Raw genomic sequence first — 112,729 nt, 5'->3', positions numbered from 1 at the left:
ATAGGGGGTACCGACAGGATGGCCGCTCACTCGGTGAGCAGCCGTCCTGTCGGTCCGTACACCACATAAATTTCTAGACAGAGGGGTTCACATGGCGAACTACACTGCCGCTGATATCAAGGCTCTGCGTGAGCGCACCGGCGCCGGCATGATGGATGTCAAGAAGGCTCTTGACGAAGCCAACGGTGACGCCGAGAAGGCCATCGAAATCATCCGCATCAAGGGCCTGAAGGGCGCCACCAAGCGCGAAGGCCGCTCCACCGCTGAAGGCCTGGTTGCTGCCAAGGTCGCCAACGGCGTCGGCGTGATGATCGAAGTCAACTGCGAGACCGACTTTGTGGCCAAAGCCGACAAGTTCATCCAGCTGGCCGACAAGGTCCTGGCCGTGGCCGTTGAGTCCGGCGCCGCCGACCTCGAGACTCTGCTGGCCACCGACGTCAACGGCAAGCCGCTGTCCGAGGTCGTCATCGAAGAGGGCGCTGTTCTGGGCGAGAAGGTTGTTGTCCGCCGCATCTCCCGCATCGAGGGCGCTACGGTCGACGCTTACCTGCACAAGACCTCCAAGGACCTCCCGGCCCAGGTCGGCGTGCTGTTCGCTGTTGACGGCGAAGGCGAAGCCGCTGCCACCGCAGCCCACGACGTCGCCGTTCACGTCGCCGCGATGTCCCCGAACTACCTCACCCGTGAGGACGTTCCGGCCGAGCTCGTCGAGTCCGAGCGCCGCATCGCCGAGGAAACCGCCAAGGCCGAGGGCAAGCCCGAGGCTGCGATGACCAAGATCGTCGAAGGCCGCGTTACCGGCTTCTACAAGGGCGAGGTCCTCGTTGACCAGGCATTCGCCAAGGATGCCAAGAAGTCTGTCGCACAGGTCCTCGAAGAGGCCGGCGTCAAGGCAACTGCCTTCACGCGCTTCCGCGTCGGTTCCTAGTCAGACTAGCCAGACACGCTAAGGGGGTGGTCACCACGGTGGCCACCCCTTTTGCATGCACCCGTGAGGCACCGGTCCCGGTCACGGCCGGAATGCCGCCTTGGGCGCCCAGCACGATAACCTAACTCAGAGTTCACCAACGGGAAGGCACCATGGAAACCGTCACCACTTCAGCCCAGCCAAAGAAGAACAGGCGCCGCGTCCTCTTGAAGCTCTCCGGCGAGGTCTTCGGCGGTGGGAAACTGGGCGTCGACCCGGATACCGTCCGTGGCGTGGCCAAGCAGATCGCCGCCGCAGTTCCCGACGTCGAGGTCGCAATCGTCGTCGGCGGAGGCAACTTCTTCCGCGGCGCCGAACTGTCCCAGAGCGGCATGGACCGCTCCCGCGCAGACTACATGGGCATGCTCGGAACCGTCATGAACTGCCTCGCGCTCCAGGACTTCCTGGAGCAGGCCGGGGTGGAAACCCGCGTGCAGAGCGCCATCACCATGGGCCAGGTCGCCGAGGCCTACATTCCCCGCCGCGCCATCCGCCACATGGAAAAGGGCCGGGTTGTCATCTTCGGCGCCGGCGCCGGGCTGCCGTACTTCTCCACGGACACCGTGGCCGCCCAGCGTGCCCTGGAGGTCCACGCCGACGTCGTCCTGATGGCCAAGAGCGGCGTCGACGGCGTCTACACCGCCGACCCGAAAAAGGACCCGACGGCGGAGAAGCTGCACCGCCTCAGCTACGACGACGCGCTCCGTCGCGACATCCGCGTGATGGACCAGACCGCGATGACCATGTGCAAGGACAACAACCTCACCATGGTGGTCTTCGGCATGGAAGGCGAGGGCAACGTCACCCGCGCCATCCGGGGCGAAGACCTGGGCACCGTCGTCACCCCCTAGCAACGGCTAGGATGTTTTCAGGACCTTTCCGCCGCCAGGCGGAAGACACAGGCGCCAGGCGGAATACATCAGGCGCACCAAGAAGACGTGCCGCGCCCCGGCCCCCGGGACGCACCAATTTCTGAGGAGAGATCGTGATCGAAGAAACCTTGCTCGAAGCCGGGGACAAGATGGACAAGGCGGTTGAAGTAGCCAAGGAAGACTTCGCCTCGATCCGTACCGGCCGCGCCAACCCGGGCCTCTACAACAAGGTCCTGGTGGACTACTACGGCTCACCCACGCCGCTGCAGCAGCTGGCCTCCTTCGCCATCCCGGACGCCCGCACCATCCTCATCACGCCGTTTGACAAGACCGCCCTGCGCGACATCGAACGTGCCCTCAGCGACTCCGAGGTGGGAGCAAACCCCTCCAACGACGGCAACGTCATCCGGATCACCATCCCGGACCTGACGGCCGAGCGCCGCAAGGAATACGTCAAGATCGTCAAGTCCAAGGGTGAGGACGCGAAGGTGTCCATCCGCAACATCCGCCGCAAGGCCAAGGAAACGCTGGACAAGCTCGTCAAGGACGGCGACGCCGGCGAAGACGAAGGCGCGCGCGGCGAGAAGGAACTCGACGCCATGACGAAGGCGCACGTGGACGGGATCGACGAGCTGCTCAAGCGCAAGGAAGCTGAGTTGCTCGAGGTCTGATGAATCAGGCACAGGAGGCCTCCGGGCCGCGCGCCCGGAGGCGGGGGAAGCAGCGAGAAAACCCGACGCCCAAAGCGGGCCGGAATCTGCCCGCCGCCACCGTGGTGGGCGTTGGCATGCTGGTGTGCGTCCTCGGCGGCCTGCTGTTCCTCCCGCTGGGCTTCGTCCTGGTGACCGCCACCTTCGCGGTCTTCGGCGTCTGGGAAATCTTCCGCGCGCTTGAAGCTGCGGGCACCCGCCTGCCGATCGTCCCGGTGATGGTCGGCACGGTCGGCATGCCGATCGCCGCGTACTTCGGCGGCCTCGAGAGCCTGCTCTTCGCCATGCTCGTCACCAGCGTGGCGGTGCTGCTGTGGCGGACGCTGGAAGGCGCCGCCGGTTCGGCGCGGAGCATCTTCGCGGGGGTCTTCACCCTGTCCTGGGTGCCGTTCCTGATCAGCTTTGCGACCCTGCTGCTGCACACGCCCGACGGCGAGACGCCGGTGGGCCTGTGGCCTGGCGGGGTGATCCCGCCGGGTGCGTGGCAGATCGCGACCCTGCTGCTCCTGGTGGTGGCCAACGACACCTTCGGCTACCTCGTGGGCGCATCCCTGGGCAAGCATCCGATGGCCCCCAAGATCAGCCCCAAGAAGACCTGGGAAGGCTTCGCGGGATCCATCGCCGGGGCCGTCATCGTGGGCGTGCTCGCCATGATCTTCGTGTTGGGCGAGCCGTGGTGGTTCGGCGTCGTGCTCGCTGTGGGCATGGTGGCAGCCGCCACCGCCGGCGACCTCGCCGAATCGATGGTCAAGCGCGAGCTCGGCATCAAGGACATGAGCAGCATCCTCCCCGGTCACGGAGGCGTCATGGACCGCCTGGACTCGATTGTCTTCGCCTCGCCGGTGGCGTTCATCCTGTTCTCGGCCCTCACGGCCGCCTAGAAGCACCGGACCAGCACTTCCGGCGCCTAGAATGGTGCCGAGCAAACCAGCCGAACGGCATCAAAGGAACAAAGTAACAGTGGACATTCAACGGCAGATTCCTGCGTCTTTTGACCGCGTGCAGCGGAACCAGTATGGCTACAACGCCAGGCAGGTCGACGATTTCCTGCAGCGCGCACGGGTGTCATTTGAAACTCCGTCCTCGGCCTCCCGCGCCATCAAGAGCTCGGACGTCCGCGCCGTTTCCTTCGATCCCGTGAAGGGCGGCTACACCGCCGCCGGCGTGGATGCCGCGCTGGACCGGCTCGAAGACGCCCTCGCCCGGCGTGAGCGCGATGAGCTGGTTGCCGAACGCGGCGAGGAAGCCTGGCTGCGCGAAATCGGCCGGCTCGCGGGCGTCCTGCGCGGGCGCCTGCACCGCCCGGACGGCCAGCGCTTCCGGCGCCCGTCCAAGCCCAAGGCCCGCAGCTACAACACCACCGATGTTGATGACTTGTGCCACGAGCTGATCGGCTACCTCGAGGAGGACCAGCCGTTGAGCGTGGACAACGTCCGGCGTGCCGTGTTCCGTCCCGCCGTGGGCCGGGAGGGCTACGAGGAAAGCCAGGTCGATGCGTTCCTGGAGCGCGCGGTTGAGCTCATGGCGGCCATCGACTAGTCACGCCCGACGCCGGGTCAGCGTTCCGTCGCGAGCGGCCGTTCCGGGGTGTGTAGCCGGGTCATGAGGCGCGTCGTGGTCCGGGGCACGCGGCCCCGCGTGGCCCGGGACACCAGTACCGTGACGGCGAAAGCGGCCGGGACCGTCCAGGCGGCGGGCTGCGCCAGCCACGACGGCGTCTGCGCAGCACCCAGCACCGAGCCGGCCACCATCGCGCTGCCGCAGAGCACGCCGCCGGTCGCCATGCCGGCGATTGCCCCGGCGTCCGTCAGTCCCCGCCACCAGATGCCCAGCAGCAGGACCGGGCAGATCGTGGACGCGGTAAAGGCAAACACGAGCCCCACGCTGCCGGCCAGCGCCTGCGATTCGGTCATCGAGGCGATCCCCAGCGGGACTATGGCCGAGACCAGTGCCGCCAGCCGGAAGCCTCGGACGCTGCCGCCGAACAGGTCCTGGCTGATCACGCCGGCGAGGGAGACCACCAGGCCGGACGTCGTCGACAGGAACGCCGCGAACGCCCCGGCCACCACAAGCGCCGTCAGCAGGTCTCCGGCCACCCCGCCAATCATCCGGCCGGGCAGCAGCAGCACCAGGGCATCGGCCTGGCCGCTCTGGGCAAGGTCGGGGGCGAACATGCGGCCGAGGACGCCGTACGCCGTCGGGAACAAGTAGAAGACCGACAGCAGGCCCAGGACAATCAGCGTCGTGCGCCGGGCGGACTGCCCGTCCGGGTTGGTGTAAAAACGGACCAGCACGTGCGGCAGCCCGAGCGTTCCAAAGAGCAAGGCCACCAGCAGCGAAATGATCTGATACGGACCTGCGGGAGCCAGCGACGTCGGATTTGCTGTGCTGGATGACATCGACTCCGCCGCGACGGAGTCGCCGCCGCCCAGCACAAACAGCAGGAACACGATTGGCACCGCCAGCGCTGTCAGCTTGAGCCAGTACTGGAATGCCTGGACGAACGTAATGGAGCGCATCCCGCCCGCCACCACGGTGATGCATACGACGCCGACCACAGCCACCGGGCCCACCCAGGCCGGCAGGCCCGTGGTGATCCGGATTGCCAGGGCGGCACCGTGGAGCTGGGGGACGATGTAGAGCCAGCCGACCAGGACCACCACCAGGCTCGTGACGCGGCGGACGGCGCGCGAATCGAGGCGTGCCTCGGTGAAATCCGGAATCGTGTAGGCGCCGGAGCGCCGCAGGGGAGCAGCGACGAACAGGAGCAGCATCAGGTAGCCGGCCGTGTAACCCACCGGGTACCACAGAGCATCGGTGCCGGAGAGCAGGATCAGCCCGGCGACCCCCAGGAAACTCGCGGCGGAGAGGTACTCGCCGCCGATCGCCGAGGCATTCCACCACGGCTTGACAGTCCGGGATGCCACGTAGAAGTCCCCGGTGGTGCGGGAGACCCGCAACCCGTAGAAACCTATGACGGCCGTGGCGAGCGAGACGGCGGCGAACGCAGCCACCCCGACGACGGGGTTCACGTTCCGCTCACCCGGCCCCTGCCGCTGTCCCTCACTTGTCGCCGGCGAGGTCCCGGTAGCGGGCCTCATTCCTGGCAGCGGTCCGCACGTACAGCCAGGCGCTGAGACCGATCACGGGATAGATGCCGACACCCAGCAGGACCCAGTCGAAAGGCAGCCCGGCAATGGTGGAGTCCGCCAGACCCGGGACCAGCCCCAGCAGGAGCGGGAAGGCGAGCAGGATCAGCAGGAAACCCAGGCCCACCACGAGGCCCAGGCGGAGCTGGGACCGGATGAGGGAGCGGACGAACAACTGTCCGGCGTCGGATTCCTCTGCCGCCTCGTACGGGGCCGCCGCGGAGCGCCCGCCGTTCAATGTGGCACTGTTCGGTGCAGCATTGCTTGGGGCGGCACTCTTCGGGGCGGAGCTGTTTGGTGTGACGCTTCCCGATCTGCCGTTGCCCGATGTGACGCTGCCTGCCTTGACGGTCCGGGGGGCCGTGACCCGGACCCGCGTCATGCCTGCGGCCGGATACGGCTGGCTTCGAGCTTTTCCCGGACCGCGGGCAGGAGCCGGCGGCTGATCGGCAGTTCGGCGCCGGCCACGGTGACGCTGGGCCGCGCCGCGGCAAGCTTCATGTGGCTGATGTGGCTCAGCGCGGTCAGGTAGGAGCGGTGGACGCGGAGGAACCCGGCGTCGGCCCACTGCTGCTCGAGGTCGGCCAGTGGAACCCTGATGAGGTAGCTCGCCTCCGCGGTGTGCAGCCGCGCATAGTCGCCCTGCGCCTGGACGTACGTGACGTCGTCGCGCCGGATCATCTTGGTGGTCCCGCCCAGGTCCACGGTGATCATTTCCGGCGCCGGGGCACCGTCCTTGAGCAGCTCGCAGATGCGGCCGATCGATTTCGCCAGCCGTTCGGCGCGCACGGGCTTGAGGAGGTAGTCCACGGCCGCGAGCTCGAAGGCCTCCAGCGCGCAGTCCTCGTCCGCGGTCACGAAGACCACGGCAGGTGGCCGGGCGCTGCGGGAAATGACCCGGGCAATGTCCAGCCCGGACAGCGCCGGCATGTGGATGTCGAGGAAGACGGCGTCGACTTCTTCGGCCTCGAGCGCCCGCAGGGCCTGGGTGCCCGAGGAGGCGCGGTGGATGGTGCCGACCCGGTCGTCCCTGCCGAGCAGGAAGGCCAGTTCCTCGACGGCGGGGAGCTCGTCGTCGGCGACGAGGACGTTAATCATGGGCCCTAGCCTACTGCCGCGTACTGCCGCGGGCATCCCGGCTCAGGCGTCGTGCCGGGGCTGGGACTTGGGGACGCGCATCGTGATCAGGGTGCCTTCGCCCGGTGCCGTCTCGATCACGAGGCCGTTGTCATCCCCGTAAACCTGCCGCAGGCGGGCGTCGACGTTGCGGAGCCCCACGTGATCGCCGTCGCTGTGCCCGGCCAGGACGGAGCGCAGCTGCTCCGGGTCAATGCCCACGCCGTCGTCCTCGATCGTCACCTCGGCGAACGCGCCCGAGTCGTTCGCCGTGATGGAGATGTGGCCCGGCCCCTCTTTGGCTTCAAGCCCGTGCCGGACCGCGTTTTCCACCAGCGGCTGCAGGCTCAGGAAGGGGATCACGGTGCTCAGGACCTCCGGGGCGATCCGCAGGCTCACCTGCACGCGGTCGCCAAACCGGGCCCGTTCCAGGAGCAGGTAGCGGTCGATGCAGCGCAGCTCCTCGGCCAGGGTGGTGAAGTCCCCGTGGCGGCGGAAGGAGTAGCGGGTGAAGTCGGCGAACTCCACCACGAGCTCGCGCGCCCGTACTGGATCCGTGTTGATGAAGGAGGCGATCGCGTTGAGCGAGTTGTAGATGAAGTGCGGGCTGATCTGGGCGCGGAGTGCCCGGACTTCGGCCTCCATCAAGAGGGTGCGGGAGGCATCGAGTTCGGCGAGTTCCACCTGGGTGGCCACCCAGTCGGCCACCTCGCCGGTGGCACGGACCAGTCCGGCGCCGGCGGCGGGTGCGAAGGCGGCGACCACGCCGACCACGCGGGTGCCGGCTTTGATCGGGGCGATCACGACGGCGCGCTCCACCTCCGGCGTCAGCGTCCGGCCGCCGTCGCCTGCGGCTTGCAGTTGGCGTTCGCCCGCCGGAATCACGGCGAGGTGGCCGCCGTCGAGCACTTTGGCTGCGAGTCCCATCAGGGCAGGCTTGAGCTCCTCGCCGGCGCCGTCCCACGCGAGCACGCCGGTTGTATCGGTGATGGCCAGGGCGTCGCAGCCCAGGAGGCTGCGTAACTGCTTGCTGGCCTTGGCCGCGCCGGCCGGGTTCAGGCCGGTCCGCAGGTGCTGGCCGGCACGGGATGCGGCATGCAGCGTCTGGTAGGTGGCCCGCTCCGCATCGGTGCCGAGGTCCCGGAAGGATCGGAGGACCTTGAGCCCCACGGCGACGACGGCAGTGATCGCCAGGGCAATCACCGCGACTGCGGCGGCGGTGAGCAGGGGAGAGTCCGGCATGGTGCCAGCCTACCGTCGGGGCCGGCCGGCTCCATTCGGCGTCCGGGGGCGCCGTTTGGCGCAGCATGGGCGCCGCTGGGCGACGCAGGTGGCGCAGGTTCTGGAACGCACCGGCCCCAACGTACACAGTGATTGCAGTCACATTGGCTTGAGGGGTTGTATGCGGTGTCCCGCGAGACCACGGCAGCCGGTGTGGGCTCACCAGTCTCAATGAGGAGGAACCGATGGGTCACGACGCCCAAGAAACGGACGCAGCGGCGGCCGTGGACTTCAAGGAAGTCCAATCGACGGAGCAGTTCAAGGAACTGCGCAAACGTCACCGCAGCTTTGTCTTCCCGTTGTCCATTGCCTTCCTGCTCTGGTACTTCGCCTACGTCCTGCTGGCCGACTACGCGGTGGACTTCATGTCGACCAAGGTCTGGGGCAACATCAACATCGGCCTGATCCTGGGCCTGCTGCAGTTCGTCTCCACGTTCGCCATCACCGGATGGTACGTCAGCTACGCGAACCGCAAGCTCGACCCCATTGCCGCCGAAATCCGCCAGGAAATCGAAGGCCACGAATTCGACAAGCACGGCAACCCGGTAGGGGGGACAACAAAATGACACTCATGGTTCCCGCGGTCAATGTCGCCGACCTCAAAGACACCACCCTGCTGAACATGGGCATCTTCGCCCTCTTCGTCGCGATCACCATGGTGATAGTGATCAAGGCCAGCCGCAACAACAAGACGGCGGCCGACTACTACGCTGCCGGGCGCTCCTTTACGGGCCCGCAGAACGGCACGGCGATCGCAGGCGACTACCTCTCCGCGGCATCCTTCCTGGGCATCACCGGCGCCATCGCCATCAACGGCTACGACGGCTTCATGTACTCCATCGGCTTCCTCGTGGCCTGGCTCGTGGCCCTGCTGCTGGTCGCCGAACTGCTGCGCAACACCGGCAAGTTCACCATGGCCGATGTCCTGTCCTTCCGGCTCAAGCAGCGCCCCGTGCGCATCGCGGCCGCCATCTCCACGCTGGCAGTCTGCTTCTTCTACCTGCTGGCGCAGATGGCCGGTGCCGGCAGCCTTATCTCCCTGCTCCTGGGCATCAGCGATTGGGGCGGACAAGCCCTGGTGATCATCGTGGTCGGCGCCCTGATGATCATGTATGTGCTGATCGGCGGGATGAAGGGCACCACCTGGGTCCAGATCATCAAGGCCATGCTCCTGATTGCCGGCGCCGCCGTCATGACGTTCTGGGTCCTCGCGATTTATGGCTTCAACCTCTCCGACCTGCTCGGCGGCGCAGTGGAGACCTCAAAGAACCCGAACATGCTCAACCCGGGACTGCAGTACGGCAAGACCGAGACTTCCAAGATCGACTTCCTGTCCCTCGGCCTGGCCCTCGTGCTCGGCACCGCGGCCCTGCCGCACGTGCTCATGCGCTTCTACACGGTGCCGACAGCAAAGGAAGCCCGCAAGTCGGTCGTGTGGTCCATCTGGCTCATCGGCATCTTCTACCTGTTCACCCTGGTCCTGGGATACGGCGCAGCTGCACTGGTGGGTGCTGACACCATCAAGGCTGCCCCGGGCGGCGTCAACTCGGCCGCGCCGTTGCTCGCCTTCCACCTGGGCGGACCGTTGTTGCTCGGCTTCATCTCCGCGGTGGCCTTCGCCACGATCCTGGCCGTCGTCGCCGGCCTCACCATTACCGCGGCGGCATCCTTCGCGCACGACATCTACGCCAGCGTGATCGCCAAGGGCAAGGCCGACGCCGGCACCGAGGTCAAGGTCGCCCGCCGCACCGTGGTGGTGATCGGCCTGCTGGCCATCGCGGGCGGCATCTTCGCCAACGGACAGAATGTCGCGTTCCTCGTGGCGCTCGCCTTCGCCGTGGCGGCCTCCGCCAATCTTCCGACCATCCTCTACTCGCTGTTCTGGCGCCGGTTCACCACCCAGGGAGCCTTGTGGAGCATGTACGGCGGATTGTCCGCGGCCATCATCCTGATTGCGCTCTCCCCGGTGGTGTCCGGGGCCAAGACGTCGATGATCCCCGGCGCCAACTTCGCGGTCTTCCCGCTGAGCAATCCGGGCATTGTCTCCATCCCGCTCGCGTTCTTCCTCGGCTGGCTCGGCACCGTCCTGGACAAGCGGAAGGAAGACGCCACCAAGCAGGCCGAAATGGAGGTCCGTTCCCTGACCGGTGTGGGTGCCGAAAAGGCCACCAACCACTAGGAAGGCCGCCCCAACGGCAGGAGCTCCCGTGCCGCAGCACGGGAGCTCCTCTGTTGGCCGGGCGCCGGCTGTGAGGAAGTTTTCTGAGGTCAGCGCTGCGGTCGCAGCCGAATGTTCACCATCTTCAGCTCGTCGCGGCCCTCGAAGCGGTAGACCAGCTCGACATGCTTGGTGTCACAGTCGATCGATCCCGCGACGTCGGCCGCGTTGGCGCCGTTGTTGGAGCTGACGTTGAGGCTTGAAAAGTTTGGTTTGCAGCTGCCGTCCAGCTCCAGGCTTTGCACCCCCGCGGCGAACTCCTCCGGGGAAATCTTCTGCATGAGGGCCGGATCCAGGTACTTCTCGTAGGCGGTGCTGACCTCGCCGGCGATGATCAGCTTCGTGAATTCGTCCGCGACGCCCCGGGCCTGATTGGTGGCTCCGCCCACAAAGCTGAGGAGGATGACGACGCCGGCCGCTACCAGCAGGAGGACACCGCCGACGATCCCGAGCACGATCCACAGGGCCTTGCGGCTCTTTTTCGGGGGCGGCTGGGCCGGGCCGCCGTAGTATGGCGGCGGCTGCCCCGGCCCTCCGTAGTTCGTAGGTGCGCCGTTCGCAGGTGGCAGGTAGTTGGGTGGTGCGCCGTTCGCGGGTGGCGGGTAGTTGGCTGGCGCGCCATTCTCAGGTGGCGGGTTGTTGGGTGGCGGGTAGTCGGGTGCCGCGCCGTTGGCGGGTGGCCCGGGTGGGGCCGCATAGTACGGAACGGGGGCCTGACCGGGCGCCGGGTGGCCGGCTGCAGGCTCATGCCCGGGCTGCGGCGGTACCGGGCGGTGCGGTTCCTCGGGACTGCTCACGGTTCAAGCCTTTCCGGCAGTCCAGACAAGCCACTGCCTGTTGCACTGGGCCGCGTGCGCGGACCCAAGGACTCAGGGGGGCCCAACGGACACAGCCTAGCGCCGCGGCCGCCCACGGCACAGATGCAAAGGAGATCAGTTATCTGCGGATCCGCGCTCCAGCAGGGGCTGGATCCGGAACGGGATCAGCTCGCCCATCGCCAGAGCGGTATCGGTCCGGTCCACGCCGTCGCAGGCCAGGATCTTGCCGTTGATCCGGAAGAGGTCCTCGGCGTCGAGCGCCACCACCCGCAGGAGCAGATCGGCCGAGCCCGTCAGCCCGTAGCCCTCTAGGATTTCCGGAATCCCGGCGAGCTCCACGGCGAGTGGTCCGAGCTTCTGTTGCTGGACGTGGACGGAGATGAAAGCCATCAGCGGGTACCCCAGGGACACCGGATTGATCCGCCGCTCAAAGGAGAGGAACACGTGCTTCTTCTCCAGCTGGGCCATCCTGGCCTGCACCGTGTTGCGCGAGAGTCCCAGCTTCTGGGCGAGGGCAACCACGGTCCGCCGGGGATCCCGCGCCATGGCTGAAAGCAGGCGGGTGTCAGTGCCATCCAAGGGTTGCATAATGCGCAAGATTAGCACGGTTGGGGAGTGTCAAACAGTGCATAATGCTCAACATTATTACGGGCGGTTGTACCCGATGAGCATTGTGAGTAGGGTCACAAATATCCGGGGCAACGGCGCCCGGGCGGCTGGCGCGCCGTGGGATCACGAGTCCTGCGAGTTCCGGTCAGACGACGTCAGAAGGTGCGGACAACAGTGTTTACCGACGACGCGGGCAAGGGCGGCATTGCCGCCGGGGGCCCCGGAAACAGTGAAGATTCAACGAGGCGGACGGGCGGCGATCTCGTCCAGCTCATCACTCCGGCGGGCGAGCGCATCAGCCATCCGGAGTTCGATTCCTGGCTCCAGGACGTCAGCGACGAGCAGCTTTGCTCGCTCTATGAGGACATGGTGGTCATCCGCCGGATCGATGCTGAAGCCACTGCCCTCCAGCGGCAGGGCGAATTGGCACTCTGGCCCCCGCTGCTCGGCCAGGAAGCATCCCAGATCGGCTCGGCCCGCGCACTGCGCGAAGACGACTTTGTCTTCCCGAGCTACCGCGACAACGGCGTCGCCTACTGCCGGGGAGTGAAGCCGGAGGACCTCGTCCGCGCCTGGCGGGGCAACGCCTCCGCCGGCTGGGACCCGTTCACCGTCAACGTTGCCACCCAGCAGATCATCATCGGTGCGCAGAGCCTGCACGCCACGGGCTACGCCATGGGCATCCAGAACGACGGCGCCGACTGCGTCGCCGTGGCCTACTTCGGCGACGGCGCCACGAGCGAAGGCGACGTCAACGAAGCCATGGTCTTCGCCGCGAGCTTCCAGGCACCGGTCGTCTTCTTCTGCCAGAACAACCACTGGGCCATCTCCGAGCCGGTCCGGCTGCAGTCCCACATCCAGCTTGCGGACCGTGCCTCAGGCTTTGGCATCCCCAGCATGAGGGTCGATGGCAACGATGTCCTCGCCGTCATGGCAGCCACCCGCATTGCCCTTGACCGCGCCCGGCGCGGCGGCGGCCCCACCTTCATCGAGGCCGTGACCTACCGGATGGGCCCGCACACGACGGCGGATGACCCCACCCGCTACCGTGATGCCAACGAGCTCGAGGATTGGGCCGCCAAGGACCCGATCAGCCGGATGAAATCGCTGCTGGAGCGCAAGGGACTGCTGACCGCGGACCTCGAGGCCGCCGTCGCCGCGGAAGCCGACGCCGTGGCCAAGGAACTCCGGGCCGGCACCATCAACATGCCCGAGCCGCAGCCGCTGGATATCTTCAAGCACGTGTACAGCACGCCTAACTCCTGGCTGGACCGCCAGCAGGAGCAATACTCCCGTTACCTGGCTTCCTTCGGCGATCCCGCAGAAGCCGCTTCTGAAGAAGGTGCACGCTGATGACGCAGATGACCTTTGCCCGAGCCATCAATTCGGGCCTGCGCAAGTCCCTCGAAAACGATCCCAAGGTGGTCCTGATGGGGGAGGATATCGGCGCCCTTGGCGGTGTCTTCCGGGTCACGGACGGGCTGCAGAAAGACTTTGGGAAACACCGCGTCGTGGACACCCCGCTCGCCGAGTCGGGCATCATGGGCACCGCCGTCGGCCTGGCATACCGAGGCTACCGCCCGGTAGTGGAGATCCAGTTCGACGGGTTCATCTACCCGGCGTTCGACCAGATCGTCAGCCAGGTCGCGAAGATGCACTACCGCACCCAGGGCGCCGTCAAGATGCCCATCACCATCCGCGTCCCGTTCGGCGGCGGCATCGGCTCCCCGGAGCACCACTCGGAATCGCCCGAGGCCTACTTCACCCACACCTCGGGGCTGCGCGTGATCAGCGTGTCCAACCCCCAGGACGCCTACACCATGATCCAGCAGGCCATCGCCTCCGATGATCCCGTCCTGTACTTCGAGCCCAAGCGGCGGTACCACGACAAGGGCGAGGTGGACGAGACCGTCGACCTCAGCACTGCCCTGTCCATGGAAAAGGCCCGCGTGGTCACCGAGGGCAGGGACGTCACCCTCGTGGCCTACGGCCCGCTGGTCAAGACCGCCCGCGACGCCGCCCTGGCGGCCGCCGACGAAGGCATCTCGGTTGAGGTCATCGACCTCCGCTCGCTGGCACCACTGGACTTCGCCACCCTGGAGGCCTCGGTCCGCAAGACCGGCCGGCTGGTCATCACGCACGAGGCGAGCCAGTCCGGCGGCCTCGGCGCCGAAGTCGCCGCTAGCATCACCGAGCGCTGCTTCTTCCACCTCGAAGCCGCGCCCGTCCGCGTGACCGGCTTCGACGTTCCGTACCCGTACTCCAAGCTGGAAATGCACCACCTGCCGGGCCTTGACAGGATTCTCGACGGCGTCGACCGTGCCCTCGGCCGCCCCAACTCCCTCAGCGGGCTGGAAGGATGAGCGCCACTATGATCAAGGAATTCAGGCTCCCGGACCTCGGCGAAGGACTGACGGAATCGGAAATCGTCGCCTGGAAGGTCGCCGTCGGGGATACCGTCACCCTCAACCAGATCATCGCCGAGGTGGAGACGGCCAAGGCCGTCGTCGAACTGCCCTCGCCGTTTGCCGGCGTCGTCGCGGTCCTGCACGAACAGCCCGGCACCGTGGTGGAGGTCGGGAAGCCGATCGTCTCCTTCGAGATTGAGGACGACGGCGCCGGCGGTTCCGGCGCGGACGGGGCCGCAGCCGCTAAGCGTGAGCCGAACCTCGTGGGCTACGGCGCCGTCCTCGAAGCCTCGGGCCGGCCCGCCCGGCGCACCCGCACTTTCGCGGCCCCGGCCTCTTCCGTCGCCGCCGAGCCGGTGGCACCGGTCCGCGCAGCTGAGCCGGTGGCACCCGTCCGTGCTGCTAAGCCGGTCGAAACCCAGCCGGCCGCCGCCGCGCCGGGTGAGCGCCCGCGGTCCACACCGCCGGTGCGCAAGCTGGCCAAGGATCTCGGCGTCGACCTCGAAGCTATAACAGGTACGGGGGAGCACGGGCTGATCACCCGGAACGACGTGCTGAACTTCGTCGGCGGCGGGGACCTTCCCGCGGCCGCCCAGGCACCCGCCGGCGCGCCTGCGCAGTCAGTTGGGGCGCAGGCCGCTGGGTTTGTCCAGGCGGGGGGCGAGCGGGAGACCCGCACGCCGATCAAGGGCGTGCGGAAGTTCACGGCCGCCGCAATGGTGGCCAGTGCCTTCACCGCACCGCACGTCACCGAGTTCCTGACCGTCGACGTTACGCCCACCATGGAGTTGCTGGCACGGCTCAAGGCCAGCCGCGCGTTCGCCGGGTACAAGCTCACTCCGCTGACCCTCGTTTCCAAGGYGGTGCTGATTGCGTTGCGCAACCACCCGACGCTCAACGCCCGGTGGGACGAGGCCAACCAGGAGATCGTCCAGTTCAACTATGTGAACCTGGGTATTGCGGCCGCGACCCCCCGGGGGCTGACGGTTCCGAACATCAAGGACGCGGACCGGATGTCCCTCATGGATCTCTCCACCGCCCTGACGGAACTGACGGACACTGCCCGGGCCGGGAAGACCAGCCCTGAGGCGCTCTCCGGCGGCACGATCTCCATCACGAACATCGGCGTCTTCGGCATTGACGCCGGCACGCCCATCCTGAACCCGGGCGAGGCCGCCATCCTGGCCCTCGGCGCGGTCCGGAAGATGCCGTGGGAGTACAAGGACGAGGTCGCCCTGCGCCAGGTCATGACGCTGAGCCTCTCCTTCGACCACCGCCTGGTCGACGGCGAGCAGGGCTCACGGTTCCTCCAGGACCTCGGCACCATGCTGGCCGATCCGGGCATGGTCCTCGCGATGGTCTAGGCACGCCAGGTCAGCGGCCGGGCATCCATCCACCTGATGGGTGCCCGGCCGTTTGCCGTCCGGGGGCACTTTGAGGGCAATCTTCGACGGCGGGGCCCTGGTTCACGGCGTGTCCGCGCCAAAGTGCCCCCGTCATGCGCGGTGGATACGTGGAGTGCGTTGCGCGGTGGGGGTGCTTAGCCGAGCGGCTCGGGCGCGGCCGGTGCCAGGAGCGCGGCCAGCGCCATGCTTTCCAGCAACGGCCTGGCCCGGCGGACGCCGATCCGGCGCCCGTGGCTGCGCACCGAGTGCGGGGTCGAGTTGATCAGGCCGAACGTGGCGTGCGCCCGCATCCGCAGTTCGGCGGCCTCCGTGCCCTTGTGCAGTCCGGCCAGCACGTCCACCCAGAGTTCAACGTAGCTGCGCTGGAGCGTGCGGACCTCGGCCTGGTCCTCGCCGGCCAGGTTGCTGAAGTCCTGGTCCTGGACCCGGATAACGTCCGGATTGCTCAGGGCAAAGTCCACATGGAACTGCACCAGGCCGCCCAGCGCCGCCAGGTCGCCGTCGGCATCGGCCACCACCTTGCGGCCRCCGTCGAGCAGGTCCTGGCTGACACTGAGCAGCAGGGCGCCGAGGACGGCCTGTTTCCCGGCAAAGTGGCGGTAAACCGCCGGTCCGCTGACTCCGGCCGCGGCCCCGAGATCCTCCAGGGAAACGCGGTTGAAGCCCTCCAGGGCAAAGAGCGCAGCGGCGGCGGACAACAAGGCCTGCCGCCTGTTCGCCTTGGCCTGGCTGCGCTGTGTCGAGGCTGCTTGGGTCGAGGCTGCCTGCGTCGAGGCTGCCTGGGCTGACGGAAGCTGGGCGGTCTGGCTGGGCTCGGTCACCGGCGCATCCCCTCGTTGCAAAATGATCCCTGTGTTGGACATCACAGTTAATAGAGACTAACCTAAATCTCAGTTATGCGGTACTAACCGAAATAGCCGGGCGGCCTGAGCTGCCGGTCCGGCGCGCAGGTCAGGGAACGGAAGCAGTCAATGGAGACAATCGCCAGCCGGGTGGATGCGATGAGCACAGCCTATGCCGCGAACCGGGAGGCCCAGCTGGGGCTGGCCGGCGAGTTGAGGGAACGGCTCGCCACAGCCGCGCTGGGCGGGCCGGCAAAGTCCCGGGAACGCCACGTGGCCCGCGGCAAACTCCTGCCGCGCGAACGCATCGACCGGCTGCTCGATGACGGCAGCCCCTTCCTGGAGATCGCCCCGCTCGCGGCGGACGGCATGTACGACGGCGACTCGCCCGGAGCCGGCGTCATCGCCGGGATCGGCCTGGTGCACGGCCGGCAGGTGCTGGTCATTTCCAACGACGCCACGGTCAAGGGCGGCACCTACTATCCGATGACGGTGAAGAAGCATCTCCGGGCGCAGGAAATCGCGCTGGAGAACCGGCTGCCCTGCATCTACCTCGTGGACTCCGGCGGCGCGTTCCTGCCCAAGCAGGACGAGGTCTTCCCGGACAAGGAACACTTCGGCCGGATCTTCTTCAACCAGGCGAAGATGTCCGCGGCAAAGATCCCGCAGATCGCCTCCGTGATGGGCTCCTGCACCGCCGGCGGCGCGTACGTTCCCGCGATGAGCGACGAGACCGTGATTGTCCGCAACCAGGGCACCATCTTCCTGGGCGGCCCGCCGCTGGTGAAGGCCGCGATCGGCGAAATCGTCACGGCGGAGGAACTTGGCGGCGGCGACGTGCACTCGAAAATTTCCGGGGTCACGGACCACCTGGCCGAGAACGATGAGCATGCCCTCCAGATCGTCCGCGACATCGTCTCCACCCTGCCGAAGCCTTCCGCGCCGGTCTGGGACGTGGACACAGCCGTCGAACCCGTTGCCGACCCGGATGAGCTCTACGGCGCCGTTCCCACGGACGTCAACGCCCAGTACGACGTGCGTGAGGTCATCGCCCGGCTGGTGGACGGCAGCCGGTTCCACGAGTTCAAGAAGAATTACGGCACCACCCTGGTGACGGGCTTCGCCAAGCTGCACGGCCACCCGGTGGGCATCGTGGCCAACAACGGCGTGCTGTTCAGCGAATCCTCCCTCAAGGGCGCGCACTTCATCGAACTGTGCGACCAGCGCGGAATCCCGCTGATCTTCCTGCAAAACCTCTCCGGCTTCATGGTCGGCAAAGACTACGAGCAGGGCGGCATCGCCAAGAACGGCGCCAAGATGGTCACCGCCGTCGCGACCGCCCGGGTCCCCAAGCTGACCGTCGTGATCGGCGGGTCCTTCGGCGCCGGCAACTACTCGATGTGCGGGCGGGCCTACTCGCCGCGCTTCCTGTGGATGTGGCCCGCGTCGCGGATCTCGGTGATGGGCGGCAACCAGGCCTCCAGCGTGCTCGCCACCGTGAAGCGGGACCAGTACGAGGCCCGCGGCGAGGAATGGTCCGCCGCGGACGAGGAAGCCTTCAAAGCCCCGATCAAGGCCCAGTACGAGGACCAGGGCAGCCCCTATTACTCCACCGCCCGCCTCTGGGACGACGGCGTGATCGACCCCGCGGACACCCGCACCGTCCTGGGACTGGCGCTCGACGTCGTCTCCCGCACCCCGCTGCCGGAGACCTCCTTCGGCCTGTTCCGGATGTGAGCCAGCAATGACCATCTCTTCGCCTGCCACCCCTTCCGTGGCCACTCCTCCAGCCACCCCCACCTCCGGCACTCCGCTGTTCGGCACCGTGCTCGTCGCCAACCGCGGCGAGATCGCCTGCCGCGTCATCCGGACCCTGCGCGCCCTGGGGATCCGTTCGGTCGCCGTCTATTCCGACGCCGACGCCGGCGCCCGGCACGTGAAAGAAGCCGACGTCGCGGTGCGGATCGGCCCGGCTGCCGCCGCCGAGAGCTACCTGAAGATCGAGGCCATCCTGAAGGCCTGCCGCGACACCGGCGCCGAGGCCGTCCACCCGGGCTACGGCTTCCTGAGCGAGAACGTCGACTTCGCCCGCGCCCTGGAGGCTGCCGGCATCACGTTCATCGGCCCCGGCGTCGATTCCCTGAACGTCATGGGCGACAAGATCCGCTCCAAAAACCACGTCACCGGCTATGGCGTCCCGGTGGTCCCGGGCATCGCCGAACCCGGCATGACGGACGCCCAGCTGATCAAGGCAGCGGCCGGCGTCGGCTTCCCGCTGCTGATCAAGCCTTCCGCCGGCGGCGGCGGCAAGGGCATGCACATTGTCGAACGCGCCGAGGACCTCGAAGCCACCCTGACCACCGCCCGCCGGGTCGCGGCCAGCGCCTTCGGCGACGACACCCTTTTCCTGGAACGGCTCGTGCTCACCCCGCGCCACATCGAGGTCCAGATCCTCGCCGACAACCACGGCAACGTCATCCACCTCGGGGAGCGCGAATGCTCGCTGCAGCGCCGCCACCAGAAGGTCATCGAGGAAGCCCCGTCCCCGCTGCTGGAGTCCCTGCCCGACGGCGCGGCAATCCGGGCCCGTCTCGGCGAGGCCGCCTGCCAGGCAGCGCGCAGCGTCAACTACTCCGGCGCCGGCACGGTGGAATTCCTGGTTTCGGACAACGCCCCGGAGGAGTTCTTCTTCATGGAGATGAACACCCGCCTGCAGGTCGAACACCCCGTCACCGAGATGGTCACGGGCATCGACCTCGTTGAATGGCAGGTCCGCATCGCCGCCGGCGAGGAACTCACGGTCACCCAGGCCGACGTCGTCCTCACCGGCCACTCGGTGGAGGCACGCGTCTACGCGGAAGTCCCGGAGAAGAACTTCCTGCCGTCCACGGGCAAGGTCCTGCTGCTGGACGAAGTCTCCGGTGACACAGATGGCAAAGTCCGGGTCGATTCGGCCCTGCTGGAGGACCTGGAAATCTCCTCCAGCTACGACCCGATGATCTCCAAGGTCATCGCGTGGGGCCAGGACCGCACCGAGGCCCTCGACACCCTGGACCGGGCGCTCGCCGGCTACACGGCGCTGGGCATCGACACGAACGTCGAGTACCTGCGGCTGCTGATCAACGACGCCGACGTCCGGGCCGGGCGGCTCGACACGGGCCTGATCGAACGCAAGATGCCGGAGTTCTCGTTCCGGCGTGTGGGCGACTTCGAGGTGGCTGCCGCTGCCGTCTACGCCGCTGCCGCGCAGGAGCATGATGCGCAGGTCCCGGGGAAGGGCCCGTGGGAGCTCCGGGACGGTTGGAGGCTTGGTGCCCGCGCCCCACGGCGGATCAGCCTTGGCACGCCCGACGGCGGTGTCGTCACGGTTGAGGTGTCCGGCGCCGTGGGGGAGGGCACCGCGACAGTGGCGGTCGACGGCGGGCCGCAGCGCACGGCGTCACTTCGCTTCCCCAAACGCAACCACGCAGAGGTGACTCTCGGCGGCGAGGCCCGGGATTATTCGCTCGTGGCTGTGTCAAAGGGACCCGTCCGCCCAGGCCAGGACAACCCGGCGCCCACGGAGCTCTTCCTCGGCAACGAGGGCTGGTCCTGCCGCCTGGAGGTGCTCACCCGGGAGACCCGGCTAATCCGGGTGCTGGCCGCGATCGAACGCGAGGAAGGCGCCGCCGATCCGGCGGTGCGCTCGCCGATGCCCGGCACCGTGGTGTCGGTATCGGTCAGCAACGGTGACACCGTGGAGGCCGGCCAGGTCCTTGTCTCGGTGGAAGCCATGAAGATGGAGCACCAGCTGGTGGCGCCCCTCGACGGAACCGTCCACATCAGCGTCGGCTCCGGCGACCTCGTCAGGGCAGACCAGGTGCTGGCGACGATCCATCCCGCTGTCCCGGCGGCACCTTCGAAAGCCGAGGACACGATCGAGGAAGCCGTCATCGCGATGGGCGCGGCCGAATGAACGCACCGTAGTGACGCAGGCGGAATCACCACCCGCCGCTGAACCCGACTTTTTGAACACGGCTTTTTCGACCCAGCGCAACAACACTTTCAACAGACCACAGATGTACCTCAGAAACAGGAGTCACTCCCATGGCAGATTTTGAACTCAGCGAGGACTACCAGATCCTCAGCGACACCGTCCGCGAATTCGCCGACGAAGTGGTGGCCCCGGTCTCCGCCAAGCACGACGAAGAGCACAGCTTCCCCTACGAAGTCGTCTCCCAGATGGCGGACATGGGCCTGTTCGGCCTGCCGTTCCCGGAAGAGTTCGGCGGCATGGGCGGGGACTACTTCGCCCTGGCCCTGGCCCTGGAACAGCTCGGCCGGGTGGACCAGTCCGTCGCGATCACCCTCGAGGCCGGCGTCTCCCTCGGCGCGATGCCGATCCACCGCTTCGGCAACGAGGCGCAGAAGCAGGAATGGCTGCCGCTGCTGGCCTCCGGCAAGGCCCTCGCCGGCTTCGGCCTGACCGAGCCCGAAGCCGGCTCGGACGCCGGCGGCACGAAGACCACCGCCAAACTGGGCGGCGGAGAGTGGGTCATCAACGGCAACAAGGAGTTCATCACCAACTCCGGCACGGACATCACCAAGCTCGTCACCGTCACAGCCGTCACCGGCCAGGAAGAACGGGCGGACGGCAGCATCAAGAAGGAAATCTCCACGATCCTGGTGCCCACCAACACCCCTGGCTTCAAGGCGGAGAAGGCCTACAACAAGGTCGGCTGGAACGCCTCGGACACCCACCCGCTGACGCTGAACAACGTCCACGTCCCCGAGGAAAACCTGCTCGGCACCCAGGGCCGCGGCTACGCCAACTTCCTCTCGATCCTGGACGAGGGCCGGATCGCGATCGCGGCACTGGCCGTCGGCGCGGCCCAGGGCTGCGTGGACCTGTCGGTGAAATACGCCAAGGAACGCAGCGCGTTCGGCCAAAACATCGGCAAGTACCAGGCCATCGCGTTCAAGATCGCCCGGATGGAAGCGCGCGCCCACACGGCCCGCCTGGCCTACTACGATGCGGCCTCCCGGATGCTTGCCGGCAAGCCGTTCAAGACGCAGGCGGCCATCGCTAAGATGGTCGCAGGCGAGGCAGCCATGGACAACGCGCGGGACGCCACCCAGGTGTTCGGCGGCTATGGCTTCATCAACGAATTCACCGTGGCACGCCACTACCGCGACTCCAAGATCCTTGAAGTCGGTGAAGGCACCACGGAGGTCCAGCTGATGCTGATCGCCCGCGAACTGGGACTGTAGCCGGCCGGAAGGATCCCCGATGATCAACAAAGTTGTTGCCAGCGCTGCGGAAGCTGTGGCGGACATTCACGACGGCGCCTCCCTCGCCGTGGGCGGGTTCGGGCTGTGCGGCATCCCCGTGACCCTTATCGAGGCCCTGCACGAGCGGGGTGCCACGGATCTGGAAACCGTCAGCAACAACTGCGGCGTCGATGACTGGGGGCTCGGGATCCTGCTCAAGGACGGCCGGATCCGGCGCACCATCAGCTCCTACGTGGGGGAGAACAAGGAGTTCGCCCGGCAATACCTTGCCGGCGAGCTGGAAGTGGTCCTCACCCCGCAGGGCACGCTGGCCGAAAAGCTGCGCGCCGGCGGCGCGGGCATTCCCGCGTTCTACACCCCCGCCGGCGTCGGCACCCAGGTGTCCGACGGCGGCCTGCCGCAGAAGTACGACGCCGAGGGCAACATCGCGATCGCCTCCGCCCCGAAGGAAGTCCGCAGCTTCCACGGCGCCGACTACGTGCTGGAAGAGTCACTGACGCCCGACTTCGGCCTCGTGCACGCCTGGAAGGGTGACCGCCACGGCAACCTCGTCTTCCACGCCACGGCCATGAATTTCAACCCGCTGTGCGCCATGGCAGGGAAGATCACCATCGCCGAGGTTGAAGAACTCGTGCAGCCGGGGGAGCTGGACCCGGAGCACGTTCACGTTCCGGGCATCTTCGTCCAGCGCGTGGTGCTGGCCCCGCAGGGCGAGAAACGCATTGAGAAGCGGACAGTTGCGGTGGCCACCGGCGCCTCCGGCGCACCAAAACAGTCGCCGGAGCAGGCAGGAGCATAGCCGTGGAAACGAACAAAACCCCAGAGGCCCCGCCCCGTCCCGAGGCCGTGCGCCACGAATACCGGCGCTCCGCGCTCGAACACCCCGCCGGTGTGGAGGGCAAGGGCTGGACCCGCAATGAACTCGCGGCCCGGGTGGCGCAGGAACTGCACAACGGCCAGTACGTCAACCTCGGCATCGGCATGCCGACGCTGATACCCAACTACATTCCCGCCGGCGTCGAGGTGGTGCTGCATTCGGAGAACGGCATCCTGGGGGTCGGGCCGTACCCGGCCGAGGGCGAGGTCGATCCGGACCTGATCAATGCCGGCAAGGAAACCGTCACGGTCAACAAGGGTGCGGCGTTCTTCGATTCCGCCGCCTCCTTCGGCATGATCCGGGGCGGCCACGTCGATGTGGCCGTGCTCGGCGCCATGGAGGTCGCCGCCAACGGCGACCTCGCCAACTGGATGATCCCGGGCAAGATGGTCAAGGGCATGGGCGGCGCCATGGACCTGGTGTTCGGGGCCAAGAAGGTGATCGTGATGATGGATCACGTGGACCGCAACGGCAAACCGAAAATTGTGGAAGCCTGCACGCTGCCGTTGACCGGCAAGGGCTGCGTGGACCGGATCATCACCGACCTCGCCGTGATCGACGTCGTGACCGAGGGCGGGAAGTCCCGGCTGGTGCTGCGGGAGCTGGCGCCGAGCGTATCCGTGGAGGACGTGGTGGCGGCCACCGGAGCCGAACTCTTTGAGGAAGACCAGGAATTGACCGTATGAGTGACGCAGACCGATCCTCTTCAAGCCCCGTTGCCGGCACCCCCCGGGTGATCGAGCAGCGCGGCCTCTATTTCGATGAGCTGGAGGAGGGCGTGGTCTACGCCCACCGGCCGGGCCGGACGGTCACGGAGACGGATAACGTCCTGTTCACCACCATGACCATGAACACCCAGGCCCTGCACCTCGACGCGGCCTGGAGCGCCGGGCAGCCGTTTGGCCAGCGGCTGATGAATTCGATGTTCACCCTTGCCACCGTGGTGGGCCAGTCCGTGCCGCAGCTGACCCAGGGCACCATCATCGCCCAGCTGGGCCTGACGGATGTGTCCTTTCCGCACCCGCTGTACCACGGGGACACCCTGTACACGGAGACCGTGGTGACCGGGAAGAGGCTGTCCGCGTCCCGCCCCGGCCAGGGCATTGTCACCATGGCGCACACCGGGCGGAACCAGCACGGCGACGTTGTGGCGCTCGCCGCCCGCAGCTGCCTGATGTGGACACGCGAGGCCCACGCCGCTGCCGAGCTGGACGCCGCGCAAAAGGGGAGAATAGAAACATGAGTTTCCTGATGGGTCCTGCCCTGCTGTTCTGCCCCGCCGACCGCCCCGAGCGGTACCAGAAAGCCGCCGAACGCTCCGATACCGTGATCGTTGACCTCGAGGACGCCGTCGCCCCCGCCGACAAGCAGCGGGCCCGCGGCGCCATCCTCGCCCAACTCGGCGCCACCGGCGACGTCCCGGAACTGGATCCCAGCCGCACGATCGTCCGGGTCAACCCCGCGGGCACGGACGAGTTCGAGAAGGACCTGCACTGCCTCAAGCACACGCCGTACCGGCACATCATGCTGGCCAAGGCGGAGAGCGCGGCCCAGCTGAAGGAGCTCGAGGGCTACAGCGTGATTGCCCTGTGCGAGACGGCCGCCGGCGTCCTGAACGCCGCCGCCATCGCCGCCGAGCCCAATGTGGTGGCCCTGATGTGGGGCGCGGAGGACCTGCTGGCGTCGCTCGGCGGAACTTCCAGCCGATCGGAGGACGGCAGCTACCGGGCCGTCGCGCTGCACGCCCGTTCCAGCGTGCTGCTGGCCGCCGGCGCCTTTGGCAAGGACGCGATCGACGCCGTTTACGTCAACATCCCGGATCTGGCCGGGCTGGCCCTCGAGGCCGGTGACGCGGTGGCGTCCGGATTCTCTTCGAAAGCCTGCATCCACCCGGACCAGGTGGCGGTGGTCCGCGAAGCCTACGCACCCACAGAGGCCGACGTCTCAGCGGCCGCCGAGCTGCTCGATGCAGCCTCCGCGGCAGGCTCGGGCGTCTTCCAGTTCAAGGGCAAGATGGTCGACGGGCCCATCCTCAAGCACGCCGCGTCCACTCTGCGCCGCGCGGGCCGCGTCGGGTCCTGACCAGCACATCCTCAGCGCCGCCATAGGTAGCGGTTCTCCGGCCGGCCCGCGGCTCCGTAGCGGGGCGTCAGCCGGGCATGGCCGTGAACCACGAGGTACTCGAGGTATCGGCGGGCACTGACCCGGGACAGGCCCAGTTGCAGCGCCAGACCGGCCGCGGAGACGTCCTCGGGACTGGCCTTCAGTGCCTCGACGACCGCGTCCAGGGTGGGGCGCGACAGTCCCTTGGGCAGCCGCGGGGCAGCCTGGCTCGGTTCCGGCTGGGCAGATTGGCCCGCCGGGGTTTCCGCCACCGCGGACCGGCGGGCGGGAGCCACCAGCCGGTCGATGCTTGCCTGGTCCAGGGGTCCGGCGCCGCCGGAGGCCAGATCGTCCCGCAGCATGACGTACTCGTCGAGCCGTTCGTTCAATGCCTGCGAGGAGAAGGGCTTGACCAGGTAGTGCAGCACCCCGCCGGCCATCGCGCCCCGAACCGTGTCAAGCTCCCGGGACGCGGTTATCACGAGGACATCCACCGGCCGCCGGCGCGCGCGCAGCCGCTGCAGGACGTCCAGGCCGGACATGTCCGGCAGATGGATGTCCAGCAACACCAGCTCCGGCCCCAGCTCGACGGCCAGATCGATGCCCTGTTGCCCGGTGTGGGCCATGGCCACGACGTCGAATCCGCCGCGTGCCAGCAGGAACCCGTGATGGATCCCGGCCACTGCTACGTCATCGTCAATGATGAGGGTGCGTATGGCGCTCATTGCTTCTGTAGTTCCGCCTCTTTTGTCCTGAGCACTACCGAGAAGCAGGCTCCGCCCAACGCCGATGAGGATACCGCCGCGCGGCCTCCGCGCCGAAGGGCAATCCGCTGGACCAGGGCCAGCCCAAACCCGCGGCTGTTGATTCCCTCGGCCTCTTTGCTGGTCACGCCGGGCTCGAACACTTTAGCGCGTTCAGGAACCGGGACGCCGGGCCCGTCGTCCTCCACCACGATGGTCCGGCCGCCGTCGGCGCTTTCGCCCAGCCGGATGGCAACAGTGCTGTCGTAGCCCGCAGCGTCCACAGCGTTGTCGATCAGGTTGCCCAGCACCGTGATGACGTCTCCGGAGTCGTCGGCGGAACACAGCGAATCCGGGCTGACGATGATTTCGATGCCGCGCTCGGCGCAGACCGTGGACTTGGCGATCAGCAGGGCCTGGACCCCGTGATCGGTGATTCCGGGCGCCAGCGGCCGGTTCGCGAACACGGCGTCGTTGTGGCTGCGGCCCAGGTATTCGATGGCCTTGTCCTGCTTTCCGAGCTCCAGCAGCCCGGAAATGACGTGCAGTTTGTTGGCGAACTCGTGGGCCTGGGCGCGGAGGGCCTGTGTCACGTCCACGGCGCCGTCCCGGTCACGCAGGACGGTATGGAGCTCCGTGCGGTCGCGCAGGATCAGCACTTTGCCGACTTCGCGGCCGTCGACGGTGGCCGCATTGACCTTGCCCAGTAGGATCCGCTCACCCGAGAGCACCAGTTCCTCCGTGGCGGACCCGGCCGAGAGCAAGCGGTGGACCGCCGGTTCCAGGCTCGCCGCGGCGGACGTCCCCGTGATGTCCCCTCCCAGCGCGAGCAGGCGGCGTGCCTCGTCATTGACCAGGGCGATCCGGCCGTCGGCGTCCACCGCCACCAGTCCTTCACCCAGGCCGTGGAGCATGGCGTCGCGCGTTTCCAACAGGGCCGCTATGTCCTCGGGCTCGAGCTTGTAGATCCGCCGCCACACCAGTTTCGAGACGTACATCGCGCCGAGGGAACTCAGCAGCGCCGCCCCGAGCAGCCAGCCGAACAGCTGCGGCATGTCCTCATGGAGGTCGGCGGCCAAGGTGCTCTCCAGCACCCCTACGGATGCGGAGCCGATCACCGTGTGGGACGCATCGAAGATGGGAACCTTCACCCGCCAGGACTCGCCGAGGGTGCCCGTCTGGGTACCCACGTAGATCTCCCCGGACAGGGGCACTGAGGGATCAGTGGAGACCGGCCGGCCGATTTCCGCCGGATTGGGATGTGACTGCCGGACCCCGTGCCGGTCTGTCACCACCACATAAGTGACATTGGATGCCTGCCGGATGACTTCGGCGATCGGCTGGATGGTCTGCGCCGGCGACGTTGTGCCGAACGCGTGGATGACGGAGGGCAGTTGGGCCACACTTTCGGCCACGCCGATCAGCCGGCCCTTGTAGGCGTCCCGGAGCTGTTTTTCCTGCATCCGGATGGTCACGGCCCCCACCGCCGTGAGGACAACCAGGACTATGCCCAGCTGCAATGCGACCAGCTGGAACCGAAGGGGAATCCTGTGAAACATGTCACAAGTTTCCCATTGGGAACGCAGCCCGCCCGCCAAAAAGCCGGCTGCGGCCGTGACCAATATGACCACTACTACCTCTAAGGCCAAATGCTGTTGCCCTTCGCTGGCCGCTCCTAGGGTCAGTGACGTGATTCCAATGATGTGCATCACATTCGCTCAAGGAGAAACCATGACTTCGCAGAACTTTTTCACGCGGCCCACCCACACCCGCCGCGCCGCCCTCATTGCCGGAGCCGCCGGAGTCGTCCTGGCCATGTCCGCCTGCGCAGGAAGCGGGACCGGCACCGCCGCCGGCGCGGCCGCTGGCGCAGACCCGATCAAGAAGCTCAGCATCATTGTCCCGGCCAACCCGGGCGGCGGCTGGGACCAGACCGGACGCGCCATGCAGCAGGACCTGCAGACCAACAAGCTCGTCTCCTCCGCCCAGGTCACGAACATCGGCGGCGGCGGCGGAACCAACGGCCTTGCCAAGCTTGCCACCGAGAAGGACATCAACACCCTCATGGTGATGGGCTACGTCATGGTGGGTGCAGTCGAGACCAACGCCGCCAAGACCCGGCTCGAAGACACCACCCCGATCGCGCGGCTCACCGAAGAGCCGCTGGTCCTCGTGGTGCCGGCGTCGTCGAAGTACCAGTCCGTCGCCGACCTCGTCGCGGACATCAAGGCCAACGGCAAGGGCGTGGCCATCACCGGCGGCTCGGCCGGCGGCGCGGACCACATCCTGGCCGGGCAGATCCTGAAATCCCAGGGCGTGGAGGCGGACAAGCTGAACTACATCGGCTACTCCGGCGGCGGGGAGTCCATCGCGGCGCTGCTTGGCAACAAGGTCCAGGCCGGCATCTCCGGTGTGGGTGAGTACGCCGAACAGGTCAAGGCCGGCAAGGTCCGGGCGCTCGCCGTCTCCGGCAAGGCCGAGGCCCCGGCGCTTCCCGGCGTCAAGCCGCTCAAAGACCAGGGGATCGACGTCGTCCTGACCAACTGGCGCGGCGTGGTGGCGCCCGGCTCCATCGACGACGCCCAGCGCGCGAAGCTGACCGACGTCGTCACCAAACTGCACGCGTCCGAGGCCTGGAAGTCCACCCTGACGAAGAACAATTGGGACGACGCGTTCCTGGCCGGGGACGGCTTCAAGACCTTCCTGACCGAGGACATCGCCAAGGTCAAGACCACGCTGACCCAGATCGGCCTGGTCAAGTAACAGTGTCTTCCCTCGTATCAACGTCGTCTCCCGTCGCGGCGCCCGCCAAACGGCCGACCGGGGAGATCCTGTTCGCCCTCGTATTCGTCAGCGTGGGCGTCGCGGGCCTGGCGACGGCGGGATCCATTCCGATCCCGCCGTCGGAGACCGGCATCGGCCCGCGCGCCTTCCCCTACATCGTGTGCGGCATGCTGGTGCTGTGCGGCGCCGGGGTGGTCCTGCAGGTCCTCCGCGGCAAAGTCGGGCAGGCCGAGGACAGCGAAGACCTGGACGCGACCGCCAAGACCGACTGGGTGGCCCTGGCCAAACTGGTGGGCTTCGTGGTGCTGCACATCTTCCTGATCGAGCCGGCCGGCTGGCCGGTGGCCGCCGCCATGCTCTTCAGCGGTGCCGCCTGGTCCCTGGACGCCAAACCCCTCTGGAAGGCGATCACCGTGTCCGTGATCCTGGCGCTGGTGCTGCAGTACGTCTTCGGCGGCCTGCTCGGTGTTTCCCTGCCGCCGGGGCCGCTGCTCGAGGGGGTGCCGTTCTTCCATGGATAGCTTCATGCTCCTGCTCGAAGGATTCTCCACCGCGCTCCAGCCCGTCTACCTGCTCTACGCCCTGGGCGGGGTCTTCGTCGGCACCGCCGTCGGCGTGCTCCCCGGCATCGGCCCCGCCATGACCGTGGCCCTGCTCATGCCCATCACCTATGCCCTGGACCCTGCCGCGGCGCTGATCGTGTTCGCCGGGATTTACTACGGCGGCATGTACGGCGGTTCCACCACCTCCATCCTCCTGAACACGCCGGGCGAATCCTCCTCGATCGTCACGGCTCTCGAGGGAAACAAGATGGCCAAGGCCGGCAGGGGAGCGGCAGCCCTGGCGACGGCGGCGATCGGATCCTTCATCGCCGGGACCATCGCCACGGTCCTGCTGACCTTCCTGGCGCCCGTCGTGGCCGACTTCGCCGTAGGCCTCGGCCCCGTGGACTACGTGGCCCTCATGGTGGTGGCCTTCCTGACCGTCGGTGCGCTGTTGGGCGCCTCAGTCCTGCGCGGCCTGGCCTCCCTGGCCCTCGGGCTGTTCATCGGCCTGATCGGGATCGATGACAGCACCGCCCAGCAGCGCTTCACGTTCGACAACCCCACCCTGGTGGACGGCATCGACATGGTCCTGGTGGCCGTGGGCCTCTTTGCCCTCGGCGAGGCGCTTTACGTTGCCTCCAAGCTGCGGCACGGCCCGGTGGAACTGATCCCGGTCAGCAAGGGCAAGAACGCCTGGTTGTCCAAGGAGGACTGGAAGCGGTCCTGGAAGCCGTGGCTGCGCGGAACCTTCATCGGGTTCCCGATCGGCACTGTCCCGGCAGGCGGCGCGGACGTCTCCACGTTCCTGTCCTACGCGGCCGAGCGGAAGCTGGCCAAGGGCGCCAACAAGGCCCAGTTCGGCAAGGGCGCGATCGAAGGCGTGGCGGGACCGGAAGCGGCCAACAACGCCGCGGCCGCCGGTGTCCTGGTGCCGTTGCTGACCCTCGGAATCCCGACGACGGCGACGGCGGCCATGATGCTCACGGCATTCCAGCGCTACCAGATCCAGCCCGGCCCGCTCCTGTTCGAAAACCAGGGGGCGCTTGTCTGGACCCTGATCGCCTCCCTGTATGTCGGCAACCTCATGCTGCTGGTGCTGAACCTGCCTCTGGTGGGCCTGTGGGTGAAGATCCTGCAGATCCCGCGGCCCTACCTCTACGCGGGCATCCTGGTCTTCGCCGCCCTCGGCGCCTTCTCGGTGAACTTCTCCCCGAGCGACGTCGGCATCCTGCTGGTGGTGGGCATCCTGGGCTACTTCATGCGCCGCTACGGCTATCCCGTGGCGCCCATGGTGGTGGCGATGATCCTGGGACCGATGTTCGAGGTGCAGTTGCGACGCTCGCTGCAGCTTTCACAAAACGACCCCACGGCCCTGTTCTCCTCGCCGTTCGCCTTGGTGGTGTACGTCTCCATGGCGCTGATCTTCGTCGCCTCGTGGTGGCTGCGCCGACGCCAGACAACGGTGGAGGCTGCACCGGCGAAGGAAGAGGTGTCCGTGTAGGCGCGAACGTTCCACTGACTTGCCGCAGATGGCCGGAATGGTGACCCCATTCCGGCCATCTGCGTCCAACGGCCGCACGAGATCGCACCGGCCGGCGCTGGGCCGCCAGGAACGCGGGCTCACTTTACCGGCGGCAGCCGCGACGGCGGGATGACGACATACAGCTCAGTCCGGATCCAGCGCTGGCCCGTCGCACGGAACTCGGCCCGGGTGGCGAAACGGTAGAGGTAGCTGCTGGCACGCACCCAGTGCGGCCGTCCGCCGTCGAACGGGTCGTGGCGCAGCAGCCGCAGCGTGGGCCGGTCCGCCGCCAGCAGCTTGGCCAGGAACGCGTAGAACCACTCCTCGTGCACGGTACGCAGCGGCAGGAACCACATCAGCCAGTCCAGCCGCAGGTGGTACGGGGCATACTGGCGCGGGATGCGCCGGACGTCGCCCGGCTTGCCCTTGAACCCATACTCCCGCCACTCCGCGTCGTCCCCTGGATCCGGGTCAAGGGTCCCCTCCACCACGATCTCGATCCGCCGCTTCGTGACAGTGCCGAACGCGCCGTAGGTGTTCACCAGCTGCCAGCGGTTGAAGGATGCGTTCATCAGCTGGTGGTGGGAGAAGAGGTTCTCGATGGGCCGGTAGCTGAGCACCACCAGCAGCACGGTGGCGACCAGGACCACGACGAGCCATGGAACCGGCGCCTGGCTGCCGGCGCCGGCCTCTGCTCCTGCTCCTGCGGGCACGGCATGCCAGTCCAGCGGGATCGCCGGAATCACGGCGTGCGCCACGGGATCGCTGACCGCGGCGAAGGCCAGGATGATCGCCATCCAGTTCAGCCAGGCGAAATTTCCGCTCGTCACCAGCCACAGCTGGGTGAAGATGATGATCCCGGCGGCGGCGCTGCCCAGCGGCTGCGGGGCAAAGAGGRAGAACGGCACCACCAGTTGGGCGAAGTGGTTGCCCAGGACCTCCAGCCGGTGCCAGGCCTTGGGGAGCAGATGGGCCTGCCGGCTCAGCGGCCCCGGCATCGGCTGGGTCTCGTGGTGGTAGTACAGGGCCGTCAGGTCCCGCCACTCCGGGCCGCCCCGGATCTTGATCAGGCCGGCGCCGAACTCCAGCCGGAACACCAGCCAGACCAGCAGGATCAGGATGGTCCGGGGCGGGGGAGTCTGGTCGGAGCCGAGGAAGGCCACCGTGAACCCGGCCTCCAGCAGCAGCATCTCCCAGCCGAAGCCGTAGAACGTCTGTCCCACGTTCACGATCGACATGTACAGCAGCCACAGGGCAAGGAACGCGATGAGCGGAACCCACGGCGGGCCGAGCTGGGGCAGCCCGGCGATGAGCGTGGCGGCAATGGCCATGCCGCTCCAGCACACCGTGCGCAGCAGCCGGTCCGAATAACGCCAGCGGAACAGGCTCGGCCGGCCCAGGCGGTTGAAGCCTTCCAGATACGCCGGCACCGGCAAAAGGCCGCGCTCGCCGAGGAGGGCCGGGAACTGGTTGAGCGAGGAGAGGAAGGCCACGAAGTAGAGGGTGGCGGTGCTGCGCTGCAGCACCTGCCGGGCGAACTCGTACTCCGGCGCGTCGAACCACGCGGTCCACTCCACGATTTCCACGTTACGCCTCCGGTCCCCGGCGTCAACGAGTGGCGGCAGGCCGAACCAGGCCTGCGTCGAGTTGGCACTTCGCGGCATTCTTGCGCGCCGCGGCTGCCGTGACATGCCAATTCGGGGGGAACGCGGCGCACCGGCGCGGTGCGGGATACTTGAATCATGCAGCCGCGCAAAATCGTCCTCCTCGGGTCCACCGGTTCCATCGGCACGCAGGCGATCGACGTCGTCGACGGCGCCCCGCACCTTTTTGAGGTCGTGGCGCTCAGCGCCGGCGGCGGCAACCTCGAACTCCTGGCCCGGCAGGCCGTCCACACCCGCGCCCAGGCCGTCGGCGTCGCCTCCGGGGACGCCTCCGCCCTCCGGGACCTGATCGACGACGCCGCCCGCGCGGCTTCAGTGACGGGCTACCGTCCCGAGATCATCACCGGCCCGGACGCTTCCACACGGATTGCCGAAATCAGCGCCGACGTCGTCCTCAACGGCATCACCGGATCGATCGGGCTGGCCCCCACCCTGGCAGCGCTCGGAGCCGGCGCCACGCTGGCGCTGGCCAACAAGGAGTCCCTGATTGTCGGCGGTGCCCTGGTCAAGGCCGCGGCCCGCGAAGGGCAGATCGTCCCCGTGGATTCGGAGCACTCGGCCATTGCCCAATGCCTGCGCTCCGGCTCCGCCGCGGAAGTGGACCGGCTGATCCTGACGGCATCGGGCGGCCCGTTCCGCGGCAAGACCCGGGACGAGCTGCACGACGTCTCGCCGCAAGACGCCCTCGCTCACCCCACCTGGGACATGGGCCTGATGGTCACCACCAACTCCGCAAGCCTGGTCAACAAGGGCCTGGAGGTGATCGAGGCGCACCTGCTCTTCGACATCCCCCTGGAGAAGATCGACGTGGTGGTCCACCCGCAGTCCGTGGTGCACTCCATGGTCCAGTTCGTCGACGGCTCCACGATCGCCCAGGCCTCGCCGCCGGACATGCGCCTGCCCATTGCCCTCGGCCTTGGCTGGCCGGACCGCGTCCCCGGATCCGCCAGCCCCTGCGACTGGAGCAAGGCCACCAGCTGGACGTTCGAGCCGCTGGACGCCGTGGCATTCCCCGCCGTCGCCCTCGCCAAGGCCGCCGCCACGCAGGGCAGCACCTTCCCGGCCGTGTTCAATGCCGCGAACGAGGAAGCGGTGATGGCCTTCCACGCCGGGCAGATCCGGTTCACCGACATCGTCGACACCATCGACGCCGTCCTCAGCGAACACACAGGCTCCTCCGGGCTGACGGTGGAGTCCGTGCTGGATGCTGAAAGATGGGCACGCGCCCGCACCCACGAACGTTTAGCCGTCAGAAGCGTCTAGGAAGCAGCAGATCACAGTATGAGCCCCGTCCTCCTCTTTATCCTCGGTGTCGTCTTTGTGGCGATCGGCATCGCGGCATCCATTGCCCTGCACGAAGTCGGGCACCTGCTCCCGGCCAAGCTGTTCAAGGTCCGCGTGACCAAGTACATGATCGGCTTCGGACCCACCGTCTGGTCGAAGCGGAAGGGCGAAACCGAATACGGCCTCAAGGCCATCCCGCTGGGCGGCTACGTGTCCATGATCGGGATGTATCCGCCGAACAAGGAAGACGGCACCGTCCGCACCTCCAGCACCGGCATGTTCCAGTCGCTGGCATCCGATGCCCGTTCCCTGGCCCACGAGGAAATCGGCCCGGACGACGCAAGCCGGGTCTTCTACCGGCTGCCGGTCTGGAAAAAGATCATCATCATGCTCGGCGGGCCCGCGATGAACCTGCTGATCGGCGTCGTGTTGACCGCGGTGCTCCTGATGGGATTCGGCACCGCCAGCCAGACCACCACGATCGCGGACGTCTCCAAGTGCCAGGTCAAGGCCGGCGAGACCGTGGACCCGGACTCCGCCGACTGCAAGCCCACCCCCGCCGCGGCCGCGGGCCTGTTGCCGAACGACACCATCACCTCCTTCGACGGCAAGGCCGTCACCAGGTGGGACGAACTCACCGGCTGGATCCGCGCCTCGGCGGGCAGGCAGGTCAGCATCACCGTGGAGCGCGGCGGCGCCACGGTCTCCACCACCGTCACGCCCGTGCTCTCCGCCCGCCCGGTGCTCGGTCCCGACGGCCGTCAGGCCAAGGCCGCTGACGGAAGCCTCCAGTACCAGGACGTCGGCTTCCTGGGCATCGGCGCCCAGACGGCACTCGTGCAGCAGCCGGCGTCGTCCGTGCTGCCCATGGCGGGGGAGAACATCACGCAGGTTGCCGGCGTGGTGGTGAACCTGCCGGCGCGCGTGGCCGGGGTGGCCAAGGCCGCCTTCAGCGAGGAACCCCGCGATCCCAACGGCCCCATCAGCGTGGTGGGCGTGGGCCGCGTGGCCGGCGAGGTTGCCGCCATGGAGGAGGTCCCGCTGCAGTCCCGCTTCGCCGCCCTGGTGGGTTTGCTGGCCGGGCTCAACTTCGCCCTGGCCGTCTTCAACCTCATTCCGCTGCTGCCGCTCGACGGCGGCCACATCGCGGGCGCGCTGTATGAGGGGGCCCGCCGCCAGATCGCCAAGCTCGCCGGCCGCCCGGACCCCGGCGCCTTCGATATCGCCAAGCTGCTCCCGGTGACCTATGTGGTGGCGGTGCTGCTGATGGGCATGGGAGCGCTGCTGATCTACGCGGACATCGTCAAACCGGTCAACCTCTTCGGATAGTGCCGGCTGGCATTCCAGCCAAATTCCGCTGACTATCACATCTAAGCCTATTTCAGCTTATTTTAAGTAATCAGTTGAAAATGGTTGATTATTCGCGATCACCTCCCTAGGCTGGGGTTATGTACGTCATGACAATCGACCAGCGCGGCAGCACGGGCGACGTCGACCGGGTCCCCGGCCTCCTGAAGGAACTCAGCGCACTCTCCACCGCCGGGCGCTTTGAGCGCTCGGTGGGCGACGAGGTCCAGGGCGTCGTGGAACGGGCGGACGAGGTGGTGGAGATCGCCCTGCACGCCCTGCGCAGCGGCCGCTGGTACGTCGGAATCGGGGTGGGGGAGGTGGACCTGCCGCTGCCCGCCAGCTCGCGCGAAGGCTCCGGCCCCGCCTTCGTGGCAGCCCGGGCCGCCGTTGACCGGGCCAAAGGGGCAGCCGCCCATGTGCCGCTCGCCGTGGTCGCCGGCCGCGACCGCCGTCGGGCAAATGCAGCAAGTGCGGCAGCGGACGGCGCAAACGGGTCCCAGGGGGCCAAGGCCTGCGCCAATGCAGAGGCGGTGCTCCGACTGATTGGTCGCCTGGTCCAGGACCGGACCGCGGCGCAGTGGAAGGTGGTGGACGTGCTGCGCTCGGTGCGGCACGACACCCACGGAACCCACGGCACCCAAAAAATTGCAGCGCAGAAACTCGCAATCACGGAGCAGTCGGTGAGCCGCGCCGTCCTTCGCTCGGGCTGGCAGGAAGAATGGGCGGCGAGGCCGGCGGCAGAATTGTTGCTGACACTCGCCCACGACAGCATCGAAGGAGAAAAGTGAACGCCCTCTGGATCACGCTGGCCCTGCTCACCGCAGGATTCGTCGGCTGGCCGGTCACTGCCTCGGTGTTCCGTCTTGCCCGGACCATTGATGACCGGGCCGACGCCGGAAGCGGCGCCGCTGCCGGCACGGCGGTCACTCCCGGCGGCGACGCGGCAGAGGACCCCTCCGCCGACTCCACCACGGACCCCGAAATACAGGAGGCCGCACCGGCCGGGCCGGCCGGGTCGGACACCGCAGCGCCCGGGCCGGACACCGCAGCGCCCGCGCCGGCGGYCGCACCGGCCGCCGGCCCGCCCGCGCCGCCGGCCGCCGATACCGTCAGCAGCGCGCGCATCCTGCGCGGCGGCGCCATTATTGGCATCCTGGAACGGTTCGCCGTGTGCATGGCAGTCCTGGCCGGCCAGCCCGTCGCCATCGCGTATGTCGTGGCCATCAAGGGCCTCGGCCGGTTTGCCGAGTTGAAGGCCACCCCGGTCGCCGCCGAGCGGTTCATCATCGGGACCCTCACCTCCATGCTCTGGGCGGCCGGAGTCGCCGCCCTGGCCAAGGTCCTCTTCCTCGGCTGAGACCCGTGCCCCGGCGCCTCCGGATGGGAACCGGGCAAGCGGGGCGATAGTGTATCCGTATGACTGTTTTTGCTGTGGAGTACGTGTACGACGCCGAATCATCCGAGGTCCGCGATGCCAGCCGCCCGGCTCACCGCGAATGGACGGCGGGACTTGCCCTCGAGGGCGCCCTGCTGGCCAGCGGCCCCTACGGCGACGGTGCAGGCGCACTGCTCATCTTCAAGGCGGCGGACGAGGCAGCCCTGAATAACCTTCTGCGGCAGGACCCCTTCGCCACCGCCGGTGCCATCTCGGGCACGCGCACCACCGTGTGGGCGCCGCTGACCGGCCTGCTGGCCGAGCACGCCTAGCCCGTCCCGCCCACACCTTCGCAACTTCGAATCTATTAGGGAGTCCATGTGACCTCGGTCAGCCTGGGAATGCCGTCAGCACCGCCCCCCGTCCTTGCCCCCCGCCGCAAGACGCGCCAGATCAAGGTGGGATCCGTGGGCGTCGGCTCCGATTCGCCCATCAGCGTCCAGTCCATGACCACGACGCCGACGACCGACATCAACGCCACCTTGCAGCAGATCGCGGAACTCACGGCCTCCGGCTGCGACATCGTGCGCGTCGCCTGCCCGTCCGCCGATGACGCCGAGGCGCTGCCGATCATCGCCAAGAAGTCCCAGATCCCGGTGATCGCGGACATCCACTTCCAGCCGAAGTACGTCTTCGCCGCGATCGAGGCCGGCTGTGCCGCCGTGCGCGTGAACCCGGGCAACATCCGCAAGTTCGATGACCAGGTCAAGGAGATCGCCCGGGCCGCAAAGGACCACGGCACCTCCATCCGGATCGGCGTCAACGCCGGATCCCTGGAACCCGGCATCATGAAGAAATACGGCAAGGCCACCCCGGAGGCCCTCGTGGAATCCGCTGTCTGGGAAGCCTCGCTCTTCGAAGAGCACGGCTTCCACGACTTCAAGATCTCCGTCAAGCACAACGACCCGGTCATCATGGTTGCCGCCTACGAGATGCTGGCCGAAAAGGGCGACTGGCCCCTGCACCTCGGCGTCACCGAGGCCGGACCGGCCTTCCAGGGCACCATCAAGTCCGCCACGGCGTTTGGCGCCCTGCTCTCCCGCGGGATCGGCGACACCATCCGCGTCTCCCTCTCGGCCCCGCCGGTCGAGGAAATCAAGGTGGGCAACCAGATCCTGCAGTCGCTCAACCTGCGCCCTCGCAAGCTGGAAATCGTCTCCTGTCCGTCCTGCGGCCGCGCCCAGGTGGACGTCTACACCCTCGCCGAGCAGGTCACCGCGGGCCTGGAAGGCATGGAAGTCCCGCTGCGCGTGGCGGTCATGGGCTGCGTAGTCAATGGTCCCGGCGAGGCCCGCGAGGCCGATCTCGGCGTTGCCTCGGGCAACGGCAAGGGCCAGATCTTTGTCCGGGGCGAGGTCATCAAGACTGTCCCGGAGGATCAGATTGTTGAGACACTGATCGAAGAAGCCATGCGAATCGCTGAAGAGATGGGGGACGCCGATGGCGAAGATGCTGTCAAAGGTAGCCCCGTGGTTAGCGTCTCGTAGGGACGACGCCGCTCCCGGCGTCGTCGTGCGGGTCCTGGGTGGCGCCGACACCGGACAACTGCTGGCGCTGGCGCACCGGGACGCCGTCGCCAATGTCTTCATCCTCTCGCACCTGGAGGCCGCCGGTACGGCGTCTCCCACGGCCGGGGGCGCCAGCATTCTTGGCGTGTTCGACGGCGGCAGCCTCCTGGGCGCCTGCTGGGCCGGCGCCAACCTGGTGCCGATCGAGCTGGCGCCCGAGCTCGCCGGCCTCATTGCCATGGCCGCGCACCGCTCCGGGCGCCGCTACGCCTCGATCTTTGGCCCCGCCGAAACTGTCCTGGCCATCTACACGGCACTGGAGCAGCTCGGCCAAACCGCCCATGAAGTCCGGGACCACCAGCCCCTGCTGACGATCTCAGGCCCGCCCGCTGTCCGGCCCGAGCCCGCACTCGGCTTCGGCCAGCTGGCTGACTTCGACAAGATCCTGCCCGCGTGCGCCGCGATGTTCGAGGAAGAAGTGGGCTATTCGCCCTACCTTGGCGGCAGGGAGTATTACAGCCGGCGCGTCAAGAGCCTCATCCGCCAAGGCCATTCCCTGGTCCATGTGAACGCCGCCGGTGATGTGGTCTTCAAGGCTGAACTCGGCGCCGTCACGCCGGAAGTGACCCAGGTCCAGGGTGTCTGGATGAATCCCGAGTTCCGCGGACTGGGACTGAGCGCGGGGTACATGGCCGCCGTCGTCGTCCTCGCCCAGACCCTCGCGCCGGTCACCAGCCTGTACGTCAACGGCTTCAACGCCAAGGCGCGCGCCACCTACGATCGGGTGGGCTTCCGCCAAGCGGGCACGTTCGCTACGGTGCTCTTCTAGCGGGCAGCGTCGGCCGGAAAGTAAACTGCTGGGCGCCCCGCAAAGGACCCGCAACGACATGCCCAAAATATCCGGTTGCAGACTATTGCTTCCCGGCCCCATGTCACATAAGTTCTACCTAGCCGTGTCGCATAGGCGCGCACCTTCCCCAGCGCAATTTCCGGGGGGAGGCAACGCCTGGAGACGACACCAAGTAGCTCACAGCCTGAGATCTGGGGGTGCTGGGGCCACGGGAGCCACGCCATGACGGGATGACCAGCTGGAAACGGCCAGGGGCTTCCATGAGTTATGGCGTGGCTCTTCCATGTGCTGCCAAGTGCCTGCGCGGCGAAGGGGTGCGCTCCGGACGGTAGATTAGTACCTAGATGCTTTTCTTAGGCTTTGCCCGCACTTCCCCAGAAACGGATACCCCACCTGTGGTCCTTCGACTCTCCAAGCTGTTCCTGCGCACCCTGCGCGAAGATCCCGCCGACGCCGAGGTGGCCAGCCACCGGCTCCTGGTCCGTGCCGGCTACATCCGGCGGGCCGCGCCCGGCATCTACACCTGGCTGCCGCTGGGGCTGAGTGTGCTGCGCAAGGTGGAGCAGGTCATCCGCGAGGAAATGACCGCCATCGGAGCCCAGGAAGTCCACTTCCCGGCGCTGCTGCCCAAGGAACCCTACGAGGCGACGAACCGCTGGACCGAATACGGCGAGGGCATCTTCCGGCTCAAGGACCGCAAGGGCAACGACTACCTCCTGGCCCCCACGCACGAGGAAATGTTCACCCTGCTGGTCAAGGACCTGTACTCCTCGTACAAGGACCTGCCGCTGAGCCTCTACCAGATCCAGAACAAGTACCGTGACGAGGCGCGTCCCCGCGCGGGCCTGCTGCGCGGCCGCGAATTCATCATGAAGGATTCCTACTCCTTCGACGTCGACGACGCCGGCCTGGACGACAGCTACGCCGCCCACCGCGGCGCGTACCTGAAGATCTTCGAGCGCCTCGGCCTCGAGGTGATTCCGGTTGCTGCCACCGCCGGCGCCATGGGCGGGTCCAAGAGCGAGGAATTCCTGCACCCCACCGAGATCGGCGAGGACACCTTCGTGCGCTCGGCCGGCGGCTACGCGGCCAACGTCGAGGCCGTCACCACCGTGGTCCCGGCGGACATCGACTTCAGCAATGCCCCGGCCGCCGAAATCCGGGACACCCCGGACACCCCCACCATCGAAACGCTCGTCGACGCCGCCAACGTCCTCGTCCCGCGGGCAGAGGCCGACGGCGGTGCCTGGACCGCCGCGGACACGCTCAAGAACGTCGTCCTCGCCGTGACGCTGCCGACCGGCGAACGCCAGCTCGTCGTCATCGGCCTCCCCGGCGACCGCGGCGTTGACCTCAAGCGCGTCGAAGCGAACATCGGGTCTTTCCTGCCGATTGCCGGCGAAATCACGCTCGAAGCCGCCAATGACGACGACCTCAAGAAGCAGCCCCTGATCGTGAAGGGCTACCTCGGCCCCGGCATGTCCCTGGACGCGCCGCTGCTGGGCACCGAGGGCGCCGCAAAGATGCTCTACCTCGTGGATCCCCGCGTCGTCAGCGGCTCCGCCTGGGTCACCGGCGCCAACGAGGCCGGCAAGCACGTCTTCGGCCTCGTCGCCGGACGCGACTTCGGCTGGGACGGCGTCATCGAGTGCACCGACGTGCGCGCCGGCGACGAGGCGCCCGACGGTTCCGGACCGCTCGAAACCGCCCGCGGCATCGAAATGGGTCACATCTTCCAGCTGGGCCGGAAGTACGCCGCAGCCCTGGACTTGAAGGTCCTGGACCAGAACGGCAAGCAGGTGGTGGTGACCATGGGTTCCTACGGTGTCGGCGTCACCCGCGCCGTCGCAGCCCTGGCCGAGTCCAACCATGACGACAGGGGCCTCGTGTGGCCGCGCGCCGTCGCCCCGGCCGACGTCCACGTTGTGGCCGTGGGCCGCGGCGAGGAAATCTTCGCCGCCGCCGAGAAGCTGTCCCTGGAGCTCGAGGCTGCCGGCCTCGACGTCATCTATGACGACCGCCCCAAGGTTTCCCCCGGCGTGAAGTTCGGCGACGCCGAGCTCGTCGGCGTCCCCACCATCCTCGCCGTCGGGCGCGGACTCGTGGACGGCGTCGTGGAAATCAAGGACCGCCGCAGCGGCAATGCCGAGAATGTAGCCGTTGACAAGGCTGTTGACTACGTGGTCAACGCCGTGCGCAACAGCTGATGCTCCGCCGCTCCCGGTAGTGGTCTCCGGACTCGAGTCGATTCAGCTCGGAACCGTCATCCTGATCGTCGTGGCCGGCCTGGCCGCGGGCTGGGTGGACGCCGTCGTCGGTGGCGGCGGACTCATCCAGCTCCCGGCGATGCTCCTGGTGCCGGGCATCAGCCCGGTCCAGGCGCTGGCAACCAACAAGATGGGGTCCATCTTCGGCACCAGCACGAGCGCGGCCACGTACTACCGCCGCGTCCGGCCCGATCTGCGCACTGCCCTGCCCATGGCGGCGATCGCGTTGGCGGGCAGCTACGGCGGTGCGGCGCTGGCCGCCAACCTGCCGGCCAGCGTCTTCAAGCCGATCATCGTGGTGGCGCTGATCGCCGTCGCGCTTTTCACCGCCTTCCAGCCCGGCATCGGTGAGCTGACCAAGCTGCGCCACGCGGGGCACCGGCATTACGTGGTGGCCTGCCTGATCGGCGGCGTGATCGGCTTCTATGACGGCCTGATCGGTCCCGGCACCGGCTCGTTCCTGATCATCGCCCTCGTCTCGGCCATGGGCTACGCCTTCCTGGAGGCCAGCGCCAAGGCCAAGATCGTGAACGTGGCCACCAACGCCGGTGCCCTGCTGTTCTTCGTGCCGCACGGCGCCGTGCTGTGGGGGCTCGGGCTGCTGCTGGGCATGGCGAACATGGCCGGCGGCTACCTCGGTGCCCGCACTGCCGTCCGGCAGGGGAGCAAATTCATTCGGATCGTGTTCCTGGTGGTGGTGGGCGCGCTGATCATCAAGCTCGGCTCCGACGTCTGGCAGGACAACCTGTCCTAAGCCGCTGGTCCGGCAGTGCCCGCCAGGGACTCCCGGTCCGCTGGTCCCGGGCGTAGCATGCAGCTATGTCGGCAAGTGAGGAACGCTACCGGGATGCCCTCGAGGCCGCGGCCGGGCACGCGCGCCGGTGGCTCGAGAGCCAGGGAACACGCCGCATCGGGCCGCAGGCCACGGCGGCCGAGCTCGCGGCCGACTTCGGCGGCCCGCTGCCCCAACGGGGGATGCCGGCCGTGGAGGTGGTGGACTATCTCGCGGCCAAGGCCGAACCCGGGCTGATGGCCATGCCGTCCGGGCGGTTCTTCGGCTGGGTCATCGGCGGCACACTGCCGGCCGCCTTGGCGGCGGACTGGCTGCTCAGCGCCTGGGACCAGAACACGGGGCTGCGCTTCGCCACGCCCGCTACCGCCGCGATCGAGGAAGCCGCCGGCAAATGGATCCTGGAGCTGCTGGGTCTGCCCGAAGAGTCCGACGTCGGCTTTGCCACCGGCGCCACCATGGCCAACTTCACCGGACTCGCCGCCGCCCGCTGGCGGCTCATGGCCGATGCCGGCTGGGACCTCGACGGCGACGGCCTCGCCGGTGCGCCCCGGATCCGCTGCTTCGTGGGGCAGGAGCGCCACGAAACGATCGACCTCGGGCTGCGCTATCTGGGCCTCGGACGTCCCACTGTTGTGCCCTCCGACCGCCAGGGGCGCATCATCCCGGCCGAGCTGGACTGCGCACTGGACCTTGCGATCAGCGCGGGGGAGGGCGGCCGCCCGGTCCCGGCCCTCGTGTGCCTGCAGGCCGGCAACCTGCATTCGGGCGCCTTCGACCCCTTAGCCGAGGCCATCGCCATCGCGAAGGCGCATGGCGCCTGGGTGCACGTGGACGGGGCGTTCGGGCTCTGGGCGGCCGCCGTGCCCGAACTGTCCGCCCTGACCGCGGGACTCGGCCTGGCCGATTCGTGGGGAACGGATGCGCACAAGACCCTCAATGTCCCCTACGACTGCGGGATCGTGATCGTGCGTGACGCCCGCGCCCTGCGTTCGGCGATGGGGCTGTACGCCATCTACCTGATCCAGGCCGCAGACGGGGCCGGGGACCCGTCCGAAAGAGTGCCCGAGCTCTCGCGCCGAGCGCGGGGCGTGCCGGTGTGGGCGGCGCTGAAATCCCTGGGCCGCGACGGCGTCGCCAGCCAGGTCCGCACGCTCGTGCACCGGGCCGCGCAGTTGGCCGAAGAGCTCGCGGCGCTGGACGGCGTCGAGGTGCTCAACGACGTCGACTACACCCAGGTGTCCCTGGCGTTCGGGGACGACGCCGTGACGCGCGCCGTGACGGAACGGGTCATGGGCGATGGCCGGGTCTGGATGTCCGGCTCACGCTGGCAGGACCGCGATATCCTGCGGATTTCAGTGAGCAACTGGAGCACGGACGACGCCGATGTCAGAGTCGCCGTCGACGCCGTCCGCGACGCGCTGGCGGCCGTGCGGGGCTAGCCGCCCGCCATCCCGGCGGCTTCCCCGGGCGCCGGGAGCTCCTGCGGAGCGGGCAGGCCGGGAAGCGTCCGGCCCGCCAGTGTGCTCGCCACCCACAGCGAACGGGCCAGATCGCCGTCGTGGTGACGCTGCGAGGCATACCAGAGGGCGTTCTCCACCTCGCGCGCCAAGCTCCACTGCCGGGCGGCCTCGGCGTCGAGACCGGCTGCGGCACTGAAATCCCCGCACCGCGCGAGCAGCGCCCGCCCGGGATCCTGCTGTGGCAGTTCCCGGATCCTGTTCCACAGCACCGGGGCCACGGCGAACTCCGCCTCGCCGATCATGGGCTGGGGGTCAATCGCAGCGTACGGTCCCGGCCCCGCCGGTGTTTCCTTCCGGGTTCCCGCCTCCGGCCCCGCCGGTGTTTCCTGCCGGGCCAGGATGTTCAGGTAGTGCAGGTCCGCGTGGACCAGGACGTCCCTGCCGGACCGCCTGCCGACGGCGCCGCGGGTCTGGCAGACCTCCAGCGCCGCCTCGAGCAACCAACGTGGAAACGGCCGCCCCAGGTGCTCCCACGCCTCCGGGAATTCATCGCTCCACCGCTCGGCCCGCGCCGCCACGTGATCGATTTCCAGCCACTCCGGCCGGCTGTCCGGGACCACGCTGAGCTGGCGGACCACGCCGCCCCAGACCGTCACCGCCGTGTCCAGCGGGACATCCAGGAGGGAGCGGCAGGCGTCCAGGCGCTCGAGGAGCAGGGCGCAGGATCCGGCGTCGGCGGCCAGCAGCCTGACGGCGCCATGGCCTCCCCACAGGGCGAGGGCATGGTGTTCGCGGGTGGCCTCCTCATGCGGAAAAGCCACCTTCAGTACGGCTTCCCCGCCGTTGCCGGGGGACCCATCCACGTCCCGGCGCCGCACGGGGATGACGACGCCGCCGTGACCGTTCCAGGGCAGGGCGCCCGGTTCCAAGTCCGGCTCCAGGTCCCACTGATCGAGTAATTGTCCGATCAGGCCAGGAAGTGAGGCCAGCCAGGCACGTCCCGCAGGCGTGTGGCTGTAGCGGCGGGAAAGATCGTGCGGAATGGGGACGTCTGGGATCAGGCTCACGGGACCTATCGTAGGTGCCAGAGTGGATGCCGGCGGCCTGGCGGGTGTCTTGTGGGCCGCGGCGGCCCTAGACGATTCCGCTCGCGCCGAGCGCGCTGCCAATCGCGAACGTGGCCACCAGCGCCGCGGCGCCGCCAATCACGACACGGATGGCTGCCTTGAGCTTTGAGCCGCCGCCAATCCACGCGCCCACGGCCCCGGTGGCCGCTAACGCCACGAGCACAGCCACGAAGGTCAAGGGGATCCTGATGCTTTCCGGCGGCAGCAGGATGGCCATCATGGGCAGGACCGCACCGATGAGGAACGCGAGGGCGGAAGCGAACGCCGCGTGCCACGGACTCACGATGTCGGTCTCGTCAATGTTGAGTTCGGCAGAGAGGTGGGCGCCGAGGGCATCGTGGGCCGTCAGTTCCCTGGCCACCGTCCGTGCGGTCGCGGGGCTGAGGCCCTTGCCCTGGTAGATCGCCGCGAGTTCCTCGAGCTCTTCCTCCGGCTGTTCCTGCAGTTCCCGGCGCTCCTTCTCGATCAAGGCACGCTGGCTGTCCTTCTGGCTGCTGACGGAGACATATTCACCGAGCGACATCGAAATAGTGCCGCCCACCACCCCCGCGATGCCCGCAAGCAGGATTGGTCCGGTCTCGGTAGTGGCGCCCGCGACGCCGACGACGATCGCGGCGACAGAGACGATGCCGTCATTGGCCCCCAGGACGCCCGCGCGGAGCCAATTGAGCCGGTGCGCGAGGTCGTTGTGGTGGGGCTCGTTCTCATGAAGAGTTGCGGGGCCGGTGGTGTCCATGCCTACAGCAAAGCACCAGGGCCGGGGCCTTGCCAGTATTCCAAGGCTTACCAAAATTAGCCGAGGCTTGCCCCGGCCCTCAACCTGGCTGCTGCGATGGGCTTCAGCCTGCGGGTCGCGTTGGCGTTTCGCCTGTCGGCTGGGTTGGCAGCGCCGCGCGGTCCAGGCCCGGCAGGGCGCCGGGATCCGCACCCCACAGCACCGCCCGCTTCGCGGAGCCGAACAGAGCCGCGATGGCCCACTGCCGGGTCCCGCCCTCACTGAGCGCCACGAGGTCGCCGTACCCTGGCAGCGCGGCGGCTTCCAGGTCGCCGAGGCCGGCGGCGGGGGAGGCCAGGAAGGACGGCCCCAAAGTGTAGCCGGCCTCGCGCGGCGGCACCGCGGAACAGTGCAGCCGGCTCAGGGATTCCGCGCCGCTCAGGAGCACGTCATGGCGGGCCAGATCGGCGGCCGCTGATTTCGCCTCGTCGCCGTCCAGCCGGGTCAGGGCCACTTGGTAGCCGTAGATGGTCTGCGCTTCGGTCCGGACAGCCGCCGCCAGGGCGCCCCTAAGGCTGGACGCGGCCGCGGACGGCTCTGCTCCGGACCGCTCTGCTCCGGATTGTTCTGCTGCGGCCTGGCCCTCAGCGGATGGCAACGTCGCGGACGGGGACGGGCAGGTGCCGGACAGCTGCGGTGACGTTACGTCGGCGGCTGGCGCTGGGGTTCCGGTTTCGGCGGCGAGGGCGGACGCCTGCAGCAGCTGCGCAGTGCCGACGGCGGCCAACAGCCGTGCCATGCCGCCGTCGGCCACGGCAGCGTCCGCGAGGCGCTGGCGGCCGCTGTCCGCGAGAGCCGCCACCATCCCGGCGGCGGTCGCCGGCAGAGGTGCGGCGGACGGATCGGCGCCCGGCGCTCCGGCAGGGGACGGCGACGCAGCTTCGGAGGAGGTTGCCTGGGGCGTTGCCTGGCCGGCGTCGGCGGACGCTGCAATGGCTGCGGGGCTTTCGCCCGGTGCCAGCAGCGCTTGCGCCTGGGTTGTCAGCAACGTCACAGTTCGTTCGACGGCGGGACTCCCGGCGGCGGCCAAATGGCCGCCCGTGCTCTCCGCCGAACTGTCCTTTGAACCGGCTTGGGCCGCGGAGCCAAGCCGGCTGCCGGCGTCCAACAACTGCACGGTTTCGGCCAGTGCGGCGGCGCGCGCCTGTTCAGAAAAGGGCGGTTTCGCAGGCTCCGGCGGCCTGGCCGGCGTCAGGACCACCCCCAGGCTCACCACCACCAGAGCGAGGAACGCCAGAAGCACGTAGCGGGGGAGCAGCCGGGGAAAGTGATCCTGCCATCGCTTTTCCCTGGTGTCGTCTTTCACAACAGACCATGTTGTCATGCCGGCCGGGAACTCCGTGCACCACGCCGCCCGGAAAATCGCTAGGCTAGTACACACAACATTATCTAGCGGGAGGCGGCCGGCATCATGACCAACGCAGAAGCCACGACTTCAACAGACCGGACCGGGACGGGAAAGGCTGACGCCGCACCCGTTCAAAATGTCGAGGCCGAGCGCCTGTACGCACTCCTGGAACCCGCAGTGCTGGCGAACCGGCTGTACCTGGAAGACGTATCCATCCATGTCGCCGGCGCCAACCGGGTAGTCCACGTAGTGGTGGACCTGCCGCAGGAGGAGACCGGGGGCGTCGGGCTCGACGTCATAGCGGAGATCTCCAAGACTCTCTCGGACACCCTGGATAACGACCCCAGCATGGACGCGCGGCCCTATGAGCTCGAGGTCTCTTCACCCGGCGTCGGACGTCCACTGACCGCGGAGCGGCACTGGCACCGCGCCCGCGGACGGATGGTCAACGTGAACGTGATCCAGGGTGACAACGTCACCGGCAGGGTCCAGTCCGTGGATGACGGGGGAGTCACCCTCGTCCCGGAAATTGCCGTCAAGAAGGGTATGAAGCCCAAGCAGGGTGAGCCCGTCAAGCTTCCTTTCGACAGGATCCGCAGCGGAAAAGTCGAGATAGAGTTCAGCCACCTCGAAGAGGCCGGTCTGGAAAAAGCAAACAATGGACCTTCTGAGGAGGCCTAATGGATATTGACATGAGCGCGCTGAGACTCCTGGAGCGTGAGCGTGAAATCCCGCTGGATCTCCTGATTCCAACGATCGAGCAGGCACTGCTGGTGGCCTACCACAAGACCCCCGGCGCCTTCGAAAAGGCCCGGGCCGAGCTTGACCGCAAGAGCGGCCACGTGACCATCTGGGCCACCGAGATCGACGACGACGGCGCCCCGATCGGCGAATTCGAGGACACGCCCGCGGGCTTCGGACGCATCGCGGCGAGCACCGCACGGCAGATCATCCTGCAGCGCCTCCGGGACGCTGAGGACGACAACGTGCTGGGCCAGTTCAAGGGCCGTGAAGGTGAGCTTGTGGCTGGCACCATCCAGCAGGGCAACAACCCGCACATGATTCAGGTGAACCTGGGCACGGTGGAGGCACTGCTGCCGCCGCCCGAGCAGGTTCCCGGCGAGAAGTACATCCACGGCAACCGGCTGCGCGCCTTCGTGATCGACGTCCACCGCGGCACCAAGGGCCCGTCCATCACGCTGTCCCGCTCCCACCCCGGGCTCGTCCGGAAGCTCTTCGAACTCGAAGTTCCCGAGATCGCGGACCGGTCGGTTGAAATTGTGGCGCTGGCCCGCGAAGCCGGCCACCGCACCAAGATCGCCGTGAAGGCAAACACCCCCGGCGTGAACGCCAAGGGTGCCTGCATTGGCGAAATGGGTTCGCGTGTCCGGGCGGTCATGACCGAACTGAACGACGAAAAGATCGACATCGTTGACTACAACGACGATCCGGCGACCTTCATCGCCAGCGCCCTCTCGCCGTCGCGCGTGAATTCGGTCACGATCACCGACGAGGCGACGCGTTCGGCACGGGTGGTGGTTCCCGATTACCAGCTCTCCCTGGCCATCGGCAAGGAGGGCCAGAACGCCCGTCTCGCCGCCAAGCTCACGGGATGGCGAATCGACATCGTCTCCGACGCCGCCGTCAACACCGCTAAATAGAGCGCAGGCGCGTAAGCGCACGAACACAGGCTGCGGGCCGCCGTCGCGGCCCGCAGCCTGTGTGCGCTCTCACGGGTCAGCCGTGATTTCCAAGCTGACCGGCACGCCTGGGTTCGGGACCCGGGCGCCGGAGGGGCTAGAATAGACATGACCGCGCCTAACGGCCGGTATCCGTGTGTCTTTGGCGCGTCTGGGTTTTTCCCAGATTCCCGGGACGCGGTGATTCACCAAGCAGTTGTACTGGCAGGAAGATACTCGAACGTGGCACATGTGCAACACCTCGGGAATCAGCCGCAGCGCACCTGTATCGGATGCCGACAAAAAGGGTCGCGGTCGGAGTTACTCCGGCTCGTCGCCGGCGCCGGTGGTTCGTCCACCGTCGTGGTGGATGAACGACGCCGGATGGCTGGCCGGGGAGCATGGCTGCACCCCAGCGAAAAGTGCCTGGCACTGGCGGTCAAACGTCGAGCGTTCGGTCGCGCCCTCAAGGGCGCAACCGGTACAGCTGATGTGGAACGCCGGATCACTGCCGGCACGGAAGCCGTGGGCACCCCGGTGGCCGCAGCAACAACCGTCCAACCTGAAAGCGGGTCAGAAAACTGATGGAAACCCGATGAGTTCCCAGCGATGAGTGCGCAACGATGACAACTTTGTTGCGCTCTGCAATGGGCCTTTCAGCTGCATTCGCGGCGGAGGCCCGCAGTAAGAAGTAGACGGTTCGTGCCTGGCTCGGTGCGGACCGAGACAGGAGAAATGTGGCCAAGGTCCGCGTACATGAGCTTGCTAAAGAGCTCGGTATTACTTCCAAAGATGCAGTAACCAAACTGCAGGAACTGGGCGAATTCGTTCGCTCCGCCTCGTCAACAATCGAGGCTCCCGTTGTGCGGAAACTGCGCAACGCTTACCCCGACGCCCCCGCAGCTTCGAAGTCCGAAGCTCCGGCGTCCGCCCCCCAGGCATCTGCCAGCCCGGCAGCGACCCGTCCGGCGCCCGCGCCTGGCCCCGCTGCGCCCAAGGCTGCGGAACCCAAGGCTGAAGCTCCGGCTCCGGCCGCTGCGGCACCTGCCGCCGCGCCCGCCGCTCCGGCAGCCCCCGCCGCCCAGGCTCCGGCAGCCCCCGCTGCCCAGGCCCCGGCCGCTCCCTCGGCGGGCGTCAAGCCCGGCGCGCGTCCGGCCCCCAAGGCTGAAACCCCGGCTGCTCCGGCACGCCAGGGCGGTTCTGCACCGCGTCCGGGCGGTCCCCGTCCCGGCAACAACCCCTTCGCCACGTCCCAGGGCATGCCCCGCGGCCGCGGCGGCGACAACGAACGTCCCTCGCGTCCGGGCAACAACCCGTTCGCTCCTTCCCAGGGCATGCCCCGTCCGGGCGGAAGCCGCACCGAGGGTGAACGCCCCGGTGGTCCGCGCCCCGCAGCAGGCGCAGGCGGCCCCCGTCCGGGTGGTCCCCGTCCGGCAGCAGGCGCAGGCGGCCCCCGCCCCGGCGCCCCGCGTCCGGCCGGCGCTCCCGGCGCTGGCCGTCCGGCAGGAGCCGGCGGCAACCGCCCGACTCCCGGCATGATGCCTAACCGCACCGAACGTCCCGCACCCGCTGGTGCCGGCCGTCCCGGCGGCGGCGGCCGTGGTCCGGGCCGTCCGGGTGGCGCTCCAGGTACCGGTGCTCCCGGTGCCGGTGGCGGCGCTCCGGCCGGTGGTGGCTTTGGTAAGGGCGGTCGCGGTCGCGGCGGCACCCAGGGTGCCTTCGGTAAGGGCGGCGCAGGTCGCGGCAAGCAGCGCAAGTCGAAGCGTGCCAAGCGTCAGGAACTGGAGCAGATGAGTGCTCCGTCGCTGGGTGGCGTGAGCGTACCCCGCGGCGACGGCAACACCGTAGTCCGGCTTCGCCGTGGCTCGTCCATCACGGACTTTGCCGACAAGATCGAGGCGAACCCCGCCGCACTGGTGACGGTCCTCTTCCACCTCGGCGAAATGGCCACGGCCACGCAGTCGCTGGATGAAGAGACCTTCGCACTGCTCGGCGAGGAGCTTGGCTACAAGCTCCAGGTTGTGTCCCCGGAGGACGAGGAGCGCGAGCTGCTCTCCACCTTCGACATCGACTTCGACGCCGAACTGGAAGCCGAAGGCGATGAAGACCTCGAGGCACGTCCTCCGGTTGTCACCGTCATGGGTCACGTTGACCACGGTAAGACCCGCCTGCTCGACGCCATCCGCAAGTCCGACGTTATGGCGGGCGAGCACGGCGGCATCACGCAGCACATCGGTGCGTACCAGGTCACCCACGCCCACGAAGGCATCGATCGCAAGATCACCTTCATCGATACTCCGGGCCACGAGGCGTTCACCGCCATGCGTGCCCGTGGTGCGAAGGTCACCGACATCGCCATCCTGGTGGTCGCAGCGGACGACGGCGTAATGCCGCAGACCGTTGAAGCCCTCAACCACGCCCAGGCGGCCAACGTGCCGATCGTCGTGGCCGTGAACAAGATCGACAAGGAAGGCGCCAACCCGGACAAGGTCCGCGGCCAGTTGACCGAGTACGGCCTGGTTCCGGAAGAATACGGTGGCGACACCATGTTCGTGGAGGTCTCTGCCCGCCAGAACCTGAACATCGACGAGCTCCTCGGCGCCGTTCTGCTCACCGCAGACGCTGCCCTGGACATGCGCGCCAACCCGAACAAGGACGCCCGCGGTATCGCGATTGAAGCCAACCTGGACAAGGGCCGCGGTTCCGTGGCCACCGTCCTGGTTCAGTCCGGTACGCTGCACGTCGGCGACACCATCGTGGCAGGCACGGCCCACGGCCGCGTTCGTGCGATGTTCGACGACGACGGCAGCGCCCTGACCGAGGCCGGCCCGTCCCGCCCCGTGCAGGTGCTGGGTCTGTCCAACGTCCCGCGCGCCGGTGACACCTTCTTCGTGACTGCTGACGAGCGGACCGCCCGCCAGATCGCCGAGAAGCGTGAAGCCGCCGACCGCAACGCCGCCCTGGCCAAGCGCCGCAAGCGCATCAGCCTGGAAGACTTCGACCAGGCCGTCGCCGATGGCAAGATCGACACCCTCAACCTCATCCTCAAGGGTGACGTGTCCGGTGCCGTGGAAGCCCTCGAAGACGCGCTGCTCAAGATCGACGTCGGCGAAGGTGTCCAGCTCCGCGTCATCCACCGCGGTGTCGGTGCGATCACGCAGAACGACGTCAACCTGGCAACGGTCGACAGCGCCGTCATCATCGGCTTCAACGTCAAGCCTGCCGAGCGTGTTGCCGAACTGGCAGACCGCGAAGGCGTGGACATGCGCTTCTACTCCGTCATCTACGCAGCAATCGATGACATTGAGGCAGCCCTCAAGGGCATGCTCAAGCCGGAGTACGAAGAGGTCCAGCTTGGCACCGCCGAGGTCCGCGAAGTGTTCCGTTCCTCCAAGTTCGGCAACATTGCAGGCTCGATCGTCCGCTCGGGTGTTATCCGGCGCAACGCCAAGGCCCGCATCAGCCGCGACGGCAAGATCATCGGTGACAACCTCACCGTTGAGACGCTCAAGCGCTTCAAGGACGACGCCACCGAGGTCCGTACGGACTTCGAGTGTGGTATCGGTCTTGGCTCGTTCAACGACATCACCGAAGGCGACACCATCGAGACCTTCGAGATGCGCGAAAAGCCGCGCGTCTAAGGTGTTGCTTCGCGGGTGGGGCCGTCGGAATTTTTCCGGCGGCCCCGCCCCTACGCTGGGCGGCAATGGATCTGCGATCCCGTGCCGCCCAGCTTCGGCAGGCCCGATGCCACTCCCGGGCCGCCGGAAAAATTCCAACGGGAGTCCGTCGTTGACTCACCGTAGTGCGTGGCAGAAAACTGAAACGAGCGACCCCGCCTAACATGCGCCGTCGTACATCCAAATTTTTAGGAGTGGAAATGGCTGATCCCGCACGGGCTGCCAAGTTGGCGCAGCGGATTAAGGTTGTCGTTGCTGAGGCGCTGGGCCGGAGGGTGAAGGATCCCCGTTTGGAAGGCGTCACCGTGACCGACTCGCGGGTGACCAACGACCTGCAGCACGCAACTGTTTACTACACCGTGTTCGGTGACGAAGTGGCCCAGGCCGATGCTGCCAAGGGGCTGGAGAAGGCCAAGGGCGTACTGCGGCAGGAAGTCGGCCGGAACATCACCGTGCGGCTGACTCCGACGCTCGAGTTCGTGGCCGACCAGATCCCCGTCAACGCCTCGAACCTGGAGGAACTGCTCCGCGCGGCGAAGAAGCGCGACGCCGAGGTGGCCGCGCTTGCCGAAAGTGCAAAGCATGCCGGCGACGCAGATCCTTACAAGAGTGACACGCCGCAGGACGTGGAGCTCGACGAGGACGACTTTGACGAAGAGGACCTGGACCTCATCGACAACGACGCGATCGATGAGGACCGCAACAATTAAGAGTACTTCCACAGCAGGGGCCGGAACCGGTAACGGATCCGGCCCCTGCTGTTTCCGTATCCGTTCGGAAAGACCTAGCTGCCGTTGCAGGTGGACGACCGGACCCCGCTTGACGAACATAGAAGCATCAATGACCCCAGGTATGCTTAAAGGTGGCGGAGTGCCGTGGAATCCAGCCTGACCAAATGCCCGCACTGCGGGAAGACCAACCGGATTCCCGCGGCCGCTGCCGGGCACCCGCGCTGCGGCAATTGCGGCCGGGATCTTGCCTGGATCGTGGCGGCGGGAGATGCCGACTTCCCGGTTGTCGCGGAGCAGTCTACCGTTCCGGTTCTCGTCGATTTCTGGGCCGCGTGGTGCGGGCCGTGCCGGATGGTCAGCCCGGTGCTGGACAAGCTGGCGCAGGAGCGGGCCGGAAAGTTTAAGCTGGTGAAGGTCGACGTCGACACTTCACCGGGGTTGTCCCGGAGGTTCGATATCCAGGCCATCCCGACGTTGCTTGTCATCAAGAAGGGGGCGGTGGCTGCCCGCCAGGCTGGTGCGCCGCCGTCGGCCGCCCTCCGCAGCTGGCTCGACGCCGCACTGTCGGCCTAGCGGCGTTTGGAGCGCCCCCGGGCTCCCAGTCCGCCGCCCAGCACGGGAGATCCCATGCCCAGGAGGTAGCCGAAGTCGTACCAGTTCCCCGCACGGGCGGAGTTGTAGAACGGGAATTCACTCCAGAAGCCGAAGACATGGGCGATCAGGACGATCCACGCCGTCAGCCCATTCCAGAAACCCCACAACAGGTCTTGCCACCACACGATGTACTCCCTCGGCCGGAAATCCACGGCGCCCTGACGGGCCAGGACAGCCCGACGCCAGGACAGCGGGCCAGCCTCGAAGCGCCGTGAGCTCAGGCTAGGGCGCCAGCTTCTCCGGCGATAGGGCCGGTGGACCCACCGGTGCCCGCCGGCTCGCGTGCAGGGATGCGCCCGAGGCCCTCCACAAGATCGGCCTGGCTCCCGCAGAGCGCAATGCGGATCCAGCCCTCACCGATGGAGCCGAACGCCGTGCCGGGGGCGAAAGCCACGCCGGAGTCCGCCAGGAAACGGCGCGTCCATGTCCGCACATCCCCGCCGCTGGCATGCGAGACGTCCGCCCACAGATAGAACGCGCCTTGGGCCGCGAGATAGGGAATGCCGTGGGAGCGCAGCACCGCCGAGGCCGCGTCGCGATTGGCCCGGTAATGGGCGTGGGCGTGGCTCACGTAGTCCTGCGGACCCGTCAGCGCCGCCAGCGCTGCGTACTGCGACGGCGAGGCCACGCAGGACACGATCGACTCCATGACGTTGTTCATCTTCTGCTCCAGCCCCGGCGGGCAGATCAGCGCGCCGATGCGCAGTCCCGTCAGCCCGTAGGTTTTGGAGAGCGTGAGCGACGTGAAAACGCGTGCTTCGCCCGGAACGTCGCTGTCGAAGCGGGCCGGGCTGACGTGCGGGACATCGTAGGTGAACGCCTCGTAGCATTCGTCGGAGATGACCCACAGATCGTGCCGCCTTGCCAGCTCCACGAGGCGGCGCGTCAGGTCCTCGCCCAGGACTGCGCCGAGCGGATTGGACGGAGAATTCAGGATCAGCACCTTGGTCCGCGGCGTGATGAGCGCCTCGATGTCCTCGATCCGCGGCTGGAAATCGTGTTCCGGGTACAGCGGGTAGCGGACGGGAACGGCGTGCAGCAGGCTGCTCGTCATCGCGAAGGTGGGGTAGCCGGGGTTGGGGATGAGGATCTCGTCCCCGGGGGAGAGCAGCAGGCTCATGGCGAAGTGCAGGCCCTGCTGGGCGCCGTCGACCACGTAGACGCGCTCGGCGCCGACCGGCGTCGCGTTGTGTTCACGGAAGCGGGCGGCGAAGGCCTCCCGCAGGGCGGGGATCCCGGCGTTAGGTGTGTAGTTGGTCTCGTCCCGGTCCAGGCAGGCCATGCCGGCCTCAAGGACGTGGCGGGGGACTGCGAACCCCGGTTCCCCGATACTCAGCACGATCGCACCGGGCGTTCCCCAGGCGGCTTCGGTGATCTCGCGGATCTGGTTGATCGGGACGTCGCGGACATGTGCGGCAAGCTCGGGCATGTGTGCCATCCTAACGCCCGGCGTCCACGGTGAGGCTGGTCGGTGGGCATTGGGGCACGGCTGGCCCGCATATACTGGGAGGCGTGCTTTCTGGACTGGTGATAGTAGACAAGCCGCAAGGTTGGACCAGCCACGATGTGGTTGGACGGATGCGGCGGATCGCCGGTACCCGAAAGGTCGGCCACGCGGGGACACTGGATCCGATGGCCACCGGCGTTCTGGTGGTGGGCATCAACAAGGCCACTCGGCTGCTGACCTACATCGTGGGCACCTCCAAGACCTACACGGCCACCATCAGGCTCGGTGAATCCACCGTGACGGACGACGCCGAAGGCGAGGTCACTGCCACCCGCAGCGCCGCCGGGGTCAGCGAAGAGGCCGTCCGCGCCGGCGTCGCCGCACTGACCGGGGAAATCGAACAGGTTCCCAGCAGCGTCAGCGCCATCAAGGTCAACGGCGAACGCGCCTACGCCCGGGTCCGGTCCGGTGAAGAGGTCAAACTCGCGGCCCGGCCCGTGACGATCCACCGCTTTGAGGTCCACCAGTTCAGCCGCGTGCGCGATGGCGAGGCCCTCGATGTGGACGTCACCGTGGAGTGTTCCTCCGGTACCTACATCCGTGCCCTGGCCCGCGATCTTGGCGAGGCCATCGGCGTCGGCGGCCACCTGACGGCACTGCGCAGGACTCAGGTGGGTCCTTACACCCTTGGTCAGGCGCACACCCTCGAACAATTGGCCGAGAAGCTGGACGTCCTGGAGATCTCGGACGCGGCCCGGGCGCTCATGCCGAACCGTGAACTCAGCGAGGCGGAAACCACCGAGATTTCCTTCGGCCGCAGGATCGCCGCTGGAGCCTCGGCCGGCACGCCGGAGGCAGCGACCGCGGACAAGCCGGCAGCGGCGTTCGCGCCGGACGGTTCGCTCGTGGCGCTCCTGGCTGATGCGGGTAGCTACGCGAAGCCGGTGCTCGTATTCGCACCGGATAATGAAAAACGCTCCAATGAAAAGCCGGCGAACGAAAAGCAGGCCGGCCAGTAGTGGACGCGTATTTCTACATCATTCTGGTGGTCGGTTTGTTGTCCACCATCATTTGTGCCGTTGCAGGCATCATGAAAAAGGCGCCAAACGACACGACGATCCTGTCGGTGGCCGCCGTCGAACTTTCGCTCCTGATCTACTTGGTCGGATCGGTTGTCCGGGTGGCCAGCGGAGAGCAGATCGCGGGGGAGCCCTGGGAGTTCTGGGGCTATATGGCAACGGCGCTGCTGCTCCCTATCGGCGCCGTCTACTGGGCCATCCTGGAGCGGACCCGTTGGAGCAACTTCGTCCTGGCCGCTATCGGTTTCACAGCCCTGGTGATGGCGGCCCGCATGAACCAGATCTGGTACTGACATGGAAGAGGCAGAAAACGTGAGCGCAAAATCCTCCCAGGACGGCCCGGGCAACCCGGTGGGGCCGGACTCCCGGACCATTCGGCCGGCGGACGCTGTGCCGACAGCTACTGGTTCCACGGAAGCTACGCCGGCGGAAACGGGGGCGCTTGGCACTGGGGCGACTGAAACCGCGCCGGCCCCGACCAATACCCGGAATACCGGACCCGGCCGGCTGCTGATTGCTGTCTATGCCATATTCGCGATTTCGGCAACGGCCAGGGCCGGCTACCAGATTCTCACGAAGTTTTCCGAAGCGCCGCTGGCGTACCTGCTGTCCGCCTTCGCCGCGGTTGTCTACGTGGTGGCCACCGTGTCCCTCGCTAAGCCGGGCCGCACAGCGTTCAAGGTCTCCGTGGCGGCGGTCCTGGTGGAGCTTGTCGGCGTCCTCGTCGTGGGGGCACTGAGCGTGTTCGACTCGGTGAACTTCCCGCATGAGACCGTGTGGTCCTTGTTCGGCCGCGGCTACGGGTTCATCCCGCTCCTGCTCCCGATCCTGGGACTCATCTGGCTGTACCGCCGGCGGCCTTCGTCCCAACAGGGATAGGGCGGGCTGTACTCCCGGGGAGGCCCGCTTACGCCCGACTGGTTACGCGCAAGGCCTCCGTGAGCCGGGTGCGCAGTCCCGGCCACGCCGCGGCGAAGCCGGGGTGCAGTTCTTTGCTGCCGACGTCGTCAATCCCCACCCATTGCAGTTCGAGACTTTCCGCATCACTGATCGCGGCCTCGAAGGGCTGCAGTGTTTCGACAACCACGGTGGTGTAAGACCAGTAGCCGACGTCGAACACCGATGTGAACAGGACACGGACGTTCTCCGGTGGGACGGCCGCTTCCTCCTGTGCTTCCCGCAACGCCCCGTGGATGGCCTCTTCTCCGTGGTGCAGGGCGCCGCCGGGGAGCCCCCATGTGCCGCCCTGATGGCTCCACAAGGCGCGGTGCTGGAGCAGGATTCCCTTGGCGGGGTCGTGGACCAGGAGCCCGGCGGAACCGAACCGTCCCCAGAACCGTCCTCGGTCGCCGTCGACCCAGGCGTCCCCAGGATCGCGCGGGCCCAACGGGTGGCGCGGATCGCCCGGCAGCGGTGGTGCGAATGGTGACTCCCCGGCGTGGCGCGCGGCTGTGCTGTCCATCCCTACAGCTTGCCACGGGCTGGTCCCTAGGAGGGCGGGCAGCGTACGCCGTGTTACGTGCGGTGGGTGGCTGGGTGCTGCCGGCCAACGGTCGCTCTTACCCGGAGTCATGCCGCGGAACCAGGTCCATCATTTTCTGTCGTACCCCTCTGGCAGTGTTTAGTTATGGAAGCCATTGGAGAGTTCATCCCGGATCGGGCCCCGTGGGCCGGCCCGGCGGTGTCCTCCCGGCTTCCCCGCTTGACTGCCGTTCCCGGCGCCGCTGACGCAGCGGGCGGGACTGTGAGCGCCGCGGGCGCTGCCTTTGCGGCAGTGGACTCGGCGCTGGCCGTGCTGTGGGCTTCGAGCCCGACGGCGGATGCGGATGCGGCCCAGTTCGGCCTGGGGGAGGCAGCGGACTACGCCGGCCGGGTCGAGGACCTGTCCCGCGCGGTCGAATACTTCCAGCTCGTTGCCGCCGCGGCGGTGGACCGGACACGCAAAGAGTCCGCCGGGACCCCGGGGGCCGCCCAGGGCTGGGGTCCGGAAGCGGCGCCGGCGGGCTGGCTCACGGGGTGGAAACAGGATTCCGACGGCGGGTCTAACGCCGGATCCGGCTGGGGACTTGGTGCCGTTTCTGACGGTGGAACTGACCCCGGGACGGGCCCCGGCATTGACTTGGCCGGGCCGGCTGCCCTGGCCGCTGCGGCGGACGACGGCTGCCGGAACGCCACTGAGTTTTTGCGGGTACGGCTGCGGATCAGCGCCGCCGAGGCCCGGCGCCGGCTCACGCTTGCCGCCGACCTGCTGCCCCGTACCGGCACCGCCGGCCACACCGAGCCGCCGCTGCGGGAAGAGCTGGCCGAGGCCGTCGCTTCCGGTGCCGTCGCCTCCCGCACCGCCACCATCATCACGCTCGCCCTGGACCGGGTCCGGCACATCTCCCTTCCCGAGGCCGCGGCTACGATGGAACACGCCCTGACCAGGACGGCCATCGAGAATGACGCCGATTTCGTGGCCCGGATAGCGCGGCGGTGGACCGAGGCCCTGGACCAGGACGGCGCCGAACCCTCCGAAGAAGTGCTCCGCCGGATCCAGGGCGCCTTCATCCGGAAACCCCGGCATGGCCTGCACCACCTGGAAATCTTCGCCACCGCCGACCAGTTCGAACACCTGGTGACGGTGATGAACACCGCCACCAACCCGCGCACAGAGGGTGGCGATACATCCAGCAGTGGCCCGGCCGTGGACGAACAAGACCCGATAGCCGTGAGCGCGTCGGGTTCGGCGGCCGTGGACGAACCAGACCCGATAGCCGTGAGCGCGTCGGGTTCGGTACCCGCCGTCGCAGGGCAACCAGCAAGTGCGGTGGCCTTGGTGTTCGACGAGGACGGCGAAGCAAGACCACTCGACCAACGCTCCCGGCCACAACGGCTGCTCGACGGCCTGGTCGGTGCCTGCAAAGCCGCCCTCGCCGTGGGAGGGCTGCCCGCCACCGGCGGCCTCCGGCCGCAGGTCATAGCCACCATCGACTACCGCGACCTCGTCCAGAGGCTCGGCGGAACCGGCATCCCGGGCGAGGTTGCCGCCCTGCCAAACGGCGGCGCCGGATCGCAGAACCAGGGCACCGGCTCGCTGATGTTCACCGGCCCGATCACCGCCTCCACCGTGCGCAAGCTCGCCTGCGACGCCGATATCATCCCGGTCGTCCTGGGCGGGAAAGGCCGGATCCTGGACATCGGCCGCGCCTCCCGGGTCTTCCCGCCCCATATCCGCAAGGCCCTCGTCGCCCGGGACCAGGGCTGCGCGTTCCCGCAATGCACCATCCCCGCGTCCTGGTGCGAGGCCCACCACATCGACTACTGGTCCCGGGGCGGCAGCACCGGCACGGACAACGGGACGCTGCTGTGCTCGCACCATCACCACCTGATCCACAAAGAACAGTGGCCCATCCGGATGCGCAGCGGCATGCCCTGGTTCATCCCGCCCCCGCACGTCGACCCCGCCCAGGCCCCCCGTCGGAACAGATACTTTCGTCTCAACTAGCCCTGATTGCCGCAGATGGAGCGCTGCCGCCGCAGATGGTCCGCCCCGGCTAGCCCCTGCTACCAGCGGCTCTCCCGGGCTCACACCCGGCCCCGGTTCGACCTTCAGGATCTTCTCGACCTCCACTACACGGACGTGTGCTGTGGAGCCGTAGATTCTGGGTTCGGAATAGGTGCCTTTCAGTGTCCCCCCCTGAACGGGGGCGGTCCAGAGCGGAGGCGGGTGCGCATGGCATGCTGATCCTCGTGTCCTCCACCAACTCGCGTCCAACCACGTTCCCGCCTCTATCTCCTTCTCGGGTGCTCTTCTATGGAGTGACCGGCAGCGGCAAATCCTCTGCCGCCCGGGCCTACGCAAAGGCGACGGGGTTGCCAGAGTTTTCCGTCGATGACTGCATCGGTTGGCTCCCCGGATGGGAGCAGCGAGATGCAGCCGGGCAACGCGCCCTCGGCGCGGCCATCGTGGCCCAGGACCGCTGGGTGCTCGACAGCGCGTACGGCGGCTGGCGGGACCTCGTCTTGGCCCGGGCGGAGTTGGTGGTTGCGCTTGACTATCCCCGCTGGCTGTCACTTTCCCGCCTGGTTCGCCGGACAGCGCGGAGAATCGTTACCGGGCAGGTGGTCTGCAACGGAAACCGGGAGACATTTGCCCGAGTGCTCGCCAAGGACTCAGTAATCCGCTGGCACTTTCAATCCTTCGCCCGAAAGCGACGGGTCATCGGGGACATGCAGGCAGGCCGGGATCTTTCGGCGGATCCAGACGCGCGGACGGTGGGGGACATGCAGGCGGTCCGGGACCTTCAGGCCGTTCGGGATGGGCCGAGCGTGATCGTCTTCCGGCGGCCCAGGGATATGCACGCCTGGCTGGCGGGCGTGGCCATGGCACCGGGCGGGCCGAAAGCCTCTGAACCACGCCCGCCTCTGCGAGCCTAGGGTGGAGGCATGGACCAGCGCCGTCTGATGCTGTGGGTAGTGAAGACGTTCCACACCATTGCCTGGCTCGTCATCGAGGCCTGTATGGCCTACGTCCTGTACACCGGCATCACGGGCCGCAATGACCGGAAGACGAGGGCTGCCGCCGTCGTGGTCGCCGGCGAATCGCTGATCTTTGCGGCCACCGGCTTCCGGTGCCCGCTGACCGTCGTCGCGCATAACCTGGGGGACGGCTCGGGTTCCGTCACGGATATCTACCTGCCGCGGCGGTTCGCGAGGATCCTGCCCGGGATGCACGTCCCGCTCATCCTCGTCGCCGTGCTGCTGCACTGGCGGAATTGGCGGAAGCAGGCGGTGCGCGACAGCGAGCGGAGGCTTTTGCTCGGGCGATAGTCCGCGCCTGCCTCACACCGTCGACCTGCCGCTCATTAACCTTGGTTCCTCCGGCCGGGCCTGCGCGAGGCTGCCCCGGGAGCCCGTCGAACCGTCCGGGAGTTGCCCGGATTGCGGGTAATCTTAGAGAGTTCCGGAGCCGGCACGGTCGCCCCGGAAGAGTTCATGGCAGGCAGCAAAAGGCGAGGTTGATGGTCCACATCTGGAACGATCTGTCCGAGGTCCCGGCGGACTTTGGTCCTTCGGTTGTCACGTTCGGCAATTTCGACGGCGTGCACCGCGGCCACCAGCAGGTGCTGTCGCAGCTCATCCGTACCGCCCGATTGAACCACGCACGCGCCGTCGCGATCACCTTCGATCCGCACCCGGCGCAGGTGCACCGTCCGGAATCGGCTCCCGAACTCATCATGGGGCTGGAGGACAAGCTCGTGGCCCTGGGCGAGCTCGGCCTCGACGCCGTGCTGGTGATGAAGTACTCAATGGAGCTCGCCAGCCTCACCCCCGAGGAATTCGTCGGGACGGTCCTGGTGGACAGCCTCAAGGCCAGCCACGTAGTGATCGGCCACGACGCCCGGTTTGGCCGCGGCAATTCCGGCGACCTCTCCACCATGCAGGAACTGGGCAAGAAGCTCGGGTTCGAGGTGCTGGTCATCAGCGAGTTCGGCTCTGAGGGTTTTCCCATCCACGATGACGACGGCACGGACCGCCGCTGTTCGTCCACGTGGGTTCGCGAGGCGCTGCGCGCGGGCGACGTTGCCACCGCCGCTGCCGTGCTCGGCAGGCCACACCGGATGCGCGGCGAAGTGGTGCACGGTGCCGCACGCGGCCGCGACCTCGGCTTCCCCACAGCGAACCTCGCCCCGACGGCCAGCGGGTACATCCCCGCGGACGGAATCTACGCCGGCTGGCTCGTCGACCAGGCGGGCACGCGCTGGCCCGCCGCCATCTCCGTGGGCTCGAACCCCACGTTCGACGGCGTGAGCCGCCAGGTCGAGGCCCACGTGATCGACCGCCCGGAGGAGTCACCCGACGACTTCGATCTGTACGACCAGACAGTTGTGGTGGAATTTGTCACCAGGCTCCGCGGCATGGTGGCGTACCGTGGGGCTGAAGCTTTGGTGGAGCAGATGCGCCTGGACGTCGTCCAGGCCCATGACCTCCTGTTCGCCCGCTAAAAACCGGGCCGGATCGGCGTCGGCCCCCGCGCTGACAATGTTCTGACTCACTGGAGCCGCGCGCTGATCAGCAGCCATGTGGCAAGGAAGGCACGAGACGTGACCATCGAGAAAAACACGAGGGAACTGGACCAGGACATTGTCCGGGACTTCAGCGCGCGGATGAGCTACGCGTCCTACCTGCAGTTGCCCACCCTGCTCAGCGCCCAGCAGCCGGTCAGCACCCCGGAACACCACGACGAGATGCTGTTCATCATCCAGCACCAGACCACGGAGCTGTGGCTGAAGCTGGTACTGCACGAGCTTCGCAGCGCCGCCGCGTGGCTGCGGTCGGACGACCTCGGGTCCGCCCTGAAGGCAATCGCCCGCGTCAAGCACATTCAGAAGACGCTCACCGAGCAATGGTCCGTGCTGGCCACCCTGACGCCCACCGAGTACTCCCAGTTCCGCGGCTTCCTCGGCAACTCGTCCGGATTCCAGTCCAGCCAGTACCGTGCGGTCGAGTTCATCCTCGGCAACAAGAACGCCAAGATGCTTCCGGTGTTCGAATCGGACCCTGAGGCTCACGAGATGCTGCGCGAACTGCTCGAAGCCCCCAGCATCTATGACGATTTCCTCGCCTATCTCAAGCGCCAGGGCTTTGATGTCCCGGCCTCCGTGCTGGAGCGCGACGTCACCAAGGCCCACGAATTCTCCCCGGAGCTGGTGCCGGTGTTTAAGTACATCTACGAGAACGCCGCCGGCAACTGGGGCGCGTACGAGGCCTGCGAGGAACTCGTGGACCTTGAGGACAACTTCCAGTTGTGGCGTTTCCGCCACCTGCGCACCGTCCAACGCACCATCGGCATGAAAGCCGGCACCGGAGGATCCAGCGGCGCCGCGTTCCTGCAGAAGGCCCTCGAATTGACCTTCTTCCCAGAGCTCTTCGCCGTGCGGACGGAGATCGGCCAGTGAGCAACTCCGCCAACACCGAAGCAACGGACACGCTGTGGCAGCGCGCCCTGGATCTCGACGCCGCCGATCCGCTGGCAGGGTACCGTGACCAGTTCGTTGGCGCGGACACGGATCTGTCCTACCTTGACGGCAACTCCCTGGGCCGGCCGCTCAAGCGGACCGTCACCGACATCAGCAGCTTCATCGAGGACAGCTGGGGCGGCCGCCTGATCCGCGGCTGGGACGAGGAATGGCTCGAACTGCCCCAGAAAATCGGCGACCAGCTCGGCCGCGCCGTGCTCGGAGCGGCGCCGGGGCAGACCATCATTGCCGATTCCACCACCGTGGTGCTGTACAAGCTCATCCGCGCCGCCCTTGCAGCCGTCACTGATCCGGCGCGGACGGAAATCGTTCTGGACACGGACAATTTCCCCACCGACCGCTATTTGGTGGAGGGAATTGCCCGCGAAGAAGGCCTCACCCTGCGCTGGATCGACGCCGATCCCGCCTCCGGTGTCACCGTCGAGCAGGTGCAGGACGCCACCGGCCCGGCCACCGCCGTCGTGGTCCTGAGCCAGATCGCTTACCGCTCCGGCTTCCTCGCGGACCTGCCGGCCATCACCGCCGCAGTCCACGACGCCGGCGCCCTGGTGGTGTGGGACCTTTGCCACTCCGCCGGGTCGGTGGAGATCGCATTGGACGACGCCGACGTCGACTTCGCGGCAGGCTGCACGTACAAGTACCTGAACGGGGGACCGGGCTCGCCCGCGTTCGCCTACATCAACGCCCGGCACCTGGCCGGACTGCAGCAGCCCATCTGGGGCTGGATGGGGCGCAAGGACGCGTTCGAAATGGGTCCGGGCTACGAGGCCGCTCCCGGCATCCGCGGCTTCCTCAGCGGCACCCCTGCGATCTTCGGGATGCTCGCCATGCGCGGCACCCTCGACCTGATCGAAGAAACGGGGATGGCCTCGCTGCGGGAGAAATCACGGCTGCTGACGGCTTATGCCCTCGAACTCTATGACGCCTGGCTGGCACCGGCCGGCGTGCAGCTGTCCACCCCGCGAGACCCGGCGCTGCGCGGCAGCCACGTGACGATCGACCACCCGGCCTTCCGTGAAATGACGGCCACGCTGTGGGACCAGGATGTGATTCCCGATTTCCGCGCCCCGCAGGGTATCAGGATCGGGCTGTCGCCGCTCAGCACGTCCTTCGCGGAGCTGTACCGGGGCGTCGCCGCCATCCGCGCGCTGCTCGGAGCCTAGGAAAGCAGATCCGCGCCGGCGGAGTCGGCCGGCGCGGCCGGCGGTTTCGACAAGACCGCGGACGTGCCACTAAACTAAACGTTGGATCCGGCTGCAGTCCGTGGCGGCTGGCTCCTGTTGTGTACTGAATACCCGGCTTCGGTGGGGGATTACGGCACGGCACCCCCGGCAGTGAATTACTGTTTCGGGCCTCACGGCACATCTCTAGGAGTTATTGTGGCACTTGAAGCCGCTGTAAAGCAGTCCATCATCAAGGAATTCGCAACGTCCGAGGGCGACACCGGTTCGCCGGAGGTCCAGGTTGCAGTCCTTACTCAGCGGATCAAGGATCTCACTGAGCACATGAAGGAGCACAAGCACGATTACCACACCCAGCGCGGTCTGCTGGCCATGGTTGGTCGTCGCAAGCGTATGCTCACCTACCTCAAGAACACTGACATCACCCGCTACCGTAAGCTCATCGAGCGCCTCGGCCTGCGTCGCTAGTCAGCTTTAAGGGGCGGCCCCTTCCGGACCGGAACGGGCCGCCTTCTTCAGGAAAAAACTAAACAGGAGGATCAACCGCATCACGCATTCGCGGTCCTCGGTAGTGATCCCCGGGAACGGCCTCAAGGAATGAGGCCCGGCCCGTGGGTCTCGATCGATGACCGGGTGCAGTGCAGGCCAGTAGACAGATGCTGGACTGGGTTGATGCGGCTGGGCTCCGTGAACCATGAAACGGAGGTGACTCTCTATGGAGGGTCCCGAAATCCAGTTCTCAGAAGCAGTCATTGACAATGGCCGCTTCGGCAAGCGTGTAATCCGCTTTGAAACCGGCCGCCTTGCCAAGCAGGCAGCCGGCGCAGCGATGGTCTACATCGATGAAGAGACCGCGCTGCTGTCCGCAACCACCGCCGGCAAGCACCCGCGTGAAGGCTTCGACTTCTTCCCGCTGACCGTGGACGTCGAAGAGCGTATGTACGCCGCCGGCCGCATCCCGGGCTCGTTCTTCCGCCGCGAAGGCCGTCCCTCCACGGAAGCCATCCTGGCCTGCCGTCTCATGGACCGCCCGCTGCGCCCCGCGTTCGTCAAGGGCCTGCGCAACGAGGTCCAGATCGTCGTCACCGTGCTGTCCATCAACCCGGATGAGCTCTACGACGTCGTCGCGATCAACGCGTCCTCGATGTCCACCCAGCTTTCCGGCCTGCCCTTCTCCGGCCCGATCGGCGGCGTCCGCGTTGCCCTCGTTGCCGACGAGAACGGCTCGCAGTGGGTTGCGTTCCCGAAGCACTCCCAGCTCGAGAACGCCGTCTTCAACATGGTCGTTGCCGGCCGCATCGCCGGTGACGACGTTGCCATCATGATGGTTGAAGCCGAAGCCACCGACAACTCCTGGAACCTCATCAAGGAACAGGGCGCCACCGCCCCGACCGAAGAGGTTGTTTCCGAGGGCCTCGAGGCTGCCAAGCCGTTCATCAAGGCCCTTTGCGAAGCACAGTCCGACCTGGCAGCCCGCGCCGCCAAGCCGACCGTCGAATTCCCGGTCTTCCTGGATTACCAGGACGACGTCTACGCCGCTGTGGAGTCCGCCGCCGCCGAAAAGCTGGCCGCTGTCTTCCAGATCGCCGACAAGCAGGAACGCGACACCGCATCGGATTCGCTCAAGGACGAGGTCACCTCTTCCCTGGCCGGCCAGTTCGAAGGCCGCGAGAAGGAGCTGTCCGCAGCCTTCCGCTCCGTCACCAAGCAGGTTGTGCGCCAGCGCATCCTCAAGGACCAGATCCGCATCGACGGCCGCGGCCTGACGGACATCCGCCAGCTCACCGCCGAGGTTGAGGTTCTGCCCCGCGTCCACGGCTCGGCCATCTTCGAACGCGGCGAGACCCAGATCATGGGTGTCACCACGCTGAACATGCTCAAGATGGAACAGCAGATCGACTCGCTGTCTCCCGTGACGCGCAAGCGCTACATGCACAACTACAACTTCCCGCCGTACTCCACCGGCGAGACCGGCCGCGTCGGTTCCCCGAAGCGCCGCGAAATCGGCCACGGTGCCCTCGCAGAGCGCGCCATCATGCCGGTGCTGCCCTCCCGCGAGGAATTCCCCTACGCCATCCGCCAGGTGTCTGAGGCTCTCAGCTCCAACGGTTCGACGTCGATGGGTTCCGTCTGCGCCTCCACGCTGTCCCTGCTCAATGCAGGCGTGCCGCTGAAGGCTGCCGTTGCCGGTATCGCCATGGGCCTGGTCTCCGACCAGGTTGACGGCCAGACCCGCTACGCCGCCCTGACCGATATCCTCGGCGCCGAAGATGCCTTCGGCGACATGGACTTCAAGGTTGCCGGTACCTCCGAGTTCGTCACGGCCATCCAGCTGGACACGAAGCTCGACGGCATCCCCGCCTCGGTCCTGGCCGCCGCCCTGAAGCAGGCCCGCGAAGCCCGCCTGCACATCCTGGACGTCCTGAACTCCGCGATCGACACCCCGGACGAGCTCTCCGAGTTCGCGCCGCGCGTCATCGCGGTCAAGATCCCGGTTGACAAGATCGGCGAGGTCATCGGCCCGAAGGGCAAGATGATCAACCAGATCCAGGAAGACACCGGAGCCGACATCTCGATCGAGGACGACGGAACTGTCTACATTGGCGCCACCAACGGCCCGTCTGCCGACGCAGCACGGTCCGCGATCAACGCCATCGCCAACCCGCAGATCCCGGAAATCGGCGAGCGCTACCTGGGCACGGTCGTCAAGACCACCACCTTCGGCGCCTTCGTTTCCCTGACCCCGGGCAAGGACGGGCTCCTGCACATCTCCGAGCTGCGCAAGATCGCCGGCGGCAAGCGCGTGGACAACGTCGAGGACGTCGTCTCCGTGGGCCAGAAGATCCAGGTGGAAATCACCAAGATCGACGATCGCGGAAAGCTGTCCCTGTCGCCCGTAGTGGCTGACGGCGCAGGCGCAGACGCTGACAACGCTGAGGTCTCCGAGGAGTCCGCAGAGTAGTCTCTCCTGCATCAAAGAGCGGGGCCGGTGGATCAACCACCGGCCCCGCTGCTGTTAAAGGTAGGATTGCAGGCAGATTTGGCATGTGTTCAATGAAAGGCCTTGATGACTGTCGTCCCCCTGCCGCTAGAGCAGAACCAGCACGCTGACACCCTGATCCACGGAGCCGACGGCGGCTCCGAAGTGCGACGCTCGGTCCTGCCAGGCGGCGTCCGCGTCCTGACCGAGGCGATGCCCGGCCAGCGCTCTGCCACGATCGGTTTCTGGGTCGGAGTCGGCTCCCGCGATGAGGCCCCCGGCCAGCACGGCTCCACGCACTTCTTGGAGCACCTGCTCTTCAAGGGCACCAAGCGGCGGACCGCGCTGGAGATCGCCTCGGCCTTCGACGAGGTCGGCGGGGAATCCAACGCCGCCACCGCGAAGGAAAGCACCTGCTACTTCGCCCGCGTGCTGGACACGGATCTTCCCATGGCGATCGACGTCATCGCGGACATGATCACCGGCGCGGTCCTCGACCCGCAGGAGATGGAGCAGGAGCGGGACGTCATCCTCGAGGAAATCGCCATGGACAGCGACGACCCCACCGACGTCGCCCATGAGAACTTCGTCGCCGCCGTGCTGGGAACGCACCCCCTGGGCCGCCCCATCGGCGGCACCCCGGCAGCGATCCGGGCGGTTGCACGCGACTCCGTGTGGGACCACTACCGCCGCTACTACCGTCCCGACGAGCTCGTGGTCACCGCGGCCGGCGGACTGGACCACGACGTCGTCTGCGGGCTTGTGGTGGACGCCCTGCACTCCGCCGGTTGGAATCTTGAGCTCGCTGCCGCGCCCGTGCAGCGCCGGTCCACCGAGCGTGCAGCGATCACCGGCACGGCCGGACTGCATGTCGTCAAGCGCCAGGTGGAGCAGGCCAACATCATCATGGGTTGCCCCTCGCTGGTCGCCACGGACGGCCGCCGCTTTGTCATGAGCGTGCTCAACGCCGTCCTCGGCGGCGGGATGTCCTCCCGCCTTTTCCAGGAGGTCCGGGAAAAGCGCGGCCTCGTCTACTCGACCTACTCTTTCGCCTCCTCCTACGCCGACGCCGGCTATTTCGGCATGTACGCCGGATGCACGCCGTCGAAGGTCCGGCAGGTCATTGATCTGCTGGGTGCCGAACTGGACAAGCTGGCTGCGGACGGGATCTCAGACGAGGAGCTCCGCAAGGCGGAGGGCCAGCTGTGCGGCGGAATCGTGCTCGCGCTTGAGGACACCGGTTCCCGGATGTCCCGGCTGGGCCGCGCGGAACTGGTGTCCGGCGAGTACCAGGACATCGACGAAACCCTCCGCCAGATCAAGGCCGTCACAGCCGCGGAGGTCCAGGAGCTCGCCCGCGAGCTCGCGGCAGCCCCGCGGACCGTCACGGTAGTCGGCCCGTTCGAGGAAACCGAAACCTTTGGGCTCTAGGTAATTCCCGGACCAAAACAGCATTCCGACCCTGACGGAACCCTGCTGGGCACGTCCGGCCGGCGCGACGCCGCTCTTTACACCGCAGCAGGCACGGCGTCATGATGGTGGCGGGGTCACTCGGGAGGAACTCCATATGGGAGAAACTGTGGACCGGCCACTGCCAGGCAGTGCATGCGAGGCGCTTGAGGGGTTCCTGGGCCATTGGACGGGGATCACGCACTGGGAGGCAACGGCGTGGGGTCCCGCGCGCAGCGCGGACACCGAGATCATCTTTTCCCGGGCGGCCGCCGGGCTAGCCGTCACCCAAAGCTACCGGCACACGGACGCGGACGGGAACCGCTCCGAAGGCCATGGTGTCTTCACGACGGACCCGGACCACCCCGACACCTTCTGGTACCACGTCAACAGCCTGGGGCTGCCGCCCGAGGGACCCGCGCGCGCCAGCATGGAAGATGGCACCTTGACCGTGGAACGGCGCAGCGACCGCGGCACCGCACGGCACACCTTCCGGGTGGACGACGGCGAACTGACGCACGCCGCCGGTCTCCGCCTGGGCAAGGCGAGCGACTTCACCCCCTTCATGACCACCGTGTGCCGTCGCGTGGCGGAGAGCGCCTCCATCCCGGCGTGAGGCTTCGCGTTACCGCCAGACATGTCGGGCTGGCGCATGCAGGCTGGCGGATGGATGCAGGCGTGTGGTTCAGATGTGCGATTCAGATATGGGGTTCAGCCGTGCGGTTCTGGCCCGCGCTCTCAGGATGCCGCCTCCAGAATCCGGCTCTTTGGCGCCCCCTCAAGGGCTGGGGCCAAGTCGGCGGAGTTCCAGACCTTTGCCTGGAGATTGGCCAACAAGGCTTCGGCCTGCCCGCGCTGCTCGAAATCCAGCTCGACCACCACATAGTGCGGATCGTCCACCGGGCGGCTGATGCGGTACGTAGTGACTCCCGACGCCGCACGGTTCACCGGATCACGGTCGAATGCCTCCTTCCACATGCCAAAATCCTTGATCTTATGCTCGATCTGCAAGGTAAACATGCCGCTCTCCTGACTGCTGCTGTCGCCTGCCGTTGGGATATTCCACACTCTAGGACCGGCAGGGTCCACGCGATACCCCAGGATTCCGGCACCCGCCGCGGCCGCCAAGGTGATGCGTCGCGGAAGTCCCGGACGTGCTGGGCCTAGCCGCCCGCAAACGGCGGCAGCACGTCCACGACGTCGGCTGACTCGAGCGCCGCGGCGTGGTCACGGACCGCAACTTCGTTGAGCAGGAAGCTGGAGCGGGACAGGATGCGGGCCAGCGGCGGGGTGCCGGCCGGCGGTTCGGGGCGCTCGACGGCGAGGATCGCCTCGAGCAGCGAGGCGAGGGTGTCGCCGTCGGCGAGGTCGTAGCGTTCCTCATCCACGCCGGCGGCAGCGCGCGCTGCAGCGAAGTAGCGTACGTTCACGAAAAAATCAGCCTCCGATGGCGCTCATGCTGCGGTCCGGCTGGACGAAGTCGGGGGAGCCGAGGCCCACATGGTCCATGCCGTGGGCCTTGGGCTTGATCCACATGGCATCCTGCCAGCGTTCGGCGAGCTGTTCGTCGCTTGCGCCCTCGCGCAGCAGCCCCAGCAGATCCACTTCCTCGCGCGAGAACAGGCAGCTCATGATCTTGCCCTCGGCGGTGATGCGCGTCCGGCGGCAGTCCGAGCAGAACGGCTCCGTGACGGAGGCGATGATGCCCACCGTGCCGAGCACAGAGCCGGTGGCCCGGTCGGTGCCGGGAACGCGGGCCCGGACTTCGAACCGTTCCGCCGGGGCGCCGTCGCGGTCCCGCGGGTCGGAACTGAGCACGTAATCGGCGGAAAGCAGTTCGCGGATCTCCGCGGCGGTGATCATGTTCCGTCGGGTCCAGCCGTGATCTGCGTCGAGCGGCATCTGCTCGATGAAGCGCAGTTCATAGCCGCGGTCCAGCGCCCAGGCCAGCAGGGCCGGGGACTCGGCGTCGTTGATCCCGCGCATGAGCACAGCGTTGAGCTTGACCGGGCCCAGGCCTGCAGCCCAGGCGGCGTCGACGCCGGCGAGGACCTTGTTCAGGAAGGGGCGGCGGGTCAGCTTGGCGAAGGTTTCCTCGTGCAGGGAGTCCAGCGAGACGTTGATCCTGGTGAGTCCCGCGGCCTTGAGCCCGGCGGCCTTCTTGTCCAGGCCGACGCCGTTGGTGGTCATGGAGATCGGCAGCCCGGGGTGCGCCTGGCGGAGCGCGGCGATGATCTCCAGCAGGTCCGCGCGCACCAGCGGCTCGCCGCCGGTCAGCCGCAGTTCGCGTACGCCGAGCACGTCGACGCCGATCCGCACGATCCGGACGATTTCGTCCGCGGACATCACCGCCTGCTTGGACAACCACTCCAGGCCCTCGGCCGGCATGCAATAGGTGCAGCGCAGATTGCATTTGTCCGTCAGTGAGAGGCGCATGTCCGTGGCACGGCGGCCGTAGCGATCCACGAGCCCGGCAGGCAGGCCCTCCGGACGCCCGGACAGTGCGGCTGCAGGAGGCATCCCCGCTCCGGGACTGCCTGCCACGCGGGGCTGGGGCATACCCAGTTGAACTGTCATAGAGTCAGGCTACGCCACGTCGCGGCCCACGTCACAGCCGCATGTCGGCACGGATATTACGGATTCGGGAACGATGTCCTGCGGGACTCCGGAGCCCTGCCCGCAGCGTGGCCGCGAACCTATGCTGGAAGCGTGAACAAGACCCAGCCGGCGCCGGACGCAACGGAATACCGGCGCATCCTCCTCGTCGAGGACGAGCCGACCATCGCCGGGGTGGTCCGCGACTACCTCGTCCAGGCGGGATTCCAGGTGGTCCTCGCCGCCGACGGGTTCACGGCCCTGCGCCTGGCGGCCGAACGCCGCCCGGACCTGGTCCTGCTGGACCGGATGCTGCCGGGCCTGGACGGTGTGGAAGTCTGCCGCCGGCTCCGCGAGGCGCACAGCGTCCCGGTCATCATGCTCACTGCCCTCGGAACGGAAGACGACCGGATCCTGGGCCTGGAAGCCGGCGCGGACGACTACGTCACCAAGCCGTTCTCGCCCCGCGAGCTGGTACTGCGGGTCCGCTCGGTCCTGCGCCGGAGCATTCCCGAATTCAGCCCGGAGCCCTCCGTCGAGGTGGGCGGCTTCGACCTCAACCCGGCCGCTCGCACCGTCTCCCGCCACGGCAGGCCCTTGGCGCTGACGGCCCGCGAATTCGACCTGCTGGCCTTTATGCTCCGCCGTCCCCGGCAGGTCTTCAGCCGCGAAGAACTCATGAAGGCCGTTTGGGGCTGGGACTACGGGGACCTGTCCACGGTGACGGTGCACGTGCGCAGGCTGCGGGAGAAGATCGAGGATGACCCCACCCGCCCCTCCGTCCTGAAAACTGTCTGGGGCGTGGGCTACCGGCTGGATCCCAGCGACGAGGAGGAGTCCGCCGATGCAAACCTCTGAACTCCTGACCATCATTGGCTGGGCCGTGGCGTGGGGAGCCGTGATCGGGGCCGCGTCACTGCTCATCCTGAAATCGCTGCGCAGGGCATCGTTCGCGGTCCAGATCTGCGTGGTGGTGCTCGCCGCCGTGGCGGTCCTGACGGCCGGAATGGTCAGCGCCTTCAACGCCATGTTCATCTCGGCCCGCGACCTCGAAGTGATGTGGTACGTCCTGGCCGTGGCCTCCGCGGTGGCTGTTTCGATCGCGCTCGTGCTGGGGTCACGGGTCTCCCGGAACGCCAAGGCACTGGCCGAGGCTGCCCGGAGCATCGGCCGCGGCGAGAGCCCCGGGATCCAGTCCCCGGTGATGAGCCACGAACTTGCGGCCCTCGCAGCCGAGCTCGAATCCAGCAGCCGGATGCTGGAGGCCTCCCGGCAGCGTGAGGCCGCCGTCGAGAACGCCCGCCGCGAACTGGTCAGCTGGATCTCCCACGACCTCCGGACGCCGCTGGCGAGCATGCGCGCCATGACTGAGGCCCTGGAAGACGGCATGGCCGCAGACGTCCCCGGCTACTACCGCAAGATCATCGCCCAGACCGACCTCATGGCCGGCATGGTCAACGACCTCCTGGAGCTGTCGAAGATCCACGCCGGAACGATGCGGCTCAAGGCCGAGCCGTTGGACCTGTACGACCTTGCCAGCGACGCCATTGCCGACCTCGCCGCGCTAGCGGAACAGCACGGCATTACGCTCGACGGCGGCGGCCAGCGGGAAAGCCTGGCCCTCGCCGACGGCCCCTCGATGGGYCGCGCGATCCGGAATGTGGTGCTCAACGCGATCGTCCACAGCGCACCCGGCTCCCGGGTCACGGTGGAAGTCGGCCGGGCAGGTGACCGGGCCGTCGTCGCGGTCACCGACGGCTGCGGCGGGATCCCCGAAGCAGACCTCCCGCATGTGTTCGAGACCGGCTGGCAGAAGGACCCGGCCCGGAGGCAGCCGGGCCGTTGGGCCGCCCCGGACGACGGCCGGGACCATAGAGTCCCGGATGGCGGGGTCCCGGACGGCAGCTTCCGGGTGCCTGGGACAGAAGAGCCGGCAGGCGTCATGCGCTACAGCGGCGCCGGGCTTGGCCTGAGCATTGTCGCCGGAATCGTCAGCGCCCATCAGGGCACCGTCACCGTGGAGAACGTCGACGGCGGATGCCGGTTCTCGCTGCTCCTCCCTGGCCAGGGATCCGCCGGCCAGGAGCCAGCTGGCCGCCATGGTCCTTCTGCCGGGGTGCCAGCTGTCGGGGGAGCAGCAGCCCAGGGAGCCGACGACGGGATTCCGCGCGACGCGGTAGAGGAAAAACTCCGGGCAGGACGGGCACAGTGAGCAGCGGCGTTGGCTTTGACGGGCAGGGGAAGGAAATGGACGAGACACTCGCCGGCAAGGAACGGCAACAAACTGGGACGCAGGGGCAGCCCGGACGGACCGGGCAACAGCAAGTCCCGCAACAGCGCACGCGGCAGAGGCGGGCACGGGACCTGTGGGCCGCCGGGGCCGGGCTGGTGGCCGTGGGGACCGCGGTGGTGCTCGGTGAGCTTACGGCCAGCCTGGTGAGCCCCACGGTGTCTCCGGTGACGGCCGTGGGCGGGGCCGTGATCGACACCGTCCCGCCGGGCGTCAAGGAGTGGGTCATCTCCGTGTTCGGCACGGCAGACAAGTTGGCACTCCTGGCCGGCATGGCACTGGTCATCGCCGCACTTGCAGCTTTGTCCGGAGTCCTTGAAGTGCGGCGCCGTTTCGCCGGGGTGATCCTCATCGCCGTGTTCGGTGCGGTGGGGCTCGTGGCCGTGGTGAGCCGGGCCGATGCGACCTTCAACGCCATGCCTGTCCCGGTGCTCGTGGCACTGGTGGGGATCGCCCTGCTGCGGTGGCTCATCCGGAAACTGTTGGAGTGGCAGCCCATTGCGGGCCGGACCCCGTCGGAGACCCCTTCCGCCAAGCAGCCCGCGGGCGCTACGGCCAATGAGCCCGCCCGGCGCCGTTTCCTGCTGGCTCTGGGCGGGACGGCAGCGGTGGGGGCCGTCGCCGGTGTGCTCGCCTCCACCCTTCGCGGAGCAGCCGCCGTCGTCAGTGATGTGCGCAGCAAGCTGGTCCTCCCGGTGCCCGCCGCTCCCGCGCCCCGCGTCCCCGCGGGCGCCGAGTTCCGGCTGGCCGGCCTGAGCCCGCTCGTGACGCCGAATAGGCAGTTCTACAGGATCGACACCGCTCTGCGCGTCCCCCTGGTGGACCCGGCGGAATGGACGCTGAAGGTCACGGGCCTGGTGGAACACGAGATCGAGCTCGATTTCGCCACCCTCTTGGCCAAGCCCCTGACGGAACGCCACGTGACCATCGCCTGCGTCTCCAACGAGGTGGGCGGGGACCTGATCGGCAACGCGCGCTGGCTTGGTTGGCCGGTCCGCGAACTGCTTGCCATGGCCGGCCCCAAGGCGGGAGCGGACATGGTGCTTTCCCGTAGCACGGACGGCTGGACGGCCGGGACACCGCTCGAGGCCCTCACGGACGGCCGGGACGCGCTGCTGGTGGTGGGAATGAACGGCGAACCGCTCCCGCTGGAGCACGGGTTCCCGGTCAGGATGATCGTGCCGGGGCTGTATGGCTACGTCTCGGCCACGAAGTGGCTCACCGAGCTGAAAGTGACCCGTTACGCGGACGACGTCGCCTACTGGACCCCGCGCGGCTGGAGCGAGCGCGGGCCCATCAAGACCTCGTCCCGCATTGACGTGCCGCGCGACGGGGCCAACGTTACGGGCGGGACGGTTGTGTTCGGCGGCGTCGCCTGGGCCCAGCACACGGGCATCGGCAAGGTGGAGGTGCGCGTCAACCGCGGCGATTGGCGCCAGGCCGAGCTGGCCCCCGGCATCTCCAAAGACACGTGGTACCAGTGGAAGCTGGCCCTTCCGCTGGAGCCGGGACGGTACGAGGTCCAGGTCCGGGCAACAGCCCTCGACGGTGTGCCGCAGGTCGAGGAGTCCGCCCCGGTCGCGCCGAACGGAGCCACGGGTTATCACACGGTTAGAGTTGACGTGAAGTCCTAGCGAGCCGAGCAAACGTCAGGAAACGCATGCACCGCACCGAGACAAGGCACGTCAGCGTGGAAGCGCACCGGGACAAGGTACGCGCCCTGCTGGCACCGCTCCGCACCGAGGGACGGGTGGAACGGCTCCCGCTGCTCGAAGCCTTGGGCCGGGGGCTCGCAGCCGATATCCTGGCGCCGCTGGACCTTCCCCCCTTTGCCAACTCGCAGATGGACGGCTTCGCGATCCGCAGCGCCGACGTGCCCGACGGCGGCGCGGAACTGCGCGTCGTCGCGCCCGTCCCGGCCGGTGCCGCACCGGCGGAACTGGCCGCCGGCACCGCCGCCCCGATCATGACCGGAGCGATGATGCCGGCCGGGGCCGACGCCGTCGTTCCCATCGAACAGGCCGTGCCCGATTCCTTCCCGGTGCCCGGGGAACCCGCCACGGTCCGCCTGCCGGCCGCGGCCGCCGGAACGTTCGTGCGCGATGCCGGCAGTGACATCCGTTCCGGCGAGCTTGCCCTCGGCGCGGGGACCTTCCTCGGCCCCGGCCAGCTGGGACTGCTGGCGGCGATGGGCTACACGGATGTGCCCGTCCGTCCCTCCCTCCGGGTCCTCCTGGTCACCACCGGCGACGAAGTCGTGGAACCGGGCAGCCCGCTGGGACCGGGCAAGATCTTCGACTCCAACGGCACACTGCTCGAGTCCTCCATGCGCCAGGCCGGGCTCCAGGTCACACGGACCGGCGTCTCCACGGACCAGCCGGACGAGCTCGCCGCGTTGCTCCGCCGGCACGGCCCCGCCGTGGACCTGATCGTCACAACCGGCGGCGTCAGCAAAGGTGCCTATGAGGTGGTCCGGCAGGCGATGGCGGGACACGACGTCGAGTTCGGCGCCGTGGCGATGCAGCCGGGCGGCCCGCAGGGGATCGGCAGCTTCGACGGTGTCCCTGTGCTGGGGTTCCCCGGTAATCCGGTGAGCTGCCTCGTGTCCTTTGAAATGTTCCTGCGCCCGGTCCTCACGGAACTGCTCGGCTCTCCGGCGCTCCGTCCCGCCGTCCGGGCGCGCCTCGCCGAACCGCTGACCTCCCCGGCGGGCAAGCACCAGGTCCGGCGCGGCACGCTGGCTCCGGACGGCACGGTCAGGCTGGAGGGCGGCGCGGGCTCACACCTGGTCCATGCCCTGGCCCGTTCGAACGCCCTGGTCCACGTTCCAGAGGGGACGGCGGCGCTCGCAGCGGGCGACGAAGTGGAAGTATGGATCCTGTGAATGATGTAGAAAACCCTGCAGCGGATGCCGCACCAGCGCATGACACCACGGCGGACAGCGCCCGCCTGACCCATCTCCGCCACGACGGCACGGCCCAGATGGTGGATGTGTCCAACAAGGCGCAGTCCACACGGGAAGCCACGGCCACCGCGACTGTCCGCAGCACGGCCGAGGTCCTTTCCCTCCTCGGCGGCGGCGAGCTGCCCAAGGGCGACGCCCTGGCCGTGGCCCGCATCGCCGGGATCATGGCGGCCAAGAAGACACCGGACCTGATCCCGCTGTGCCACCCGCTGCCGATCGCCAAGGTCACCATCGACTTTGAGCTCGACGCCGACTCCGTGACAATTTTTGCCACGGTCAAGACCCGAGGTGTCACCGGGGTCGAGATGGAAGCCTTGACTGCGGCGTCGGTCGCGGCACTGAGCGTGTACGACATGATCAAGGCCGTGGACAAGCACGCGGTCCTGACCGATATCAAAGTGCTCGCCAAAAGCGGCGGCAAGAGCGGGGACTGGACCCTATGAACATGCCCGAACCTCACCGCCACGGCGAAGCCACGGGCCGGAAGGCCGGCGTCGTGATCGCTTCAACCCGCGCGGCCGCCGGTATCTACGAGGACCTCACCGGTCCTGTCATCATCGATTGGCTCACCGAACACGGCTTCGAGCCGTTCCCTGCCATGGTGGTGCCGGACGGGGCGCCGGTGGGGGCCGCCCTCCGCGCCCTGCTGAGCCAGCAGCCGGCCGTCATCATCACCAGCGGCGGGACAGGGCTCAGCCCCACCGACGCAACGCCTGAGCAGACCCTGCCCCTGCTGGACCGGGAAATCCCGGGCATCATGGAGGGCATCCGGAACGCCGGAACAGCCAAGACACCGATGGCCATGCTCAGCCGGGGCCACGCGGGCGCGACCGGCCAGACATTCATCGTGAACCTCCCCGGATCCCCGAAGGGCGTGATGGACGGCCTGGCCGTGCTGGATCCCATCCTTGGACACCTTTGCGACCAGCTGGAAGGCAGCCATGGGCACTAACACCGGATTTGAAATCGTGCACGCCGTGCTGAGCGCCGAGCCCATTTCCGTGGAGCAGGCCATCGCGGCGGTCGAGTCGGACACCGCAGGAGCGGTGGTCAGCTTCAGCGGCGTCGTCCGCAACCACGACGGCGGCAAGCAGGTTTCCCGGCTCAGCTACAGCGCCCACCCGACGGCGCACCAGGTGATGGCCGACGTCGTCGCCGGGCTCGTGGCGGAGCATTCCGTCCCGGCCGGCGGCCCGGCGCCCGACGGATCTTCGGATGACGGCGCCGACGGCGATCAGCGGGAGCAGCCGGTGCGGATCTGGGCGGCCCACAGGATCGGCATGCTGGAGATCGGCGATCCTGCCCTGGTCTGCGCCGTCTCCGCAGCCCACCGCGGCCAGGCCTTCGAGGTCTGTGCCGAACTCGTGGACCGGATCAAGGCCCAGGTGCCGATCTGGAAGGAACAGTTTTTCGCCGACGGCACGGTGGAATGGGTCGGCGCCGGCGAATAGGCAGCACGTTAGCTCGCGATCAGGAGGAAAGGACCCTGCGCCGGACCTCGGCCCGGTCGACCCCCAGTGCATTCAGGAGCGAGGCCGCCGGATCATGTTCCTCGCGGTCCAGCAGCGACAGCAGAAGATGCGCGGTGGTGATCTGTCGTGACTTCTGGTCAATGGTGTACCGAAGCATGCCTTCCATGACGGACCGGGCGCCTGAGCTGAAGGGCGGCTTTTTTCCGCGGCTGGGCATGGTGACGCGTTCAAAGCCCTGGGTATCTATTCCGATTGACGCGAGTGCGGTGCGGTCCAGCGCGGCTGCCGCCGCCCTTGCCTGATCGAGCGTGACACCAAGGATGCCGGCCGGACCGGGATCGTGGAGCGCCCCTAGCAGCAGATGATCCGTGCCCAGCCGCTTGTCGCCGCTGTAGCGGGCCTCTTCCATGGCAAAGCCAACGATCTTTCGGGTGTCGCCGGCAAATCGTTCAAACATCGTTTGATCTCACTCTCGGTATTTTGCGTGGACGGATTGCCGCGAGACGCCTAGGGCGTCACCGATCTGCTCCCAGGTCCATCCCTGTTGTCTAGCAGCTCTTACCTGCGCGGCCTCGACCTGTTCTGCCAGGCGGTGAAGGGCTCCGACCGCCCTTAGACCGACGGCGGGGTCAAGTGAATGAATATGCGCGGACAGGTCGTCAGTCTCCATGCCTGTCAGTTTAGATTGACAAATCTAGCCCGTCAATCCAGCCTGACAGGCGCGGGGGTGGTCCTGTAACCCAAGGCCGCCGGTTCCTGAACGCAACGGCCCCGGCGGTAGGGTTGAAGGCATGACCGAACAACTCTCAGTCGCCGTGCTGGGCGCCAACGGGCGCATGGGCGTAGAGGCCGTGAAGGCCATCGACGCCGCCACGGACCTGACGCTCGTCGCGGCCCTTGGCCGCAACGACTCCCTCGATTCCCTTGTCAGCTCCGGCGCGCAGATCGTGGTGGACCTGACCGTCCCCGAAAGCACCGAGGCGAATGTCCGCTTCGCCGTCGAGCACGGCATGCACGCCGTGGTCGGCACCACCGGCTGGGATGCCGACCGGCTCGCGGGGCTGGAGGAGCTCCTCGCCGACCAGCCCGGCGTCGGCGTCCTCATCGCCCCCAACTTCGCCCTCGGCTCGGTCCTGGCTTCCGCCTTCGCCGCCAAGGCGTCCAAGTACTTCGAGTCCGTTGAAATCATTGAACTGCACCACCCTGACAAGGTGGATGCCCCCTCCGGCACTGCTGTGCGCACTGCGCAGCTGATCTCGGCCGAGCGCACCGCCGCTGGCGTGCCTTCCAGTCCGGACGCCACCACCACGGAGCTCGATGGCGCCCGCGGCAGCGACGTCGACGGCGTCCGCGTCCACAGCGTCCGCCTCAGCGGCCTCGTCGCGCATCAGGAGGTCCTGTTGGGTGGGCCGGGGGAGCAGCTGACCATTCGCCACGACTCCTTCGACCGTGCCTCCTTCATGCCCGGAGTGCTGCTGGGGATCCGCAACGTCGCCGCACACCCCGGTCTCACGGTGGGACTCGACGGCTACCTGGACCTGGGACTCTGAGCCCGATGTCCGCCGCCCTCACAACCCTGAAAGCCAACCGCACCAAGATCTGGGTGGGGGCCGTCACCCTGCTGCTTGTGTTCTACCTGGTGGTGTCCCTTCAACGTTCCGTGCTCCTGATGTCGGACCCCAATCTCGTGGCGAAGGCGATCGGCGTCGCTTACCTGGTGCTGCCGGTCATCGGCGCCTGGGCACTGATCCGGGAGCTGCTGTTCGGCGCCCGCACCGAGCGGTTGGCGAAGATCCTCGAAGCCGAGGGGGGACTGCCGGAGGACACGCTGCCGCGCACGCCCGCCGGCCGGATCATCCGCGAAGCCGCCGACCTCGAATTTGAGAAGTACCGCGCCGAGACGGAAGCCGCCCCGGACGACTGGCGTTCCTGGTTCCGGCTCAGCTGTGCCTACGATGCCGCCGGAGACCGCAAGCGGGCCCGCGCCTCGATGCGCGACGCCGTGCGGATCTTCCGGACCGGCACGCATGAGCCCTAGCCGGACGGGCCGCGGCCGATGAGCCCCCGGTCCGGCAGGGCCACGTGGGCCGCGCCGGGTCCGGCGGCGGAAGCTAGCGGAGGCGGGGAGTCTGGCGGACTCGGACCGGCTGGTAGCTGCCTACCTGGTTGGCCGCATGGGTGACCCACTCCAGCGGTCCGCGCCATGCCAGTGCTGCGAAGACCGCGCCAGTCACCAGCACCCCGATGGCCTGCGCGCAGTACACACCCTCCACGGTCCAGCCGGTCATCAGCGGCTGATCGTGCAGGGCAGCCATGATGCACAGATGAGCCGTGTAGAGGCTCAACGTCATGGCTCCGGCTCCGCGCAGCGGGAGCAGCAGATCCAGTTCCAGCCAGTTGCCCAGCCTCCCCAGCAGGAGGCACAGGCCGATCACGGCAGCAGCAGTCCCTGAAGTGTGCAACAGATCCAGTGCGGTGCCGGAGTGCGGTGCACTGGTGGCCAGCCACCACACTGTGCCTGACTGTTCGACGCCGGCAAGGTTGACCTGCAGCAGACTCTCCAGCGGGTAGGCGGGATCGCCGATCTGTGCCTGCAGGGCCTGCCGGCCGCCCCAGTCCTCCATCATCACCATCCCCAGCCACTTGGACATGACGGCCACCACCGTTCCGGCCGCCAGCAGCAGGAACGGCACGGCCGCCTTCCACAGCGCCATCCGGCCGATCGCCAGCCCCACGAGGAGGTAGGCGATCCACTGCAGGACAGGGTAGTAGCCCGTGAGGAAGAGGTCGCCCAACAGCCTTGCCGGGGTGGCCAAATCTTCCCAGCTTGGGTTATGCCCCAGCCGCAGGGGCGGATCGGCGGACAACAGCCAAGGCCGCAGCAGGTAGGCCAGGACAGGGGCTGCCAGGATCCAGAGGGCCGCGAGTGGGATCAGGCGTTTCACCCCGAGCCCGACGAAAGGCAGCACGCACAGAAAAAGGAGGGCGTAGTGGACCAGAATTATGGCGATGTTGACATCCAGCCCGCCCAGGGAGAGCCCGACGGCGGCGATCACGAGCGCCCGCAGGGCGATGCCCCGGCGGGCCGCCCCCAGTTCGGGGCCCTCGAGTGGCTGCTGCTTCCCCGTGGACAAGGCGAGGCCGACTCCGGCAAGCACGGCGAACAGCGCGGCTGCCCGCCCGGAAAAAGCCAGCCCGATCCAGGTGGGCGTGAGTTGTGGGTCCGGCTCAAAGGTCGCCAGCACGTGCGTGGCCATCATGGCCAGCAATGCCAGACCGCGTGCGGCGTCAATGCCGGCCAGCCGGGCGCCGGAGGAAGTGCCCTTGACGGTCCGGGAAGCAGTGGTCATTCCGCGCGCGGTCATCATCTGATCGTCTCATGATCGGCCGGGTGATCGTCCCATGCGCGGCCCGCCCACGGCTCCAGTCCTTCTCCGAACAGGCCTTGTGTTCGAATATATGTTCGAATACGATGAGCGCATGAACAACGCCCCAGAGCCCGCCTTCCTGAATCCCGAATTCACAAACCGGGAATTCACAGGCCGGGAAGTTACAGGCCGAAAAGTTCCGGGCCGAAAATTTCCGGACCCGGATCCTTCAGGCCCGGCTCGGGCCAGCAACCCGCCTGGCGAACGGGCGAATGGTGGCGAGTCGGCGGCCGGCGTCCTGAAGGCCATGAGCCCGGGCGTCGTGGACTTCCTCTTCCGGCGCCTGGTCGCCGGGGAGCCGGCCGAAGACGTCCAGTGGGGCAAGGAAGGTACGGCGCTGGCTGTGGTCCCGCCGGGAGCCGAGCTGGCCCGGCGGCTGGCCGAGACGGACCTCGATGCCCTCACTCCAACAGAGTTGTTCCACTACGTGCGGGCGGCCCAGCGGCTTGCCGTCTGGGCGGAGGCCCTTCGTGAAACTGCCGTCGGGGGTTACTGCTCGGCACCCGCGGCGACCTCCGGCAAAAGAGGAGGTGCCTAGGATGGCAGGGTGACCACTGGCTCAATCACCGCCCTGACGCTGTCCGCCGTCCAATACCAGGCCCTGGATGGCGGCGTTGCCGCCAACGTGCCCGAGCACATCCGGCTGATCGAAGATGCCGAGTCGCACGGAGCCCGGCTGGTGATCTTTCCCGAACTCTCACTGACGGGGTACCGGCTGGACCTGCTGGAGGGTCCGGGGGAGTGGCTGAGCGCAGCTGACGTGCGACTGGACGGCATCCGGGAAATCTGCCGGCGCACCGGCATCACCGCCGTGGTCGGGGCCGCGTTCAAGGACGAGGACGGCACACCGCGGCTGGCCTCCCTCGCAGTCCACCCCACGGGCGCCATCGAGACCAGCTTCAAGACGCACCTGCACGGTCCGGAGCAAGATCTCTTCGTGGCCGGCAGCCACCCCGCCGTCCTTGAAATCGACGGCTGGAAGGTCGCCCTGGCGATCTGCTTCGACGCCGCCCGCCCCGGCCACGCGGAATGGGCAGCGGAAGCCGGTGCGGACATCTATGCCGTCTCGGCTCTCTACACTGCCGGCGAAGACCACCGGCTGGCACTGCATCTTGGCGCCCGCGCCATGGACAACCGGATGTTCTCCGTCCTGGCGAACCTGGCAGGAGCCACGCCGCTCGGAGCCTCCTGTGGCCTGAGCGGCTTCTGGGGCCCTGACGGGCTTCCGTTCCGGCAGGCGGCCGGCACCGGCACCGAGGTGCTGACCGCGAGTCTCCAATACAGCGTGCTGGCGCGGTTTCGGCGGCCCTGAGTGCGGCCGGACGGCGGAAACGTGACGCGTGGCCCGGCGACTTTGACGTTCGTCACACCGTCGCCATTGTCCTAACATGCCGCAGACAAGGTAACGTTTTTCATATGGCTGACTCTGAAATTCGCTCTTACACGTTCGGGACCCTCGTGACTGCCATGGTCACGCCTTTCACACCGGACGGTGAGGTCGACTACCAGCAGTCGGCGGAACTGGCGAGCAAGCTCGTCGACGACGGCAATGACGCCCTCGTCATCTCCGGCACCACGGGGGAGACCTCCACGCTCGAAGACGACGAAAAAGAGAAGCTCTTCCGCGTCATCGTCGAGGCCGTTGGCGACCGTGCCAAGGTCATCGCCGGAACGGGGACCAACCACACCTCGCACTCGATCGAGATGGCCAAGCGCGCAGCCAAAGCCGGAGCACACGGCCAGCTGATCGTCACGCCGTATTACAACAAGCCAAGCCAGGCGGGCATTCAGGCACACGTCGAGGCCGTGGCCGACGCCGCCGACCTCCCCGTCATGGTGTACGACATCCCCGGCCGCGCCGGCGTGCCCATCCTGCCCGAGACCATGATCCGGCTCGCCGACCACCCCAACATCATCGCCCTCAAGGATGCGAAGGCAGATTTCGCCGCCATCACGCGCGTCCTGGCGAACACCGATCTCGATGTCTACTCCGGCGACGACGGCCTCACGCTGCCGTGGATGGCCGCCGGCGCCGTCGGGCTGGTCAGCGTCTCCGCGCACGTCGCGACGCGGCAATTCCGTGCGCTGATCGATGCCGCACTTGCAGGCGATTTTGCTACCGCCCGCACCCTACATTTCGAACTGGACCCCGTGGTCCGCGCAGTGATGACCCACATTCAGGGTGCTGTCGCTGCCAAGCAGGTTCTTAAGTGGCAGGGAGTCCTGCCCAACTCGGTTGTCCGTTTGCCCCTCGTGGAGCCGGGCGAGGCCGAGATCGCAACCATCCGCGAGGATTTGGCGGAAGCGGGGATGGTCTTTTCCTGATCGGGAGCCAATCCTGATCGATAAGAACCAGCCCGGCTTCAGCCTGGAAAGTAGTGCACTATGACCCAAACCGCCCTTCCCGGCCTTGTCACGCCGCCACGCCTCCCGAAGAACACCCTGCGGATCGTGCCGCTCGGCGGACTCGGGGAAATCGGTCGCAACATGACCGTTTTCGAGATCGACGGCAAGCTCCTCATCGTTGACTGCGGCGTGCTCTTCCCCGAAGAGACCCAGCCCGGCGTCGACCTCATCCTGCCGGACTTCTCCTACATCGAGAACCGTCTCCAGGACATCGTCGCGGTGGTCCTGACCCACGGTCACGAAGACCACATCGGCGCCGTCCCCTACCTCCTGCGCCTGCGCGCCGACATTCCCATCGTCGGTTCACAGCTCACGCTGGCCCTGATCGAGGCCAAGCTGCAGGAACACCGGATCAAGCCGAACACGAAGATCGTCGTCGAGGGCCAGGTCGAGAAGTTCGGTCCGTTCGAATGCGAGTTCGTCGCCGTCAACCACTCCATCCCGGACGCCCTGGCCGTGTTCCTCCGCACCTCGGGCGGCACGGTCCTGCACACCGGTGACTTCAAGATGGACCAGCTGCCGCTGGATGGCCGCATCACCGACCTCCGTCACTTCGCCAAGCTGGGCGAAGAGGGCGTGGACCTGTTCATGTCGGATTCGACCAATGCCGACGTCCCGGGCTTCACCACCGCCGAGAAGGAAATCGGGCCCACCCTGGACCGGCTGTTCGGCCAGGCGTCCAAGCGCATCATCGTCGCCTCCTTCTCCTCCCACGTGCACCGCGTCCAGCAGGTTCTCGATGCCGCAGCCAACCACAACCGCAAGGTTGCCTTTGTGGGACGCTCCATGGTCCGGAACATGGCCATCGCCGCGAAACTTGGCTACCTGGAGGTGCCGGCCGGGATCCTGGTCGACATCAAGAACATCGACAACCTGCCGGACAACCGGGTGGTGCTGATGTCCACCGGCTCCCAGGGTGAGCCCATGGCGGCCCTGTCCCGCATGGCCAACGGCGACCACCGCGTCGTCGTCGGCGAGGGCGACACCGTCATCCTCGCGTCGAGCCTGATCCCGGGCAACGAAAACGCCGTCTTCCGCATCATCAACGGGCTGCTGAAGCTCGGCGCCGACGTCATCCACAAGGGCAACGCCAAGGTGCACGTCTCCGGCCACGCTGCCGCCGGCGAGCTGCTGTACTGCTACAACATCCTTGAGCCGCTCAACGCCATGCCGGTGCACGGCGAAACCCGCCACCTCATCGCCAACGGCAAGATCGCCCTTGAATCCGGAGTTCCGGAGGAAAGCATCCTGCTCGCGGACAACGGCACCGTGATCGACCTGCGCGACCACCAGGCCGACATCGTGGGCCAGGTCGAGGTTGGATTCGTCTACGTCGACGGCTCCAGCGTCGGTGAAGTCACGGAAGCCGACCTCAAGGACCGCCAGACTCTCGGCGACGAGGGCTTCATCTCCATCATCACGGTCATCCACCGTGCCACCGGCAAGGTGGTGTCCGGGCCGGAGATCCACGCCCGCGGCGTGGCCGAGGACGATTCCGTGTTCGACGAGATCATCCCCAAGATCAACGAGGCCCTCGAGGAAGCCGTGCTGAACCGCACGGACCACACGACGCACCAGCTGCAGCAGGTCGTCCGCCGGGTCGTCGGCACGTGGGTCAACCGCAAGCTGCGCCGCAAGCCCATGATCATCCCGGTGGTCCTTGAGGCGTAAGCCTCAGTTGGTTCACCGGGCGTAGGTCCCTCACCCGTAGCAGGCACATGCCTGCTCAACGGCCTTCCCGGCCAACCCGCAGCCTGAGCGCCGCGGGGGCGGGGAGGCCGTTCGCCGTTGGGGCTGGCGGCAACATGATCCCGGACGCCCGGAAATTCGGGGTTTTCGCCCCGGCATCCGGTACCGTGGCGGGTATGGCGACTCGTACTTCTTCCGCGCCTAGAGGAAACTCAAGCGGCAAATCAGGCAGTTCTCCCGGCCGGGGGTCCAGTTCCGCCGCATCCAAATCCGCCCGGCCGCGGGGAACCACGGGCGGAACCACCGGAACCGCGCGGACCCGGCAGTTGGCTGTCGTTGAGCCCCACCAGCCCTGGGTCGTGAGGGTGCTGGCCGGTGCATGGCTGGGCATCGCCCACGTGATCGGCGCCGGCATCCGGCGGGTCGGCCACGACGTCAGCGACCTCCCCCCCGAGGACCGCCGCGACGGCGCCGCCCTGTTCAACCTGGCCCTGGGAGTCTTCGTCGCCACCTTTGCATGGTGGGGATTCCAGGGCTGGCTCCCCGACCTCATCTTTGCGATCGTCAACGGCACCTTCGGCTGGATGGCCCTGCTGCTGCCGCTCATGCTGTTCGTGTGCGCCTTCCGCCTGTTCCGCCAGCCCGACGACGGCCGCGGTAACAACCGGATCGGCATCGGCTTCCTCATCATGACGTTCGCCGGTTCCGGGCTGGCCCACGTCATCGGCGGCCAGCCGACCGTCGCCGACGGCTTCGACGGCCTGCGCAGGGCCGGCGGCATGCTCGGCTACCTCGCTGCCGCCCCGCTGGCTGCCGTGCACACCGCCGTCCCCCTTGTGGTGTACGGCCTGCTGGCGTTCACCTCTCTGCTGATCGTCACCGCGACCCCCTTCGGTGCCATCCCCGGCCGCCTGCGGGACGCGTACGAGCACCTGATGGGCATCGACCTCCAGGACGACGACGCCGGCGACCGCCACGACCGCAGCTACCTGTACGAGAACGACGCCGCGGCCCCGCCCAAGAAGAAGCGCAAGCGCCTCTTCGGCAAGGACCACGACGACGAGTCCGGCCTGGAAGGCTACGTCGGCGACGAAGCCTTCGAGCGCGCCGTGATCGACGACGAGGACGAGGCACCGCCCGCCAAGGGTGCGAAGGGCAAGGCGCGCTCTGGCGTCGCGCCCGATGTCGCGCCCGGCGTCCGCCGTCCCACCCAGGCCGAGATCGCCGTCGAAAAGATCAAGGCCGCCCAGGGCCTCGGCACGGCCGGATCCTCCGGTGCCGCGGGGTCCGTTGACGAGAACGCCACCGAGGCCATCCCGTTGGTCACCCCAGGGATGGTGGCCGCGGGATCGCTCAATGCCGCCGTCGTGGCGGCCGCCAAGGTCCCCTCCAACCCGGTCGCGCCGGCACCGCTGCCCACCCCGATTCCGCAGCGCACCGAACAGCTCTCACTGGCCGGCGACGTCACCTACACCCTGCCGGCCTCGGACGTGCTGACGCCCGGTTCCATCCCTAAGGAACGCACCGAGGCCAACGACGCGATTGTCGCCTCGCTCACCGAGACCCTCAACCAGTTCAACGTGGAGGCGCAGGTCACCGGCTTCAGCCGCGGACCCACCGTGACCCGTTACGAAATCGAGCTGTCCCCGGGCACCAAGGTGGAGCGGGTCACCGCCCTGTCCAAGAACATCTCCTATGCGGTCGCCAGCTCGGATGTGCGCATCCTGAGCCCTATCCCGGGCAAGTCCGCCATCGGCATCGAAATCCCCAACACGGACCGCGAAACCGTGTCCCTGGGCGACGTGCTCCGCAGCCAGAACGCCCGCCGCACCGACCACCCCATGGTCATGGGGGTCGGCAAGGACGTCGAAGGTGGGTACGTCGTGGCCAACCTGGCCAAGATGCCGCACTTGCTCGTGGCCGGTGCCACCGGCGCCGGCAAATCCTCGTTCGTGAACTCGATGATCACCTCGATCCTGATGCGGGCCACCCCGGACGAGGTCCGCATGGTCATGGTGGACCCCAAGCGCGTGGAACTCACGGCCTACGAGGGGGTCCCGCACCTCATCACCCCGATCATCACCAACCCGAAAAAGGCGGCCGAGGCCCTGCAGTGGGTGGTCCGGGAAATGGACGCCCGCTACGACGACCTCGCCAACTACGGCTTCAAGCACATCGACGACTTCAACAAGGCCGTCCGGGCCGGCAAGGTCCACCCGCCGGTCGATTCCAAGCGCGTCATCAAGCCGTACCCGTACCTGCTGGTGATCGTGGACGAACTCGCCGACCTCATGATGGTGGCCCCGCGCGACGTCGAAGACTCGATTGTCCGCATCACGCAGCTGGCCCGTGCGGCCGGCATCCACCTGGTCCTGGCCACCCAGCGCCCGTCGGTGGACGTCGTGACCGGCCTGATCAAGGCAAACGTGCCCTCCCGCATGGCCTTCGCCACCTCATCCGTCACCGACTCCCGGGTGGTCCTGGACCAGCCGGGCGCCGAAAAACTCATCGGCCAGGGCGACGCCCTGTTCCTGCCGATGGGCGCCTCCAAGGCCATGCGTGTCCAGGGTGCCTGGGTCACCGAGTCCGAGATCCACAAGGTGGTTGAGCACGTCAAGGGCCAGCTCAAGGCCGTCTACCGTGACGACGTCGCGCCCGAGGCCCAGAAGAAGCAGATCGACGACGACATCGGGGACGACCTCGAGGTCCTGCTCCAGGCCACCGAGCTCGTCGTCACCACCCAGTTCGGTTCCACATCGATGCTGCAGCGCAAGCTCCGGGTCGGCTTCGCGAAGGCCGGCCGCCTCATGGACCTGCTCGAGTCCAGGGGAGTGGTGGGACCCTCCGAAGGTTCCAAGGCGCGCGACGTGCTGGTCAAGCCGGACGACCTCGCCGCCGTGCTGGCCGCGATGAAGGGCCAGGACGGTCCGGTGGCCGCTGACTCACAGACCGCGGCCCTGAGCGATAACGCCAACTCGAACATCGCCCAAGGCGGTTACGCCGAGGACCTCGTGGCGGCCGACCTGGAGAACCGCACCCAGGCGATCGACTACCACGACGGCGCCGACGGCGGCTCCGGCGACGAGGACGGCTCAGAGGACGCCTGGTCGCTCACCGGACGGTAGCGTGCGAAGACGGTAGCCTAGGAAGGTGAATAGCGCCGAAGACAACCCCGGATCCGCCTCGCGGATCTGGAACCTGCCGAATGTCCTCACGATGTTGCGGATAGTGCTGGTGCCGTTCTTCGTCTGGTTCCTCATCCTCGACGCCCCGGGGCTGCAGGCCCAGAACGGCCCCTGGCGCTGGGCGGCCGCCTTCGTCTTCGCGGTGGCCATCTACACGGACAAGCTCGACGGCGACATCGCCCGGTCCCGCGGCCTCGTCACCGACTTTGGCAAGATTGCGGACCCGATCGCCGACAAGCTCCTGATCGGCTCCGCGCTGGTCATGCTCTCGCTGCTCCAGGAACTGCCGTGGTGGGTCACCATCCTGATCCTGGTCCGGGAGTGGGGCATCACCGCGCTGCGGTTCTACGTTATCCGCTACGGCGTCATCCCGGCCTCGCGCGGCGGCAAGCTCAAGACGGTGGTGCAGACAGTGGCCATCTTCCTCTACGTCCTTCCGCTGGCGTCCATGGCCCCGTGGCTGGGCGTTGTGGCGTTCGTCGTGATGATGGCTGCGCTGGCCATCACCCTGTGGACCGGCGGCGAATACGTCATTGAGGCCTTCAAGCTGCGGGCCGCCGGCGTCAGGGCCGAGAAAGAACGGGAAAGGGAGAACAAGCCATGAACCATCCGGACTCCAATCCCCATCCCAAGCTGCACCCCAACCTGCACCGCCTGGCGGAGCAGGCCGTCACCGGCGCCCTTGGCCGCGGGCTGACCGCCGCGACCGCCGAATCCCTCACCGCCGGGATGGTCACCGCCGTGCTGGCCGACACGCCCGGCGCCTCCGGGATGCTGCAGGGTGGCGTGGTGTCCTACGCCAACAAGGTCAAGTCCGACGTCCTGGGTGTCCCCGGCCAACTGCTCGACGCCGTCGGCTCGGTGGACGGCCAAGTCGCCGCAGCCATGGCCGACGGTGCGCGCCGCATCTGCGGCGCCGACGTCGGCGTGTCCACCACCGGCGTTGCCGGGCCCGAACCGCACGACGGTAAAGCGGTGGGCACGGTCTTTATCGGCATCGCCACGGCGGGAGGATCGACGTCGTACCCCTATTCCTTTGAAGGCAGCCGCGCCGAGATCCGCGCACTGGCGTGCGGCGCCGCCCTGGAGCGTCTGCTGGAGGCCCTATCTTCCGAAGGCTACCGGGCGTAAAGTTGCCGGGAACAAAAGTTGATTCCGAATAGTTGTTACATTGTGTCGCTTCCAAATAAGGGAGGCGCCTAGGATGAAATCATCAGCAGAGTCCGCCCCACCGGCGGACTCGACAGTACGAGGAGCAAGGCGATACAGATGGTAAAGCAGCCCGTATCCGTAAACGGCGTTGTCCGCTGGAAGGATGTGGGCCTCGCCGATCAGGCCAAGAGCGAACAGAAGGAGCGCAAGATGGTTGTACTACGTCACGAAATTGGTGATGTCCTGCGCGATGTCCGCCAGCGCCAGGGCCGTACGCTCCGCGAAGTCTCGCACAGTGCCCGTGTTTCACTGGGCTACCTGAGCGAAGTGGAACGCGGCCAGAAGGAAGCCTCCTCGGAGTTGCTCTCCTCGATCTGCTCGGCCCTCGATGTTCCGCTTTCGAGCATGCTCCGCGAAGTCAGCGACCGCGTCGCCGTCGCCGAGGGCGTCGCGGTTCCGGACACCGTTCCGCAGGAGTTCGCGCAGCGCTACGGCCGCGACCTGGACCGAGAGCTCAACTCCGACCTCACCGACGAGCTGGCTAAGGGCCTCCTTTCCGGAGCACGCTAGCCGTCAACTCACATAAGACCTAAGACTCAACAAAAGGACCTCCGGCTCAGGCCGGGGGTCCTTTGACGTGCTCGTCCCGGGGGAACCCATCGCGTTCGTAGGTGGCATTGAGTTTCGCCATGTACATGGCAAGAGCCTGCAGGTCCTCGGCCGGCCACTCGGACAGGCGTTCCCGAAATACCTCACGCCGGGCGTCCTGGACCTGGTGCATCCTTTCCTCGCCTTCGGGCGTCAGGCGGATGGCCTGCGCCCGGCCGTCCAAGGGGTCGGCCTCCTTCGACACCAGCCCCAGGCCCTCGAGGAAGGCGATCTGCCGGCTCACCGAAGGCTTGCCGACGCCGATGCAGGATGCGAGGTCGGTCAGCCTGATGGGGCCCTGTTTGCGGATCACGCTGAGCAGCCCGTAGGCGGCGGGTTCCATGTCCGGGTGGACCTGGCGCGAGAGCTGATGGGAAATCGACCGGCCCCGGCGCCAGAGCAGGCTCAGCTGGTTCTCGACAGCGTCCAGGGCGGCGTCCGCGCCGGCGTTTCCGGGAGACGAATCTGCCGCGGACTCAGTTGGGTTGCTCATGGCAACCATTCTAGAGTCCCGGGCCGTGAGAGACTTTACTGGTGCGAATCAGTGACTTTTGGCGGCTTATGGACGACGAGTTCGGCGCGGGATACTCCCACGTCCTGAGCAGTTCGCTGGTCCTGGCAGGGGTCGGGGGCCGCACAGCGGACCAGGCCCTCAGTGCCGGCGTTCCTCCCCGCCAGGTGTGGCTAGCCCTGTGCGACGTCCAGGACGTCCCGCCGGAGCGCCGCCTGGGCCGGGACGTCAAACCCCGCGACACCACCGGGCCCCGCTGAGGCCTGCGATGCCGCGCGGACGCCTGCGGAGCCCCGCGGACGCCTGACACGCCGCCCGATTGTTCGAATATCTGTTCGGATAGGGCTATGCTTTTTTCAGACCGTTTTCCACATAAGTGGTTCCCTCGACAACTTTGTCGGAGGGTGCCAGTAGCGTCAGTGATGACAGACAAAGGCCTCCACGGCCACTCCACAGCGAGAAAGTATTAGAGGTGTGAATCATGGCCGCAGCCCCGGATCGCCAGAAGGCGCTCGACGCAGCGCTTGCCCAGATTGACAAGCAGTTCGGCAAAGGCTCGGTCATGCGCCTCGGCGATGAAGTCCGTGCGCCCATCGAAGTCATTCCGACCGGCTCGATCGCACTGGACGTCGCCCTGGGAATTGGCGGCCTGCCCCGCGGCCGCGTCGTGGAAATCTATGGTCCGGAATCATCCGGTAAGACCACGGTCGCGCTGCACGCGGTTGCCAACGCCCAGCGCCTGGGCGGCATTGCCGCCTTCATCGACGCCGAGCACGCCCTCGACCCGGAATACGCCGCGAAGCTGGGCGTCGACACCGACGCGCTCCTGGTCTCCCAGCCGGACACCGGCGAGCAGGCACTGGAAATCATGGACATGCTCATCGGTTCCGGCTCCCTTGACGTCATCGTCATCGACTCGGTGGCCGCCCTCGTTCCCCGCGCGGAAATCGAAGGCGACATGGGCGACAGCCACGTGGGCCTGCAGGCCCGCCTGATGAGCCAGGCCCTCCGTAAGATCACCGGCCGCCTGAGCCAGACGAAGACCACTGCCATCTTCATCAACCAGCTGCGTGAAAAGATCGGTGTCTTCTTCGGCTCCCCGGAAACCACCACCGGTGGTAAGGCGCTGAAGTTCTACGCCTCCATCCGCATCGACGTCCGCCGGATCCAGACCCTGAAAGAGGGCGCTGATTCCGTCGGCAACCGCACCAAGGCCAAAATCGTCAAGAACAAGATGGCCCCGCCCTTCAAGATCGCCGAGTTCGACATCATCTACGGCCAGGGCATTTCCCGTGAGGGCGGCATCATCGACATGGGTGTCGAGCACGGCCTGATCAAGAAGTCGGGCTCCTGGTTCACCTACGATGGCGACCAGCTGGGCCAGGGCATGGAGAACTCCCGCCGCTTCCTGCGCGACAACCCGGAGCTGGCGGCCGAACTCGAGCGCCTGATCAAGGAAAAGCTCGGCGTCGGCGTGAAGGCCCCGGCCGAGACCGAGGAATCACCGAAGCTGAAGGCCGTTGACGGCTTCTAACAGCCGACGGCGCAAAGGGGCAGGATTCCCATCCCGGAATCCTGCCCCCGGCTTTGTCGGCCCCGACCAGCCCGCGGACGGAGCCCATGGCGCGGGTTCGCCGGCCGAGCAGGACCGGGACGCGGATCCCGCGGCGGTAGCGCGTGCCATCGTGCTGCGGCAGCTGACGAGTTTGCCCAAGAGCCGTCTGCAGCTCTCGCGCAAGCTGGCCGAGCGCAACGTTCCCGAAGACGTCGCCGAGGCCGTGCTGGACCGCTTCGAGGAAGTGCGGCTGGTTGACGACGCCGAGTTCGCCGACATGTGGGTCCGCAGCAGGTCCCAGACGCGCAAACTCGCCAAGGGGGCCTTGCGGCGCGAACTTGCGGACAAGGGCATCGACCCGGAGATTGCTGCCGGCGCGCTGGATCAGCTCAGCGACGCCGACGAGGAAGCGGCCGCCCGGGAGCTCGTGGAGCGCAAGCTGCGGGGATTCACCGGCGGCGAGGACCGTGCGGAACGCGACAAGGTTACGCGCCGCCTCGCGTCAATGCTGGCCCGCAAGGGCTACCAGCCCTCGCTCGCCTTCCGGGTGGTGGGTGAGGTGCTCGATGCCGTCGCCGGCCGTGCAGGAGACGGGGATTAGGGCAGCCGGTCCGGGGTCTGCGCGGGCCCAGCCACTGCCCGCTACCCTTACCCGTTACCCTTAACAGGTGAGTTTTACCATTCCCTCCCCAGCGGCCGGCACGACTTCTCCCACAGCGCCTCCGGCGGTGCAGCCAGCAGCCAGCGCAGACCCCGCTGCCGCACCGGAAAGTTCCGCCTCGGCCCAGCCCCGCACCTACCAGGTGCGCACCTTCGGCTGCCAGATGAACGTCCACGATTCGGAGCGGATGGCCGGCATGCTGGAAGCCGCGGGCTACGTTCCTTCCGCCGGGGAATTGGCCGACGTCGTGGTCTTCAACACCTGCGCGGTCCGCGAGAATGCCGATAACAAGCTGTACGGCAACCTCGGCATCCTCGCCCCGGTCAAGGCAGCCAACCCGGGCATGCAGATCGCCGTCGGCGGGTGTCTCGCGCAAAAGGACCGCGAGACCATCCTTAAGAAAGCCCCGTGGGTGGACGCCGTGTTCGGCACCCACAACGTCGGCGCCCTGCCGGCGCTGCTGGACCGGGCCCGCCACAACAATGAGGCCCAGCTGGAGATCCTCGAATCGCTGGATGTCTTTCCCTCCACCCTGCCCACCAAACGGGACTCCGTCTACTCAGGCTGGGTATCGATCTCCGTGGGCTGCAACAACACCTGCACGTTCTGCATCGTCCCGGCACTGCGGGGCAAGGAGAAGGACCGCCGCCCCGGTGAGATCCTGGCCGAAATCCAGGCGCTCGTGGACGACGGCGCCATCGAGGTAACTCTGCTGGGCCAGAACGTGAACTCCTACGGCGTCGAATTCGGCGACCGGCAGGCGTTCTCCAAGCTCCTGCGCGCGTGCGGCGACATCCCGGGCCTGGAGCGGGTCCGGTTCACCAGCCCGCACCCGGCGGCCTTCACGGACGACGTCATCGACGCCATGGCCGAGACCCCCAACGTCATGCCGCAGCTGCACATGCCCCTGCAGTCCGGCTCGGACAAGGTCCTCAAGGACATGAAGCGGTCCTACCGCTCCACCAAGTTCCTCGGCATCCTGGACAAGGTCCGCGAGAAGATCCCGCACGCCGCCATCTCCACGGACATCATCGTCGGTTTCCCCGGCGAGACCGAGGAGGACTTCCAGGCCACCCTCGACGTCGTGGAGAAGTCCCGGTTCGCCACCGCCTTCACCTTCCAGTACTCCAAGCGGCCGGGCACGCCCGCCGCGGACCTGCCGGACCAGCTGCCCAAGGCCGTGGTCCAGGAACGCTTTGAGCGCCTCACGGCCCTGCAGGACCGGATTGCCGCAGAGGAAAACGCCCGGCAGCTTGGCCGCCGCGTCGAGGTCATGGTGACCGCCCACTCGGGCCGCAAGGCTGAGGAAACCCACCGCCTCTCCGGCCGGTCCCAGGACCAGCGGCTGGTGCACTTCTCCGTGCCCGCCGGCGCCGAAGTGCCCCGGCCCGGCGATCTGGTGACCGTCACCATCACGGAGGCGGCGGCGTTCCACCTCGTCTCCGACCCTGCATCGGCCGAGGACTACAGCCTGCGCCGGTCCCGTGCCGGTGACGCCTGGGACCGTTCCCAGGCTGATTCCTGCGGCGCCCCGGCCCCGGCCAGCGCGTCGGGCAGGTCCGGCGTGTCGCTGGGCATGCCCAGCCTCCCGGTCCGCGGCCGTTAGCGCCGTGGCAGGCCCCCAGGGCACCGCCCCGGACGCAACAGTTCACGCCACAGCCCAAGCCGCAGCAGCCCGGGCCACAGCGCTGCAGGGGGCACAGCCAGCTCCGCCGCCGGTGATCGCCGTCGTCGGGCCCACGGGGTCCGGCAAATCAGACCTGGCCGTCTCGCTCGCCCTCGAGCTCGACGGGGAAGTCATCAACGCCGACTCGATGCAGTTCTACCGCGGCATGGATATCGGCACCGCCAAGATCACCGAGGCCGAGCGCCGCGGCGTGCCGCATCATCTCCTGGACATTCTGGACGTGACCGAGGAAGCGAGCGTCTCGGACTTCCAGCAGCAGGCCCGCGCGTTGATCGCCGATATCCACGGCCGCGGGAAGCGGGCCATCCTGGCCGGCGGCTCGGGACTCTACGTCCGCGCCGCACTCGATGTCCTGGAGTTCCCCGGCACGGATCCGGACATCCGCGGCCGGCTCGAGGCGGAACTGGCCGCGGCGGGGCCCGGGCCCCTGCGGGAACGGCTGGAAGCAGTGGACCCCGTGTCCGCGGGCCGGCTCGGCGATGAGCGCAGGATCATCCGGGCCCTGGAAGTCTTCGAGCTCACCGGGCGTCCCTTCAGCTCCTTCATGCCGGCCCGCGAATACTTCCAGCCGGCCGTCCAGATCGGCCTCGAGGTGGACCGGGAACTGCTCCGGCAGCGCCTGGCCCACCGAGTCCACGCGATGGTCGACCAGGGGCTTCTGGACGAAGTCCGTCGACTGGACGCCGCGGGGCTCCGCAACGGCCGGACCGCTCCACGGGCCCTCGGCTACGCCCAGTTCCTCCGGGTGCTTGACGGTGCTTCCAGCCTGGAGCAGGCCGCGGACGAAACCATCATCGCCACCCGGCAGTTCGCGCGCCGCCAGTTGACCTGGTTCCGGGCCGATCCCCGGGTCACGTGGCTGGGCTGGCACGATCCTGACCTGGTGGCCGAGGCCGCCGGCCTTTGCCGGGCGACGTCCGTTCTGCCGCTGGCGTAGCGTTCGGGTCACGGTGCCGGGGCGGTTAGGGCGGAACGGTAACCTTGGAGCATGGACGAAACCCAAGCTGTAGCCGCTGACCGTACTGCCGGCGATACCGCACCCCTGAGCGGTCTGAAGTTTTCCAAAGGCCACGGAACGGGCAACGACTTTGTCCTGATCGCAGACCCCAACGGCGCGCTCGAGCTCAGCCCCGAGCAGGTCGCGGCGCTCTGCGACCGGCACCGCGGCATCGGCGGCGACGGCCTGATCCGGGCCGTACCTTCCCGGCTCCTGCCCGAGGGGCAGGAATTGCTGACCGCACACCCCGACGCCGAGTGGTTCATGGACTACCGCAACGGCGACGGTTCGCTCTCTGAGATGTGCGGCAACGGCGTCCGCGTCTTTGTGCACTTCCTCATCGCCGAAGGCCTCGTGGACCTGCCGGCCGGCGAGTCCCTCGTCATTGGAACCCGGGGCGGTGCCAAGACGATCGTCCGGACAGCTGCTGGCTACGCCGTCGACATGGGCCCCTGGGAGTTCATTTTCCCGGGCGAGGCGACCGCACGGGCCATGGACTCGCTCGTCAGCGCCGAGGGGCTTGAAGTCGCACGGCCCGCCCTCTCCGTCACCATGGGCAACCCGCACACGGTCGTGGCCCTGGCCGAAACGGCCGAACTCGAGGCCACGCAGCTGTTCACGGCCCCCCGGGTGGACCCGACGCCGCCGCACGGCACCAACGTTGAGTTCGTTGTGCCGTCCGAACCGCTGGTCCACGAGGGCACCGGCACTATCACCATGCGGGTCCACGAACGGGGCGTGGGGGAGACCCAGTCCTGCGGCACCGGCGCCTGCGCCGCCGCCGTCGCCATTCGCCACTGGGCCGGCCAGGGCGCACCGGACGCGTGGAACGTCCACGTCCCCGGCGGCGTCGTCGGCGTGAAATTCTTCGTGGGCCCGGAGGGACACGAACACGTCGAACTCAGCGGCCCGGCCGTGATCGTCGCTAGCGGGACGCTTTCCTGATTCGAAGGATCCGGAACGACTTCGAGGTGCTCTCCCGGGTCACGCTGAAGCTGGAGTCGAGCTCCGCCGAGAGCCAGCGCTGCAGCGAGTCCGAGCCGAGGTTTTTCTGGACCACGAGCCAGGCCGATCCGCCCGGCGCCAGCCTGGGAATCCACAGGCGCAGGAGGGCATGAAGCTCATCCTTGCCGATCCGGATCGGCGGGTTGGACCAGATGGTGTCAAAGCGCAGTTCGGGGTCCACCGCGTCCGGCGTGCTGGCGGTGACGTTGCTCAGTCCCAGCAACCCGGCGTTTTCGTTGGTCAGGGTGACGCAGCGTTCGTTCACGTCCACCGCGTAGACCTGTGCGTGCGGTGCCCGCAGGGCCATGGTCAGCGCGATCGGTCCCCAGCCGCAGCCGATGTCCAGCAGGTTGCCCTGCGGCGACGGCGCCGGGACGTCGGCCAGCAGCACGGCCGTTCCCTTGTCGATCCCGTCCGGGCTGAAGATCCCCGAGGACGTCTGCAGCCGGCGCGGCTCACCGGCAAGATCCACGGTGAGCGGCTTGCGGGTGAAAGGCCCGGCCGGCTGGGCGCTGAAATAGTGTGCAGACTCCATAATGGGCCAGATTAGTTCGCGGCCCGCCCGTATGGGAAACCGGGTGGGAGCGCCGGCGTCTGCTACGCTACAAAACATGATCTTGATCTCCAAGTAGCCGGCACGGGCTCCGTCCCGTCTCCGTAGCGACGCAGGTAAACGCCTTCCGCTGAGTGCGCCAACGCCAGGGTGAGTTTTCTCACCCGCGGGCACTCGAACCACTTGGACTTCAGCCGCTTCCCCAGACACTCCGTTTCCTAAGGAATCTGTTTCCCAGGCACCGGGTTTAGGGGCGCAGCACTGCTTGGCCTCTCCGGGGGCAGGCTCAGCGGACGGCAACTACCCCACTGTGTTTCCCACAACCAGGGTTCCCCACAGCGCGCGCAGTTCTTGCCGCTCCCATCCTCACCCAGCCACCGCTCCGCACGGAGCCAGCCCTGCCCCGGCACCGTTGCCGCGGGCATTCCAGGAGGCCTGCATGACCTCTCGCCGTCAGCCCAGCGCGAATACCGCCCCACAGAGCAACAATCGGCACTATTCTGAAAGAGCCGAACCCTTAAAGGAGACCATGACCAGCCACCCCAACACCGGACCCGATTCAGCAGCCCAGGACATGAGCCCTGAGGAGATTCAGGCTGTAATCGACCGGATCCTCTCCAAGGACACCCCCGCCCCAGGCGCAGGCCGCGGCGGCGGCTCCGGAGCCAACGGAGGCGCCGGTGCCAGCGGCCCGACGTCTGTGCTCGGCAAGGCACAGGCCATCTCCCGCCTGGACGAGGTGTACACCAACTTCGACGGCGACCAGCAGGATCTCGAGGAACGCCACGCGCTGCGCCGCAAGGCGGGTTTGTCCACCGAACTCGAAGACGTCACCGAGGTCGAATACCGGCAGTTGCGCCTCGAGCGCGTTGTCCTGGCCGGACTCTGGACCGAGGGAACCCTCGCGGATGCCGAGAACTCCCTGCGCGAACTTGCGGCTCTCGCTGAGACGGCCGGCTCCGAGGTCCTCGACGGGCTCGTCCAGCGGCGCGCCAAACCCGATCCCGGGACCTTCCTCGGCTCCGGCAAGGCGCAGGAACTGAAAGCCATCGTGATGTCCACCGGCGCCGACACCGTAGTCGTCGACGCCGAATTGGCCCCGTCCCAGCGGCGCGGCCTGGAGGACATCGTCAAGGTCAAGGTCATTGACCGCACGGCGCTGATCCTGGATATCTTCGCCCAGCACGCAAAGAGCCGCGAAGGCAAGGCGCAGGTGGAGCTCGCCCAGCTCGAATACCTGCTCCCGCGCCTGCGTGGCTGGGGTGAGTCGATGTCCCGCCAGGCCGGCGGCCAGGTGGGCGGCGCGGGCGCCGGCATGGGCTCGCGTGGTCCCGGTGAGACCAAGATCGAACTGGACCGCCGCCGGATCCGCACCCGGATGGCCAAGCTGCGGCGTGAAATCGCCGCCATGAAGCCGGCACGGGAAACGAAGCGGGCCAACCGCCGTCGTAATGCGGTGCCCTCTGTAGCGATCGCCGGGTACACCAACGCCGGGAAGTCCTCGCTGCTGAACCGGCTGACCGACGCGGGGGTGTTGGTGGAAAACGCCCTGTTCGCCACCCTGGACCCCACTGTCCGCAAGGCCGAAACCGCTGACGGGCTGGGATACACCCTGGCCGACACCGTGGGTTTTGTCCGTTCCCTGCCCACCCAGCTCGTGGAGGCCTTCCGTTCCACGCTGGAAGAGGTGGCCGACTCGGACCTGATCCTGCATGTCGTGGACGTCTCGCACCCGGACCCGGAAGGCCAGATCGCCGCTGTCCGGACGGTCTTCAGCGAAGTCGACGCGCGCAAGGTTCCGGAAATCATTGTCCTGAACAAGGCCGACGCCGCTGACCCGTTCGTGGTCGAGCGGCTCAAGCAGCGCGAGCCGCGCCACGTTGTGGTCTCGGCCCGCACCGGCGAAGGCATTCCGGAACTGCTCAAGGCCATCAGCGACGGCATTCCGCGGCCCAGCGTGAAGCTTGAACTGCTGATCCCGTACAACCGTGGGGACCTGCTCAGCAAGCTCCACGAGACCGACGCCGAGATCCTCAGCCTCGACCACGAGGAAACCGGGACCCGTGCCGTGGTGATGGTGCGTGAAGGACTCGCCGCCGAACTGGATCCCTTCATCAGCAATGACTGAGGCTGCGGTGACCAGGGCCGACGCCGATCCCGCGGATGTTGGATCGGCCGACGTCGAACCTGCGGATGTCGGATCCGACGCCGACGCCGGTTCGGTTGCCGGCGCGGCCGGCGAGGAGTTTGTGGTCAAGCTGCTCGACCGTGCCGTGTCCGGCATGGGCGGGCAGAGCCGCGATGGCCAGCACGAAATGGCCCGGCAGGTGGCGCGCGCGATCGACAGCGGCGACCACCTGCTGGTCCAGGCCGGCACCGGCACCGGCAAGTCCCTGGCCTACCTGATTCCGCTGATCGCCCATTCGCTCACCAGCAACAAACCCACCCTGGTGTCCACCGCCACCCTGGCGCTGCAGACGCAGATTGTGGGCCGGGACCTGCCCAGGCTGCTCAAGACCATCACGCCCGCCCTGGAACGCCCCGTCAAGGTCGCCCTGGTGAAGGGCCGGTCCAACTACGTCTGCCGGCACAAACTCGAGGGCGGCTTCCCGTCCGAAGAACCCTCCGAGGGACAGCTGTTTTCCCTCGGTGAGGACACGAGCGTGCCGCATTTCGCCGCCGCACTTGGCGGGCCGTCCTCCCAGCTGGGCAAGGAAGTGGTCCGCCTGCGCGAATGGGCCGAGGAGACCGCGACGGGGGACCGCGACGAGCTCATGCCCGGCGTCACGGATCGGGCCTGGCGCCAGGTCTCGGTCACCTCCATGGAGTGCCTCGGCGCGCAGAAATGCCCGCTTGCGGCCGAATGCTTCAGCGAACTCGCCCGGCAGAACGCCGCCGATGCCGACGTCGTGGTCACCAACCATGCCATGCTCGCCGTCAGCGCCTTCGAAGGGCTGGCGGTGCTGCCGGAGTACGACGTCGTGGTGGTGGACGAGGCGCACGAACTTCAGGACCGCGTCACGGGCGCGGTCTCCGGCCAGCTCTCCGTGGCGATGGTGCACGCCGCCGCGTCCGGGGCCCGGAAGCACACGGGCATCACCGTGGATGCGCTGAACAATGCCGCTGCCCACCTGGAGCTGGCCATAGACGGCGTCCCCAGCGGGTTGATGCCCAATGGCCTGAACAGCGAGCAGCTGGACTGCATCGACCAGCTGCGCGACGCGTGCCGCGCCGCCCTGTCCGATTCCAAGGGGGACAGCTCCGTGTCGGCCGACGGCGGACGCCAGCTGGCCCGCTCACGCCTGATGGTCATCCTGGAACTCTGTGAACGCCTCCTGGCCGCGCGCGAAAACCGCGAAGTAGTGTGGTTCTCCCGCAACAGCAGCTTCGACCCGGCGCAGGGCTACTCCCAGCCGGACGAGAGCGCGCCGGCCCTGATCAATGTTGCCCCGCTGAGTGTTGCGGGGCGTTTGCGCGAGGGTTTGTTCGCGGACCACACCGTCATCCTGACCTCGGCCACGCTGGCCATCGGCGCTGCCTTCGAACCTGCCGCCGGAGGCCTGGGCCTGGTTGGCACCGGCGCCCCGAGCTGGACCGGCGTCGACGTCGGGTCCCCATTCGACTACCCGAGGCAGGGCATCCTCTACGTCGCCCGGCACCTGCCCAAACCCGGCCGCGGAACGTCCCCCGAGGCCCTGGACGAACTCGAGAAGCTGATCCGCGCTTCCGGCGGCGGTGCCCTGTGCCTGTTTTCCTCGCGGCGCGCGGCCGAGGAAGCCGCCGAGGCCATGCGGCCCAGGCTGGGCCTCAGCATCCTGTGCCAGGGGGAGTCGACCATGACGGCGCTCGTGCGGCAGTTTGCCGACGAGCCGGATACGTGTTTGTTCGGCACAATGTCCCTCTGGCAGGGCGTCGACGTACCTGGCGTGTCCTGCCGGCTGGTGGTCATCGACCGGATTCCCTTCCCGCGGCCGGACGATCCGCTGATGACGGCACGCTCGCGGGCCGTGGCCCAGGCCGGCGGCAATGGCTTTATGGCCGTCTCGGCCACCCACGCCGCCATCCGCCTCGCGCAGGGCGCCGGCCGGCTGATCCGCTCGACCTCGGACAAGGGCGTGGTGGCGGTGCTGGATTCGCGGCTGTCCACGGAGCGCTATGGCGGGTTCCTCCGCGCCGCGCTGCCGCCGTTCTGGCCCACCACCGATTCATCGATAGCCTTGGCTGCCCTGAAGCGCCTGGCGAAAGACGCCGCGAAAGACTAGATCCAGGCTGGCCCGCCACCCTGCGCCGGAAATCCGCCGCAGGGTGGCCACCAGGTCATGGCGTGGCCCGGGATGGCTAAAGGGACCGCAGTACCGAGACGACCTTGCCCATGATGACGGCGTGGTCGCCGAGGATGGGCTCGTACTGGGTGTTTTGCGGCAGCAGCCAGGTGTGGCCGTCCCGCTGGCGGAATGTCTTGACCGTGGCTTCGTCGTCCAGTAGGGCGGCAACGATGTCGCCATTCACGGCGTCACCCTGGCGGCGGACAACCACCCAGTCGCCGTCGCAGATGGCGGCATCGATCATGGAGTCGCCGGCGACCTTGAGCATGAAGAGTTCGCCATGGCCCACGAGCTGGCGGGGCAGCGGCATGACGTCCTCCACCACCTGGTCCGCGAGGATCGGCCCGCCGGCGGCGATGCGTCCGACGAACGGCACCATTGCCGTGTCAGTGGCACTGGCGAGCTCAGTTACTGACAGGCCGCCGACGGCCCGCAGACCGCTGGACTTCTCGACACCCGAGATAGGCGTGGTCCCTTCATCCAGGGTCAGCGGCATGAGCACTTCCATAGCCCGGGGCCGCTTCGGATCACGCCGCAGGTAGCCGAGCTTCTCAAGCTGGGAGAGCTGGTGGGTCACGCTCGACAGGCTGGCGAGACCGACGGTGTCGCCGATCTCGCGCATCGACGGCGGGTAGCCCTTGTCCGTGACGGACCGCTGGATGGTCTCAAGGATCTTTTTTTGCCGGACGGTGAGGCTCTTGGGGGCCCGGGCGGGCTGCGGGCTCCGTGGGGTGGCCCTGCCGCCAGTGGCTTGTGCTGCCATGTTCGCCAACGCCTTTCCGTTCCGCCCGGCTGCCGTGGCTGCTGTCACCGGGAACTTCCGGCCTGAAATGTCAGACCCTGCTGATCAACTACGAATGAATCCCCACAGGGAGTTCAAAAGTGGTTGTCCTGTCCCTCAAAAATAGGCCAGCCGCAGACCTTTTTCAAACATTTGTTCTAGCGAGTCTCGACATCGTTCGTTAGTAAGTGCTAAAACAGAACAAGCAAGATTCGAATATGTGTTCGATTTCGTGGTTCAGGGGTCGCAAGTGATGTTCGGTTCTATGTTCGAAGGTTCGGCCGGTTGGCGGCGAGTACGTGGAGTACGCCGGGCGGCACCGTATGGTCCAGGAGGGCTCAGTTCATGTCAGTTTCAAGCGCGTTTCACGGCACTATCGTTCAGGCGAAGCAGCCTCCGCTGCGGCTCACCCGGCGCGGGCGCTTCGTCTTTTTTGGTGTCCCCCTGATCCTGCTGGCGGCTTTCGTCTTCTCCTTCAGCGGATTCCTCAACGCCCCCGCGAAAGCGGCGGATTCCGCGGACCAGCTCTCACTGACGCCGACCGTTTCCGTCACGGTGCAGCCGGGGGAGTCCCTCTGGGCCATTGCAGGGTCCGTGGCTCCGGAGCGCGATCCCCGCGATGTTGTGGCCGATATCGTGCAGCTGAACAATCTGGACGCCGCGGGTGTGATGCCGGGCCAGCAGCTGTTCGTCCCGTCTAAGTAGCCTCCGCCAAGTGCCGTCGCGGGCGTCACAGTTTCAGCGCCCGTCCCGCTACCACTTAAACTGGTCACGTGACTGACCAGCTTGAGCGCCTCAACCGACTGCCCCTCCGAACGAATCTGCGTGGCCTGCGTCCGTATGGCGCGCCGCAGCTGGACGTCCCCATCCTGCTCAACGTCAACGAGAACACCCATGGGGTCCCGGCCGATGTCCGCGCGGCGATCACCGAGGCCGTTAGCGCCGCCGCTGCCGGGCTGAACCGCTATCCGGACCGCGAGTTCACCGAACTGCGCGAGGCCCTCGCCGAATACCTTGGCCATGGCCTGGACGCGGAGAATATCTGGGCCGCGAACGGTTCCAACGAGGTCCTTCAGCAAATCCTCCAGGCCTTCGGCGGCCCCGGCCGGACGGCACTCGGGTTCCCTCCCACGTATTCGATGTACCCGCTGCTGGCCTCTGGCACGGACACGGAATACATCGCCGGCGCCCGCGCGGCAGACTATGGGCTCAGCGCGGAATCGGCGGCCCGGCAGGTCCGCGAGCTTCAGCCCAACATCGTCTTCCTGTGCTCCCCGAACAACCCGACCGGTACGGGACTGGGCCTTGATGTCGTCGAGGCCGTCTATGACGCCGGCGAGGCCAGCCAAACAATCGTGATCGTCGACGAGGCCTACCACGAGTTCGCCCACGACGGCACGCCCAGTGCGCTCACGCTGCTGCCTGGCCGGGAGCGGCTCATCGTCTCGCGCACCATGAGCAAGGCCTTCGCCCTCGCCGGCGCGCGCCTCGGCTACATGGCCGCGGCCCCGGAGGTCGCGGACGCCCTGCGCCTGGTCCGTCTCCCGTACCACCTCTCCGCCATTACCCAGGCCGCGGCCCTCGCTGCCCTGAGTCACCGGGAGGCGCTCATGGCAGATGTCGAGGACATCAAGCGCCAACGCGACCGGATCGTGTCGGAACTGACGCGGCTGGGCCTGAGGCCAGCCGCGTCCGATTCCAACTACGTGTTCTTCGGCGGCCTGGAGAACCCCCATGAAGTCTGGCAGGGCTTGCTGGACGCTGGCGTCCTCATCCGCGACGTCGGCATTCCGGGGCACCTTCGCGTGACCGCCGGCACTGAGACAGAAACCACAGCCTTCCTGGAGGCCCTTGAACTCATCCTGACCGGCTCCGCAAAGCCGCAGGCCTAGACTTGGTGGGGAGCCCGATCGTCCCCGCCAGACTGCCCAACACCCTGCCTTCTTCCAAAGGACACATCTACATGAGCAACACCGGATCCACCGCCGCCGAGGGCCGGACCGCACGCATGGAACGGACCACCAGCGAGTCCTCGGTCCTGGTCGAGATCAACCTGGACGGCACCGGCGTTTCAGACATCAGCACGTCGGTCCCGTTCTACGACCACATGTTGACGGCCCTCAGCAAGCACTCGTTGATTGACATGACCGTCAAAGCCACCGGTGACACCCACATTGATGTCCACCACACGGTCGAGGACGTGGCCATCACGTTTGGCGAGGTTCTGCGGACCGCCCTGGGCAACAAGGCCGGAATCCGCCGTTTTGGCGAGGCGACCGTGCCCCTGGATGAGGCCCTCGCGCAGGCCGTCGTGGACGTCTCCGGCCGTCCCTACCTGGTACACGCCGGTGAGCCGGCAGGCCAGGAATACCACCTGATCGGCGGCCACTTTACGGGCTCCCTGACCCGCCACGTCTTCGAGGCGATCACGCTGCACGCCGGGATTTGCCTGCACATGAACGTCACGGCGGGGCGCGACCCGCACCACATCGTCGAGGCCCAGTTCAAGGCCTTTGCCCGGGCCCTGCGCGCAGCCATCGAACCGGATCCCCGGGTTGAGGGCATCCCGTCCACAAAGGGTGCTTTGTGACCGGCCCGCTGCTCCGCGACGGGGCCATCATCGATCCCGCCGCCACGGCCAAGCCGATCTCCCCGGAGGGAAAACCCACCGTTACGGTGCTGGACTACGGCTCCGGGAATGTCCGCTCCGCCGTCCGCGCGCTGGAGCGGGCCGGCGCCGAGGTTATCCTCAGCGCCAAGCCTGAAGATGTCCTCAACGCAGACGGCCTCGTCGTCCCCGGTGTCGGCGCCTTCGAAACCGTCATGCGCGAACTCAAAGCCGTTGACGCCATCCGCATGATCGGCCGCCGTGTCGCCGGAGGCCGCCCCGTGCTGGCCATCTGCGTCGGGCTCCAGGTGCTGTTCGAGGCCGGCGTCGAGCACGGCACTGAGGCCGAAGGCATGGGGGAGTGGCCTGGCAAGGTGGAGCTGCTGCCTGCCGACGTCGTGCCCCACATGGGCTGGAACACGGTCGCCGTCCCCGAAGGGTCCAAGCTTTTCGCCGGGGTTGAGGGCGAACGCTTCTACTTTGTGCACTCCTACGGTGTCCAGCACTGGGACTTCGACGTCATCCAGCCGCGGATGGCGGCCCCGCTGGTGACCTGGTCCGACCACGGTGCCCCGTTCATCGCGGCCGTGGAAAACGGCCCGCTGTGCGCCACCCAGTTCCACCCGGAGAAGTCTGGTGACGCCGGCGCCCGGCTGCTGCGCAACTGGGTCCAGGGCCTGCGCCCCGCATCCACGGAACCAACCGCATCCCCGGAACGGACCGCCTAGATGTGGTCCCTGGTGCTCATGGGCGCCGCCGGCCTGCTGGTTGGCGGCGCGATCTCCTTCCGGCAGCAGAAAAGTCCGCGCTGGGTGCAGATCGTTTTCTACATCCTCGCCGGCATGTCGCTGCTGGCCGCCTACCTCCTGACCCTGCCGGCGTCCTGACGGGCCCGCTCCCACCACCATCCCCAAGCTGAGGACTCCACGATGACCACCGAAACCCCGCTGCCCGTACTTGAGCTCCTGCCCGCCGTCGACGTCGTCAACGGACAGGCCGTCCGGCTCGTACAGGGCGAAGCCGGCAGCGAGACGAGCTACGGCACCCCGCTGGAGGCCGCCCTCAACTGGCAGCAGCAGGGGGCTGAGTGGGTGCACCTGGTTGACTTGGACGCCGCGTTCGGGCGCGGCTCCAACGCCGAGCTCCTGCGCGAGGTCGTCGGGCGCCTTGATATCAACGTGGAGCTCTCCGGCGGCCTGCGCGACGACGAGTCCCTCGAGAAAGCCCTCGACCTCGGCGTCGCCCGGGTGAACCTGGGCACGGCCGCACTGGAGAACCCGGAGTGGACGGCCCGGGTGATCGAGCGCTTCGGCGACAAGATCGCCGTCGGCCTGGATGTCCGCGGCACCACACTCGCCGGCCGGGGCTGGACCAAGGACGGCGGGGACCTCTGGGACGTGCTCGGCCGCCTCGAGGACGCCGGCTGCGCCCGGTACGTCGTCACCGATGTGACCAAGGACGGCACGCTCCAGGGACCCAACGTCGAACTCCTGCGCCAGATGGTCGAGAAGACGGGCAAACCGGTGATCGCCTCCGGCGGCATTTCCAGCCTCGAAGATCTCAAGGTCCTGCGTTCTCTGGTGCCGCTCGGCGTCGAAGGCGCCATCATCGGCAAGGCCCTCTACAACGGCAACTTCACACTGCCCGAGGCCCTCGACGTCTCCGGTCGCCGCTAGGCGGAAGTGCCCATGACGCACACGCACGACCCCCACGACTCCGATGACGCTGTGCAGGCAGGCGCCGGGGCAGGTCCCGTCCGGCACCTGCCCGGACACATCGCGGCCGCCCTTGCCGGCGCCGGCGGGGCCACCGACTCCGCCGGCCAACCCTGGGCCGGGCGCAGCCTGTCCGGCGATGACGCAAAGATCCACAATTTCGACGACGACGACGGCACGGCCGACACCGGCTATCTGGCGGCTTTGTCCGACCTCGCGGCGGGCACTGGCGACGAGGCGGCCGTGGTGGCGGCGCTGGCCACCGCCAGGGTGTTCGTGCCAATCCTCGCCCAGCTCGCCGAAGAGGGCGAAGCCGTCACGCGCCCGCCAGGCAACACACTTGACGGGGACCAGCTGCACTCGGACAAACAGGCCGACATGGCCCTGGTGACGCTCAAGGCGCCGGACGGGCGGACGGCCATGCCGGTGTTCACCTCGGCGGCGGCACTGAAGGCGTGGCACCCGGAGGCCAGGCCGGTCGCCGTGTACGCGCCCCGGGCCGCCTTGTCAGCGGTCGCGGAGGGCGCCGAGCTGCTCGTGCTGGATCCCGGCTCGGAAGTGACGTTCGTGGTGCGCCGGCCGGCAGTCTGGGCCCTCGCCCAGCAGAAGCCCTGGACGCCGTCGTACGCCGATCCCGATCTCGCGGGGGCACTCGGGGAGGACGCGGTTAGCTTTCCGGCGGTCCGCCGTGTAGAAATTCATCCGGGGGGTGGAGTTGCCTCGGCCACGGCCGATGGCAGGCGGCTCCCCGGTGGGGGAGCCGGCCCGGAACTCCGTGTGGTCCTCTACCTTGAAGACGGTCTCGACGCCGCCGGCGTGCAGTCCATCGTCGCCGGCCTCAATAATGCCTGGGCCCGGAATGAAATCTTTGCCGAGCGGGTTGATTCGATCGAGGTCAAGCTGCAGCGCGCAGCTCCATAGCTGACGGCCCAACGGGGGACTCCCGGTGCTGCCGTGGGCAGTACCAGAAGGATGTAGTCCGTGAACTTCGCGCTTTACCGTCAGCTGCTGGCCGTCCGGCCCATCAGGCGGCTTCTGTTGGTCGGCATGATCGCCCGCATACCGCACTCGGCGGCCGGAGTCCTGCTGACCCTGCACATCGTCCTGACCCTCGGCCAGGGCTACGCCGCCGCCGGAGCGGCCGCCGCCGTGATGACGATCGGAATCGCCGTCGGCGCGCCCTGGCGCGGGCGCCGGGTCGACACCGTGGGGCTGCGTAAGGCACTCATTCCGTCCGTGGTCTCCGAGGCTGTGATCTGGTCGATCGTGCCGCACGTCTCCTACGAGGCCCTGCTGCCCCTGGTGTTCATCGGAGGCCTGCTGACCCTGCCTATCTTCAGCGTGGTACGGCAGTCACTGGGCGTGCTGGCCCCCGCGGAACAGCTCCGCACGGCCTTTGCCCTCGACGCCATCGCCACCGAGCTGGTCTTCATGATCGGCCCGGCTGTAGGAGCCGTCGTCGCCACCAGCGGCCACTCCGTCCTCGGCCTGACAATCGTCGGAGTGGCCACCTCCGTCTCTGGGCTCTTCCTCATGTGGTTCAACCCGCCCACCCGGAGTGCTTCCCTGAACGCCGGGCTCGAGGCGCAGGAGCTCGAATGCGCGGAAGCCGCCGTGGTCGCCGCCGCGCCGGCGCACATCCAGGAGGCCGCAGCCGAACTGGCACCCTTGGCAGCCGCCGCCGAGGAACGGCGCCGGCGAAGCTCCGGCTTGCGCCACAGAGTCATCCACAACTTCAGCTGGTTCACCGCCGCCGTAGCCGCCGTGTTTGCTGTCGCGGCCGGTACCGGCATGGTCCTCAGCGGCACCGACGTCGGCATCGTCGCGGCCCTCCAGACCGGCGGCCACGAGGCCGAAATCGGCCTCGTGTTCCTCTTCTGGTGCGCGGCCTCGGTGGTGGGCGGCATCCTCTACGGCGCCATGCACCGTCCCATCTCACCGATCCTCCTGCTGCTGGGCATGTCAGCGCTGACGGTCCCGATGGCCTTCGCCACCGACGTCTGGACGCTCAGCCTGCTCGCGTTGCTCCCGGGTCTGCTGTGCGCACCGGTGTTGTCCGCGGCCTCGGAAAAGGTGGCCGAACTGGTTGACGAAAGCCGGCGCGGCGAGGCGATGGGCTGGTACGGGTCCTCGGTCACCTGCGGAGTGGCCCTGGGTGCGCCGATTGCCGGGCTGTCCATCGACCTCATCGGTCCGTCGGCCGGCTTCGTCTCAGTGGGGCTGGCGGGCGTGGCCCTCTGCCTGGTGGGACTGGTCCTGCAACAGGTCCGGCGCAGCCGCCTGGCCCGCGTCTGACCCTCCGCTGACGCCGCCTGCGGCACCCGCCAAGCAAGGGCGTTAACGACGACGGCGGCGTGCGGACCTCAGTGGTCCGCCCGCCGCCGTTTTTTGTAGCTGACGAAAGTGCTTAGTTGACGGGGCCGGTGTACTTCTCGCCCGGGCCCTTGCCCGGAGCATCCGGGATGATCGATTCCTCGCGGAAGGCCAACTGGAGCGAACGGAGTCCATCGCGCAACGGACCCGCGTGCTGTGAGCCGATTTCCGGCGCCGCCGCGGTCACCAGGCCGGCAAGGGCGGTGATCAGTTTGCGGGCCTCGTCCAGGTCCTTGAGTTCCTGGGCATTTTCCTCGGCGGCGAGGCCGAGCTTTACCGCGGCCGCGCTCATCAGGTGCACGGCGGCCGTAGTGATGACCTCTATCGCGGGGACTTCCGAGATGTCGCGGATCTGTTGCGAGACGTCGGCCTGGGCGGCTGCGGGCTCGAAGACGTGGGAATTACTGTCTGAAGTGCTCATGCTGGTAAGCTTGTCATAGACCGACTAAATGTCGTTATTCTCAAGGTTTTATAGAATGCAGTGCTTCTGGCTGAAGTTGGAGCCCGAAGTTGTCACCCGGCGACGCACATGTGCGTCGAACGGGTATCTTTCTGTAGAGTTGACTTTAGTTTGCAAGCGGAGTTCTCTCCCACCCGCGTCAGCCGCGAAACTTCCTTCGGGAAGCCCCTCCCTCGCAGGAGTCAAGGTTGCCGGGTACCTGGTCGGGCACCACCTCGGACTCCGGTCCGCAGGAAGTGCATGTCGCCCCGTTGAGGGCGGCAGCTCCGATCTCGAGGCCTTCGATTGCTCCGGCAATTGGGGGCCTTCTCTTTTTGCCGGTGAAAGACCCTCACGAACACAGGAGCTTTAACATTAGCGAGCCAAGAATCAATGAGCGTATCCGCGTCCCCGAGGTGCGGCTGGTCGGCCCTGCAGGCGAACAAGTAGGAATTGTCCGTATTGAGGATGCCCTGCGTTTGGCTGCCGAGTCCGATCTTGATCTCGTTGAAGTTGCACCGCAGGCGAAGCCTCCGGTGTGCAAGCTGATGGACTTCGGCAAGTACAAGTACGAAGCCGCCGTCAAGGCACGCGAGGCCCGGAAGAACCAGACCAACACGGTCCTGAAGGAAATCCGCTTCCGCCTGAAGATCGACACTCACGACTACGAGACGAAGCGCGGCCACGCGCTCCGCTTCCTCGGTGCTGGCGACAAGGTCAAGGCCATGATCCAGTTCCGCGGCCGTGAGCAGCAGCGCCCCGAGATGGGCATCCGCCTGCTCCAGCGCTTCGCCGACGACGTCGCCGAAGTCGGTGTGGTGGAGTCCAGCCCGCGCATCGATGGCCGCAACATGGTCATGGTGGTTGGCCCGCTGAAGAACAAGGCTGAAGCCAAGGCAGAGGCCCGCCGCGCAACGCAGCGCGCAGAAGCCAAGGCTGAGAACGAAGCCAAGGCTTCGGGACGCGTCGATGTCTCCGGTGACAACAACGCCCCGCTGACCCAGACGCTGGCAGACCTCTTGCCGGAAGGCTACGTCGTATCGCCGGAGGCCCCCGTCGAGGAAGCCAAGGTCGAAGAGGCCCCGGTTGAAGAGACCAAGGTTGAAGAGACCAAGGTCGAAGAGGCCCCGGTCGAAGAAGCCAAGGTTGAAGAGACCAAGGCCGACGAGACGCCCGCTCAGGAAGCACCGAAGGAGGCTGCTCCCAAGGCGGCCGAGAAGCCTGCAGCAGTGAAGGCTCCCGCGGCTCCGAAGGCGGCCGAGAAGCCTGCAGCAGTGAAGGCTCCCGCGGCTCCGAAGGCGGCCGAGAAGCCTGCGGCAGCGAAGGCTCCCGTGGCTCCGAAGGCCGCTCCGGCCCCGGCAGCAGCGAAGGCTCCCGAGGAAAAGGCAGCCGCTCCGGCAGTAGCACCGAAGCCGGTTGCTGCTCCGAAGCCGGTGCCGAGGCCTGCAGCGCCGAAGCCCGCCGCACGGCCGGCCGCCCCCCGGGCTGCCGCCAAGCCTGGCACCAAGAAGACCAACTAGTTCACGGCTGCCGGACAGCAATGTCCGGCAGCAGGCAACCAGCACGCCGCCCGCAGGGGTGGCTGCACGAAAGAGCTGCAGACTTTTCTGCGGATACGTAAGGAGATCGGTTCCCATGCCGAAGATGAAGACCCACAGCGGTGCTAAGAAGCGCTTCAAGCTGACCGGTAGCGGCAAGCTGCGCCGCCAGCAGGCCAACCGCCGCCACTACCTGGAGCACAAGTCCTCCCGGCTGACCCGTCGCCTTGCCGGCGACAAGATCGTCTTCAAGGGCGACGCCAAGGTCATCCGGAAGATGCTCGGCATCTAAGTTCCAAGTTCTCTGACTGTTCGCCACCAGGCAGCAGTCAACTACCAAAAAGGCTTCTCAGGCCAGCCGGACCGTTCCGGCAGTAGACGCTTGGGATCAGAAATTTTCTAAGGAGTACGCACGTGGCACGTGTGAAGAGGGCGGTTAACGCCCACAAGAAGCGCCGGGTTATCCTCGAACGCGCAAAGGGTTACCGCGGACAGCGTTCACGCCTGTACCGCAAGGCAAAAGAGCAGCTGCTGCACTCGTTTGTGTACAGCTACGGTGACCGCAAGAAGAAGAAGGGCGACTTCCGCCGTCTTTGGATCCAGCGCATCAACGCTGCATCCCGCGCCAACGGACTGACCTACAACCGACTGATCCAGGGCCTGAAGGCCGCTGAGGTTGAGGTTGACCGCCGCATGCTGGCCGAGCTTGCCGTTTCCGACGCCAACGCCTTCGCCGCGCTGGTCAAGGTCGCCAAGGACTCACTGCCTGCCGACACGTCCGCTCCGGCCGTCCAGGCTGAGGCCGCTCCGGCTCCCAAGGCTGCCAAGAAGGCTCCCGCGAAGAAGCCTGCTGCCAAGAAGGCTGACGCCGAGGCTGCAAAGTAGTTCCTGCCGTAGTCGAAAGACTGCTTCGTTCCAGAACCGGCTGCGAAAGCAACTAAGGTTCTTATATGAACGAAACCGGGCGCCCGCAAGATTTTCCACTTTCCAACCCCCGAGCTGATCGGATGAGGAAGGTGGCACAGCTTGCCGGGCGCCCGGCGCGTTTAAAGCGCAGCGAGTTCCTGGCGGAGGGCCCCCAGGCCGTGCGCGAGGCCCTGACGCTGCATCAGAAAAGGATTGCCGCGGGGGAGCCCGGCATCGTCTATGAGGTGTACGCCACCGAGGCCTGCCTGGACCGCCACCCGGAGCTGGAGAAGCTGGCCGAGGGAACCCAGGCGCACCTTGCCACCGACGAAGTGATCGCAGCGATGGCGGACACCGTCACCCCGCAGGGCATCGTCGCCGTCTGCGGTTTCCTGGACGTCAGCCTTGAGCAGGTGCTCGACGCCGGCCCGCGCCTGATTGCCGTCCTATGCCAGGTCCGTGACCCCGGCAACGCCGGCACCGTGCTGCGCGCCGCCGACGCCGCCGGCGCCGACGCCGTCATCCTGACCGGCTCGAGCGTAGACATCTACAATCCCAAGGCCGTGCGTTCGACGGCAGGTTCCCTGTTCCATCTGCCCGTTGTCCTCGGTGCGGAGGTCGAGGAGGTCGTGGCCCGCTGCCGGGAACGTGGCGTCGGCGTCCTGGCCGCGGACGGCAAGGGACAGCTGGACCTGGACCGTCTCCAGGACGAGAACGCGGCCCGCCGACTGGGGACCTCCGCCGCCGAATCGGTCTACGCGCTGGAACAGCCCACCGCCTGGCTCTTCGGCAACGAGGCCCAGGGCCTGTCCGAGGACGAGATCGCGTTGGCCGACCACCGGGTGGCCGTCCCGGTCTATGGGGGAGCGGAAAGCCTGAACCTCGGCACCGCAGCCACCGTCTGCCTCTACGCCAGCGCCCGCTCGCAGCAGGCCCACTAGAGGCTCTCACCAGGAAACTGGCGCGTCCAGCCGGAATTCCTGTCGGAAAGCAGGCCAAACGACGGCGGGGCCCACCTAATAGTGGGCCCCGCCGTCGTACTTTGACTGCCGCTTCACGCGAAGTGCGCGGTCAGTGCTGTGGAAACTTATGTGGTGGTCTTATTCCGGCCTGTGATGGCGCCGTAGATGAAGGCGGCTGCCAAGCCGCCGACAATGGCCAAGAGCCAGGAACCGAGATTCCAGAATTCCATCTTGCCGCCGCCGAATAGCAAGTCCCCGATCCAGCCGCCGACAATTGCG

At 67.5% G+C, this 112,729-nt stretch carries 113 protein-coding genes (1 of these 113 running past the window's edge); 86 read left to right on the top strand and 27 right to left on the bottom strand.

Features of this window, described 5'->3' with window-relative positions:
* The first annotated feature begins 91 nt into the window (after positions 1-91).
* The 5 genes from tsf (at position 92) to AC1DZQ_RS07785 (ending at position 4,088) form a co-directional block, all read left to right on the top strand.
* Entirely contained in the window at positions 92-928 is an 837-nt protein-coding gene (tsf, locus tag AC1DZQ_RS07805; protein ID WP_476962978.1) for a translation elongation factor Ts, read from the top strand.
* A 152-nt stretch (positions 929-1,080) separates the two neighbouring features.
* Positions 1,081-1,818 (top strand): UMP kinase, encoded by a 738-nt coding sequence (pyrH, locus tag AC1DZQ_RS07800; RefSeq protein ID WP_476962977.1) that lies wholly within the window; start codon positions 1,081-1,083, stop codon positions 1,816-1,818.
* Between the two features lie 134 nt (positions 1,819-1,952).
* Positions 1,953-2,510, top strand: coding sequence for a ribosome recycling factor (gene frr, locus AC1DZQ_RS07795; protein WP_476962976.1), 558 nt, complete (start codon positions 1,953-1,955; stop codon positions 2,508-2,510).
* On the top strand, positions 2,510-3,430 hold the full coding sequence (locus AC1DZQ_RS07790) for a phosphatidate cytidylyltransferase (RefSeq protein WP_476962975.1): 921 nt from the start codon (positions 2,510-2,512) through the stop codon (positions 3,428-3,430). Before frr ends, AC1DZQ_RS07790 begins: the two co-directional genes overlap by 1 nt.
* 31 nt (positions 3,431-3,461) lie before the next feature.
* Positions 3,462-4,088 carry a DivIVA domain-containing protein gene (locus AC1DZQ_RS07785; RefSeq protein ID WP_476962974.1) on the top strand — a complete coding sequence of 209 codons (627 nt, stop codon included), beginning with the start codon at positions 3,462-3,464 and terminating at the stop codon, positions 4,086-4,088.
* A 17-nt stretch (positions 4,089-4,105) separates the two neighbouring features.
* Here AC1DZQ_RS07785 and AC1DZQ_RS07780 read toward each other — a convergent pair whose 3' ends face one another.
* From AC1DZQ_RS07780 to AC1DZQ_RS07765, 4 genes are all read right to left on the bottom strand, one after another.
* Positions 4,106-5,581 (bottom strand): sodium/solute symporter, encoded by a 1,476-nt coding sequence (locus AC1DZQ_RS07780; RefSeq protein ID WP_476962973.1) that lies wholly within the window; start codon positions 5,579-5,581, stop codon positions 4,106-4,108.
* A 31-nt stretch (positions 5,582-5,612) separates the two neighbouring features.
* On the bottom strand, positions 5,613-5,936 hold the full coding sequence (locus AC1DZQ_RS07775) for a hypothetical protein (protein ID WP_476962972.1): 324 nt from the start codon (positions 5,934-5,936) through the stop codon (positions 5,613-5,615).
* A gap of 140 nt (positions 5,937-6,076) precedes the next feature.
* Positions 6,077-6,796, bottom strand: a complete 720-nt coding sequence (locus tag AC1DZQ_RS07770; RefSeq protein WP_476962971.1) for a LytR/AlgR family response regulator transcription factor — start codon at positions 6,794-6,796, stop codon at positions 6,077-6,079.
* Between the two features lie 42 nt (positions 6,797-6,838).
* Positions 6,839-8,056: a sensor histidine kinase gene (locus AC1DZQ_RS07765; RefSeq protein ID WP_476962970.1), complete on the bottom strand. Its 1,218-nt coding sequence runs from the start codon at positions 8,054-8,056 to the stop codon at positions 6,839-6,841.
* 224 nt (positions 8,057-8,280) lie between these two features.
* Between AC1DZQ_RS07765 and AC1DZQ_RS07760 the strand changes: the two genes are divergently transcribed.
* Both AC1DZQ_RS07760 and AC1DZQ_RS07755 read left to right on the top strand, forming a co-directional pair.
* Positions 8,281-8,661, top strand: coding sequence for a DUF485 domain-containing protein (locus tag AC1DZQ_RS07760; protein WP_476962969.1), 381 nt, complete (start codon positions 8,281-8,283; stop codon positions 8,659-8,661).
* Positions 8,658-10,274 (top strand): solute symporter family protein, encoded by a 1,617-nt coding sequence (locus tag AC1DZQ_RS07755; RefSeq protein ID WP_476962968.1) that lies wholly within the window; start codon positions 8,658-8,660, stop codon positions 10,272-10,274. The genes AC1DZQ_RS07760 and AC1DZQ_RS07755 overlap by 4 nt, the downstream gene beginning before the upstream one ends.
* Positions 10,275-10,363: 89 nt before the next feature.
* Here the strand turns inward: AC1DZQ_RS07755 and AC1DZQ_RS07750 are convergent, their stop codons facing one another.
* Both AC1DZQ_RS07750 and AC1DZQ_RS07745 read right to left on the bottom strand, forming a co-directional pair.
* Positions 10,364-11,110, bottom strand: a complete 747-nt coding sequence (locus tag AC1DZQ_RS07750; RefSeq protein ID WP_476962967.1) for a hypothetical protein — start codon at positions 11,108-11,110, stop codon at positions 10,364-10,366.
* Positions 11,111-11,245: 135 nt separating this feature from the next.
* Positions 11,246-11,719, bottom strand: a complete 474-nt coding sequence (locus AC1DZQ_RS07745) for an Lrp/AsnC family transcriptional regulator (RefSeq protein ID WP_476962966.1) — start codon at positions 11,717-11,719, stop codon at positions 11,246-11,248.
* 195 nt (positions 11,720-11,914) lie between these two features.
* Between AC1DZQ_RS07745 and pdhA the strand changes: the two genes are divergently transcribed.
* Genes pdhA through AC1DZQ_RS07730 form a run of 3 tightly spaced genes read left to right on the top strand, consistent with a single transcriptional unit; the run spans position 11,915 to position 15,512 of the window.
* Complete coding sequence (gene pdhA, locus AC1DZQ_RS07740; protein ID WP_476962965.1) at positions 11,915-13,093, top strand: pyruvate dehydrogenase (acetyl-transferring) E1 component subunit alpha; 1,179 nt, start codon at positions 11,915-11,917, stop codon at positions 13,091-13,093.
* Entirely contained in the window at positions 13,093-14,103 is a 1,011-nt protein-coding gene (locus AC1DZQ_RS07735) for an alpha-ketoacid dehydrogenase subunit beta (protein WP_476962964.1), read from the top strand. Before pdhA ends, AC1DZQ_RS07735 begins: the two co-directional genes overlap by 1 nt.
* Positions 14,100-15,512 carry a dihydrolipoamide acetyltransferase family protein gene (locus AC1DZQ_RS07730; protein WP_476962963.1) on the top strand — a complete coding sequence of 471 codons (1,413 nt, stop codon included), beginning with the start codon at positions 14,100-14,102 and terminating at the stop codon, positions 15,510-15,512. The genes AC1DZQ_RS07735 and AC1DZQ_RS07730 overlap by 4 nt, the downstream gene beginning before the upstream one ends.
* Before the next feature lie 176 nt (positions 15,513-15,688).
* Here the strand turns inward: AC1DZQ_RS07730 and AC1DZQ_RS07725 are convergent, their stop codons facing one another.
* The gene (locus AC1DZQ_RS07725) at positions 15,689-16,375 is read right to left on the bottom strand and encodes an SACE_7040 family transcriptional regulator (RefSeq protein WP_476962962.1); all 687 of its coding nucleotides are present in this window, start codon (positions 16,373-16,375) and stop codon (positions 15,689-15,691) included.
* 150 nt (positions 16,376-16,525) lie between these two features.
* Here AC1DZQ_RS07725 and AC1DZQ_RS07720 point away from each other — a divergent pair, with 150 nt between their 5' ends.
* The 7 genes from AC1DZQ_RS07720 to AC1DZQ_RS07690 all read left to right on the top strand — a co-directional run bounded on the left by AC1DZQ_RS07720 (position 16,526) and on the right by AC1DZQ_RS07690 (position 24,626).
* A complete protein-coding gene (locus AC1DZQ_RS07720; protein WP_476962961.1) occupies positions 16,526-18,133 on the top strand; it encodes a carboxyl transferase domain-containing protein in 1,608 nt (535 codons plus the stop codon).
* A 7-nt stretch (positions 18,134-18,140) separates the two neighbouring features.
* On the top strand, positions 18,141-20,351 hold the full coding sequence (locus AC1DZQ_RS07715) for an acetyl/propionyl/methylcrotonyl-CoA carboxylase subunit alpha (RefSeq protein WP_476962960.1): 2,211 nt from the start codon (positions 18,141-18,143) through the stop codon (positions 20,349-20,351).
* Positions 20,352-20,482: 131 nt separating this feature from the next.
* Complete coding sequence (locus AC1DZQ_RS07710; protein WP_476962959.1) at positions 20,483-21,646, top strand: acyl-CoA dehydrogenase family protein; 1,164 nt, start codon at positions 20,483-20,485, stop codon at positions 21,644-21,646.
* Between the two features lie 19 nt (positions 21,647-21,665).
* Positions 21,666-22,466 carry a CoA transferase subunit A gene (locus AC1DZQ_RS07705; protein ID WP_476962958.1) on the top strand — a complete coding sequence of 267 codons (801 nt, stop codon included), beginning with the start codon at positions 21,666-21,668 and terminating at the stop codon, positions 22,464-22,466.
* A 2-nt stretch (positions 22,467-22,468) separates the two neighbouring features.
* Positions 22,469-23,230 carry a CoA transferase subunit B gene (locus tag AC1DZQ_RS07700; RefSeq protein ID WP_476962957.1) on the top strand — a complete coding sequence of 254 codons (762 nt, stop codon included), beginning with the start codon at positions 22,469-22,471 and terminating at the stop codon, positions 23,228-23,230.
* Positions 23,227-23,787 (top strand): MaoC family dehydratase, encoded by a 561-nt coding sequence (locus AC1DZQ_RS07695; RefSeq protein ID WP_476962956.1) that lies wholly within the window; start codon positions 23,227-23,229, stop codon positions 23,785-23,787. Before AC1DZQ_RS07700 ends, AC1DZQ_RS07695 begins: the two co-directional genes overlap by 4 nt.
* The gene (locus AC1DZQ_RS07690) at positions 23,784-24,626 is read left to right on the top strand and encodes an HpcH/HpaI aldolase/citrate lyase family protein (RefSeq protein WP_476962955.1); all 843 of its coding nucleotides are present in this window, start codon (positions 23,784-23,786) and stop codon (positions 24,624-24,626) included. Before AC1DZQ_RS07695 ends, AC1DZQ_RS07690 begins: the two co-directional genes overlap by 4 nt.
* Positions 24,627-24,637: 11 nt before the next feature.
* Here AC1DZQ_RS07690 and AC1DZQ_RS07685 read toward each other — a convergent pair whose 3' ends face one another.
* Together AC1DZQ_RS07685 and AC1DZQ_RS07680 are read right to left on the bottom strand one after the other, a co-directional pair.
* Positions 24,638-25,372, bottom strand: coding sequence for a response regulator (locus tag AC1DZQ_RS07685; protein ID WP_476962954.1), 735 nt, complete (start codon positions 25,370-25,372; stop codon positions 24,638-24,640).
* Positions 25,369-26,949 carry an ATP-binding protein gene (locus AC1DZQ_RS07680; protein WP_476962953.1) on the bottom strand — a complete coding sequence of 527 codons (1,581 nt, stop codon included), beginning with the start codon at positions 26,947-26,949 and terminating at the stop codon, positions 25,369-25,371. Before AC1DZQ_RS07680 ends, AC1DZQ_RS07685 begins: the two co-directional genes overlap by 4 nt.
* Positions 26,950-27,121: 172 nt before the next feature.
* On the opposite strand from AC1DZQ_RS07680, the gene AC1DZQ_RS07675 reads away from it, so the two are divergent.
* Genes AC1DZQ_RS07675 through AC1DZQ_RS07665 form a run of 3 tightly spaced genes read left to right on the top strand, consistent with a single transcriptional unit; the run spans position 27,122 to position 30,220 of the window.
* The gene (locus AC1DZQ_RS07675; protein ID WP_476962952.1) at positions 27,122-28,153 is read left to right on the top strand and encodes a Bug family tripartite tricarboxylate transporter substrate binding protein; all 1,032 of its coding nucleotides are present in this window, start codon (positions 27,122-27,124) and stop codon (positions 28,151-28,153) included.
* A 2-nt stretch (positions 28,154-28,155) separates the two neighbouring features.
* Positions 28,156-28,695 (top strand): tripartite tricarboxylate transporter TctB family protein, encoded by a 540-nt coding sequence (locus tag AC1DZQ_RS07670; RefSeq protein WP_476962951.1) that lies wholly within the window; start codon positions 28,156-28,158, stop codon positions 28,693-28,695.
* Entirely contained in the window at positions 28,688-30,220 is a 1,533-nt protein-coding gene (locus AC1DZQ_RS07665) for a tripartite tricarboxylate transporter permease (protein ID WP_476962950.1), read from the top strand. Before AC1DZQ_RS07670 ends, AC1DZQ_RS07665 begins: the two co-directional genes overlap by 8 nt.
* A gap of 119 nt (positions 30,221-30,339) precedes the next feature.
* Here the strand turns inward: AC1DZQ_RS07665 and AC1DZQ_RS07660 are convergent, their stop codons facing one another.
* Positions 30,340-31,818, bottom strand: a complete 1,479-nt coding sequence (locus AC1DZQ_RS07660; RefSeq protein ID WP_476962949.1) for a lipase maturation factor family protein — start codon at positions 31,816-31,818, stop codon at positions 30,340-30,342.
* 165 nt (positions 31,819-31,983) lie between these two features.
* Between AC1DZQ_RS07660 and dxr the strand changes: the two genes are divergently transcribed.
* From dxr to AC1DZQ_RS07610, 10 genes are all read left to right on the top strand, one after another.
* On the top strand, positions 31,984-33,168 hold the full coding sequence (gene dxr, locus AC1DZQ_RS07655; protein ID WP_476962948.1) for a 1-deoxy-D-xylulose-5-phosphate reductoisomerase: 1,185 nt from the start codon (positions 31,984-31,986) through the stop codon (positions 33,166-33,168).
* 18 nt (positions 33,169-33,186) lie between these two features.
* The gene (locus AC1DZQ_RS07650; protein ID WP_476962947.1) at positions 33,187-34,518 is read left to right on the top strand and encodes a M50 family metallopeptidase; all 1,332 of its coding nucleotides are present in this window, start codon (positions 33,187-33,189) and stop codon (positions 34,516-34,518) included.
* Between the two features lie 119 nt (positions 34,519-34,637).
* Entirely contained in the window at positions 34,638-35,327 is a 690-nt protein-coding gene (locus AC1DZQ_RS07645; protein WP_476962946.1) for a MarR family transcriptional regulator, read from the top strand.
* Positions 35,324-35,896, top strand: coding sequence for a hypothetical protein (locus AC1DZQ_RS07640; RefSeq protein WP_476962945.1), 573 nt, complete (start codon positions 35,324-35,326; stop codon positions 35,894-35,896). The genes AC1DZQ_RS07645 and AC1DZQ_RS07640 overlap by 4 nt, the downstream gene beginning before the upstream one ends.
* Positions 35,897-35,955: 59 nt before the next feature.
* Positions 35,956-36,246, top strand: coding sequence for a YciI family protein (locus AC1DZQ_RS07635; RefSeq protein ID WP_476962944.1), 291 nt, complete (start codon positions 35,956-35,958; stop codon positions 36,244-36,246).
* A 48-nt stretch (positions 36,247-36,294) separates the two neighbouring features.
* Entirely contained in the window at positions 36,295-37,461 is a 1,167-nt protein-coding gene (ispG, locus tag AC1DZQ_RS07630; protein ID WP_028277109.1) for a flavodoxin-dependent (E)-4-hydroxy-3-methylbut-2-enyl-diphosphate synthase, read from the top strand.
* A complete protein-coding gene (locus AC1DZQ_RS07625; RefSeq protein WP_476962943.1) occupies positions 37,415-38,311 on the top strand; it encodes a GNAT family N-acetyltransferase in 897 nt (298 codons plus the stop codon). The genes ispG and AC1DZQ_RS07625 overlap by 47 nt, the downstream gene beginning before the upstream one ends.
* 416 nt (positions 38,312-38,727) lie before the next feature.
* Positions 38,728-40,539, top strand: coding sequence for a proline--tRNA ligase (locus tag AC1DZQ_RS07620; RefSeq protein WP_476962942.1), 1,812 nt, complete (start codon positions 38,728-38,730; stop codon positions 40,537-40,539).
* 19 nt (positions 40,540-40,558) lie between these two features.
* Complete coding sequence (locus AC1DZQ_RS07615) at positions 40,559-41,353, top strand: sulfite exporter TauE/SafE family protein (RefSeq protein WP_476962941.1); 795 nt, start codon at positions 40,559-40,561, stop codon at positions 41,351-41,353.
* 65 nt (positions 41,354-41,418) lie between these two features.
* On the top strand, positions 41,419-42,831 hold the full coding sequence (locus AC1DZQ_RS07610; protein WP_476962940.1) for a pyridoxal phosphate-dependent decarboxylase family protein: 1,413 nt from the start codon (positions 41,419-41,421) through the stop codon (positions 42,829-42,831).
* Here the strand turns inward: AC1DZQ_RS07610 and AC1DZQ_RS07605 are convergent.
* From AC1DZQ_RS07605 to AC1DZQ_RS07595, 3 genes are all read right to left on the bottom strand, one after another.
* Positions 42,828-43,919, bottom strand: coding sequence for an aminoglycoside phosphotransferase family protein (locus tag AC1DZQ_RS07605; RefSeq protein WP_476962939.1), 1,092 nt, complete (start codon positions 43,917-43,919; stop codon positions 42,828-42,830). The genes AC1DZQ_RS07610 and AC1DZQ_RS07605 overlap by 4 nt on opposite strands.
* Before the next feature lie 67 nt (positions 43,920-43,986).
* Positions 43,987-44,715 carry a VIT1/CCC1 transporter family protein gene (locus AC1DZQ_RS07600; protein WP_476962938.1) on the bottom strand — a complete coding sequence of 243 codons (729 nt, stop codon included), beginning with the start codon at positions 44,713-44,715 and terminating at the stop codon, positions 43,987-43,989.
* A 103-nt stretch (positions 44,716-44,818) separates the two neighbouring features.
* Positions 44,819-46,060 (bottom strand): DUF4439 domain-containing protein, encoded by a 1,242-nt coding sequence (locus AC1DZQ_RS07595; protein WP_476962937.1) that lies wholly within the window; start codon positions 46,058-46,060, stop codon positions 44,819-44,821.
* A gap of 105 nt (positions 46,061-46,165) precedes the next feature.
* On the opposite strand from AC1DZQ_RS07595, the gene AC1DZQ_RS07590 reads away from it, so the two are divergent.
* The 6 genes from AC1DZQ_RS07590 to trxA all read left to right on the top strand — a co-directional run bounded on the left by AC1DZQ_RS07590 (position 46,166) and on the right by trxA (position 52,765).
* The gene (locus tag AC1DZQ_RS07590; protein ID WP_476962936.1) at positions 46,166-46,783 is read left to right on the top strand and encodes a ribosome maturation factor RimP; all 618 of its coding nucleotides are present in this window, start codon (positions 46,166-46,168) and stop codon (positions 46,781-46,783) included.
* Positions 46,783-47,763 carry a transcription termination factor NusA gene (gene nusA / locus AC1DZQ_RS07585; RefSeq protein ID WP_476962935.1) on the top strand — a complete coding sequence of 327 codons (981 nt, stop codon included), beginning with the start codon at positions 46,783-46,785 and terminating at the stop codon, positions 47,761-47,763. Before AC1DZQ_RS07590 ends, nusA begins: the two co-directional genes overlap by 1 nt.
* Positions 47,764-47,910: 147 nt before the next feature.
* Positions 47,911-48,366, top strand: coding sequence for a YlxR family protein (locus tag AC1DZQ_RS07580; RefSeq protein WP_476962934.1), 456 nt, complete (start codon positions 47,911-47,913; stop codon positions 48,364-48,366).
* A gap of 152 nt (positions 48,367-48,518) precedes the next feature.
* Positions 48,519-51,422 carry a translation initiation factor IF-2 gene (infB, locus tag AC1DZQ_RS07575; protein WP_476962933.1) on the top strand — a complete coding sequence of 968 codons (2,904 nt, stop codon included), beginning with the start codon at positions 48,519-48,521 and terminating at the stop codon, positions 51,420-51,422.
* A gap of 239 nt (positions 51,423-51,661) precedes the next feature.
* The gene (gene rbfA, locus AC1DZQ_RS07570; RefSeq protein ID WP_476962932.1) at positions 51,662-52,171 is read left to right on the top strand and encodes a 30S ribosome-binding factor RbfA; all 510 of its coding nucleotides are present in this window, start codon (positions 51,662-51,664) and stop codon (positions 52,169-52,171) included.
* A 165-nt stretch (positions 52,172-52,336) separates the two neighbouring features.
* Positions 52,337-52,765, top strand: a complete 429-nt coding sequence (gene trxA, locus AC1DZQ_RS07565) for a thioredoxin (protein WP_476962931.1) — start codon at positions 52,337-52,339, stop codon at positions 52,763-52,765.
* Here trxA and AC1DZQ_RS07560 read toward each other — a convergent pair.
* Both AC1DZQ_RS07560 and AC1DZQ_RS07555 read right to left on the bottom strand, forming a co-directional pair.
* Positions 52,762-52,971: a hypothetical protein gene (locus tag AC1DZQ_RS07560; RefSeq protein WP_026266615.1), complete on the bottom strand. Its 210-nt coding sequence runs from the start codon at positions 52,969-52,971 to the stop codon at positions 52,762-52,764. The genes trxA and AC1DZQ_RS07560 overlap by 4 nt on opposite strands.
* 92 nt (positions 52,972-53,063) lie before the next feature.
* A complete protein-coding gene (locus AC1DZQ_RS07555; RefSeq protein ID WP_476962930.1) occupies positions 53,064-54,275 on the bottom strand; it encodes a pyridoxal phosphate-dependent aminotransferase in 1,212 nt (403 codons plus the stop codon).
* Between the two features lie 83 nt (positions 54,276-54,358).
* Here AC1DZQ_RS07555 and truB point away from each other — a divergent pair, with 83 nt between their 5' ends.
* From truB to AC1DZQ_RS07540, 3 genes are all read left to right on the top strand, one after another.
* On the top strand, positions 54,359-55,312 hold the full coding sequence (gene truB / locus AC1DZQ_RS07550) for a tRNA pseudouridine(55) synthase TruB (protein ID WP_476962929.1): 954 nt from the start codon (positions 54,359-54,361) through the stop codon (positions 55,310-55,312).
* Positions 55,312-55,665 (top strand): hypothetical protein, encoded by a 354-nt coding sequence (locus AC1DZQ_RS07545; protein WP_476962928.1) that lies wholly within the window; start codon positions 55,312-55,314, stop codon positions 55,663-55,665. The genes truB and AC1DZQ_RS07545 overlap by 1 nt, the downstream gene beginning before the upstream one ends.
* Before the next feature lie 79 nt (positions 55,666-55,744).
* Positions 55,745-56,251 (top strand): hypothetical protein, encoded by a 507-nt coding sequence (locus AC1DZQ_RS07540; RefSeq protein WP_476963042.1) that lies wholly within the window; start codon positions 55,745-55,747, stop codon positions 56,249-56,251.
* 28 nt (positions 56,252-56,279) lie between these two features.
* Here the strand turns inward: AC1DZQ_RS07540 and AC1DZQ_RS07535 are convergent, their stop codons facing one another.
* Positions 56,280-56,834: an NUDIX domain-containing protein gene (locus AC1DZQ_RS07535; protein ID WP_476962927.1), complete on the bottom strand. Its 555-nt coding sequence runs from the start codon at positions 56,832-56,834 to the stop codon at positions 56,280-56,282.
* Between the two features lie 165 nt (positions 56,835-56,999).
* Between AC1DZQ_RS07535 and AC1DZQ_RS07530 the strand changes: the two genes are divergently transcribed.
* The 10 genes from AC1DZQ_RS07530 to AC1DZQ_RS07485 all read left to right on the top strand — a co-directional run bounded on the left by AC1DZQ_RS07530 (position 57,000) and on the right by AC1DZQ_RS07485 (position 68,620).
* Entirely contained in the window at positions 57,000-58,859 is a 1,860-nt protein-coding gene (locus AC1DZQ_RS07530; protein ID WP_476962926.1) for an HNH endonuclease signature motif containing protein, read from the top strand.
* A 368-nt stretch (positions 58,860-59,227) separates the two neighbouring features.
* On the top strand, positions 59,228-59,791 hold the full coding sequence (locus AC1DZQ_RS07525) for a P-loop NTPase family protein (protein WP_476962925.1): 564 nt from the start codon (positions 59,228-59,230) through the stop codon (positions 59,789-59,791).
* Between the two features lie 9 nt (positions 59,792-59,800).
* The gene (locus tag AC1DZQ_RS07520; protein WP_476962924.1) at positions 59,801-60,184 is read left to right on the top strand and encodes a hypothetical protein; all 384 of its coding nucleotides are present in this window, start codon (positions 59,801-59,803) and stop codon (positions 60,182-60,184) included.
* 191 nt (positions 60,185-60,375) lie between these two features.
* Complete coding sequence (locus tag AC1DZQ_RS07515; RefSeq protein ID WP_476962923.1) at positions 60,376-61,359, top strand: bifunctional riboflavin kinase/FAD synthetase; 984 nt, start codon at positions 60,376-60,378, stop codon at positions 61,357-61,359.
* 99 nt (positions 61,360-61,458) lie between these two features.
* Positions 61,459-62,313 carry a tryptophan 2,3-dioxygenase gene (gene kynA, locus AC1DZQ_RS07510; protein WP_476962922.1) on the top strand — a complete coding sequence of 285 codons (855 nt, stop codon included), beginning with the start codon at positions 61,459-61,461 and terminating at the stop codon, positions 62,311-62,313.
* Positions 62,310-63,557 (top strand): kynureninase, encoded by a 1,248-nt coding sequence (gene kynU, locus AC1DZQ_RS07505; RefSeq protein ID WP_476962921.1) that lies wholly within the window; start codon positions 62,310-62,312, stop codon positions 63,555-63,557. Before kynA ends, kynU begins: the two co-directional genes overlap by 4 nt.
* A gap of 216 nt (positions 63,558-63,773) precedes the next feature.
* Positions 63,774-64,043 (top strand): 30S ribosomal protein S15, encoded by a 270-nt coding sequence (gene rpsO / locus AC1DZQ_RS07500; RefSeq protein ID WP_476962920.1) that lies wholly within the window; start codon positions 63,774-63,776, stop codon positions 64,041-64,043.
* A 247-nt stretch (positions 64,044-64,290) separates the two neighbouring features.
* Complete coding sequence (locus tag AC1DZQ_RS07495; protein WP_476962919.1) at positions 64,291-66,537, top strand: polyribonucleotide nucleotidyltransferase; 2,247 nt, start codon at positions 64,291-64,293, stop codon at positions 66,535-66,537.
* A gap of 105 nt (positions 66,538-66,642) precedes the next feature.
* Positions 66,643-67,986, top strand: coding sequence for a M16 family metallopeptidase (locus AC1DZQ_RS07490; protein ID WP_476962918.1), 1,344 nt, complete (start codon positions 66,643-66,645; stop codon positions 67,984-67,986).
* Between the two features lie 136 nt (positions 67,987-68,122).
* Positions 68,123-68,620: a DUF1579 domain-containing protein gene (locus tag AC1DZQ_RS07485; protein ID WP_476962917.1), complete on the top strand. Its 498-nt coding sequence runs from the start codon at positions 68,123-68,125 to the stop codon at positions 68,618-68,620.
* 122 nt (positions 68,621-68,742) lie between these two features.
* Here the strand turns inward: AC1DZQ_RS07485 and AC1DZQ_RS07480 are convergent, their stop codons facing one another.
* From AC1DZQ_RS07480 to moaA, 3 genes are all read right to left on the bottom strand, one after another.
* Complete coding sequence (locus AC1DZQ_RS07480; RefSeq protein ID WP_476962916.1) at positions 68,743-69,024, bottom strand: hypothetical protein; 282 nt, start codon at positions 69,022-69,024, stop codon at positions 68,743-68,745.
* A gap of 143 nt (positions 69,025-69,167) precedes the next feature.
* Positions 69,168-69,434, bottom strand: coding sequence for a MoaD/ThiS family protein (locus AC1DZQ_RS07475; protein WP_476962915.1), 267 nt, complete (start codon positions 69,432-69,434; stop codon positions 69,168-69,170).
* 7 nt (positions 69,435-69,441) lie between these two features.
* Positions 69,442-70,581 carry a GTP 3',8-cyclase MoaA gene (gene moaA, locus AC1DZQ_RS07470; RefSeq protein ID WP_476962914.1) on the bottom strand — a complete coding sequence of 380 codons (1,140 nt, stop codon included), beginning with the start codon at positions 70,579-70,581 and terminating at the stop codon, positions 69,442-69,444.
* A 132-nt stretch (positions 70,582-70,713) separates the two neighbouring features.
* On the opposite strand from moaA, the gene AC1DZQ_RS07465 reads away from it, so the two are divergent.
* The 7 genes from AC1DZQ_RS07465 to AC1DZQ_RS07435 are packed head-to-tail and all read left to right on the top strand — an operon-like array spanning position 70,714 to position 77,305.
* The gene (locus AC1DZQ_RS07465) at positions 70,714-71,457 is read left to right on the top strand and encodes a response regulator transcription factor (RefSeq protein ID WP_476962913.1); all 744 of its coding nucleotides are present in this window, start codon (positions 70,714-70,716) and stop codon (positions 71,455-71,457) included.
* Positions 71,444-72,811, top strand: coding sequence for a sensor histidine kinase (locus AC1DZQ_RS07460; RefSeq protein ID WP_476962912.1), 1,368 nt, complete (start codon positions 71,444-71,446; stop codon positions 72,809-72,811). The genes AC1DZQ_RS07465 and AC1DZQ_RS07460 overlap by 14 nt, the downstream gene beginning before the upstream one ends.
* 35 nt (positions 72,812-72,846) lie before the next feature.
* On the top strand, positions 72,847-74,523 hold the full coding sequence (locus tag AC1DZQ_RS07455; protein WP_476962911.1) for a molybdopterin-dependent oxidoreductase: 1,677 nt from the start codon (positions 72,847-72,849) through the stop codon (positions 74,521-74,523).
* A gap of 26 nt (positions 74,524-74,549) precedes the next feature.
* The gene (locus AC1DZQ_RS07450; protein WP_476962910.1) at positions 74,550-75,773 is read left to right on the top strand and encodes a molybdopterin molybdotransferase MoeA; all 1,224 of its coding nucleotides are present in this window, start codon (positions 74,550-74,552) and stop codon (positions 75,771-75,773) included.
* The gene (gene moaC, locus AC1DZQ_RS07445) at positions 75,761-76,297 is read left to right on the top strand and encodes a cyclic pyranopterin monophosphate synthase MoaC (RefSeq protein WP_476962909.1); all 537 of its coding nucleotides are present in this window, start codon (positions 75,761-75,763) and stop codon (positions 76,295-76,297) included. The genes AC1DZQ_RS07450 and moaC overlap by 13 nt, the downstream gene beginning before the upstream one ends.
* Positions 76,294-76,806, top strand: coding sequence for a MogA/MoaB family molybdenum cofactor biosynthesis protein (locus tag AC1DZQ_RS07440; RefSeq protein WP_476962908.1), 513 nt, complete (start codon positions 76,294-76,296; stop codon positions 76,804-76,806). Before moaC ends, AC1DZQ_RS07440 begins: the two co-directional genes overlap by 4 nt.
* Entirely contained in the window at positions 76,796-77,305 is a 510-nt protein-coding gene (locus AC1DZQ_RS07435; RefSeq protein ID WP_476962907.1) for a molybdenum cofactor biosynthesis protein MoaE, read from the top strand. The genes AC1DZQ_RS07440 and AC1DZQ_RS07435 overlap by 11 nt, the downstream gene beginning before the upstream one ends.
* A 19-nt stretch (positions 77,306-77,324) precedes the next feature.
* On the opposite strand, the gene AC1DZQ_RS07430 is transcribed toward AC1DZQ_RS07435, so the two are convergent.
* Together AC1DZQ_RS07430 and AC1DZQ_RS07425 are read right to left on the bottom strand one after the other, a co-directional pair.
* The gene (locus tag AC1DZQ_RS07430) at positions 77,325-77,783 is read right to left on the bottom strand and encodes a Clp protease N-terminal domain-containing protein (RefSeq protein WP_476962906.1); all 459 of its coding nucleotides are present in this window, start codon (positions 77,781-77,783) and stop codon (positions 77,325-77,327) included.
* A gap of 9 nt (positions 77,784-77,792) precedes the next feature.
* Complete coding sequence (locus AC1DZQ_RS07425) at positions 77,793-77,996, bottom strand: helix-turn-helix domain-containing protein (protein ID WP_026266610.1); 204 nt, start codon at positions 77,994-77,996, stop codon at positions 77,793-77,795.
* Positions 77,997-78,117: 121 nt separating this feature from the next.
* On the opposite strand from AC1DZQ_RS07425, the gene dapB reads away from it, so the two are divergent.
* Complete coding sequence (dapB, locus tag AC1DZQ_RS07420) at positions 78,118-78,876, top strand: 4-hydroxy-tetrahydrodipicolinate reductase (protein ID WP_476962905.1); 759 nt, start codon at positions 78,118-78,120, stop codon at positions 78,874-78,876.
* Between the two features lie 5 nt (positions 78,877-78,881).
* Positions 78,882-79,364, top strand: coding sequence for a hypothetical protein (locus tag AC1DZQ_RS07415; protein WP_476962904.1), 483 nt, complete (start codon positions 78,882-78,884; stop codon positions 79,362-79,364).
* A 73-nt stretch (positions 79,365-79,437) separates the two neighbouring features.
* Here the strand turns inward: AC1DZQ_RS07415 and AC1DZQ_RS07410 are convergent, their stop codons facing one another.
* Positions 79,438-80,691, bottom strand: a complete 1,254-nt coding sequence (locus AC1DZQ_RS07410) for a heparan-alpha-glucosaminide N-acetyltransferase domain-containing protein (RefSeq protein ID WP_476962903.1) — start codon at positions 80,689-80,691, stop codon at positions 79,438-79,440.
* Positions 80,692-80,806: 115 nt separating this feature from the next.
* Between AC1DZQ_RS07410 and AC1DZQ_RS07405 the strand changes: the two genes are divergently transcribed.
* The 8 genes from AC1DZQ_RS07405 to AC1DZQ_RS07370 all read left to right on the top strand — a co-directional run bounded on the left by AC1DZQ_RS07405 (position 80,807) and on the right by AC1DZQ_RS07370 (position 89,756).
* On the top strand, positions 80,807-81,292 hold the full coding sequence (locus AC1DZQ_RS07405; RefSeq protein ID WP_476962902.1) for a hypothetical protein: 486 nt from the start codon (positions 80,807-80,809) through the stop codon (positions 81,290-81,292).
* 9 nt (positions 81,293-81,301) lie between these two features.
* Positions 81,302-82,066: a carbon-nitrogen hydrolase family protein gene (locus AC1DZQ_RS07400; RefSeq protein WP_476962901.1), complete on the top strand. Its 765-nt coding sequence runs from the start codon at positions 81,302-81,304 to the stop codon at positions 82,064-82,066.
* A 104-nt stretch (positions 82,067-82,170) separates the two neighbouring features.
* On the top strand, positions 82,171-83,079 hold the full coding sequence (gene dapA / locus AC1DZQ_RS07395) for a 4-hydroxy-tetrahydrodipicolinate synthase (protein ID WP_476962900.1): 909 nt from the start codon (positions 82,171-82,173) through the stop codon (positions 83,077-83,079).
* 60 nt (positions 83,080-83,139) lie between these two features.
* The gene (locus AC1DZQ_RS07390) at positions 83,140-84,831 is read left to right on the top strand and encodes a ribonuclease J (RefSeq protein ID WP_476962899.1); all 1,692 of its coding nucleotides are present in this window, start codon (positions 83,140-83,142) and stop codon (positions 84,829-84,831) included.
* Between the two features lie 194 nt (positions 84,832-85,025).
* Positions 85,026-87,974 carry an FtsK/SpoIIIE family DNA translocase gene (locus AC1DZQ_RS07385; RefSeq protein ID WP_476962898.1) on the top strand — a complete coding sequence of 983 codons (2,949 nt, stop codon included), beginning with the start codon at positions 85,026-85,028 and terminating at the stop codon, positions 87,972-87,974.
* A gap of 25 nt (positions 87,975-87,999) precedes the next feature.
* Positions 88,000-88,638 carry a CDP-diacylglycerol--glycerol-3-phosphate 3-phosphatidyltransferase gene (gene pgsA, locus AC1DZQ_RS07380; protein WP_476962897.1) on the top strand — a complete coding sequence of 213 codons (639 nt, stop codon included), beginning with the start codon at positions 88,000-88,002 and terminating at the stop codon, positions 88,636-88,638.
* A complete protein-coding gene (locus tag AC1DZQ_RS07375; protein WP_476962896.1) occupies positions 88,635-89,165 on the top strand; it encodes a CinA family protein in 531 nt (176 codons plus the stop codon). Before pgsA ends, AC1DZQ_RS07375 begins: the two co-directional genes overlap by 4 nt.
* 138 nt (positions 89,166-89,303) lie before the next feature.
* Positions 89,304-89,756 carry a helix-turn-helix domain-containing protein gene (locus AC1DZQ_RS07370; protein ID WP_026538316.1) on the top strand — a complete coding sequence of 151 codons (453 nt, stop codon included), beginning with the start codon at positions 89,304-89,306 and terminating at the stop codon, positions 89,754-89,756.
* A 46-nt stretch (positions 89,757-89,802) separates the two neighbouring features.
* Here the strand turns inward: AC1DZQ_RS07370 and AC1DZQ_RS07365 are convergent, their stop codons facing one another.
* The gene (locus tag AC1DZQ_RS07365; protein ID WP_476962895.1) at positions 89,803-90,327 is read right to left on the bottom strand and encodes a MarR family winged helix-turn-helix transcriptional regulator; all 525 of its coding nucleotides are present in this window, start codon (positions 90,325-90,327) and stop codon (positions 89,803-89,805) included.
* Positions 90,328-90,368: 41 nt separating this feature from the next.
* On the opposite strand from AC1DZQ_RS07365, the gene AC1DZQ_RS07360 reads away from it, so the two are divergent.
* From AC1DZQ_RS07360 to dapF, 6 genes are all read left to right on the top strand, one after another.
* On the top strand, positions 90,369-90,605 hold the full coding sequence (locus AC1DZQ_RS07360; RefSeq protein WP_476962894.1) for a DUF3046 domain-containing protein: 237 nt from the start codon (positions 90,369-90,371) through the stop codon (positions 90,603-90,605).
* Positions 90,606-90,826: 221 nt separating this feature from the next.
* Positions 90,827-91,879, top strand: coding sequence for a recombinase RecA (gene recA, locus AC1DZQ_RS07355; protein ID WP_091249847.1), 1,053 nt, complete (start codon positions 90,827-90,829; stop codon positions 91,877-91,879).
* Complete coding sequence (locus AC1DZQ_RS07350) at positions 91,866-92,501, top strand: regulatory protein RecX (RefSeq protein ID WP_476962893.1); 636 nt, start codon at positions 91,866-91,868, stop codon at positions 92,499-92,501. The genes recA and AC1DZQ_RS07350 overlap by 14 nt, the downstream gene beginning before the upstream one ends.
* A gap of 67 nt (positions 92,502-92,568) precedes the next feature.
* Positions 92,569-94,167 carry a tRNA (N6-isopentenyl adenosine(37)-C2)-methylthiotransferase MiaB gene (gene miaB, locus AC1DZQ_RS07345; protein WP_476962892.1) on the top strand — a complete coding sequence of 533 codons (1,599 nt, stop codon included), beginning with the start codon at positions 92,569-92,571 and terminating at the stop codon, positions 94,165-94,167.
* 82 nt (positions 94,168-94,249) lie between these two features.
* A complete protein-coding gene (gene miaA, locus AC1DZQ_RS07340) occupies positions 94,250-95,185 on the top strand; it encodes a tRNA (adenosine(37)-N6)-dimethylallyltransferase MiaA (protein ID WP_476963041.1) in 936 nt (311 codons plus the stop codon).
* Positions 95,186-95,236: 51 nt separating this feature from the next.
* On the top strand, positions 95,237-96,190 hold the full coding sequence (gene dapF, locus AC1DZQ_RS07335) for a diaminopimelate epimerase (protein ID WP_476962891.1): 954 nt from the start codon (positions 95,237-95,239) through the stop codon (positions 96,188-96,190).
* Here dapF and AC1DZQ_RS07330 read toward each other — a convergent pair.
* A complete protein-coding gene (locus AC1DZQ_RS07330; RefSeq protein WP_476962890.1) occupies positions 96,171-96,785 on the bottom strand; it encodes a class I SAM-dependent methyltransferase in 615 nt (204 codons plus the stop codon). The two genes, dapF and AC1DZQ_RS07330, sit on opposite strands and share 20 nt — an antisense overlap.
* 547 nt (positions 96,786-97,332) lie before the next feature.
* Between AC1DZQ_RS07330 and hflX the strand changes: the two genes are divergently transcribed.
* Positions 97,333-98,931: a GTPase HflX gene (gene hflX / locus AC1DZQ_RS07325; RefSeq protein WP_476962889.1), complete on the top strand. Its 1,599-nt coding sequence runs from the start codon at positions 97,333-97,335 to the stop codon at positions 98,929-98,931.
* Complete coding sequence (locus tag AC1DZQ_RS07320; protein ID WP_476962888.1) at positions 98,924-101,065, top strand: ATP-dependent DNA helicase; 2,142 nt, start codon at positions 98,924-98,926, stop codon at positions 101,063-101,065. Before hflX ends, AC1DZQ_RS07320 begins: the two co-directional genes overlap by 8 nt.
* A 76-nt stretch (positions 101,066-101,141) precedes the next feature.
* Here the strand turns inward: AC1DZQ_RS07320 and lexA are convergent, their stop codons facing one another.
* Positions 101,142-101,891 carry a transcriptional repressor LexA gene (gene lexA / locus AC1DZQ_RS07315; protein WP_028277234.1) on the bottom strand — a complete coding sequence of 250 codons (750 nt, stop codon included), beginning with the start codon at positions 101,889-101,891 and terminating at the stop codon, positions 101,142-101,144.
* A gap of 363 nt (positions 101,892-102,254) precedes the next feature.
* Between lexA and AC1DZQ_RS07310 the strand changes: the two genes are divergently transcribed.
* The 8 genes from AC1DZQ_RS07310 (at position 102,255) to AC1DZQ_RS07275 (ending at position 108,527) form a co-directional block, all read left to right on the top strand.
* Complete coding sequence (locus AC1DZQ_RS07310) at positions 102,255-102,614, top strand: LysM peptidoglycan-binding domain-containing protein (protein ID WP_476962887.1); 360 nt, start codon at positions 102,255-102,257, stop codon at positions 102,612-102,614.
* A gap of 68 nt (positions 102,615-102,682) precedes the next feature.
* The gene (locus tag AC1DZQ_RS07305) at positions 102,683-103,801 is read left to right on the top strand and encodes a histidinol-phosphate transaminase (RefSeq protein WP_476962886.1); all 1,119 of its coding nucleotides are present in this window, start codon (positions 102,683-102,685) and stop codon (positions 103,799-103,801) included.
* 71 nt (positions 103,802-103,872) lie between these two features.
* Positions 103,873-104,499 (top strand): imidazoleglycerol-phosphate dehydratase HisB, encoded by a 627-nt coding sequence (gene hisB / locus AC1DZQ_RS07300; protein WP_476962885.1) that lies wholly within the window; start codon positions 103,873-103,875, stop codon positions 104,497-104,499.
* Positions 104,496-105,245, top strand: a complete 750-nt coding sequence (gene hisH / locus AC1DZQ_RS07295; protein WP_476962884.1) for an imidazole glycerol phosphate synthase subunit HisH — start codon at positions 104,496-104,498, stop codon at positions 105,243-105,245. Before hisB ends, hisH begins: the two co-directional genes overlap by 4 nt.
* Positions 105,246-105,404 (top strand): hypothetical protein, encoded by a 159-nt coding sequence (locus AC1DZQ_RS07290; RefSeq protein WP_476962883.1) that lies wholly within the window; start codon positions 105,246-105,248, stop codon positions 105,402-105,404. It begins immediately after the preceding gene.
* A 42-nt stretch (positions 105,405-105,446) separates the two neighbouring features.
* A complete protein-coding gene (gene priA, locus AC1DZQ_RS07285; protein ID WP_476962882.1) occupies positions 105,447-106,193 on the top strand; it encodes a bifunctional 1-(5-phosphoribosyl)-5-((5-phosphoribosylamino)methylideneamino)imidazole-4-carboxamide isomerase/phosphoribosylanthranilate isomerase PriA in 747 nt (248 codons plus the stop codon).
* A gap of 12 nt (positions 106,194-106,205) precedes the next feature.
* Positions 106,206-107,153 carry an SseB family protein gene (locus AC1DZQ_RS07280; RefSeq protein ID WP_476962881.1) on the top strand — a complete coding sequence of 316 codons (948 nt, stop codon included), beginning with the start codon at positions 106,206-106,208 and terminating at the stop codon, positions 107,151-107,153.
* A gap of 60 nt (positions 107,154-107,213) precedes the next feature.
* Positions 107,214-108,527, top strand: coding sequence for an MFS transporter (locus AC1DZQ_RS07275; RefSeq protein WP_476962880.1), 1,314 nt, complete (start codon positions 107,214-107,216; stop codon positions 108,525-108,527).
* A gap of 112 nt (positions 108,528-108,639) precedes the next feature.
* Here AC1DZQ_RS07275 and AC1DZQ_RS07270 read toward each other — a convergent pair whose 3' ends face one another.
* Positions 108,640-109,026 (bottom strand): DUF1844 domain-containing protein, encoded by a 387-nt coding sequence (locus tag AC1DZQ_RS07270; protein WP_120953982.1) that lies wholly within the window; start codon positions 109,024-109,026, stop codon positions 108,640-108,642.
* Between the two features lie 359 nt (positions 109,027-109,385).
* Here AC1DZQ_RS07270 and infC point away from each other — a divergent pair, with 359 nt between their 5' ends.
* The 4 genes from infC to AC1DZQ_RS07250 all read left to right on the top strand — a co-directional run bounded on the left by infC (position 109,386) and on the right by AC1DZQ_RS07250 (position 112,429).
* Entirely contained in the window at positions 109,386-110,564 is a 1,179-nt protein-coding gene (infC, locus tag AC1DZQ_RS07265) for a translation initiation factor IF-3 (RefSeq protein ID WP_476962879.1), read from the top strand.
* A gap of 115 nt (positions 110,565-110,679) precedes the next feature.
* Positions 110,680-110,874, top strand: coding sequence for a 50S ribosomal protein L35 (gene rpmI / locus AC1DZQ_RS07260; protein WP_009358635.1), 195 nt, complete (start codon positions 110,680-110,682; stop codon positions 110,872-110,874).
* A 122-nt stretch (positions 110,875-110,996) separates the two neighbouring features.
* Positions 110,997-111,467 (top strand): 50S ribosomal protein L20, encoded by a 471-nt coding sequence (gene rplT, locus AC1DZQ_RS07255; RefSeq protein ID WP_018774438.1) that lies wholly within the window; start codon positions 110,997-110,999, stop codon positions 111,465-111,467.
* A 65-nt stretch (positions 111,468-111,532) separates the two neighbouring features.
* Entirely contained in the window at positions 111,533-112,429 is an 897-nt protein-coding gene (locus AC1DZQ_RS07250; RefSeq protein ID WP_476962878.1) for a TrmH family RNA methyltransferase, read from the top strand.
* Between the two features lie 146 nt (positions 112,430-112,575).
* On the opposite strand, the gene AC1DZQ_RS07245 is transcribed toward AC1DZQ_RS07250, so the two are convergent.
* On the bottom strand, positions 112,576-112,729 hold the 3' portion of the coding sequence (locus AC1DZQ_RS07245; RefSeq protein ID WP_476963040.1) for a GlsB/YeaQ/YmgE family stress response membrane protein. The gene runs 116 nt beyond the window's last position; 154 of the gene's 270 nt are visible here — the last part of the coding sequence; its start codon lies off the right edge, out of view — the gene reads right to left on this strand; the stop codon is at positions 112,576-112,578.

The sequence above is a fragment of the Arthrobacter sp. P1_C12_2 genome (assembly GCF_056406415.1).
The sequence above is the reverse complement of the archived record's forward strand: the minus strand, read 5'-3'. Positions and strand labels throughout refer to the sequence as shown.

Coding starts and splice junctions, on each gene's coding strand:
- tsf (WP_476962978.1), top strand. CDS start 92: ATGGCGAACTACACTGCCGCTGATATCAAGGCTCTGCGTGAGCGCACC.
- pyrH (WP_476962977.1), top strand. CDS start 1,081: ATGGAAACCGTCACCACTTCAGCCCAGCCAAAGAAGAACAGGCGCCGC.
- AC1DZQ_RS07790 (WP_476962975.1), top strand. CDS start 2,510: ATGAATCAGGCACAGGAGGCCTCCGGGCCGCGCGCCCGGAGGCGGGGG.
- AC1DZQ_RS07785 (WP_476962974.1), top strand. CDS start 3,462: ATGGTGCCGAGCAAACCAGCCGAACGGCATCAAAGGAACAAAGTAACA.
- AC1DZQ_RS07770 (WP_476962971.1), bottom strand. CDS start 6,796: ATGATTAACGTCCTCGTCGCCGACGACGAGCTCCCCGCCGTCGAGGAA.
- AC1DZQ_RS07765 (WP_476962970.1), bottom strand. CDS start 8,056: ATGCCGGACTCTCCCCTGCTCACCGCCGCCGCAGTCGCGGTGATTGCC.
- AC1DZQ_RS07760 (WP_476962969.1), top strand. CDS start 8,281: ATGGGTCACGACGCCCAAGAAACGGACGCAGCGGCGGCCGTGGACTTC.
- AC1DZQ_RS07755 (WP_476962968.1), top strand. CDS start 8,658: ATGACACTCATGGTTCCCGCGGTCAATGTCGCCGACCTCAAAGACACC.
- AC1DZQ_RS07745 (WP_476962966.1), bottom strand. CDS start 11,719: ATGCAACCCTTGGATGGCACTGACACCCGCCTGCTTTCAGCCATGGCG.
- AC1DZQ_RS07735 (WP_476962964.1), top strand. CDS start 13,093: ATGACGCAGATGACCTTTGCCCGAGCCATCAATTCGGGCCTGCGCAAG.
- AC1DZQ_RS07720 (WP_476962961.1), top strand. CDS start 16,526: ATGGAGACAATCGCCAGCCGGGTGGATGCGATGAGCACAGCCTATGCC.
- AC1DZQ_RS07715 (WP_476962960.1), top strand. CDS start 18,141: ATGACCATCTCTTCGCCTGCCACCCCTTCCGTGGCCACTCCTCCAGCC.
- AC1DZQ_RS07710 (WP_476962959.1), top strand. CDS start 20,483: ATGGCAGATTTTGAACTCAGCGAGGACTACCAGATCCTCAGCGACACC.
- AC1DZQ_RS07705 (WP_476962958.1), top strand. CDS start 21,666: ATGATCAACAAAGTTGTTGCCAGCGCTGCGGAAGCTGTGGCGGACATT.
- AC1DZQ_RS07695 (WP_476962956.1), top strand. CDS start 23,227: ATGAGTGACGCAGACCGATCCTCTTCAAGCCCCGTTGCCGGCACCCCC.
- AC1DZQ_RS07690 (WP_476962955.1), top strand. CDS start 23,784: ATGAGTTTCCTGATGGGTCCTGCCCTGCTGTTCTGCCCCGCCGACCGC.
- AC1DZQ_RS07685 (WP_476962954.1), bottom strand. CDS start 25,372: ATGAGCGCCATACGCACCCTCATCATTGACGATGACGTAGCAGTGGCC.
- AC1DZQ_RS07680 (WP_476962953.1), bottom strand. CDS start 26,949: ATGTTTCACAGGATTCCCCTTCGGTTCCAGCTGGTCGCATTGCAGCTG.
- AC1DZQ_RS07675 (WP_476962952.1), top strand. CDS start 27,122: ATGACTTCGCAGAACTTTTTCACGCGGCCCACCCACACCCGCCGCGCC.
- AC1DZQ_RS07665 (WP_476962950.1), top strand. CDS start 28,688: ATGGATAGCTTCATGCTCCTGCTCGAAGGATTCTCCACCGCGCTCCAG.
- dxr (WP_476962948.1), top strand. CDS start 31,984: ATGCAGCCGCGCAAAATCGTCCTCCTCGGGTCCACCGGTTCCATCGGC.
- AC1DZQ_RS07650 (WP_476962947.1), top strand. CDS start 33,187: ATGAGCCCCGTCCTCCTCTTTATCCTCGGTGTCGTCTTTGTGGCGATC.
- AC1DZQ_RS07645 (WP_476962946.1), top strand. CDS start 34,638: ATGTACGTCATGACAATCGACCAGCGCGGCAGCACGGGCGACGTCGAC.
- AC1DZQ_RS07635 (WP_476962944.1), top strand. CDS start 35,956: ATGACTGTTTTTGCTGTGGAGTACGTGTACGACGCCGAATCATCCGAG.
- AC1DZQ_RS07625 (WP_476962943.1), top strand. CDS start 37,415: ATGGCGAAGATGCTGTCAAAGGTAGCCCCGTGGTTAGCGTCTCGTAGG.
- AC1DZQ_RS07610 (WP_476962940.1), top strand. CDS start 41,419: ATGTCGGCAAGTGAGGAACGCTACCGGGATGCCCTCGAGGCCGCGGCC.
- AC1DZQ_RS07600 (WP_476962938.1), bottom strand. CDS start 44,715: ATGGACACCACCGGCCCCGCAACTCTTCATGAGAACGAGCCCCACCAC.
- AC1DZQ_RS07590 (WP_476962936.1), top strand. CDS start 46,166: ATGACCAACGCAGAAGCCACGACTTCAACAGACCGGACCGGGACGGGA.
- nusA (WP_476962935.1), top strand. CDS start 46,783: ATGGATATTGACATGAGCGCGCTGAGACTCCTGGAGCGTGAGCGTGAA.
- AC1DZQ_RS07580 (WP_476962934.1), top strand. CDS start 47,911: ATGACCGCGCCTAACGGCCGGTATCCGTGTGTCTTTGGCGCGTCTGGG.
- rbfA (WP_476962932.1), top strand. CDS start 51,662: ATGGCTGATCCCGCACGGGCTGCCAAGTTGGCGCAGCGGATTAAGGTT.
- AC1DZQ_RS07555 (WP_476962930.1), bottom strand. CDS start 54,275: ATGCCCGAGCTTGCCGCACATGTCCGCGACGTCCCGATCAACCAGATC.
- AC1DZQ_RS07535 (WP_476962927.1), bottom strand. CDS start 56,834: ATGGACAGCACAGCCGCGCGCCACGCCGGGGAGTCACCATTCGCACCA.
- AC1DZQ_RS07530 (WP_476962926.1), top strand. CDS start 57,000: ATGGAAGCCATTGGAGAGTTCATCCCGGATCGGGCCCCGTGGGCCGGC.
- AC1DZQ_RS07520 (WP_476962924.1), top strand. CDS start 59,801: ATGGACCAGCGCCGTCTGATGCTGTGGGTAGTGAAGACGTTCCACACC.
- AC1DZQ_RS07515 (WP_476962923.1), top strand. CDS start 60,376: ATGGTCCACATCTGGAACGATCTGTCCGAGGTCCCGGCGGACTTTGGT.
- AC1DZQ_RS07495 (WP_476962919.1), top strand. CDS start 64,291: ATGGAGGGTCCCGAAATCCAGTTCTCAGAAGCAGTCATTGACAATGGC.
- AC1DZQ_RS07490 (WP_476962918.1), top strand. CDS start 66,643: ATGACTGTCGTCCCCCTGCCGCTAGAGCAGAACCAGCACGCTGACACC.
- AC1DZQ_RS07485 (WP_476962917.1), top strand. CDS start 68,123: ATGGGAGAAACTGTGGACCGGCCACTGCCAGGCAGTGCATGCGAGGCG.
- AC1DZQ_RS07480 (WP_476962916.1), bottom strand. CDS start 69,024: ATGTTTACCTTGCAGATCGAGCATAAGATCAAGGATTTTGGCATGTGG.
- moaA (WP_476962914.1), bottom strand. CDS start 70,581: ATGACAGTTCAACTGGGTATGCCCCAGCCCCGCGTGGCAGGCAGTCCC.
- AC1DZQ_RS07455 (WP_476962911.1), top strand. CDS start 72,847: ATGGACGAGACACTCGCCGGCAAGGAACGGCAACAAACTGGGACGCAG.
- AC1DZQ_RS07450 (WP_476962910.1), top strand. CDS start 74,550: ATGCACCGCACCGAGACAAGGCACGTCAGCGTGGAAGCGCACCGGGAC.
- moaC (WP_476962909.1), top strand. CDS start 75,761: ATGGATCCTGTGAATGATGTAGAAAACCCTGCAGCGGATGCCGCACCA.
- AC1DZQ_RS07440 (WP_476962908.1), top strand. CDS start 76,294: ATGAACATGCCCGAACCTCACCGCCACGGCGAAGCCACGGGCCGGAAG.
- AC1DZQ_RS07435 (WP_476962907.1), top strand. CDS start 76,796: ATGGGCACTAACACCGGATTTGAAATCGTGCACGCCGTGCTGAGCGCC.
- AC1DZQ_RS07430 (WP_476962906.1), bottom strand. CDS start 77,783: ATGTTTGAACGATTTGCCGGCGACACCCGAAAGATCGTTGGCTTTGCC.
- AC1DZQ_RS07425 (WP_026266610.1), bottom strand. CDS start 77,996: ATGGAGACTGACGACCTGTCCGCGCATATTCATTCACTTGACCCCGCC.
- dapB (WP_476962905.1), top strand. CDS start 78,118: ATGACCGAACAACTCTCAGTCGCCGTGCTGGGCGCCAACGGGCGCATG.
- AC1DZQ_RS07415 (WP_476962904.1), top strand. CDS start 78,882: ATGTCCGCCGCCCTCACAACCCTGAAAGCCAACCGCACCAAGATCTGG.
- AC1DZQ_RS07410 (WP_476962903.1), bottom strand. CDS start 80,691: ATGACCGCGCGCGGAATGACCACTGCTTCCCGGACCGTCAAGGGCACT.
- AC1DZQ_RS07405 (WP_476962902.1), top strand. CDS start 80,807: ATGAACAACGCCCCAGAGCCCGCCTTCCTGAATCCCGAATTCACAAAC.
- dapA (WP_476962900.1), top strand. CDS start 82,171: ATGGCTGACTCTGAAATTCGCTCTTACACGTTCGGGACCCTCGTGACT.
- AC1DZQ_RS07390 (WP_476962899.1), top strand. CDS start 83,140: ATGACCCAAACCGCCCTTCCCGGCCTTGTCACGCCGCCACGCCTCCCG.
- AC1DZQ_RS07385 (WP_476962898.1), top strand. CDS start 85,026: ATGGCGACTCGTACTTCTTCCGCGCCTAGAGGAAACTCAAGCGGCAAA.
- AC1DZQ_RS07375 (WP_476962896.1), top strand. CDS start 88,635: ATGAACCATCCGGACTCCAATCCCCATCCCAAGCTGCACCCCAACCTG.
- AC1DZQ_RS07370 (WP_026538316.1), top strand. CDS start 89,304: ATGGTAAAGCAGCCCGTATCCGTAAACGGCGTTGTCCGCTGGAAGGAT.
- AC1DZQ_RS07365 (WP_476962895.1), bottom strand. CDS start 90,327: ATGAGCAACCCAACTGAGTCCGCGGCAGATTCGTCTCCCGGAAACGCC.
- recA (WP_091249847.1), top strand. CDS start 90,827: ATGGCCGCAGCCCCGGATCGCCAGAAGGCGCTCGACGCAGCGCTTGCC.
- dapF (WP_476962891.1), top strand. CDS start 95,237: ATGGACGAAACCCAAGCTGTAGCCGCTGACCGTACTGCCGGCGATACC.
- AC1DZQ_RS07330 (WP_476962890.1), bottom strand. CDS start 96,785: ATGGAGTCTGCACACTATTTCAGCGCCCAGCCGGCCGGGCCTTTCACC.
- hflX (WP_476962889.1), top strand. CDS start 97,333: ATGACCAGCCACCCCAACACCGGACCCGATTCAGCAGCCCAGGACATG.
- AC1DZQ_RS07320 (WP_476962888.1), top strand. CDS start 98,924: ATGACTGAGGCTGCGGTGACCAGGGCCGACGCCGATCCCGCGGATGTT.
- lexA (WP_028277234.1), bottom strand. CDS start 101,891: ATGGCAGCACAAGCCACTGGCGGCAGGGCCACCCCACGGAGCCCGCAG.
- AC1DZQ_RS07310 (WP_476962887.1), top strand. CDS start 102,255: ATGTCAGTTTCAAGCGCGTTTCACGGCACTATCGTTCAGGCGAAGCAG.
- hisB (WP_476962885.1), top strand. CDS start 103,873: ATGAGCAACACCGGATCCACCGCCGCCGAGGGCCGGACCGCACGCATG.
- AC1DZQ_RS07290 (WP_476962883.1), top strand. CDS start 105,246: ATGTGGTCCCTGGTGCTCATGGGCGCCGCCGGCCTGCTGGTTGGCGGC.
- priA (WP_476962882.1), top strand. CDS start 105,447: ATGACCACCGAAACCCCGCTGCCCGTACTTGAGCTCCTGCCCGCCGTC.
- AC1DZQ_RS07280 (WP_476962881.1), top strand. CDS start 106,206: ATGACGCACACGCACGACCCCCACGACTCCGATGACGCTGTGCAGGCA.
- AC1DZQ_RS07270 (WP_120953982.1), bottom strand. CDS start 109,026: ATGAGCACTTCAGACAGTAATTCCCACGTCTTCGAGCCCGCAGCCGCC.
- rpmI (WP_009358635.1), top strand. CDS start 110,680: ATGCCGAAGATGAAGACCCACAGCGGTGCTAAGAAGCGCTTCAAGCTG.
- AC1DZQ_RS07250 (WP_476962878.1), top strand. CDS start 111,533: ATGAACGAAACCGGGCGCCCGCAAGATTTTCCACTTTCCAACCCCCGA.